129 protein-coding genes, 4 tRNA genes and 2 pseudogenes (2 of these 135 only partly in view) are annotated in these 104,726 nt (G+C 65.1%); 82 read left to right on the top strand and 53 right to left on the bottom strand.

Going from position 1 to position 104,726, the window contains the following annotated elements:
• A pseudogene (cspD, locus tag PotMrB4_RS11470) lies at positions 1-8 on the bottom strand (cold shock domain-containing protein CspD); its annotated part reaches 251 nt to the left of the window's first position; the annotation flags it as partial.
• A gap of 227 nt (positions 9-235) precedes the next feature.
• On the opposite strand from cspD, the gene clpS reads away from it, so the two are divergent.
• Together clpS and clpA are read left to right on the top strand one after the other, a co-directional pair.
• A complete protein-coding gene (clpS, locus tag PotMrB4_RS11475; protein WP_044406310.1) occupies positions 236-598 on the top strand; it encodes an ATP-dependent Clp protease adapter ClpS in 363 nt (120 codons plus the stop codon).
• A 28-nt stretch (positions 599-626) separates the two neighbouring features.
• Positions 627-2,897: an ATP-dependent Clp protease ATP-binding subunit ClpA gene (clpA, locus tag PotMrB4_RS11480; protein ID WP_172433315.1), complete on the top strand. Its 2,271-nt coding sequence runs from the start codon at positions 627-629 to the stop codon at positions 2,895-2,897.
• 53 nt (positions 2,898-2,950) lie between these two features.
• On the opposite strand, the gene infA is transcribed toward clpA, so the two are convergent.
• The 4 genes from infA to trxB all read right to left on the bottom strand — a co-directional run bounded on the left by infA (position 2,951) and on the right by trxB (position 5,703).
• Complete coding sequence (infA, locus tag PotMrB4_RS11485) at positions 2,951-3,169, bottom strand: translation initiation factor IF-1 (RefSeq protein WP_002553999.1); 219 nt, start codon at positions 3,167-3,169, stop codon at positions 2,951-2,953.
• Between the two features lie 99 nt (positions 3,170-3,268).
• Entirely contained in the window at positions 3,269-3,976 is a 708-nt protein-coding gene (locus PotMrB4_RS11490; protein WP_044406323.1) for an arginyltransferase, read from the bottom strand.
• 53 nt (positions 3,977-4,029) lie between these two features.
• Positions 4,030-4,713, bottom strand: a complete 684-nt coding sequence (gene aat / locus PotMrB4_RS11495) for a leucyl/phenylalanyl-tRNA--protein transferase (RefSeq protein ID WP_172435074.1) — start codon at positions 4,711-4,713, stop codon at positions 4,030-4,032.
• A 36-nt stretch (positions 4,714-4,749) separates the two neighbouring features.
• On the bottom strand, positions 4,750-5,703 hold the full coding sequence (trxB, locus tag PotMrB4_RS11500; RefSeq protein WP_172433316.1) for a thioredoxin-disulfide reductase: 954 nt from the start codon (positions 5,701-5,703) through the stop codon (positions 4,750-4,752).
• 200 nt (positions 5,704-5,903) lie between these two features.
• Between trxB and ftsK the strand changes: the two genes are divergently transcribed.
• The 6 genes from ftsK to cysG all read left to right on the top strand — a co-directional run bounded on the left by ftsK (position 5,904) and on the right by cysG (position 13,494).
• Entirely contained in the window at positions 5,904-8,333 is a 2,430-nt protein-coding gene (gene ftsK / locus PotMrB4_RS11505) for a DNA translocase FtsK (protein ID WP_139233688.1), read from the top strand.
• Positions 8,334-8,362: 29 nt separating this feature from the next.
• The gene (gene lolA, locus PotMrB4_RS11510) at positions 8,363-8,989 is read left to right on the top strand and encodes an outer membrane lipoprotein chaperone LolA (RefSeq protein ID WP_074972582.1); all 627 of its coding nucleotides are present in this window, start codon (positions 8,363-8,365) and stop codon (positions 8,987-8,989) included.
• A gap of 18 nt (positions 8,990-9,007) precedes the next feature.
• A complete protein-coding gene (locus tag PotMrB4_RS11515) occupies positions 9,008-10,330 on the top strand; it encodes a replication-associated recombination protein A (RefSeq protein WP_172433317.1) in 1,323 nt (440 codons plus the stop codon).
• On the top strand, positions 10,327-10,707 hold the full coding sequence (gene crcB / locus PotMrB4_RS11520) for a fluoride efflux transporter CrcB (protein WP_044406340.1): 381 nt from the start codon (positions 10,327-10,329) through the stop codon (positions 10,705-10,707). Before PotMrB4_RS11515 ends, crcB begins: the two co-directional genes overlap by 4 nt.
• Positions 10,708-10,723: 16 nt before the next feature.
• Positions 10,724-12,004, top strand: a complete 1,281-nt coding sequence (gene serS, locus PotMrB4_RS11525) for a serine--tRNA ligase (RefSeq protein ID WP_172433318.1) — start codon at positions 10,724-10,726, stop codon at positions 12,002-12,004.
• 98 nt (positions 12,005-12,102) lie between these two features.
• Positions 12,103-13,494 carry a siroheme synthase CysG gene (gene cysG / locus PotMrB4_RS11530; protein ID WP_172433319.1) on the top strand — a complete coding sequence of 464 codons (1,392 nt, stop codon included), beginning with the start codon at positions 12,103-12,105 and terminating at the stop codon, positions 13,492-13,494.
• Here the strand turns inward: cysG and PotMrB4_RS11535 are convergent.
• The 7 genes from PotMrB4_RS11535 to PotMrB4_RS11565 all read right to left on the bottom strand — a co-directional run bounded on the left by PotMrB4_RS11535 (position 13,482) and on the right by PotMrB4_RS11565 (position 17,707).
• A complete protein-coding gene (locus tag PotMrB4_RS11535; protein WP_172433320.1) occupies positions 13,482-14,483 on the bottom strand; it encodes a glutathione S-transferase family protein in 1,002 nt (333 codons plus the stop codon). The two genes, cysG and PotMrB4_RS11535, sit on opposite strands and share 13 nt — an antisense overlap.
• Positions 14,484-14,557: 74 nt before the next feature.
• Positions 14,558-15,553 (bottom strand): glycosyl transferase family protein, encoded by a 996-nt coding sequence (locus tag PotMrB4_RS11540; protein ID WP_172433321.1) that lies wholly within the window; start codon positions 15,551-15,553, stop codon positions 14,558-14,560.
• Positions 15,550-15,885, bottom strand: a complete 336-nt coding sequence (locus PotMrB4_RS11545) for a TusE/DsrC/DsvC family sulfur relay protein (protein WP_069564794.1) — start codon at positions 15,883-15,885, stop codon at positions 15,550-15,552. The genes PotMrB4_RS11540 and PotMrB4_RS11545 overlap by 4 nt, the downstream gene beginning before the upstream one ends.
• Entirely contained in the window at positions 15,882-16,184 is a 303-nt protein-coding gene (gene tusB / locus PotMrB4_RS11550) for a sulfurtransferase complex subunit TusB (protein WP_160481811.1), read from the bottom strand. The genes PotMrB4_RS11545 and tusB overlap by 4 nt, the downstream gene beginning before the upstream one ends.
• Positions 16,184-16,543 (bottom strand): sulfurtransferase complex subunit TusC, encoded by a 360-nt coding sequence (gene tusC, locus PotMrB4_RS11555; protein ID WP_172433322.1) that lies wholly within the window; start codon positions 16,541-16,543, stop codon positions 16,184-16,186. The genes tusB and tusC overlap by 1 nt, the downstream gene beginning before the upstream one ends.
• A complete protein-coding gene (gene tusD, locus PotMrB4_RS11560) occupies positions 16,543-16,935 on the bottom strand; it encodes a sulfurtransferase complex subunit TusD (RefSeq protein WP_172433323.1) in 393 nt (130 codons plus the stop codon). The genes tusC and tusD overlap by 1 nt, the downstream gene beginning before the upstream one ends.
• A 103-nt stretch (positions 16,936-17,038) precedes the next feature.
• Positions 17,039-17,707 (bottom strand): Bax inhibitor-1/YccA family protein, encoded by a 669-nt coding sequence (locus tag PotMrB4_RS11565; protein WP_044406370.1) that lies wholly within the window; start codon positions 17,705-17,707, stop codon positions 17,039-17,041.
• A 131-nt stretch (positions 17,708-17,838) separates the two neighbouring features.
• On the opposite strand from PotMrB4_RS11565, the gene PotMrB4_RS11570 reads away from it, so the two are divergent.
• A tRNA-Ser gene (locus PotMrB4_RS11570) sits at positions 17,839-17,926 on the top strand.
• A gap of 121 nt (positions 17,927-18,047) precedes the next feature.
• Here PotMrB4_RS11570 and PotMrB4_RS11575 read toward each other — a convergent pair.
• The 13 genes from PotMrB4_RS11575 to PotMrB4_RS11635 all read right to left on the bottom strand — a co-directional run bounded on the left by PotMrB4_RS11575 (position 18,048) and on the right by PotMrB4_RS11635 (position 24,876).
• Entirely contained in the window at positions 18,048-19,097 is a 1,050-nt protein-coding gene (locus PotMrB4_RS11575) for a tyrosine-type recombinase/integrase (RefSeq protein ID WP_069561063.1), read from the bottom strand.
• 1 nt (position 19,098) lies between these two features.
• The gene (locus tag PotMrB4_RS11580; RefSeq protein WP_069561062.1) at positions 19,099-19,341 is read right to left on the bottom strand and encodes a DUF4224 domain-containing protein; all 243 of its coding nucleotides are present in this window, start codon (positions 19,339-19,341) and stop codon (positions 19,099-19,101) included.
• Between the two features lie 51 nt (positions 19,342-19,392).
• Complete coding sequence (locus tag PotMrB4_RS11585; RefSeq protein ID WP_172433324.1) at positions 19,393-20,157, bottom strand: hypothetical protein; 765 nt, start codon at positions 20,155-20,157, stop codon at positions 19,393-19,395.
• Positions 20,147-20,479: a hypothetical protein gene (locus PotMrB4_RS11590; protein WP_172433325.1), complete on the bottom strand. Its 333-nt coding sequence runs from the start codon at positions 20,477-20,479 to the stop codon at positions 20,147-20,149. The genes PotMrB4_RS11585 and PotMrB4_RS11590 overlap by 11 nt, the downstream gene beginning before the upstream one ends.
• Positions 20,476-21,093, bottom strand: a complete 618-nt coding sequence (locus PotMrB4_RS11595) for an ASCH domain-containing protein (protein WP_172433326.1) — start codon at positions 21,091-21,093, stop codon at positions 20,476-20,478. Before PotMrB4_RS11595 ends, PotMrB4_RS11590 begins: the two co-directional genes overlap by 4 nt.
• On the bottom strand, positions 21,086-21,433 hold the full coding sequence (locus PotMrB4_RS11600; protein WP_172433327.1) for a DUF4406 domain-containing protein: 348 nt from the start codon (positions 21,431-21,433) through the stop codon (positions 21,086-21,088). Before PotMrB4_RS11600 ends, PotMrB4_RS11595 begins: the two co-directional genes overlap by 8 nt.
• A 55-nt stretch (positions 21,434-21,488) precedes the next feature.
• Positions 21,489-22,511 (bottom strand): DNA cytosine methyltransferase, encoded by a 1,023-nt coding sequence (locus PotMrB4_RS11605; protein ID WP_172433328.1) that lies wholly within the window; start codon positions 22,509-22,511, stop codon positions 21,489-21,491.
• An 18-nt stretch (positions 22,512-22,529) separates the two neighbouring features.
• Positions 22,530-22,736 (bottom strand): hypothetical protein, encoded by a 207-nt coding sequence (locus PotMrB4_RS11610; protein ID WP_172433329.1) that lies wholly within the window; start codon positions 22,734-22,736, stop codon positions 22,530-22,532.
• Between the two features lie 265 nt (positions 22,737-23,001).
• A complete protein-coding gene (locus tag PotMrB4_RS11615; protein WP_172433330.1) occupies positions 23,002-23,316 on the bottom strand; it encodes a hypothetical protein in 315 nt (104 codons plus the stop codon).
• Positions 23,276-23,683 (bottom strand): hypothetical protein, encoded by a 408-nt coding sequence (locus PotMrB4_RS11620; protein WP_172433331.1) that lies wholly within the window; start codon positions 23,681-23,683, stop codon positions 23,276-23,278. Before PotMrB4_RS11620 ends, PotMrB4_RS11615 begins: the two co-directional genes overlap by 41 nt.
• Before the next feature lie 2 nt (positions 23,684-23,685).
• Positions 23,686-23,847: a hypothetical protein gene (locus PotMrB4_RS11625; RefSeq protein ID WP_172433332.1), complete on the bottom strand. Its 162-nt coding sequence runs from the start codon at positions 23,845-23,847 to the stop codon at positions 23,686-23,688.
• 213 nt (positions 23,848-24,060) lie between these two features.
• A complete protein-coding gene (locus tag PotMrB4_RS11630) occupies positions 24,061-24,237 on the bottom strand; it encodes a carbon storage regulator (RefSeq protein WP_165676937.1) in 177 nt (58 codons plus the stop codon).
• A gap of 87 nt (positions 24,238-24,324) precedes the next feature.
• Positions 24,325-24,876: a hypothetical protein gene (locus PotMrB4_RS11635; RefSeq protein ID WP_172433333.1), complete on the bottom strand. Its 552-nt coding sequence runs from the start codon at positions 24,874-24,876 to the stop codon at positions 24,325-24,327.
• A 650-nt stretch (positions 24,877-25,526) separates the two neighbouring features.
• On the opposite strand from PotMrB4_RS11635, the gene PotMrB4_RS11640 reads away from it, so the two are divergent.
• Positions 25,527-25,841, top strand: a complete 315-nt coding sequence (locus PotMrB4_RS11640; RefSeq protein WP_172433334.1) for a DUF1654 domain-containing protein — start codon at positions 25,527-25,529, stop codon at positions 25,839-25,841.
• 1 nt (position 25,842) lies between these two features.
• Here PotMrB4_RS11640 and PotMrB4_RS11645 read toward each other — a convergent pair whose 3' ends face one another.
• Both PotMrB4_RS11645 and PotMrB4_RS11650 read right to left on the bottom strand, forming a co-directional pair.
• On the bottom strand, positions 25,843-26,367 hold the full coding sequence (locus tag PotMrB4_RS11645) for a hypothetical protein (protein WP_172433335.1): 525 nt from the start codon (positions 26,365-26,367) through the stop codon (positions 25,843-25,845).
• Positions 26,368-26,432: 65 nt separating this feature from the next.
• Positions 26,433-27,101, bottom strand: coding sequence for an SOS response-associated peptidase (locus PotMrB4_RS11650; RefSeq protein ID WP_172433336.1), 669 nt, complete (start codon positions 27,099-27,101; stop codon positions 26,433-26,435).
• A 103-nt stretch (positions 27,102-27,204) separates the two neighbouring features.
• Between PotMrB4_RS11650 and PotMrB4_RS11655 the strand changes: the two genes are divergently transcribed.
• Entirely contained in the window at positions 27,205-27,423 is a 219-nt protein-coding gene (locus PotMrB4_RS11655) for a hypothetical protein (protein WP_172433337.1), read from the top strand.
• 41 nt (positions 27,424-27,464) lie between these two features.
• Here the strand turns inward: PotMrB4_RS11655 and PotMrB4_RS11660 are convergent, their stop codons facing one another.
• On the bottom strand, positions 27,465-28,469 hold the full coding sequence (locus tag PotMrB4_RS11660; RefSeq protein WP_172433338.1) for a hypothetical protein: 1,005 nt from the start codon (positions 28,467-28,469) through the stop codon (positions 27,465-27,467).
• 184 nt (positions 28,470-28,653) lie between these two features.
• On the bottom strand, positions 28,654-29,487 hold the full coding sequence (locus PotMrB4_RS11665) for a S24 family peptidase (protein WP_172433339.1): 834 nt from the start codon (positions 29,485-29,487) through the stop codon (positions 28,654-28,656).
• A gap of 116 nt (positions 29,488-29,603) precedes the next feature.
• Here PotMrB4_RS11665 and PotMrB4_RS11670 point away from each other — a divergent pair, with 116 nt between their 5' ends.
• The 23 genes from PotMrB4_RS11670 to PotMrB4_RS11780 all read left to right on the top strand — a co-directional run bounded on the left by PotMrB4_RS11670 (position 29,604) and on the right by PotMrB4_RS11780 (position 44,146).
• Positions 29,604-29,855 (top strand): helix-turn-helix domain-containing protein, encoded by a 252-nt coding sequence (locus PotMrB4_RS11670; protein WP_172433340.1) that lies wholly within the window; start codon positions 29,604-29,606, stop codon positions 29,853-29,855.
• A gap of 34 nt (positions 29,856-29,889) precedes the next feature.
• Complete coding sequence (locus tag PotMrB4_RS11675) at positions 29,890-30,498, top strand: hypothetical protein (RefSeq protein ID WP_172433341.1); 609 nt, start codon at positions 29,890-29,892, stop codon at positions 30,496-30,498.
• Entirely contained in the window at positions 30,495-31,373 is an 879-nt protein-coding gene (locus PotMrB4_RS11680) for a helix-turn-helix domain-containing protein (protein ID WP_172433342.1), read from the top strand. Before PotMrB4_RS11675 ends, PotMrB4_RS11680 begins: the two co-directional genes overlap by 4 nt.
• Positions 31,360-32,139 (top strand): hypothetical protein, encoded by a 780-nt coding sequence (locus tag PotMrB4_RS11685; protein WP_172433343.1) that lies wholly within the window; start codon positions 31,360-31,362, stop codon positions 32,137-32,139. The genes PotMrB4_RS11680 and PotMrB4_RS11685 overlap by 14 nt, the downstream gene beginning before the upstream one ends.
• A complete protein-coding gene (locus tag PotMrB4_RS11690; RefSeq protein ID WP_172433344.1) occupies positions 32,132-32,344 on the top strand; it encodes a hypothetical protein in 213 nt (70 codons plus the stop codon). The genes PotMrB4_RS11685 and PotMrB4_RS11690 overlap by 8 nt, the downstream gene beginning before the upstream one ends.
• A complete protein-coding gene (locus PotMrB4_RS11695; RefSeq protein ID WP_232060824.1) occupies positions 32,341-32,700 on the top strand; it encodes a Ref family recombination enhancement nuclease in 360 nt (119 codons plus the stop codon). Before PotMrB4_RS11690 ends, PotMrB4_RS11695 begins: the two co-directional genes overlap by 4 nt.
• Positions 32,701-32,708: 8 nt before the next feature.
• Entirely contained in the window at positions 32,709-32,999 is a 291-nt protein-coding gene (locus PotMrB4_RS11700; protein ID WP_172433345.1) for a hypothetical protein, read from the top strand.
• The gene (locus tag PotMrB4_RS11705) at positions 32,989-33,330 is read left to right on the top strand and encodes a DUF1064 domain-containing protein (RefSeq protein WP_160480320.1); all 342 of its coding nucleotides are present in this window, start codon (positions 32,989-32,991) and stop codon (positions 33,328-33,330) included. The genes PotMrB4_RS11700 and PotMrB4_RS11705 overlap by 11 nt, the downstream gene beginning before the upstream one ends.
• Positions 33,330-33,644, top strand: coding sequence for a hypothetical protein (locus PotMrB4_RS11710; protein ID WP_172433346.1), 315 nt, complete (start codon positions 33,330-33,332; stop codon positions 33,642-33,644). Before PotMrB4_RS11705 ends, PotMrB4_RS11710 begins: the two co-directional genes overlap by 1 nt.
• A gap of 13 nt (positions 33,645-33,657) precedes the next feature.
• Complete coding sequence (locus tag PotMrB4_RS11715) at positions 33,658-33,990, top strand: antiterminator Q family protein (protein ID WP_172433347.1); 333 nt, start codon at positions 33,658-33,660, stop codon at positions 33,988-33,990.
• A gap of 193 nt (positions 33,991-34,183) precedes the next feature.
• Positions 34,184-34,573: a putative holin gene (locus PotMrB4_RS11720; RefSeq protein ID WP_160482062.1), complete on the top strand. Its 390-nt coding sequence runs from the start codon at positions 34,184-34,186 to the stop codon at positions 34,571-34,573.
• On the top strand, positions 34,566-34,907 hold the full coding sequence (locus tag PotMrB4_RS11725; RefSeq protein WP_172433348.1) for a phage holin family protein: 342 nt from the start codon (positions 34,566-34,568) through the stop codon (positions 34,905-34,907). The genes PotMrB4_RS11720 and PotMrB4_RS11725 overlap by 8 nt, the downstream gene beginning before the upstream one ends.
• A 1-nt stretch (position 34,908) precedes the next feature.
• A complete protein-coding gene (locus PotMrB4_RS11730) occupies positions 34,909-35,697 on the top strand; it encodes a hypothetical protein (RefSeq protein WP_172433349.1) in 789 nt (262 codons plus the stop codon).
• Between the two features lie 142 nt (positions 35,698-35,839).
• Positions 35,840-36,385 carry a terminase small subunit gene (locus PotMrB4_RS11735; RefSeq protein WP_172433350.1) on the top strand — a complete coding sequence of 182 codons (546 nt, stop codon included), beginning with the start codon at positions 35,840-35,842 and terminating at the stop codon, positions 36,383-36,385.
• Positions 36,357-38,306: a phage terminase large subunit family protein gene (locus PotMrB4_RS11740; RefSeq protein ID WP_172433351.1), complete on the top strand. Its 1,950-nt coding sequence runs from the start codon at positions 36,357-36,359 to the stop codon at positions 38,304-38,306. Before PotMrB4_RS11735 ends, PotMrB4_RS11740 begins: the two co-directional genes overlap by 29 nt.
• Positions 38,306-38,509, top strand: a complete 204-nt coding sequence (locus tag PotMrB4_RS11745) for a phage head-tail joining protein (RefSeq protein WP_172433352.1) — start codon at positions 38,306-38,308, stop codon at positions 38,507-38,509. The genes PotMrB4_RS11740 and PotMrB4_RS11745 overlap by 1 nt, the downstream gene beginning before the upstream one ends.
• A 1-nt stretch (position 38,510) precedes the next feature.
• Complete coding sequence (locus tag PotMrB4_RS11750) at positions 38,511-40,019, top strand: phage portal protein (RefSeq protein ID WP_172433353.1); 1,509 nt, start codon at positions 38,511-38,513, stop codon at positions 40,017-40,019.
• A 7-nt stretch (positions 40,020-40,026) separates the two neighbouring features.
• Complete coding sequence (locus PotMrB4_RS11755; RefSeq protein WP_172433354.1) at positions 40,027-41,976, top strand: prohead protease/major capsid protein fusion protein; 1,950 nt, start codon at positions 40,027-40,029, stop codon at positions 41,974-41,976.
• 74 nt (positions 41,977-42,050) lie between these two features.
• Positions 42,051-42,404 carry a DUF2190 family protein gene (locus tag PotMrB4_RS11760; RefSeq protein WP_172433355.1) on the top strand — a complete coding sequence of 118 codons (354 nt, stop codon included), beginning with the start codon at positions 42,051-42,053 and terminating at the stop codon, positions 42,402-42,404.
• 3 nt (positions 42,405-42,407) lie between these two features.
• Positions 42,408-42,725 (top strand): hypothetical protein, encoded by a 318-nt coding sequence (locus tag PotMrB4_RS11765; protein ID WP_172433356.1) that lies wholly within the window; start codon positions 42,408-42,410, stop codon positions 42,723-42,725.
• Entirely contained in the window at positions 42,722-43,192 is a 471-nt protein-coding gene (locus PotMrB4_RS11770) for a hypothetical protein (protein WP_172433357.1), read from the top strand. The genes PotMrB4_RS11765 and PotMrB4_RS11770 overlap by 4 nt, the downstream gene beginning before the upstream one ends.
• Positions 43,189-43,362 carry a DUF7210 family protein gene (locus PotMrB4_RS11775; protein ID WP_172433358.1) on the top strand — a complete coding sequence of 58 codons (174 nt, stop codon included), beginning with the start codon at positions 43,189-43,191 and terminating at the stop codon, positions 43,360-43,362. Before PotMrB4_RS11770 ends, PotMrB4_RS11775 begins: the two co-directional genes overlap by 4 nt.
• Positions 43,363-43,369: 7 nt before the next feature.
• A complete protein-coding gene (locus PotMrB4_RS11780) occupies positions 43,370-44,146 on the top strand; it encodes a phage tail tube protein (RefSeq protein WP_172433359.1) in 777 nt (258 codons plus the stop codon).
• Positions 44,147-44,191: 45 nt separating this feature from the next.
• Here PotMrB4_RS11780 and PotMrB4_RS11785 read toward each other — a convergent pair whose 3' ends face one another.
• On the bottom strand, positions 44,192-44,686 hold the full coding sequence (locus PotMrB4_RS11785) for an Arc family DNA-binding protein (RefSeq protein WP_172433360.1): 495 nt from the start codon (positions 44,684-44,686) through the stop codon (positions 44,192-44,194).
• A 109-nt stretch (positions 44,687-44,795) separates the two neighbouring features.
• On the opposite strand from PotMrB4_RS11785, the gene PotMrB4_RS28485 reads away from it, so the two are divergent.
• From PotMrB4_RS28485 to PotMrB4_RS11895, 22 genes are all read left to right on the top strand, one after another.
• Entirely contained in the window at positions 44,796-44,897 is a 102-nt protein-coding gene (locus tag PotMrB4_RS28485) for a hypothetical protein (protein ID WP_394354037.1), read from the top strand.
• 68 nt (positions 44,898-44,965) lie between these two features.
• Positions 44,966-45,871 carry a BRO-N domain-containing protein gene (locus PotMrB4_RS11795; RefSeq protein WP_172433362.1) on the top strand — a complete coding sequence of 302 codons (906 nt, stop codon included), beginning with the start codon at positions 44,966-44,968 and terminating at the stop codon, positions 45,869-45,871.
• Positions 45,868-46,602, top strand: coding sequence for a Rha family transcriptional regulator (locus PotMrB4_RS11800; protein ID WP_172433363.1), 735 nt, complete (start codon positions 45,868-45,870; stop codon positions 46,600-46,602). The genes PotMrB4_RS11795 and PotMrB4_RS11800 overlap by 4 nt, the downstream gene beginning before the upstream one ends.
• Before the next feature lie 91 nt (positions 46,603-46,693).
• Positions 46,694-47,494, top strand: a complete 801-nt coding sequence (locus PotMrB4_RS11805; RefSeq protein WP_172432196.1) for a hypothetical protein — start codon at positions 46,694-46,696, stop codon at positions 47,492-47,494.
• 54 nt (positions 47,495-47,548) lie between these two features.
• Positions 47,549-48,016 carry a hypothetical protein gene (locus PotMrB4_RS11810; protein WP_172433364.1) on the top strand — a complete coding sequence of 156 codons (468 nt, stop codon included), beginning with the start codon at positions 47,549-47,551 and terminating at the stop codon, positions 48,014-48,016.
• A 35-nt stretch (positions 48,017-48,051) separates the two neighbouring features.
• On the top strand, positions 48,052-48,189 hold the full coding sequence (locus tag PotMrB4_RS11815; protein ID WP_160480340.1) for a hypothetical protein: 138 nt from the start codon (positions 48,052-48,054) through the stop codon (positions 48,187-48,189).
• Positions 48,190-48,199: 10 nt separating this feature from the next.
• Complete coding sequence (locus tag PotMrB4_RS11820) at positions 48,200-51,550, top strand: phage tail tape measure protein (RefSeq protein ID WP_172433365.1); 3,351 nt, start codon at positions 48,200-48,202, stop codon at positions 51,548-51,550.
• A 39-nt stretch (positions 51,551-51,589) separates the two neighbouring features.
• Entirely contained in the window at positions 51,590-52,114 is a 525-nt protein-coding gene (locus PotMrB4_RS11825) for a hypothetical protein (RefSeq protein ID WP_074968243.1), read from the top strand.
• The gene (locus tag PotMrB4_RS11830) at positions 52,114-53,949 is read left to right on the top strand and encodes a hypothetical protein (RefSeq protein ID WP_172433366.1); all 1,836 of its coding nucleotides are present in this window, start codon (positions 52,114-52,116) and stop codon (positions 53,947-53,949) included. The genes PotMrB4_RS11825 and PotMrB4_RS11830 overlap by 1 nt, the downstream gene beginning before the upstream one ends.
• A 1-nt stretch (position 53,950) precedes the next feature.
• Entirely contained in the window at positions 53,951-54,433 is a 483-nt protein-coding gene (locus PotMrB4_RS11835) for a hypothetical protein (RefSeq protein ID WP_172433367.1), read from the top strand.
• Positions 54,430-55,995, top strand: a complete 1,566-nt coding sequence (locus PotMrB4_RS11840; protein ID WP_172433368.1) for a hypothetical protein — start codon at positions 54,430-54,432, stop codon at positions 55,993-55,995. The genes PotMrB4_RS11835 and PotMrB4_RS11840 overlap by 4 nt, the downstream gene beginning before the upstream one ends.
• 2 nt (positions 55,996-55,997) lie before the next feature.
• Positions 55,998-56,705, top strand: coding sequence for a hypothetical protein (locus tag PotMrB4_RS11845; protein ID WP_172433369.1), 708 nt, complete (start codon positions 55,998-56,000; stop codon positions 56,703-56,705).
• A gap of 37 nt (positions 56,706-56,742) precedes the next feature.
• Positions 56,743-57,333: a hypothetical protein gene (locus PotMrB4_RS11850; RefSeq protein ID WP_172433370.1), complete on the top strand. Its 591-nt coding sequence runs from the start codon at positions 56,743-56,745 to the stop codon at positions 57,331-57,333.
• Positions 57,323-57,649, top strand: a complete 327-nt coding sequence (locus PotMrB4_RS11855) for a hypothetical protein (protein ID WP_172433371.1) — start codon at positions 57,323-57,325, stop codon at positions 57,647-57,649. The genes PotMrB4_RS11850 and PotMrB4_RS11855 overlap by 11 nt, the downstream gene beginning before the upstream one ends.
• A 9-nt stretch (positions 57,650-57,658) precedes the next feature.
• On the top strand, positions 57,659-58,381 hold the full coding sequence (locus tag PotMrB4_RS11860; RefSeq protein ID WP_172433372.1) for a head decoration protein: 723 nt from the start codon (positions 57,659-57,661) through the stop codon (positions 58,379-58,381).
• Positions 58,381-59,271, top strand: a complete 891-nt coding sequence (locus PotMrB4_RS11865; protein WP_172433373.1) for a hypothetical protein — start codon at positions 58,381-58,383, stop codon at positions 59,269-59,271. Before PotMrB4_RS11860 ends, PotMrB4_RS11865 begins: the two co-directional genes overlap by 1 nt.
• Positions 59,259-59,714 carry a hypothetical protein gene (locus PotMrB4_RS11870; protein ID WP_172433374.1) on the top strand — a complete coding sequence of 152 codons (456 nt, stop codon included), beginning with the start codon at positions 59,259-59,261 and terminating at the stop codon, positions 59,712-59,714. The genes PotMrB4_RS11865 and PotMrB4_RS11870 overlap by 13 nt, the downstream gene beginning before the upstream one ends.
• Positions 59,715-59,756: 42 nt before the next feature.
• The gene (locus tag PotMrB4_RS11875; protein ID WP_172433375.1) at positions 59,757-60,398 is read left to right on the top strand and encodes a glycoside hydrolase family 19 protein; all 642 of its coding nucleotides are present in this window, start codon (positions 59,757-59,759) and stop codon (positions 60,396-60,398) included.
• Positions 60,395-60,760 (top strand): hypothetical protein, encoded by a 366-nt coding sequence (locus PotMrB4_RS11880; RefSeq protein ID WP_172433376.1) that lies wholly within the window; start codon positions 60,395-60,397, stop codon positions 60,758-60,760. The genes PotMrB4_RS11875 and PotMrB4_RS11880 overlap by 4 nt, the downstream gene beginning before the upstream one ends.
• Entirely contained in the window at positions 60,757-61,023 is a 267-nt protein-coding gene (locus PotMrB4_RS11885; RefSeq protein WP_172433377.1) for a hypothetical protein, read from the top strand. Before PotMrB4_RS11880 ends, PotMrB4_RS11885 begins: the two co-directional genes overlap by 4 nt.
• A 74-nt stretch (positions 61,024-61,097) precedes the next feature.
• Complete coding sequence (locus PotMrB4_RS11890; protein WP_172433378.1) at positions 61,098-61,538, top strand: PAS domain-containing protein; 441 nt, start codon at positions 61,098-61,100, stop codon at positions 61,536-61,538.
• Between the two features lie 471 nt (positions 61,539-62,009).
• Positions 62,010-62,222: a cold shock domain-containing protein gene (locus PotMrB4_RS11895; protein ID WP_172433379.1), complete on the top strand. Its 213-nt coding sequence runs from the start codon at positions 62,010-62,012 to the stop codon at positions 62,220-62,222.
• 481 nt (positions 62,223-62,703) lie between these two features.
• Here the strand turns inward: PotMrB4_RS11895 and PotMrB4_RS11900 are convergent, their stop codons facing one another.
• The 3 genes from PotMrB4_RS11900 to PotMrB4_RS11910 form a co-directional block, all read right to left on the bottom strand.
• Positions 62,704-62,871 carry a hypothetical protein gene (locus PotMrB4_RS11900; protein WP_172433380.1) on the bottom strand — a complete coding sequence of 56 codons (168 nt, stop codon included), beginning with the start codon at positions 62,869-62,871 and terminating at the stop codon, positions 62,704-62,706.
• 86 nt (positions 62,872-62,957) lie between these two features.
• The gene (locus tag PotMrB4_RS11905; protein WP_142010449.1) at positions 62,958-63,191 is read right to left on the bottom strand and encodes a hypothetical protein; all 234 of its coding nucleotides are present in this window, start codon (positions 63,189-63,191) and stop codon (positions 62,958-62,960) included.
• A gap of 140 nt (positions 63,192-63,331) precedes the next feature.
• Positions 63,332-63,526 carry an SOS response-associated peptidase family protein gene (locus tag PotMrB4_RS11910; RefSeq protein WP_172433381.1) on the bottom strand — a complete coding sequence of 65 codons (195 nt, stop codon included), beginning with the start codon at positions 63,524-63,526 and terminating at the stop codon, positions 63,332-63,334.
• Positions 63,527-64,689: 1,163 nt separating this feature from the next.
• Between PotMrB4_RS11910 and PotMrB4_RS11915 the strand changes: the two genes are divergently transcribed.
• On the top strand, positions 64,690-64,965 hold the full coding sequence (locus PotMrB4_RS11915; protein WP_172433382.1) for a type II toxin-antitoxin system MqsA family antitoxin: 276 nt from the start codon (positions 64,690-64,692) through the stop codon (positions 64,963-64,965).
• Positions 64,966-65,098: 133 nt separating this feature from the next.
• Here the strand turns inward: PotMrB4_RS11915 and PotMrB4_RS11920 are convergent, their stop codons facing one another.
• The 3 genes and pseudogenes from PotMrB4_RS11920 to PotMrB4_RS11930 form a co-directional block, all read right to left on the bottom strand.
• The gene (locus tag PotMrB4_RS11920) at positions 65,099-66,787 is read right to left on the bottom strand and encodes an RNA-binding domain-containing protein (RefSeq protein ID WP_172433383.1); all 1,689 of its coding nucleotides are present in this window, start codon (positions 66,785-66,787) and stop codon (positions 65,099-65,101) included.
• A gap of 117 nt (positions 66,788-66,904) precedes the next feature.
• Positions 66,905-67,360, bottom strand: a pseudogene (locus PotMrB4_RS28235) (phage late control D family protein); the annotation flags it as partial.
• A gap of 56 nt (positions 67,361-67,416) precedes the next feature.
• Positions 67,417-67,659, bottom strand: coding sequence for a hypothetical protein (locus PotMrB4_RS11930; RefSeq protein WP_160481808.1), 243 nt, complete (start codon positions 67,657-67,659; stop codon positions 67,417-67,419).
• Between the two features lie 852 nt (positions 67,660-68,511).
• On the opposite strand from PotMrB4_RS11930, the gene gacA reads away from it, so the two are divergent.
• The 7 genes from gacA to PotMrB4_RS11965 all read left to right on the top strand — a co-directional run bounded on the left by gacA (position 68,512) and on the right by PotMrB4_RS11965 (position 72,711).
• The gene (gene gacA / locus PotMrB4_RS11935) at positions 68,512-69,162 is read left to right on the top strand and encodes a response regulator transcription factor GacA (RefSeq protein ID WP_172433385.1); all 651 of its coding nucleotides are present in this window, start codon (positions 68,512-68,514) and stop codon (positions 69,160-69,162) included.
• The gene (gene uvrC, locus PotMrB4_RS11940; RefSeq protein ID WP_069561179.1) at positions 69,162-70,985 is read left to right on the top strand and encodes an excinuclease ABC subunit UvrC; all 1,824 of its coding nucleotides are present in this window, start codon (positions 69,162-69,164) and stop codon (positions 70,983-70,985) included. The genes gacA and uvrC overlap by 1 nt, the downstream gene beginning before the upstream one ends.
• A 32-nt stretch (positions 70,986-71,017) precedes the next feature.
• Complete coding sequence (pgsA, locus tag PotMrB4_RS11945; RefSeq protein ID WP_044406387.1) at positions 71,018-71,578, top strand: CDP-diacylglycerol--glycerol-3-phosphate 3-phosphatidyltransferase; 561 nt, start codon at positions 71,018-71,020, stop codon at positions 71,576-71,578.
• 68 nt (positions 71,579-71,646) lie between these two features.
• A tRNA-Gly gene (locus PotMrB4_RS11950) sits at positions 71,647-71,722 on the top strand.
• A 43-nt stretch (positions 71,723-71,765) separates the two neighbouring features.
• Positions 71,766-71,839: transfer RNA gene (locus PotMrB4_RS11955), tRNA-Cys, on the top strand.
• Positions 71,840-72,030: 191 nt separating this feature from the next.
• A tRNA-Leu gene (locus PotMrB4_RS11960) sits at positions 72,031-72,117 on the top strand.
• Between the two features lie 156 nt (positions 72,118-72,273).
• Positions 72,274-72,711: a hypothetical protein gene (locus PotMrB4_RS11965; RefSeq protein ID WP_074972615.1), complete on the top strand. Its 438-nt coding sequence runs from the start codon at positions 72,274-72,276 to the stop codon at positions 72,709-72,711.
• Between the two features lie 16 nt (positions 72,712-72,727).
• Here PotMrB4_RS11965 and PotMrB4_RS11970 read toward each other — a convergent pair whose 3' ends face one another.
• Positions 72,728-73,336, bottom strand: a complete 609-nt coding sequence (locus PotMrB4_RS11970; RefSeq protein ID WP_074972617.1) for a TetR/AcrR family transcriptional regulator — start codon at positions 73,334-73,336, stop codon at positions 72,728-72,730.
• Positions 73,337-73,420: 84 nt separating this feature from the next.
• Here PotMrB4_RS11970 and PotMrB4_RS11975 point away from each other — a divergent pair, with 84 nt between their 5' ends.
• Complete coding sequence (locus PotMrB4_RS11975; protein WP_172433386.1) at positions 73,421-74,374, top strand: oxygenase MpaB family protein; 954 nt, start codon at positions 73,421-73,423, stop codon at positions 74,372-74,374.
• Positions 74,375-74,383: 9 nt separating this feature from the next.
• Positions 74,384-75,085: a YoaK family protein gene (locus PotMrB4_RS11980; protein WP_074972621.1), complete on the top strand. Its 702-nt coding sequence runs from the start codon at positions 74,384-74,386 to the stop codon at positions 75,083-75,085.
• Between the two features lie 7 nt (positions 75,086-75,092).
• Here the strand turns inward: PotMrB4_RS11980 and PotMrB4_RS11985 are convergent, their stop codons facing one another.
• The gene (locus PotMrB4_RS11985) at positions 75,093-75,284 is read right to left on the bottom strand and encodes a carbon storage regulator (protein WP_044406396.1); all 192 of its coding nucleotides are present in this window, start codon (positions 75,282-75,284) and stop codon (positions 75,093-75,095) included.
• A gap of 194 nt (positions 75,285-75,478) precedes the next feature.
• Between PotMrB4_RS11985 and PotMrB4_RS11990 the strand changes: the two genes are divergently transcribed.
• The 3 genes from PotMrB4_RS11990 (at position 75,479) to galU (ending at position 78,093) form a co-directional block, all read left to right on the top strand.
• Positions 75,479-75,766, top strand: coding sequence for a hypothetical protein (locus tag PotMrB4_RS11990; protein WP_172433387.1), 288 nt, complete (start codon positions 75,479-75,481; stop codon positions 75,764-75,766).
• 77 nt (positions 75,767-75,843) lie between these two features.
• On the top strand, positions 75,844-77,205 hold the full coding sequence (locus tag PotMrB4_RS11995) for a UDP-glucose dehydrogenase family protein (RefSeq protein ID WP_172433388.1): 1,362 nt from the start codon (positions 75,844-75,846) through the stop codon (positions 77,203-77,205).
• A gap of 48 nt (positions 77,206-77,253) precedes the next feature.
• A complete protein-coding gene (gene galU, locus PotMrB4_RS12000; RefSeq protein ID WP_074972625.1) occupies positions 77,254-78,093 on the top strand; it encodes a UTP--glucose-1-phosphate uridylyltransferase GalU in 840 nt (279 codons plus the stop codon).
• 91 nt (positions 78,094-78,184) lie between these two features.
• On the opposite strand, the gene PotMrB4_RS12005 is transcribed toward galU, so the two are convergent.
• Positions 78,185-78,607: a VOC family protein gene (locus PotMrB4_RS12005; RefSeq protein WP_172433389.1), complete on the bottom strand. Its 423-nt coding sequence runs from the start codon at positions 78,605-78,607 to the stop codon at positions 78,185-78,187.
• Between the two features lie 102 nt (positions 78,608-78,709).
• On the opposite strand from PotMrB4_RS12005, the gene gorA reads away from it, so the two are divergent.
• The 3 genes from gorA to PotMrB4_RS12020 are packed head-to-tail and all read left to right on the top strand — an operon-like array spanning position 78,710 to position 81,083.
• The gene (gorA, locus tag PotMrB4_RS12010) at positions 78,710-80,068 is read left to right on the top strand and encodes a glutathione-disulfide reductase (protein ID WP_172433390.1); all 1,359 of its coding nucleotides are present in this window, start codon (positions 78,710-78,712) and stop codon (positions 80,066-80,068) included.
• A gap of 7 nt (positions 80,069-80,075) precedes the next feature.
• Positions 80,076-80,699 carry a trimeric intracellular cation channel family protein gene (locus PotMrB4_RS12015; protein WP_044406412.1) on the top strand — a complete coding sequence of 208 codons (624 nt, stop codon included), beginning with the start codon at positions 80,076-80,078 and terminating at the stop codon, positions 80,697-80,699.
• Positions 80,700-80,702: 3 nt separating this feature from the next.
• Complete coding sequence (locus tag PotMrB4_RS12020) at positions 80,703-81,083, top strand: VOC family protein (RefSeq protein WP_172433391.1); 381 nt, start codon at positions 80,703-80,705, stop codon at positions 81,081-81,083.
• A 4-nt stretch (positions 81,084-81,087) separates the two neighbouring features.
• Here PotMrB4_RS12020 and PotMrB4_RS12025 read toward each other — a convergent pair whose 3' ends face one another.
• On the bottom strand, positions 81,088-81,516 hold the full coding sequence (locus tag PotMrB4_RS12025) for a copper chaperone PCu(A)C (protein ID WP_160479624.1): 429 nt from the start codon (positions 81,514-81,516) through the stop codon (positions 81,088-81,090).
• A 121-nt stretch (positions 81,517-81,637) separates the two neighbouring features.
• Here PotMrB4_RS12025 and PotMrB4_RS12030 point away from each other — a divergent pair, with 121 nt between their 5' ends.
• The 5 genes from PotMrB4_RS12030 to PotMrB4_RS12050 all read left to right on the top strand — a co-directional run bounded on the left by PotMrB4_RS12030 (position 81,638) and on the right by PotMrB4_RS12050 (position 87,807).
• Positions 81,638-82,444 (top strand): dienelactone hydrolase family protein, encoded by an 807-nt coding sequence (locus PotMrB4_RS12030; protein ID WP_172433392.1) that lies wholly within the window; start codon positions 81,638-81,640, stop codon positions 82,442-82,444.
• A 242-nt stretch (positions 82,445-82,686) separates the two neighbouring features.
• Entirely contained in the window at positions 82,687-84,513 is a 1,827-nt protein-coding gene (edd, locus tag PotMrB4_RS12035) for a phosphogluconate dehydratase (RefSeq protein ID WP_074972637.1), read from the top strand.
• Positions 84,510-85,469 carry a glucokinase gene (locus PotMrB4_RS12040; protein ID WP_172433393.1) on the top strand — a complete coding sequence of 320 codons (960 nt, stop codon included), beginning with the start codon at positions 84,510-84,512 and terminating at the stop codon, positions 85,467-85,469. The genes edd and PotMrB4_RS12040 overlap by 4 nt, the downstream gene beginning before the upstream one ends.
• Positions 85,470-85,649: 180 nt before the next feature.
• The gene (locus PotMrB4_RS12045; RefSeq protein ID WP_069564733.1) at positions 85,650-86,375 is read left to right on the top strand and encodes a response regulator; all 726 of its coding nucleotides are present in this window, start codon (positions 85,650-85,652) and stop codon (positions 86,373-86,375) included.
• 28 nt (positions 86,376-86,403) lie between these two features.
• The gene (locus PotMrB4_RS12050) at positions 86,404-87,807 is read left to right on the top strand and encodes an ATP-binding protein (protein ID WP_082078228.1); all 1,404 of its coding nucleotides are present in this window, start codon (positions 86,404-86,406) and stop codon (positions 87,805-87,807) included.
• On the opposite strand, the gene PotMrB4_RS12055 is transcribed toward PotMrB4_RS12050, so the two are convergent.
• Positions 87,804-88,286 carry a GNAT family N-acetyltransferase gene (locus PotMrB4_RS12055; RefSeq protein ID WP_172433394.1) on the bottom strand — a complete coding sequence of 161 codons (483 nt, stop codon included), beginning with the start codon at positions 88,284-88,286 and terminating at the stop codon, positions 87,804-87,806. The genes PotMrB4_RS12050 and PotMrB4_RS12055 overlap by 4 nt on opposite strands.
• A gap of 84 nt (positions 88,287-88,370) precedes the next feature.
• Between PotMrB4_RS12055 and PotMrB4_RS12060 the strand changes: the two genes are divergently transcribed.
• Positions 88,371-89,303: a LysR family transcriptional regulator gene (locus PotMrB4_RS12060; protein WP_142009961.1), complete on the top strand. Its 933-nt coding sequence runs from the start codon at positions 88,371-88,373 to the stop codon at positions 89,301-89,303.
• Between the two features lie 270 nt (positions 89,304-89,573).
• Positions 89,574-89,777 carry a hypothetical protein gene (locus tag PotMrB4_RS12065; RefSeq protein ID WP_044406437.1) on the top strand — a complete coding sequence of 68 codons (204 nt, stop codon included), beginning with the start codon at positions 89,574-89,576 and terminating at the stop codon, positions 89,775-89,777.
• A gap of 1 nt (position 89,778) precedes the next feature.
• Here PotMrB4_RS12065 and treS read toward each other — a convergent pair whose 3' ends face one another.
• From treS to PotMrB4_RS12085, 4 genes are all read right to left on the bottom strand, one after another.
• Positions 89,779-91,839, bottom strand: coding sequence for a maltose alpha-D-glucosyltransferase (treS, locus tag PotMrB4_RS12070; RefSeq protein ID WP_172433395.1), 2,061 nt, complete (start codon positions 91,837-91,839; stop codon positions 89,779-89,781).
• A gap of 89 nt (positions 91,840-91,928) precedes the next feature.
• On the bottom strand, positions 91,929-92,609 hold the full coding sequence (locus tag PotMrB4_RS12075) for an HAD family hydrolase (protein ID WP_172433396.1): 681 nt from the start codon (positions 92,607-92,609) through the stop codon (positions 91,929-91,931).
• Positions 92,610-92,691: 82 nt separating this feature from the next.
• Positions 92,692-94,548, bottom strand: coding sequence for a sensor domain-containing diguanylate cyclase (locus PotMrB4_RS12080; RefSeq protein WP_172433397.1), 1,857 nt, complete (start codon positions 94,546-94,548; stop codon positions 92,692-92,694).
• A gap of 114 nt (positions 94,549-94,662) precedes the next feature.
• Positions 94,663-95,424 (bottom strand): EAL domain-containing protein, encoded by a 762-nt coding sequence (locus PotMrB4_RS12085; protein WP_142009947.1) that lies wholly within the window; start codon positions 95,422-95,424, stop codon positions 94,663-94,665.
• A gap of 150 nt (positions 95,425-95,574) precedes the next feature.
• Here PotMrB4_RS12085 and PotMrB4_RS12090 point away from each other — a divergent pair, with 150 nt between their 5' ends.
• Positions 95,575-95,907, top strand: a complete 333-nt coding sequence (locus PotMrB4_RS12090; RefSeq protein ID WP_172433398.1) for a four-helix bundle copper-binding protein — start codon at positions 95,575-95,577, stop codon at positions 95,905-95,907.
• Here PotMrB4_RS12090 and PotMrB4_RS12095 read toward each other — a convergent pair whose 3' ends face one another.
• Together PotMrB4_RS12095 and PotMrB4_RS12100 are read right to left on the bottom strand one after the other, a co-directional pair.
• Positions 95,908-97,029, bottom strand: coding sequence for a lactonase family protein (locus tag PotMrB4_RS12095; protein ID WP_172433399.1), 1,122 nt, complete (start codon positions 97,027-97,029; stop codon positions 95,908-95,910).
• 2 nt (positions 97,030-97,031) lie between these two features.
• A complete protein-coding gene (locus tag PotMrB4_RS12100) occupies positions 97,032-99,404 on the bottom strand; it encodes a glucose/quinate/shikimate family membrane-bound PQQ-dependent dehydrogenase (protein WP_172433400.1) in 2,373 nt (790 codons plus the stop codon).
• 188 nt (positions 99,405-99,592) lie between these two features.
• Here PotMrB4_RS12100 and PotMrB4_RS12105 point away from each other — a divergent pair, with 188 nt between their 5' ends.
• Positions 99,593-99,997 carry a hypothetical protein gene (locus tag PotMrB4_RS12105; RefSeq protein WP_074972655.1) on the top strand — a complete coding sequence of 135 codons (405 nt, stop codon included), beginning with the start codon at positions 99,593-99,595 and terminating at the stop codon, positions 99,995-99,997.
• A 3-nt stretch (positions 99,998-100,000) separates the two neighbouring features.
• On the opposite strand, the gene PotMrB4_RS12110 is transcribed toward PotMrB4_RS12105, so the two are convergent.
• Entirely contained in the window at positions 100,001-100,252 is a 252-nt protein-coding gene (locus PotMrB4_RS12110; RefSeq protein ID WP_074972657.1) for a hypothetical protein, read from the bottom strand.
• A 167-nt stretch (positions 100,253-100,419) separates the two neighbouring features.
• Here PotMrB4_RS12110 and PotMrB4_RS12115 point away from each other — a divergent pair, with 167 nt between their 5' ends.
• Positions 100,420-101,115: a dual specificity protein phosphatase family protein gene (locus PotMrB4_RS12115; RefSeq protein ID WP_172433401.1), complete on the top strand. Its 696-nt coding sequence runs from the start codon at positions 100,420-100,422 to the stop codon at positions 101,113-101,115.
• 3 nt (positions 101,116-101,118) lie between these two features.
• Here PotMrB4_RS12115 and PotMrB4_RS12120 read toward each other — a convergent pair whose 3' ends face one another.
• The 5 genes from PotMrB4_RS12120 to PotMrB4_RS12140 form a co-directional block, all read right to left on the bottom strand.
• Positions 101,119-101,760, bottom strand: a complete 642-nt coding sequence (locus PotMrB4_RS12120; RefSeq protein ID WP_172433402.1) for a response regulator — start codon at positions 101,758-101,760, stop codon at positions 101,119-101,121.
• A gap of 167 nt (positions 101,761-101,927) precedes the next feature.
• A complete protein-coding gene (locus PotMrB4_RS12125) occupies positions 101,928-103,010 on the bottom strand; it encodes a protein-glutamate methylesterase/protein-glutamine glutaminase (RefSeq protein ID WP_172433403.1) in 1,083 nt (360 codons plus the stop codon).
• A 23-nt stretch (positions 103,011-103,033) separates the two neighbouring features.
• Complete coding sequence (locus tag PotMrB4_RS12130; RefSeq protein ID WP_172433404.1) at positions 103,034-103,843, bottom strand: CheR family methyltransferase; 810 nt, start codon at positions 103,841-103,843, stop codon at positions 103,034-103,036.
• Positions 103,843-104,352, bottom strand: coding sequence for a chemotaxis protein CheW (locus PotMrB4_RS12135; RefSeq protein ID WP_074972667.1), 510 nt, complete (start codon positions 104,350-104,352; stop codon positions 103,843-103,845). Before PotMrB4_RS12135 ends, PotMrB4_RS12130 begins: the two co-directional genes overlap by 1 nt.
• A gap of 10 nt (positions 104,353-104,362) precedes the next feature.
• A protein-coding gene (locus PotMrB4_RS12140) for a methyl-accepting chemotaxis protein (RefSeq protein WP_172433405.1) crosses the window boundary here: on the bottom strand, positions 104,363-104,726 show its 3' end. The gene runs 1,286 nt beyond the window's last position; 364 of the gene's 1,650 nt are visible here — the last part of the coding sequence; its start codon lies off the right edge, out of view — the gene reads right to left on this strand; its stop codon occupies positions 104,363-104,365.

A 104,726-nucleotide genomic window follows, 5' to 3' on the forward strand; every position in this document is an offset into this window, starting at 1 on the left:
CTAACCATGCTGATATCCCTCTGCAAAGGACTCCATCACTGGAGTATCATCCACTACGACCCCGCGCCAGGCCCGACCGGGCGGACGAAGGTGCGGAACCCTTGATACCCGTAGGTGGGTATCCCTTGTTTGTAACACCCTTTTGCCTTTAGTCAAGGCGATGCGGCGGCCGGCTGAGAAGCGGGTCAAACTCCATGGGGCGTTCCTTTCCATCGGCCAAGAAGCTTTTTCCAGCATGCATGCAAGCAGCCAGATTCGACTAACATTCAATCAGGATCACCCCGAGCACATCGGCGGTGATGATGCCGGTCTGGTGCTTCAGGAAGCCAAGCCGGCCCTGAAGGCACCATCCATGTACAAGGTGGTGATGTTCAATGATGACTACACGCCGATGGATTTCGTGGTCGAGGTGCTGGAAACCATCTTCAACCTGGATCGCGAAGTGGCGACGCGGGTCATGCTGACCGTCCATACCGAAGGGCGGGCCGTATGTGGTGTGTATACGCGCGATATTGCTGAAACCAAGGCTATGCAGGTGAATCAATACGCGAGAGAGAGCCAGCATCCGCTGCTCTGTGAGATCGAGAAGGACGGTTAATCCGGCCACTTGGGTATGAGGTGAAGCTATGTTGAACCGCGAGCTCGAAGTCACCCTCAATCTTGCCTTCAAGGAAGCACGCGCAAAACGTCATGAGTTCATGACGGTCGAGCACCTGCTGCTGGCCCTGTTGGACAATGATGCTGCTTCCGCCGTCCTCCGCGCCTGTGGCGCCAACCTGGATAAGCTCCGGCGTGACCTTCAGGAGTTCATCGACTCCACCACGCCGCTGATCCCTCAGCACGACGAGGATCGTGAAACCCAGCCGACGCTCGGCTTCCAGCGCGTCCTGCAGCGTGCAGTCTTCCACGTTCAGAGCTCCGGCAAGCGTGAAGTCACCGGGGCCAACGTTTTGGTGGCCATCTTCAGCGAGCAGGAGAGCCAGGCCGTCTTCCTGCTCAAGCAACAGAGTGTCGCCCGTATCGATGTGGTCAACTACATCGCCCATGGCATCTCCAAGGTTCCGGGTCATGGCGAGCAGCACGAAAGCGAGCAGGAAATGCAGGATGAGGAGGGCGGCGAGTCTTCTTCGGCAGGCCATCCGCTCGATGCCTATGTCAGCAACCTGAACGAGCTTGCTCGGCAAGGACGCATCGACCCGCTTGTGGGGCGCGAGAATGAGGTTGAGCGTGTAGCGCAGATCCTGGCGCGTCGTCGCAAGAACAATCCGTTGCTGGTCGGTGAGGCTGGCGTTGGCAAGACCGCCATCGCCGAGGGGCTGGCCAAGCGCATCGTGGACAACCAGGTGCCGGAGTTGCTGGCCGACAGTGTCGTCTACTCCCTGGATCTCGGTGCGTTGTTGGCCGGGACGAAATATCGTGGCGACTTCGAGAAGCGTTTCAAGGCTCTGCTGAACGAGTTGCGCAAGCGCCCCCATGCCATCCTGTTCATCGATGAGATTCACACCATCATTGGTGCGGGTGCGGCATCCGGAGGGGTGATGGATGCATCCAACCTTCTCAAGCCGCTTCTGTCCTCGGGTGAAATCCGTTGCATTGGCTCGACGACTTTCCAGGAGTTCCGCGGCATTTTCGAGAAGGATCGGGCATTGGCGCGGCGCTTCCAGAAGGTGGATGTGGTCGAGCCCTCCGTCGAGGACACCATCGGCATCCTGAAAGGGCTCAAGCCGCGCTTCGAGCAGCACCACCACATCGAGTACAGCGATGAAGCGCTGCGTGCTGCAGCAGAGCTGGCGGCTCGCTACATCAACGATCGCCACATGCCTGACAAGGCCATCGATGTGATCGATGAGGCGGGCGCCTATCAGCGCCTGCAGCCGGAAGAGAAGCGCGTGGCTCGGATCGAGGTGGCTCAGGTGGAAGATATCGTCGCGAAGATCGCGCGTATTCCGCCCAAGCACGTCACCAGTTCCGACAAGGAGCTGCTGCGCAATCTCGAACGTGACCTCAAGCTCACCGTCTTCGGTCAGGATGCTGCCATCGATTCGCTGTCGACGGCCATCAAGCTCTCCCGTGCCGGTCTGAAGTCCCCGGACAAGCCGGTCGGTTCCTTCCTGTTCGCCGGCCCTACCGGCGTGGGCAAGACCGAGGTTGCGCGGCAGCTGGCGAAAGCGCTGGGGATCGAGCTCGTGCGCTTCGACATGTCCGAGTACATGGAGCGGCACACCGTATCGCGCCTCATTGGTGCGCCTCCCGGCTACGTCGGGTTCGATCAGGGTGGGTTGCTGACCGAGGCCATCACCAAGATGCCGCATTGCGTGCTCTTGCTGGATGAGATCGAGAAGGCGCATTCCGAGGTCTTCAACCTGCTGCTGCAGGTCATGGACCACGGCACCCTCACCGACAACAACGGGCGCAAGGCTGACTTCCGCAACGTGATCGTGATCATGACCACCAACGCTGGCGCCGAGACTGCTGCGCGAGCGTCCATCGGTTTCACCCAGCAGGACCACTCGTCCGATGCGATGGAAGTGATCAAGAAGAGCTTCACGCCCGAGTTCCGCAATCGCCTGGACACCATCATCCAGTTTGGTCGTCTGTCGATGGAGACCATCAAGAGCGTGGTCGACAAGTTCCTCACCGAATTGCAGGCCCAGCTGGAGGACAAGCATGTCCAGCTGGTTGTCAGTGACGAGGCGCGGGAATGGCTGGGTGAGCGCGGATACGACGTACAGATGGGGGCCCGCCCCATGGCTCGCCTGATCCAGGACAAGATCAAGCGTCCGTTGGCGGAGGAGATCCTGTTTGGTGAGTTGGCCGATCACGGCGGCGTGGTGCACGTCGATGTGAAGGGGGACGAGCTGGCCTTCGAGTTCGAGACGACGGCCGAGATGGCTTGATAGTCAGGCAAACGAAAAAGCCCGGCGATTGCCGGGCTTTTTTATAGATCCGATCAGCGGGCGCGGTAGGTGATGCGGCCTTTGCTCAGATCATAGGGAGTCAGCTCGACGCGAACTTTGTCACCGGTCAGGATGCGGATGTAGTTCTTGCGCATCTTGCCGGAAATGTGCGCGGTGACGACGTGCCCGTTTTCCAACTCCACGCGGAACATGGTGTTGGGTAGGGTGTCGACGACAGTGCCTTCCATTTCGAAGCTGTCTTCTTTCGACATGCAGTAGAGCCCTCGGTATCAAAGAATGGCCGGGTGCAATCGGCGCCTGGCAAAAACGGCGTGCATTGTGCCCGAAAATGCCACCGCTCGCCAAGGGCTTCAGGTCAGAGTGACCCAGCGCTGGTTCACGAAGAGCTCGATTGGACGGTACTGGGTCTTGTAATTCATCTTGCGGCAGTTCTTGATCCAGTACCCGAGGTAGACGGCTTCAAGGCCCAGGCGCAGGGTTTCGCCGATCTGCCAGAGAATCGCGAAGCGGCCCAGGCTGCGCCGTTCTTCCGAAGGGTCGTAGAAGGTGTAGACGGCGGAAAGACCGTTCGGCAGGACGTCGGTAACGGCTACTGCGACCAGGCGTCCTTGCAGGCGGAACTCGAAGAAGCGGCAGAACGAAAGATCGCGGACCAGGAAGGTCGAGAACTGGTCGCGGCTCGGAGGGTACATGTCGCCGTCGGCATGGCGTTCCTCGATGTAGCGCACGTAGAGCGCGTAGTACTCCTCGGTGAAGGAGGGTTTCACTCCGCGTACTTCGATATCCGCGTTCCGCTTGAGGATGCGGCGCTGTTGGCGGTCGGGGCTGAACGGTGCGGCGGGGATTCGGGCAGGAACGCAGGCGGTGCAGCGTTGGCAGTGGGGGCGGTACAGGTGATCTCCGCTACGGCGGAAACCCATTTCCGAGAGCTCGGCATAGACGTCCACGTCCATGGGCTGGCTGGGGTCGAGGAACAGCGTAGTGGCCTGTTCCCCGGGCAGATAGCTGCATGGGTGTGGCTGAGTGGCATAGAACTTCAAGCGGGCCAGCTCGGTCATGGCGGAACCTCGGAAAAGCCTTCCGCAAGTGTATGTCAGGGTTGGCGACTCGCCTAGGCGACGGTCCAGTCGGCGGTGTTCGGCTGGTCCAGATACAGCTGGAGGTAGCGGGCGTACTCGCTGCGGGGGATGGCGTAGGCGCCCAGGCTCTGGAGGTGCGAGGTGGGCATCTGGCAGTCGATCAATACGAATCCCCACTTGACGAGGTGGGTGGCCAGCGTGGCGAAGCCGACCTTCGAAGCATTGTCTGCCCGGCTGAACATGGATTCGCCAAAGAACAGCTTGCCGATGGCCAGGCCATAGAGGCCGCCCACCAGTTCACCGTTCAGCCTGACTTCCACCGAGTGCGCGAAGCCCCTCTGGTGCAGCTCGATATAGGCCTGCTGCATGGCGTCGGTGATCCAGGTTCCGTCTGCATAGCTGCGAGGGCCTGCGCAACCCTGGATCACGGCTGCGAAGTCCGTGTCGAAGCTCACCTCGAACCTGCTCTGGCGAAGGATTTTTGCCAGGCTGCGTGATACGTGGACTTCGTGGGGGGATAGGACGGTGCGTGGGTCGGGTGACCACCAGAGTGGCGGCTGCCCCTCCTGAAACCAGGGGAAGCAACCGTGGCGATAGGCGGCGAGGAGGCGCTCCGCGCTCAGGTCGCCGCCTGCTGCGAGCAGGCCGTTGGGCTCACGGAGTGCGCGCTCCAGGGGAGGGAAGTTGTAGGTTTCGCGATTCAGCCAGGTCAGCATGGAAGGGGAGGGCGGCATGGCCGCCCGACCTCATCGTCAGTGGCTGTCGTCGAGGAACTTCTCGGCGTCCAGGGCCGCCATGCAGCCTGCGCCTGCCGAGGTGATTGCCTGGCGATAGACGTGATCGGCTACGTCGCCGGCGGCAAAGACGCCCTCGATGCTGGTCGCCGTGGCATTGCCCTCTGAGCCACCACGGATCACCAGGTAGCCGTCGCGCATTTCCAGTTGGTCCTGGAAAAGGTCGGTATTCGGTTTGTGGCCGATGGCGATGAACACGCCTGCCAGCTGCAGCTCCTGGGTGGAACCGTCCTCGGTGCTCTTCAGGCGTACGCCGGTGACACCGGTTTTGTCGCCCAGCACCTCGTCCAGGGTCTGGTTCCAGTGCAGGCGGACGTTGCCGTTGGCTGCCTTCTCGAAGAGCTTGTCCTGCAGGATCTTCTCCGAGCGCAGCTTGTCGCGGCGGTGAATCAGGTGCACTTCCTTGGCGATGTTGGACAGATAGAGCGCCTCTTCGACGGCGGTGTTTCCGCCGCCCACCACGCAGACAACCTGGTTGCGATAGAAGAAGCCGTCGCAGGTAGCGCAGGCCGAAACGCCCTTGCCGGCAAATGCCTCCTCGGACGGAAGGCCAAGGTACTGGGCGGAGGCGCCCGTGGCGATGATCAGCGCGTCACAGCTGTAGGTGCCGCTGTCGCCCTTGAGGATGAAGGGGCGTTGCTGCAACTCGGCGGTGTGGATGTGGTCGTAGAGGATCTCGGTGTCGAAGCGCTCGGCATGCTTCTGCATGCGCTCCATCAGCGCCGGGCCGGTAAGTCCCTCGACATCGCCGGGCCAGTTGTCCACCTCAGTGGTGGTGGTCAGTTGCCCGCCAGGCTGGATGCCGGTGATGACGATGGGCTTGAGATTGGCGCGTGCAGCATACACGGCAGCGGTATAACCGGCTGGGCCGGAGCCCAGGATAATCAGGCGTGAATGCTTGACGTCGCTCATAAAAAGGCCTCATAAGTCTTTGTCACAAAAGAGAATGCGTGCTCCAATTGAGCACTGCGCAAGACGCTGCGGGCTATGCTACACCGAAGCAGGAAGCGTCAGCAAAACGCACCCGCAGCGCCGTGTGCGCTGTGGCGTCCGAGCGTTAAACCCGTACAATGGGCGTCTTTTTCGCCCCTGATCGAATCTTGGACGCGCCAATGGCGCAGGAAACCAGGCGTTTGAAGAATTCCACCCCCTCTGCCCAGATTCCAGTCTGGCGACAGCAATTGCACTCCCGCTTGAAAGAGGGAGCGCTGATTGCGCTGGGCGCCTTGTGCCTTTATCTCTGGATGGCGCTGCTCACCTACGACTCCACCGACCCGGGCTGGACCCACACCAGTAACGTCGAGCAGGTCCAGAATGCCGCTGGCCGCCTGGGCGCCTGGTCCGCCGACATCCTGTTCATGGCGCTGGGCTATTTCGCCTATGTCTTCCCGTTGCTGCTGGGAATCAAGACGCTGCAGGTCTTCCGCCACCGTCACCAGCCCATCGACTGGAGCGGCTGGTTGTTCTCCTGGCGGTTGATTGGTCTGGTCTTTCTGGTACTGGCCGGTGCTGCGCTGGCTGATATCCACTTCCAGGACAGCGTCGGCATGCCGGCTTCTGCCGGTGGCGCGTTGGGCGAGAGCCTCGCCCATCTCTCGGTCAATGCGTTGAACGTGCAGGGCAGTACGCTGCTGTTCTTTGCCCTGTTTCTGTTTGGCCTCACCGTGTTCACCGACCTGTCCTGGTTCAAGGTGATGGACCTGACCGGCAAGATCACCCTCGATCTGGTGGAGCTGATCCAGAGCCTGATCACCCGTTGGTGGAACGCCCGCATGGAGCGCAAGCAGCTGGTTGCCAAGCTCCGCGAGGTCGATGACCGCGTCACCGAGGTGGCAGCCCCGGTCGTCAAGGACACCCGCGAGCAGGCCAAGGTCAAGGAGCGCCTGATCGAGCGCGAGGAATCCCTTGCCAAGCACATGACCGAGCGGGAAAGCCGTCCGGCGCCCACCATTGCGCCGCCGCCGCCACCCAAGCCTGCCGAGCCCAGCAAGCGCGTCCAGAAGGAGAAGCAGGTCCCGCTGTTCATCGACAGTGCAGTGGAAGGAACCTTGCCGCCCATATCCCTGCTGGACGCGGCCGAGAAGAAGCAGAAGAGCTTCTCGCCGGAGTCGCTCGAGGCCATGTCGCGCCTGCTGGAGATCAAGCTGAAGGAGTTCGGCGTCGAGGTCATGGTGGAGTCCGTCCACCCGGGCCCGGTGATCACCCGCTTCGAAATCCAGCCGGCGGCTGGCGTCAAGGTCAGCCGCATCTCCAACCTGGCGAAGGACCTGGCCCGTTCTCTGGCGGTCATCAGCGTGCGCGTGGTCGAGGTCATTCCCGGCAAGACCACCGTCGGTATCGAGATCCCCAACGAAGACCGGCAGATCGTGCGCTTCTCCGAAGTGCTGTCGTCCACGGAATACGACGACGCCAAATCGCCGGTCACGCTGGCCCTGGGGCACGACATCGGCGGTCGGCCGGTCATCGCCGACCTCGCCAAGATGCCTCACCTTCTGGTGGCCGGTACCACCGGCTCCGGTAAGTCGGTGGGCGTGAACGCCATGATCCTGTCGATCCTCTTCAAGTCCACGCCAGAGCAGGCGCGGATGATCATGATCGACCCCAAGATGCTCGAGCTCTCCATCTATGAAGGCATCCCGCATCTGCTCTGTCCTGTGGTGACGGACATGAAGGAAGCGGCCAACGCCCTGCGCTGGAGCGTCGCCGAGATGGAGCGCCGCTACAAGCTGATGGCCGCGATGGGGGTACGTAACCTGGCGGGCTTCAACCGCAAGGTGAAGGACGCCGAAGAGGCTGGCACGCCGCTGCCCGACCCGCTTTATCGTCGCGAGAGCATGGAAGATGAAGCACCCCTGCTGAAACAGTTGCCCACCATCGTCGTGGTCGTCGACGAATTCGCCGACATGATGATGATCGTCGGCAAGAAGGTCGAAGAACTCATCGCCCGTATCGCCCAGAAGGCGCGGGCAGCGGGCATCCACCTGATCCTTGCCACCCAGCGTCCGTCGGTGGATGTGATCACCGGCCTGATCAAGGCGAACATCCCCACCCGCATGGCGTTCCAGGTCTCCAGCAAGATCGACTCCCGCACCATCCTCGACCAGGGCGGCGCCGAGCAGCTGCTGGGTCACGGCGACATGCTCTACCTGCCGCCGGGCACCGGCCTGCCGATCCGTGTCCATGGCGCCTTCGTCTCCGACGACGAAGTGCACCGTGTGGTGGAAGCCTGGAAGTTGCGTGGCGCACCCGACTACATCGAAGACATCCTCGCCGGCGTGGAGGAGGGCGGTGGTGCCTCCGGGAGCTTCGAAGGTGGTGAGGGTGGTAGCGAGGGCAGCGAAGATGACCCGCTGTATGACGAGGCCGTACGTTTCGTCACCGAAAGCCGTCGTGCCTCCATCTCGGCAGTCCAGCGCAAGCTGAAGATCGGCTACAACCGCGCTGCCCGGATGATCGAAGCCATGGAGATGGCCGGTGTGGTCACTCCGATGAACTCCAACGGCTCGCGCGACGTGGTCGCTCCCGCGCCGATCCGCGATTAACCCTGAACGGTTCACTCAAGAGGATTCCCATGCGCCTGATCCGCATGCTGCTCGTCGCTGCCCTCGGCTTTGTCGCCTCCCAGGTGCAGGCAGACGACCAGGTGGCCATTTCCCGCCTGACCGAAATGCTCAACAAGGCCCAGACCATCACCGGCCGCTTTTCCCAGCTGACCCTGGACGGCTCCGGCACCCAACTGCAGGAAACCTCCGGCGAGCTGGCGCTCAAGCGTCCCGGTCTGTTCCGCTGGCACACCGACGAGCCCATGGAGCAGCTGCTCGTCTCCAATGGCGAGAAGGTCTGGCTGTATGACCCGGACCTGCAGCAGGTCACCATCCAGACCCTGGACCAGCGCCTGACCCACACCCCGGCCCTGCTGCTGTCCGGTGACGTTTCGAAGATCAGCGAGAACTTCGAGATCACCCACAAGGAAGGCGGTGACGTGGTCGACTTCATCCTCAAGCCCAAGGCCAAGGACACCCTGTTCGACACCCTGCGCCTGTCCTTCCGCAATGGCGTGATCAACGACATGCAACTGATCGACAGCGTCGGCCAGCGCACCAACATCCTGTTCCTCGGGGTGAAGATGAACCAGAAACTCGATGCCGCGCAGTTCGACTTCAAGATCCCCGAAGGCGCCGACGTCATCCAGGAATAACGGAGCCCACCGCGTCCCATGGACCTGTTCCGCAACGAACCCCTCGCCCAGCCACTGGCCGCGCGTCTGCGCGCCACCACGCTGGACGAGTACGTCGGGCAGGAGCACCTCCTGGCGCCGGGCAAGCCCCTGCGGGAGGCCCTGGAGCAGGGCGCGCTTCACTCGATGATCTTCTGGGGGCCGCCCGGGGTGGGCAAGACCACCCTGGCCAAGCTCCTGGCCCAGGTCAGCGATGCGCATTTCGAGACCATCTCCGCCGTGCTCTCCGGCGTGAAGGAGATTCGCCAGTCCGTCGAGATGGCCCGCCAGCAGGCCGCCCAGTACGGTCGGCGCACCATCCTCTTCGTCGATGAAGTGCACCGTTTCAACAAGTCCCAGCAGGATGCCTTCCTCCCCTACGTGGAAGACGGCACGCTGATCTTCATCGGCGCGACCACCGAGAACCCCTCCTTCGAGCTGAACAATGCGCTGCTGTCCCGTGCTCGGGTCTATGTGCTCAAGAGCCTCGACGAGCCGGCGATGCGCCGCCTCGTCGGGCGGGCGCTCAATGAGGAGAAGGGGCTGGGCAAGCGCAAGCTGAGCCTCTCGGATGAAGCCTTCTCCATTCTCGTCGCAGCGGCGGATGGCGACGGTCGCCGGTTGCTCAACCTGCTGGAGAACGCCGCTGACCTCGCCGAAGATGGCAGCGAGATCGCTCCCGAACTGCTGCAGAACCTGCTGGGTGACAGCCGCCGGCGATTCGACAAGGGGGGCGAGGCCTTCTACGACCAGATTTCCGCCTTGCACAAGTCCGTGCGCGGCTCCAGTCCCGACGGCGCGCTCTATTGGTACGCGCGGATGATCGATGGCGGTTGCGATCCGCTCTACATCGCCCGTCGCGTGGTACGCATGGCCAGCGAAGACATTGGTAACGCCGATCCACGGGCGCTCAGCCTGTGCCTCGCCGCCTGGGATGTGCAGGAGCGCCTCGGCAGCCCCGAGGGCGAGCTGGCCGTGGCCCAGGCCATCGTCTACCTGGCCTGCGCGCCCAAGAGCAACGCGGTCTACACGGCTTTCAAGGCCGCCATGCGCGACGTGGCCGAGAACGGCTCCCGCGAGGTGCCGCTGCACCTGCGCAACGCGCCGACCAAGCTGATGAAGCAGCTCGGCTACGGGGACGAATACCGCTACGCCCACGACGAGCCCGATGCCTATGCCGCCGGGGAGGACTACTTCCCCGAAGACCTCGAGCCGCGTCGTTACTACGAGCCGGTGCCCCGAGGCCTGGAACTCAAGATCCGCGACAAGCTCGAGCACCTCGCCACGCTCGATGCCCGTAGCCCGAGGAGGAGGCGTCCATGACGCCGCTGCCCTTGCTGCTCTCCGTCTCCCTGGGCGGCGTTGCCGGCACCCTGCTGCGCTTCGCCACGGCCAACTGGGTCTCGGCGCACTGGCCTCGGCACTTCTACCTCGGTACTCTTGCCGTCAATATCGTCGGCTGCCTGCTCATCGGCTTCCTTTATGGCCTGTTCCTGCAGCGGCCGGAGGTGCCGATCGAGCTTCGTGCAGGCTTGATCGTCGGATTTCTCGGCGGCCTGACGACGTTTTCTTCGTTTTCCCTCGACACGTTGCGCCTGCTGGAGAGCGGCCAGGTTCCCCTGGCCCTCGGCTATGCGGCAATCAGCGTGCTGGGTGGTCTGCTTGCGACCTGGGCAGGCCTGACTTTGACCAAATTCTGATAGACGGGAACCTCACATGCTCGACTCCAAACTGGTACGCACCCAGACCCAGGACGTGGCCCAGCGCCTCGCCGCCCGTGGCTTCCAACTGGACGTGGCGCGCCTCGAATCCCTGGAAAACCAGCGCAAGGCCGTGCAGACCCGCACCGAGCAGTTGCAGGCCGAGCGTAATGCCCGCTCCAAGTCCATCGGCCAGGCCAAGCAGCGCGGTGAGGACATTGCACCGCTGCTGGCCGATGTGGACCGCATGGGTGGTGAGCTGGAAGAGGGCAAGCGTGAACTTGACCGCATCCAGGCTGAGCTGGATGGCCTGCTGCTGACCATCCCCAACATCCCCCACGAGTCCGTTCCGGTGGGCGCGGATGAAGAGGGCAACGTCGAGGTTCGTCGCTGGGGCACCCCGCGCAACTTCGATTTCGAGATCAAGGACCACGTCGCCCTGGGCGAGCAGCATGGCTGGCTGGACTTCGAAACCGCCGCCAAGCTCTCCGGTGCCCGCTTCGCCCTGCTGCGCGGCCCTATCGCCCGTCTGCACCGTGCCCTGGCTCAGTTCATGATCAACCTGCACACCGGCGATCATGGCTACGAAGAGGCCTACACCCCCTACCTGGTCCAGGCGCCCGCGCTGCAGGGTACCGGCCAGCTGCCGAAGTTCGAGGAAGACCTGTTCAAGATCAGCCGCGAGAACGAGGCCGACTTCTACCTTATCCCCACCGCCGAAGTGTCCCTGACCAACATCGTGGCGGGCGAGATTCTCGACGCCAAGCAACTGCCGCTGAAGTTCGTCGCCCACACCCCGTGCTTCCGCAGCGAGGCGGGTGCATCCGGCCGTGACACCCGCGGCATGATCCGCCAGCACCAGTTCGACAAGGTCGAGATGGTGCAGGTCGTCGAGCCGTCCAAGTCCTTCGAAGCCCTGGAATCCATGACTGGCAACGCCGAGCGCGTGTTGCAGTTGCTGGAGCTGCCGTACCGCGTGCTCGCCCTGTGCACCGGTGACATGGGCTTCTCCGCCACCAAGACCTACGACCTCGAAGTCTGGGTACCGAGCCAGGACAAGTACCGCGAGATTTCCTCCTGCTCCAACTGCGGTGACTTCCAGGCCCGCCGCATGCAGGCGCGCTACCGCAACCCGGAAACCGGCAAGCCGGAGCTGGTCCACACCCTCAACGGCTCCGGCCTGGCCGTAGGCCGGACCCTGGTGGCGGTGCTGGAGAACTACCAGCAGGCGGACGGCAGCATTCGCGTGCCCGAGGTGCTCAAGCCCTATATGGGCGGCATCGACATCATCGGCTGATTGCCTGCGCCCGCACCGGCGCCTGCCAGCCTGTCCAGCCCGCGTCTCGGCCTCTGCCGACGCGGGCTGTTTCTTCCCGATTCACCCAGGGCTTTTCCATGGATTTCCTACCGCTGTTCCATAACCTCCAGGGTCGTCATGTGCTTGTCGTCGGGGGCGGAGAGATCGCCCTGCGCAAGGCGCGCCTGCTGGCAGACGCCGGCGCCTGCCTGCGGGTTGTGGCGCCGGAGATCGACAGCCAACTGGTGGCATTGGTCGAGCAGTCCCAGGGGTTGGTGCATCGCCGTGGGTATGCCTCGGGTGACCTGGAGGGGGCCGTGCTGGTCATTGCCGCCACCGATGACGAGCCGCTCAACGCGCAGATTTCCCGCGATGCCCAGGCGCGCGGCGTGCCGGTCAACGTGGTGGATGCGCCGGCCCTGTGCAGCGTCATCTTCCCTGCCATCGTCGACCGCTCGCCGTTGATCGTCGCGGTGTCCAGTGCGGGGGATGCGCCTGTCCTGGCCCGGCTGATCCGCGCCAAGATCGAGACCTGGATCCCCTCCGCCTATGGCCAGTTGGCCGGTCTGGCCAAGCGCTTCCGCCAGCAGGTCAAGCAACTGTTCCCCGACGTGCAGCAGCGCCGGGTGTTCTGGGAGGACGTCTTCCAAGGGGCGATCGCCGAACGCGTGCTCTCGGGGCGGCCCGCCGAAGCCGAGCGAATGCTCGCCGAGCGGGTCGCGGGTGGTGCGCCCAAGCCTCTGGGTGAGGTGTACCTGGTGGGGGCTGGCCCGGGCGACCCGGACCTGCTCACCTTCCGCGCCCTGCGGCTGATGCAACAGGCGGATGTGGTGCTCTACGACCGCCTGGTGGCCGAGCCCATCATCGAGATGTGCCGGCGTGACGCCGAGCGGATCTATGTGGGCAAGCGCCGCGCGGACCATGCCGTCCCCCAGGAGCAGATCAATCGCCTGCTCATCGACCTGGCCAAGCAGGGCAAGCGGGTGCTGCGGCTGAAAGGTGGCGACCCGTTCATCTTCGGCCGGGGTGGCGAGGAGATCGGCGAACTGGCCGCCCATGGCATCCCCTTCCAGGTGGTGCCGGGCATCACCGCTGCCTCCGGTTGCGCCGCTTATGCCGGCATCCCGCTGACCCACCGCGACCATGCGCAGTCGGTGCGCTTCGTCACCGGGCACCTGAAGGACGGCAGCAGCGACCTGCCCTGGGCTGACCTGACTTCGCCCGGCCAGACGCTGGTGTTCTACATGGGCTTGGTGGGGCTGCCGATCATTTGCGAGCAGTTGGTGCGCCATGGCCGCTCAGCGGATACGCCGGCGGCGCTTGTGCAGCAAGGCACCACCCGCAACCAGCGGGTGTTTACCGGTACCCTGGGCAACCTGCCGCAGCTGGTTGCAGAGCACGAAGTCCATGCGCCGACGCTGGTGATCGTCGGCGAGGTGGTCAAACTGCGTGACCAGCTCGCCTGGTTCGAAGGCGCTCAGGCGGACTGAGCAATGCCGCGCCCCGGCAGGTGATCGCGAGCGTGGGCGCTCAGCAGGTCGAGTTCGGGGCCGAGGGGGATGATCCCGGTGGGGTTGATGGTCCGGTGGCTGGCGTAGTAGTGGCCCTTGATATGGGTGAGGTCCACCGTCTCCGCAATCCCGGGCCACTGGTACAGCTCCCGCAACCAGCCTGAGAGATTGGGATAGTCCGCCAGGCGCTTGAGGTTGCACTTGAAGTGCCCGTGGTAGACCGCGTCGAAGCGGATCAGGGTGGTGAACAGCCGCCAATCGGCCTCGGAGAGGTGCTGGCCCGCCAGGTAGCGGGACTCAGCCAGTCGCGCCTCCAGGGCATCCAGCTCCCCGAACAGCGTGGTCACCGCCTCTTCATAGGCCGCCTGGGTGGTGGCGAAGCCGGCCCGGTAGACACCGTTGTTCACCGCCGGGTAGATGCGCTCGTTCCAGGCGTCGATATCGGCCCGCAGCGGGGCAGGGTAGAGATCGAGCGTGTTGCCGGTCAGCTCATCGAAGGCGCTGTTGAACATCCGGATGATCTCGGATGACTCGTTGCTGACGATCCGCTGCTGCTGTGTGTCCCAGAGTACCGGCACGGTCACCCGGCCGCTGTAGGTCGGGTCTTCCCGGGTATAGAGCTGGTGCAGGAAATCCAGGCCGTGGAGCACGTCGCCGGTTGAGCCCTGTGCCCGGTCGAAGGTCCACCCGTTTTCCCGCATCAGCCAGCTCACCACTGAAACACCGACCAGCGATTCCAGCCCTTTCAGGCGACGCACGATCAGGGTGCGGTGAGCCCAGGGGCACGCCAGGGATACGTAGAGGTGATAGCGCCCGGCCTCTGCCTTGAAGCCGCCGACACCACTCGGGCCTGGCCCGCCGTCACGGGTGATCCAGTTGCGGCGCCGGGCGTCCTCGCGCGTGAAGCGCCCATCGCCGGACGTGTCGTACCAAGTGTCGTGCCATGTGCCGTCGACCAGCAATCCCATTGTCCTGACCTCGTTGAAATGCGAGGCGCCAGTCTAGAGGCGATGAGGCGGGCAGAGGGATGAAGAATCCAGGTTCAGGTTATCGACGGTATCGATGGATTGCGCTGTGCCCACAGCCGCTCGGCCTCGGCAAATGCTGTGTCCCGGTCGTGGCCCAGGCCGCGCAGGGCGAGCGCCATGGTGGCCGTGACAGCCAACTGGCCGTAGCTGTCGTCCCGGCTTCCGTGCCATAGGCCCAGCAGTTGGTCGACGGCCAGGCGCTCAGGCTTCACATGGCGCAGTGCGGACAGCGCCGGCCATTCCTCGTCCCATACCTCGCCATCGCGGGTACCGAACAGGGTGCAGGCGCTGTCAGGGTTGACCTCGATCTCGCCGCCTTCGCCCTTGATCACCACCGAGGTGTCGCCCAGCAGGCGGCTCGCCTCGCGATGCACGGCCTGGTAGCCCGGGTGGAAGATGCTCTGCAGGCCGCAGCGGGCCTGGAGCGGGTTCAGCACGCGTGCGAGTGAGTGGATGGGCGAGCGCAGCCCGAGCACGTTGCGCAGGTCGATCATCCGTTGCAGGCGCGGCGCCCAGGCCCCCAGGGAAATGAAGGCGATGTTGTGACGGACCAGTGCGGCTTCGACAGCCGACCAGTCTGCGCAGTCGGGAATGCCCAGGCACTCCAGGTACTGTTCCGTATAGACCCGTCCCGCCGTGTGCAGGCCGCCACCGTGCAGCAGGATGCGGTACCCACCCTGGGCCAGGGCCTTCGCCGCCAGCAGGAACCAGGGGTGATGGCGCTTCTTGCCCGCATAGCTGGGCCAATCCAGGTCGATTGGCAGGCGAGGGGCGTCATTGCGTGCACGGAAGGCTTCGGTGAAACCCGCCAGCTCTTCGGCGCTTTCCTCCTTGTGCCGCAGCAGCATCAGGAAGGCGCCGAGCTGGGCCTCTTCCACTTCGCCGTCCAGCAGCATGCCCATGGCATCGCGAGCTTCTTCACGGGTCAGGCCACGGGCGCCGCGTTTGCCTTTGCCGAGGATGCGGACGAACTGGGCGAACGGGTGTTCGGTCGGGGTTGCGGGCGTCATAGGCAATTCGTCGGTCGGGGCAGGCCGGCGAGCTTGGCGGCAAGCTTGGCAGGAGCGCCCTTGAAGAGGTGATTGAGGTGCAGGCTGTTGCCCTTTTCCGGGCCCAGCTTCTGAGCGACGTACTTGATCAGCGGGCGATTGGCCGGTGACAGCTGGAACTCGTCGTAGAAGGCACGCAACAGCTCGAGGATTTCCCAATGGGCTGGTGTCAGTACCAGTTCCTCCCTGCGGGCCAGCGCTTCGGCGACGGCCGGGCTCCAGTCGGAGAGGTTTTCCAGGTAGCCGTCCTTGTCCAGTGCAAGGCTGCGGCCGTCATGCTCCAGGGTGTTCATAACCAGCTGTTCACCTTGTCGTAGTCCAGGCACAGCGCCACGAAGCGCGGGTAGTCCAAGGCGGTGCAATGGCTGGGGAGGTCGGTCAGGGCACGGGCCAGGATGTCTTCCTCCAGGGCGAACAGCGCCACCTGGGCAGGGAGCTGGTCCAACTTCAGTCTGGGAGCGGAGCCCTGGCGCAGGGCCTGGACCGCTTCTCCTGTCAGCAACAGAGCATCGCCCGGTCCGAGCACGCGCAGGCAACTGGCAAAGCGGCTGTCGCCGAACGGTGAGTGGGAAAGGATATGCAGCGTACTCATCAGAGGGTCACCACCAGGTCATGGCGTGCTATGAGGGCACGCAGCGCCTCGTCATTCAGTGGCTGGGCAGGCAGGGCCAGGTACGAGGCATCCAGCCCGCGTTCCTGCAGGCTGTAGGCGCAGGCGAAAAGATCCTCGATCCCGAACAGTGGCAAGGCCTGCAGGTTGGCGCTGAGGTCTTTCTGCTGAATATGGTGGGGAGCTTGGTCAGGCGTCAGCTGGAAGACGCCGTCATCCATGAACAGCATGGTCAGCGGCAGATCGAAGGCACCGCCGGCCAGCGCGATATCCAGCGCCTCGCGGGCGCTGGGGCCCGAGCCCGGCGCGCGACGGCTGATGATGAGCATGGACTTGGCCATCAGTCCCCCCCGAAGCAGACCAGCCGGTCTGCCAGTTGAGCGGCTTCGTGCAACTGCCCGAGGCCGGAAAGTGTCCATCCACCCGCCAGATTGGCCGCCTCTCGGCCGTATCGCGCCGCCTCCTCGGCATTCAGCACGCCCCGGCGCAACGCAGCGGCGATGCACACCACGCCGTCCAGTTGATGAGCTGCGACCAGTGCCTGCCATTCCTGCGCCGTATCGGTTTCATCCTGCGGTGCGACGACGTTGGCCGAGGCGCTGTGCACGCCGTCTTGGTAGAAGAACAGCCGCACCACTTCATGGCCGGCCGCGAGCACGGCTTCGGTGAAGCGCAGCGCCCGGCGAGAGGCTGGCGAGTGGGGCGGGGAGAAGAGGGCGATGGCGAATTTCATGGAGCAGATCGTCTTGAATGCAGGGCGCCATGATAAGGCTTGGGCCGTCGTTTTGCAGGCAAGAAAAAGCCCGCCGAAGCGGGCTTTCCTTGAGGCTGCGGGTTCAGTCGTCGCCGCTCATCACACCGAAGATCTGCAGCAGGCTGACGAACAGGTTGTAGATCGACACGTACAGGCTGATGGTCGCCATGATGTAGTTGCGCTCGCCGCCGTGGATGATCGCACTGGTCTGGAACAGGATGCAGACCGAGGAGAACACCACGAAGCCAGCGCTGATCGCCAGTTGCAGGCCGCTGATGTCGAAGAAGAAGCTGGCCAGCATGGCGCCGATCAGGACGAAGAACCCAGCGGTGATGAAACCGCCCAGGAAGCTCATGTCCTTGCGGGTGGTCAGCACATAGGCCGACAGGCCGAAGAACACCAGCGCCGTCATGGCGAACGCCGAGGCTACCACTTCACCGCCGTTGGGCATGCCCAGGTAGCGGTTGAGGATGGGGCCGAGGGTGTAGCCCATGAAGCCGGTCAGGGCGAAGGTGGACAGCAGGCCCCAGGCGGAATTGCGCAGTTTCACGGTCAGGAAGAACAGACCGTAGAAGCCCAGCAGCACCACGAAGATGCTCGGGTAGCCGACGCGCATCTGCTGCGCGACGTAGGCGACCAGGCCGCTGAAGGCCAGGGTCAGCGCCAGAAGGCCATAGGTGTTGCGCAGCACCCGGCTGACTTCGAGGTCGCCGGCCTGCGCCTGGCTGATTGCGTAATCGTGATCGCTCATTTGCATGACTCCTGCAAGTTTGTAAGGTCCGTGACCGCAGTCGGGCGAAATGATAACAGAGCGCACGAACGTCCCACGTGACAGAGTTTGACAGCGTGTTGCGTTCGGGTACTATTGCCGCCCGCAATTGCGGAAGTGTGGCCGAGTGGTTGAAGGCAGCGGTCTTGAAAACCGCCGATGGGAAACTATCCGTGAGTTCGAATCTCACCGCTTCCGCCATATTCAAAGCCCTGATTTATCAGGGCTTTTTCATTTTCTGGCACCGGCTGACACCCGCCGGCAGGCCGTGAGAATCAGTGCGAGTCCCAGAATAAACGGGGTGCAGTCCCAAAACTCACCGCTATTTTGCCGGCTTCGCGATCGCTCCTCGCCTGACGTAGACGGTCTTCGTGATCTCCTCCTCAGTGTGTCCCAGGAGGCGGCTGGCCTCCTTCAGGTCGTTGATTTCGGTCGCAGCCTTCGGCCTGATGTCCTTGAACTGGAATTCACGGATCAGCGCCCCCAGCTCCGGGTCACCGGCCTCGATCGCGGCTTTCTGAGCGGCCTCCCGTGCTGCCTCCCACCGGTCCCGCAGCATGCTCGGGCTGACGTGTCGCCCTCTGTCGCTGAGGATCAGGTACGGGCTGCCGAAGCCTTCATTGCGCGCCAGGATGCGGGCCACCAGCACGCCCAGACTTGTCAGCACCCCATCGATCTTCATCAACACGCGCACCTTGTGGCCCGTCTTCCCTTGCTTGACCTCGAAGTAGTCGCCGTCGATGTCGGTTTTCCGCATCATGATGACGTCTGCCGGGCGCTGTCCGGTGAGATAGGCAAGGTCCATTGCGTCCCGAAGCTCGGGAACAGCCCTGGCATACACCGCATCCCACACCGCGTCCTTGGCGTAGTAGTCGCGAGGCTTCTCCCTGTTCTTACGCACCCCGCGGCAGGGGTTCTCCTTCGTCGTGAGCCCCCATTCCCGGGCGATGTTGAACACATGCGAAAGCGTCGCGATCTCCCTGTTGGCGCGGACTTTTGCCGATCGGCCGTCTCGGTACTGGGCGATCATCGCCGGGGTCAGCGCGTCGATCGGAGCCTCATCGAATACGATCCGGAGCTGCTTGATCTCCTTCTTGTTGTCCTCCTGCGTGCGGGGCGCCTTCTTCGGCACGATGTCCCGGAGGTAGCGATCGAAGATCGCGCCCATGATGCGTAGATCCTTGGGCTTCTCGGTGGCCTCGAACTCGGCCCACTTGATGCGGGCCATGTCCAGGTCGTTGCCGAGAAACACGTCTTTGCCGTCTGAGCCGCGGTAGTAGTAGGCGACCCAGACGTCTCCATTCTTCCGCTTGCGCCGCCGGACATAGAGGTTCGGCGGCAGCTTGCGGTTCTCTCTGTTGCGGGGGCGCATTTCAATTCATCCGTGTGAAGTCGGGAGTCCAGGCGGGAGTCGGCAGGGGCGGCGGCTGCAGTCCATTGACGACCTGGACCAGACCGAGCTTCATGCGCGCGTACTGGCGCCCCACCAGGGGGCGTCCGCCACGGCTCTCGACGAAATGCCAGTGGCGTTCTCGAAGCCAGCGGCGCTGCCAGCCGCGGGCCTTGTAGCCGGTAATCTCGGCCAACTCTTCGTCGGACAGGATTTCGCTTTCCATGGGAGGTCCTCCCCGCCGGCGTGGCCGGCAGGTTGCTATGGGGGTAGGGGGTCAGGCTGAAGCGGCTTTTTGCTGGCGCTCCAGCAGGGCCTGGTAGGCCTCGGGGTGCTGCTTGTCGAAGGCGGGTAGCCGGTCGGTCTCCACCCACTGGCCGGGCTTGGTGCCCTTGTCCAGCCAGGAGGTGCCGCCGCGCGTCCAGGCCGTGGGGCTGATGCCTGCCTCGGCGATCTGCTTGGTGGTGATGTAGCCTTGCTGGCGCAACTGGATCAGCACCTGCAGGGCGGCCTCCTTCCAGGGCGTCAGCCGGAGCGGGCTGGGCACGCCGGCCGGCACGTCGGGCACCACAATCGGCACCTGGCAGCGCTCGCAGGGGTTCCAGTCGAACAGGCGATTCCGCCAGGCCGTCCCGTACTGCAGCCAATACCGGATGTCGAAGCTGATCCGCATGCGCTCGCCGTCTTCCAGGGTGATGGCCCGCTGTATGTTCGGCCTCAGCACCGCTATGCCGCACATCTCAAGCAGGCGCTGGATACCCAGGCTTGCCTCGGTGATGTCGGCGACGATCACCAGGCGGTGATCCGGCCCGGGCGAGCCGTACCGGCTTTCCCAGTCGCCGGGCAGGATCTGGTCGGCCACCTTCGCGTTCAGCTTCAGCTTGGCTTCCACACCGATTTGCCAGCCGGTTTCATGCACCACCAGCACGTCGAAGCCGGCTGTCTCCGGGTAGCAGACCCATCCGGGCAGGGCGTTGAATTCGGCGATGAAGGCCGCGCACAGCTCGGCTTCGCTGCCGATGGTTGGGCGTTCACGGGCCATTCGGTGGTTCCTCCATCGGTCTGACGCCGTAGGCCCGCAACCATTGGGCGATCATGCCGGTGGCGTTGCTTCGCTCGGCGCTGAAGCCGCGCACCCGCCTTGAGCCCAGTTGCAGCCGCTCCCTCAGCTCCTGATTCTCCTTGGCCAGCGCCACGGCCTGGTCGCGCAGGAGCACTGCGTCAGCCAGGCGGCACAGCTCGGTGCCCAGCGGAAGCAGTCCGCCGGCGTCGAACTCGCTGGCGTCGACCACCTCTAGGAAAAGGCCGTCCTGGTCTTCCGTGACGATCGCCAGCTTCTTGACTTGGGTTGCTCCGACCTTCATGCGGCAATCCTCCGGAACTCGACGACCCAGACCCAGGGGTTGGCGTCCCAGCTGCCGGCGCCGTTGATGGACTGCCACAACTCTCTGAACATGGCTCTCGGGACCGATTCGTCGTGCGGGCTGGTGAGCTTCACGCCCACGGCGTGCTTGGTCACGCCGATACCCTCGGCAACGCACTGCTCGTCGCTGATGTCCTGCAGGTGCTCGACACGAACTGCGGTGATCTCCAGCAGGATGCGGGAGGCCCAGCGGGGCATGTGGATCGAGGGGCGCCATGGGTATCCGCGGACCCCGACATCACAGTCGGCAAGGGGGTCAGTCGCGGCAAAACGTACCTCTTGCCCATACCCATGCGCAGGCTTCACCGGCTCGTACTGACCAGCACTCAACGTGGCGAAAGTTTCCCGCACCCACAGCCGGTCGCCTGGCTCGCCGTAAGGGCAGGAGATGCGAGCGTGCAAGCCGGCACCAAGCGTCTTGAATGGCGTATTTGGGTCGACCATTGAGCCAAGGAAGTCGGGCTGCGGCTTCATCACGCGCCGCGTGACGGTTTTCTCGCCGCTGAGGATGGCGCGAACCATGGGGCCGGCGAACAGGATCGGACGCTCACGCATGGCACACCTCCGCACGCTCGGCGCCCAGTTCCTGGCGCGGGCTCAGGATATTGGAGGCCAGGACCACCTCCATTCCGCACTGCACCGCGCAGGCGTGTTCCAGGGTGGCGCCGTGGGAGCTTGTCCAGCCCGGCAGCATGGCCACCGCATCGCAGGTCACCAGCTCGCGGATATCGACCCGCATGCAGGTCTGCCAGCTGGTGTTGGGGTTGGGGTTGAGCTCGGCCGGGTTGACCACGTCGTAGCCCAGGGCGCGGAGGCGGGCGGCTTCGGCGTGGAACGCGGGGAAATTGAGTTGGGGCAGCCCGGTCATGGGGCCGGCGAGGTAGATGCGGCGCATGGGGAATCCCTCCGGCGCAGTGCGCAGAGTCAGGTGATGGGGTAGGGGATCGGTGTTACTGGGCTGTTGCTTCGAGATAGGCGGCTATGAACTGCGTCGCCGCTTCAGCATTGATGGCGTTTCCGTAGGCGCGCAGTCGTCCCACTCGGGCGGTAGCCCCATGAGCCAGCGGGAATGTGCCGGGTTCAACTGGCCGCCACTTTCCATCCCGGCAGAAGAGCCAATCAGCATCTGCCCAGAGGCCGTTAACCGGGCCGGCTGGTCGTGGATCAGGTATCGAACAGCATCCTTTAAGTTGACCTGGTGTCCCTGCGCCAGGCGCAGCTCCGGGTCCTGGCCGTTGCCTCGCAAGCTCTGCGGTGTCCCGGCGTTCGGAGTCGGCCAGCCGGCCAGCAGCGCTTTGCCCCCAAGCGATTCCAGGCCGCGCTCCGTTTCCACCTGATCCTTGGCGTTCGCCGTTGGCGTTGGCCACGTTGCTAAGCACGCCGCCGCCGCCAGATCTGGACCATGATTTCTCATTGCTTCGACCAGTCCGCCTTCCAGCATGCGAACACCCTTGTCTGCTAATGCGGCTGTTGGCGTCGGCCACCCAAAATAGGCGGTCCCTGATGTGCGGAGCACCGACGCTCGCAGACGGGAACGGGATGGCCCCGAAGGCGTAGCCCATGGCTTCCACGTCAGCTTGTACAAGGTCGATCCAAGGCTCAGCGTCCTTGCTTGCAACCTGCTCTCCAAAGACGACTGGAGGGCGGCGCTCTTGAATAAGCCAATAGAACGACGGCCAGAGGTGGCGTGGGTCATCAAATCCAGCGCCTTGGCCTGCCGCGGAGAAAGGTTGGCACGGACAGGAACCGGTCCAAACAGGTCGATCATCTGGCCAGCCTGCACGGCGAAGGGCGAGAGACCAGACGCCGATGCCGGCAAAGAAGTGGCACTGAGTGTAGGGCTTGAGGTCATTGGGGTGCACATCCTCAATTGATCGTTCGTCGACGTCGCCTGGCGCTATGTGGCCGGCTGCGATGAGGTTCCTGAGCCACTGGGCTGCATAGGCGTCGTGCTCGTTGTAGTAGGCCGCCACAGCGCCCTCCTTCGTACGTCAGTCAGAGTCGGGTTTATCGTCGTCCTCGGTAACGGATGCAGCGCCCGTATCGAGGTCATGCAGATCGATGATCGAGATGGAGTTGGTCCCGTCGGTTACACGCCACTGCGGCAGCTCCAGGTTCCGGAAGGTGCCGCAGAAGTGCCGATAGGCGCCCAGGGCTGCACGCCTGAAGGACTTCGCGGCGACCGTGCAGATCGGCATGTCCTTACCCCCCCCCCTGTGAGGCGAAGCTCGAAGATGCAGAGGTCGGCAACCCGCTTGGCGGCTTTACGCGCCGTGCTGGGGTTGATGCTGAACTGCTCGCACACCTCGGTCGTGGGCATGCTGGCCATGGCATCGGCGATTGCTTTGTCGCGGCCCGGATTGCGCAGGCCGGCATAGAGGACTGGTTGCATGGGTTTCTCCCGGGCGCACGAGGTCGCGCCGCTGGTGCGGTGTGGTGGTGTGGGGTATTGGTTGCTTGGGGCTAGCTCTCTTCCTGGTCGAGCCTTTCAGCCTCTGCTGCGCCGGTCGCGCGGAGCTTGTGCGCCACGTTCTCCGATATCGTGATTTCGTGGCGCGGCACGGCGAAGGCGTGGGCCGATCCCTCCGGCCCGAGGGCGTGCAGGTTGAGCGTCATCAGCTGCACCGCCTCGGATATCTCCTCGATGCCGTGCCAGGCCATGAGGTCCGCCAGCTTCGCCTTGATGCCCGGCCGGACCCGGTGGCGCAGTTCTTCCTCACCCCGCTGACGCCGGCGCTCAGCCGCTTTCGCTGACCGCTGCTGCGATGTCATTGCCATCCGCGTGCTTCTCCTGGTGCTGGGCCACCAGCTCGCTCAGTGCCTGCTTCGTGAAGCCATGGCGGCTGGCGAACTGGATGCCGTGTTCCTCGGCGAGGCGGCCGAGCCGTTTGCGGCAGACGCCCATCCGCCGGGCCACCTCGGTGATGTAGTAGTGGGGCGCCAGCGCCCGCAGCTGGGGCAGCAACTGCTCCCGCTCTGCGCGGTAGCGCTCCTGCTGGGTCGGGCTGTTGGTGGTCCGCTGTTTCTTCGTGCGGGCCTGGGCGGCGGCGTAGCGCCTTGGGTACTTGTCGGCGTCCAGCTCAGCAGCGCAGCCCAGGGTCTGGCGCTGCTGCTCGTGGCTGCTGAACCCGGCCATGGACAGCATGGCTACGCACCCTTGCGAGCGAAGCGCACCACCGCCAGGGGGCCGCACACCTGGGTGAAGATCGGTGCGGTCTGGCCGTACCCGCGGCGGGCGGCGAGGGTGAGTGCATCGGTGAGGGTCTTGGCGGCGAACTCTTCCACCTGGTGGTTGCGCTGGCTGTTCATGGCGTTCTCCGTATTGGTTGGCCTGCACTCGACAGCACTCATCCATCCCGCTGGCTGCCGATGGGCGCGGGGTGAGTGCTGTCGACTGGAGGCGAAAAAAAGCCCCGGTGTGAGCGGGGCGAGTCGGTCGTGCGAGGTGGTGCAATCCCTGGCGCTGTGCCGGCGTCCTGCCGGCAGGGTTGGGACCGCTCGGACGGCGGGCCCGGAAGTGGGCTACGCGCGCTTTACGCGCGGCTGACGATTCAGCAGCTCCTGACGAACCACCTTCACCGAGCGCGGCGCGATGATGCCGAACTGAACGCCCCCGGCTTCCTGGCGCGGCAGTACCACGATGGTGATGTCGTCGTTGATCCTGATGGCCTCGCCGGGCGTGCGGGTGATGATCTTCATGGGGGCCCTCCCTGGTTGGTGAGGGTCCGACCATAGCCTGGGCGGGGGCGTCCTACAGGGCTGCGCCTGCAGGCCGGGGCGGAGTCGTCAGCGGAAGTCCACGGCGCCGCCATTGGCGGCCATCTGAAACGCCTTGTTCCACAATTGGTACTGGCTGAAGAAGAACCCGGCCAGGTTCGCATTGGCCGCCTCATACTGCCGCGCACGCTCTTCCCACTCGGCAAAGTCGCGGGCCAGCTTGACGCTGACCACGGGGCCGATGGTCCCGTGGCAGTCGCTGAAGTGGATCAGCTCGAAGAACGGGCCAGACCTGGCCGCAATCGCCCCGTGGTAGTAAGGGAACCTCACCTCATCGGCGGGGATGGTCTCAATCGGCGCCGGCGCATAGCCCACCATCCGGGCCAGCGCATCACGCCAGTAGTGGTAGCCGCCGTAGCTGCCCGCCGAGAAGCGCATGGAGTTCTCGGCCTTGTAGAACCCTTGGTCCTCCAAGCCTTCTGCCCTGTCAGGCATCGTCACGAAGGCACACAGGCTGTAGACCAGGCGTTCGCCCGTCTTCGGGTCCACGGGGTCGTCTTCCTCGTCGAACGCCACTTCCAGCCGCGTGAGCCGCTCGAACGCTTTGATCTGGAGCCCCATCGTCGTTCCCTCCTGGGCGGTGCAGGTGTCGTCCGTAAGCGCCGTGCAGGCGCCCGAGGGCGGATCTTACATCGCCGCCCTCCGCTGGTTGGTGAGTGACTTCGAAAAGCGACCCTCCGCCCACGGGGCGGCCGTGGGGTGGCTGCATGGGTTGGGTGATCTGCTGCGTCTCTTGTGCTGCGACTTGCGCGTTACGGGACCTGGAGACAGCGTTGCCCTTCACTGAGCACCTTGCCGGCGCCGGCTCGTGCTCGCGTCAGATCACCCACCGATGCAGCCAGGGCCTTGCGGCCCTGGTGGTCGGTTGCTGCCGGTGTTACACGCCACCTCCGGCTGGGCGGATGTTTGTTCGGGGGACCTGAGGTCCCGACAGATCACCGCGCTCTGCATGCCGTGATCACTCGTTTCTGCGGTGCTCGACGCTGCGCACCTGGGGTGAGGCGACCCCTGTACCCGTTCTGCTGGAGCAAGGCCTTGGCTCGCTGCGGCCTCGCCTGCGGTGTTCTGCTGGCGTGAGCTAAATTTAGCCGCGGGCTAAATCTTTGGCAATAGCTCCGAGCTAAATTTTTTCTTTGCACATGCGACTAGTGGCCTATTGATGCGTTTAGCAATCAGCTAGTACTGTATGGATATCCAGCAAGGAGAAGCCCATGACCAAGAAGAAGAGCCAACCCGAACGCCGCGAACTCACCAGCCTGGAGCGGCTGGGCCTGAGGGTTTCGGCGATGATCAACGCGCCCAAGTCGCAGCTGGAGCGCTGCGTGACGATTCACCGGCTGGACACGGATACGGACGAGGCGTGGGATGGGGTGATGGAGCTGCTGGCCGAGGAGCCGGGTATCGACATGACGTTCAACGACGACGGCACGGTGACGCTGCGCTGGGCGCTGGAGAGCGACGGGGATGCCCGTGTGGAGGAGGGCGACGACCTGGTGTCGCTGGACGAGGAACCCGCCGCGTTCTGATCTACTGGCGCCGGTCCGCCCACCGGGTGATCAGGTGGGCGGGCGTGGCGCGCCTCATGTGCAGGCGCCGGCCGTCTGCCAGTTCAACCTCAAGGCCGCGAACGACGCCGAACACCGTGGCCACGTACTCCACATAGCCCCGCAACTCCCATTCCCCTTCATGCTGGTACCGGGGGCTGATCAGTCCGCTGCAGGGCGCCGGCCCGTAGAGCTTGAAGCGGCTTTCCGTGTCGACCTCGCCGACCTTCGTTTCTCCGTCCACCAGGTCGTAGAGGTAGCGGTACTGGTAGCAGGTCTCCGACAGCTCCGCTCGCTGGCAGGCGAACTGGAATGACGCCCAGGCGGCCAGCGTCAGCTCGTTGCGCAGCTCCAGGGAGAGCTGCCCCGCCTGGTGGAGCATGTTGAGGCTATCGCGCAAGAAGGCGTAGTGCTCGAACGGCGTGTAGATCCATGCCATCTGGTCCTGGTAGGCGGCGCACCAGGTGCAGAGGATCTTGGAATGAACGAAGCGGGCAAAGTCGACCATGGATTGGGAAGGTTGCTGGATGGATATCCAGTATGCCGCCAGGGCCCCGGGGCTCGCCAGATGCCTCAGATGAGAGGCGAGGGTAGGTGCTCGACCAGATGAGGGCCCTGGTTGCGCACGTTGCCCACGGCGCGGTCGACGCGGTACCACTCGAATGCCTCCGGCCCCTCGCCGTGCTGCAACATCTGCTCGGCGCGCTCCCGGGGCGTGGCCGGGTCAAGCCACTCCCGGGCCAGCTCCGGGGCGAACGCCACGGGCCGGCGGTCGTGCACGTCCACCATGCCGCCCAGGGCATCGGCGGTGATGATCACGAAGCCGTCTGTGTCCTGCGGCTCCTCGTGCACCTGGCCGATCGAGGCGCAGAGGGAAGGGGTGCCGTCCTTGCGCCGTATGAAATAGGGCTGTTTCCGCTTCTCACCCTCGTCCACCCACTCATACCAGCCCGAGATAGGGCACAGCATTCGGTGCGGCCAGATGGCGCGGAAGAAGCGGCTTGTGGACACCGTCTCGGCCCGGGCGTTGATCGGCGCTGCGCGGTCCTGCGCCCAGTGCGGCCGCCACCCCCAGCGCACAGGCGCCAGCCGCCCACTCGTCTCGAGCGGCAGCACCATATGCACCTGGGTGGTGGGCGCGATGTTGTAGCGAGGCTCCGCCTGGGCCGGCGGCTCACTGTGGATGTTCAGTAGATGGTGGATCTCGGCCCAGCTCATGGCCTGGACGACTCGGCCGCACATGGCGCGCTCCCTCTGGCAGGTGCTGGAAGGGTAGACCAGCGCCCCGCGTGAACGTGCGGCCTGTGCTCAGGTCTACCGGAAACCACCCCCAGCGGAGGCCGAGATGAACGAGACCAGCAACGAGCGCCACCAGCGCCTGGCCAAGGCGGCTGCGGCAGCCTGGAAGGAAGTGGCCGACCTGATGGCAGCCAACCCGGATATGGGCGACGTACGCAACCAGGACCTGCTGTTCAGGCTGCAGTCAGCAGCAGAGCAGGCGGCCTGGGCCTACTGGGAGAACGTGGACGCTGAAGATGCGGAGGCGGAGCCGGATGAGGTGTAGGGCCGGAATGAAAGAGCCCCGCGCAGGGCGGGGCCGTCATGCTACTCAGCTGGAGGCTCAGACCTAAGTACATCAATAATCGTTGCCTGTCTTATTTTGTCGTCAAGAATTTTTGCGTTTACGTTTAAGTAGACAGTGGTTCTCTCCCACTCTGCATACTGCAAGATTTCTTTCCTAGTGGCGTCGAGGAAGTCATCTTGCAGAATGGCATCAAACTCAGTTGAGCCCTTGTTTCTGCGTACTCTAACTTTGAATTCCTCTGGGTTTGAGGAGTCAACTTTTAAAATTCTGTAGTACCCGTCAAGTCGCTTTTCAAGAGCTTGTCTTCTTGCGTTCGTTGTTATTTCTTGAGCTGCTTCGCCACTGATTGTAATGTCGCCCACCGTTGCCGACTCAGCAGAAGAAAATCCTTTCAGCATACCTGTTTTTGCGTCGTATGCTTGTTGTGCTACATCTACCAGAACGGGCTGTTTGGTCATTAAGCGGACAAGGGTTTCATGTCGCTTAGACTCTTCTTTTGACATTTCTTGAATTGCTTGAAGTGTTTCTCTCTGTTGTTCTTTTTTTACTTCTGCAAGGCGAATTTCTTTGCGAGATGCTATGTACTCGGAGTACATGGTCTTTCCAACCCATAAGACCCCAAGGCCGAGTACAGTGGCAACCATGAGTTCAGGGCTCATTTTATCACCTGCCTTTTCTGCGAATTTCATTAATAGTTCTTGAAAGTCAACCTCGAATATTGATGATCCTTCGTCGACTTTGACTTGTATTTCTAGTTCATCCCTTTCTTCTTTCGAAAGACGTCTAACATCTTCGCTTCCGTATTGAGAAAGTGCGTAAGATTTGTAAACCAATCCTTGAAGCTCAAGGAAGGACTTCATTACAGTCGGAGTTATCGTTTGGTCGAATTTTTCCCCAACCAATCTTACTCTTAGCTTAGGCCATCCATCTAATTCTATTTTGCCTTTAAGGGGGCTGCCGTTGAGAAATTCTTGGATAACGGCGAAGGCATCATCTTCACTTCTAATTACAATATCTTGTGACACGGCGCTCCCCTTTCTTGAAACTTTTTGAGTTTAGTATCAGGCGTTTTTTATATTAAAAAGTTTGGCTTGCCATCTGGCGCGAAGACGCCCACCGCCCCTTGGAAACGGGCAAAGTCCCTGGCTTTTCTGCGCATGGGCAACGCGTAGATTTTCACTACCACCTCCTTGTGGCTCGGGATAATGGCTAGGCCTTCATGCCCCGCCAGACATACAACACTCTGGCATGGATGGTGACCGCCTCCACAGGGACCACCCGGTCCTTGTGCTTGGGGTTGTCGGAGATCATGTCGAAGTGCTCGGCGTCTGCCTTCTGCAGGCGCTTGATGTAGAGCATCCCGTCCCAGGTAAGCAGGTAGATGCCGTCCCCGGTGAATTCGGTCACGCCGCGGTCGACGATGAGCGGGTCGCGGTCGTTGATCGTCCCCTCCATGGACTGGCCCCACCCGGTGATGATGGAGAGGTTTGCGGGGGAGGTGTACTCGAGGCCGAGCTTTTCGAGCTGCACGCCAGAGACGACTACGTTGCGCATGAACTCCACGTACTCGGCCGGCACCTGGCCGTGGCCCATGCTGGCGCGGACATCGTACTGGGGGATCAGGATATCGCCCGAGGCCAGGCGGCCGGCGCGGTTGAAGTCGCCGGTGATGACGTTGGTGGGCTGGGTTTCCTCGGCGGCGAGCAGCAGGCGCTCGCGCGCCTCGGGCGAGATCGATTTGCCGGCCTTGGTTTCGAGCATGGCCCGCACGATATCGGCGGCTGACTGCGGAGTAGCCGAACTCTGGCCTTCATCGAGGGGAGCGGTCGAAACGTCCCGCAACTGATCCAGCCAGCCCCGCTCAAGCCCTTCCAGGGTTTCGATGCGGCGAGCCACGTCGTCCCCGAGATTCTTCTCGGTTTTGTCGGAAAGGATCTGGCTGAGATGGGCGGCCGACATCTCCCACTTCTGCGCGCACGCGTTCTTGCGGCGGGCGCCGATGAGGGCGATGAGGTTCTGCTTGCGGATTGCGTAGATGTCCATTTCGCGATGTTGCCATCCTTTAGCGCTGTGCTAAATGTGCGCACAGCTAAATATGCCTTGCTGATAAATTAGCTCTGGGCTAAATTTCCTCCATCTGAGACAGGAGGAATCCCTTCATGAATGACCATCTCCGCGACTGGCTCGCGAAGGCGCCGGCGCAGGTTCGTGAGTCGGTCGCCAAGCAGGCCGGAACTACGGTAGGCCACCTCTGGCAGCTTGCCGGCGGCCACCGTAAGGCATCCGCTGATCTTGCTGAGCGCCTGCAAGAGGCCTCCAAGGGCGAGATCACCATCGCCGGCCTTCGCCCTGACCTGCTGGAGCTGGCCCGCAAAGTCCTGCAGGCCCAACCCATCGAATCGCACCAGTAATTCCATGGCTCCACGATAGGGTCAGGAGATCAAGATGACACTGTCCAAACCGCGACAGAACTGCAGCCGGGACCAGGTGCTGATTGCGCACGCCCAGGAGCAGATCGCCCGGACCTCTCGGTCCACCGATGACTTCGCGCACGCGCTGAACACCCTCCTGCTGCAGGCCCTGGGCGACCAGGCCGAGGCGCGCAAGGTGCCCAACCTGGCTGACACCAGCATCGGCGCCGCCGAGTACATGAAGGCCACCAGCGCCTGGCTGAAGCGGGTGCAGCGCTGGCTGGCCGCCGAGGTCGACTTTCCGGCCTGGCTGGAAGAGGCCTGGGTTGAAGCGCTCGAACCCGAATACCGCGAGCGGTGCCTGCAGGAGCTGGCCAGCCGTTACGGGCTGCTGGCGGTGCGGGAGCTGGGCGGGGAGGCTTGCCCGGTCACGGCCTTCGGCCAACTGGTGACCCGCATGGGTTCCACCGTGGAGGCCTGCGGCCAGGTGCTGGCTGATGGGCGGATCGACGCCAACGACGTGCCGCTGCTGCCCGCCATGATCGACACGCTGCGCGCAGCGGAGAGCCGCTGCAGTGAGCTGCGCCGGGCGGCGGAGTGTGTGCTGGCCAGCCAGCAGCCTGCGCTGAGGGCCGTGCCGTGAGTACCGTGATCATGTCGGCCTGCTGGCCGCTGCAGGGGATGACGGCGACGCAGAAGGCTGTGCTTATCTCGCTGGCGGACAACGCCAACGACGAGGGGGTGTGCTGGCCGTCGGTGTCGAACATCTCGCTGCGCACCTGCCTGTCCGAGCGGGCGGTGCAGGGTGCCATCAAGTGGCTGTGCGCGGCGGGGGCGCTGGCCACCAGCGATCGCACCGGGCGCTCCACCGTGTACACGGTGACCCCCGAAGCATATGCACCCCCGCAGGAGCTGCACCCCCGCAGCAAATGCACCCCCGCAGATGGTGCGGGGTTACCCCCGCAGCAGGTGCACCCCACCCCCGCAAATGCTGCACCCCACCCCCGCAGCAGCTGCACCCAGAACCGTAATAGAACCAACAAGGAACCGTCAGCAGAACCGCAATCCTCTTTGCCGACCGTTCCGGCCGCCCCGTCGAAGGGCAAGCGGCCGACCAAGGCGCAGAGCCAGGAAGCGGAGCTGGCTCGCCAGGAATCCTGCCGGGCGATCTGGCAGGCCTACTCGGCGGCCTACGAGGCGCGCTACGGCGCTCGGCCTGTTCGCAACGCCAAGGTCAACGCCCAGGTGGGGGACTTGCTCAAGCGCCTCGGCGCCGAGGAGGGCCCGCAGGTGGCGGCGTACTTCGTCGGGATCGAGGACGCCTACCTGCTCCGCAGCTACCACGAGTTCGGCCTGCTGCTGGCCCGGTCCGAAGGCTACCGCACGGCCTGGGCCACCCAGACGCAGGTGAACGGCCGCACCGCCATCCAGGCGGAGAAGACACAGGCGAACCTGAGCGCCGCCCAGGCTGCCCTGAAGGCCCAGCGCGAGAGGAGGGGTGCCCATGCTGACGCCTGACCAGGAAGACCGCCTGCTGGTATCGCTGTTCGCCACTGCCGAGGCCATGGGCCATGAGCTGACCCAGGCCGCCGCGCTGATGATGGTGGACGACCTGAAGGGCTACCCGGAGCCGGTGCTGGTCGACGCACTGCAGGCCTGCCGCCGGGAGTTGACCGGAAAGCTGACCCTCGCCGCCATCCTGCAGCGTGCGCAGGCCGCCGACGGACGCCCGGCCCGTGATGAGGCCTGGTCCATCGCCCTGGCCGCGTCCGATGAGTTCGAGTCGGTGATGCTGACGGACGAGATCCTCGCAGCGCTGCAGGCCGCCCGGCCGAGCCTGGAGGCCCGCGACAAGGTGGGGGCTCGCATGTCGTTCCTGTCGGCCTACGACCGCCTGCTGGAGGCCGCTCGCCGCGAAGGCAAGCCCGCCAACTGGCAGCTCTCCATCGGCTACGACCCCCAGCGCCGCGCCGCCGCCGTCGAGCAGGCCGTGCTGCTGCAGCGCCTGCCGGCACCAGTGGGTCAGCAGCTGCTGGCGGACCTGCGCGAGCAGGGCGTGCCCGTCTCCCAGGACGGTGCCGCCATCGCTGGCCTGCTGACTGGCCGAACCGCCGCCCCGTCACCGGAGATCCGCCAGCGCCTCATCGCCCTGAAGGAGGGGCTGGAGCAACAGAAGCGAGACCGCGCCGCTGCACGCCGCGCCGAGCTCGCCCACTACGGCGAGAACCTGAAAGCCCGCCGCGTGCAACTGATGGCCCAGGCCAAAGGAGCGAAACGTGACTGATCAACTACGCTGGCGCGCCAAGCGTGGCACAACCAGCTGCTGGGAAACCCCGTGCGGCTACACCGTGGCCCTGTGCCGCCTGCCGAACAACCGCTACACCGTGACCGCCCCGGGCGGCAGTGCACCGTTCGCCTACACGGACCGGAGCGAGGACATCCCCGGGCTGATCCAGGCCCACAAGGAAGCGCAGGAGGTGCCGGCATGATGCAGGGACGAGCAGTAACAGCTGAGCAACGCCGCTGGCACGACCTGCTGGTGAACGAGGTGGGGTGCATCGCCTGCCGCCACGACGGCCGAGGCGTGAACACGTACTGCAGCATCCACCACGTGGACGGCCGGACGAAGAGGCACGCGCACTGGTATGTGCTGCCCCTGTGCGGCCCGCACCACCAGACCGGCGGCGAGGGTGTCGCGCTACATCACAACAAGGCGCGATTCGTAGCGCGCTACGGCACCGAGGCGGACCTCCTGGCGGAGTGCGCCAAGATCTTGGCCACGGACCAGCATGTCATCCCCGCCGGCTTCCTGGCCTGGCTGGATGGCCCGGAGGTGATGGCATGAGACGGGGCATGCGTAACTTGGCGCGCTCGCACCGCCGCCACCCGGACGGCTACAGCACCACCCTGCGGATGTCGTTTCCCGAGCTGGCCGAACGCGGCTGGCGGCAGGTGAACGATCACCGCGTGCAACGCACCGACGGCTGGGCCATCGAGGCGCAGATGGGCGACCAGGACGGCTTCCGCGTCTGGCGGTACCGGCTCATCAACCCGACCGGCACCGTGCTGTGCTGGTTGCCGAGCGCCCTCGGCGCGGCGGCCTGGGCGGAGCGTGAGCAGAGGAGGGCGGCCGATGCGCGCTAAGGCACGCCTGCAGGCGCTGGGCCGCCTCAAGACCGGGGCGATGAACAAGACCGAGGCTGCCTACGAGCAGCACCTGAAGCTGCGCCAGCAGGCCGGTGAGGTGCTCTGGTACCGGTTCGAGGGGGTGAAGCTGCGGTTGGCCGACAACACCTTCTACACCGCCGACTTCTTCGTGATGACCGCCGCCGGCCTGCTCGAGGCCCACGAGGTGAAAGGCTTCTGGACGGACGACGCCCGGGTGAAGACCAAGGTGGCGGCCGACCAGTACCCCTTCCGATTCCTTGGGGTGAAGAAGGCCAAGGGCGGCGGCTGGGACTTCGAGGAGTTCTGATGGCCATGATCCCGAAACGGCACGGACCTGACAGGAAGATCGCGGTGATTCCCCTGGGCCGGTGCGAAATCTGCCAGGGCAAGGGGGTGATCAAGGGCGTGTTTCACGACATGCCGTGCGCGGCCTGCCATGGCGCAGGCCTGGTGCATAGGGAGACGGGTGAGGCGCTGGCGCCTGAGGAAATGGTCAAGCAACTGCGCTTGAGGCTGAACAGAGCGAATCGGCTGCTGAAGCAGTACGACGAGAAGAACTACGAGAAAGGTGGACCAGGCGCTGACTACGGGACCCGCAGCGGCGCATGGGTTGGAGACTGAATAGGAGCAGGCAATGGTGCAGACAAGAGACACCGAAGAGATGCTCGAGCAATGGGGTCTGTGGGTGGTGCAGGGCAGCGGCGTTCCGAGCTGCGCTGTGGTCGGCTACCGGCCGACACCCATGATCACGGACGACGAGGCGCTGCTGCTGGATCGCCTCATCGCCAGGTTGGGCAAGCGGTACCCGGAGTGCGGCGAGGTGATCCTGCGCTACTACACCAGCGGGCTTCCGCTGGATCAGCTGTCGCGGAAGATGGGCTTCAGCAAGGAGAAGACGCGGGGGCTGTGGAAGGCTGGCGTGGCCTGGTTGGATGGAGCGCTTGAGCATCGGCGCGAGGCCGCTTGACTCGACCGGTCGAGAACCATAGAGTTTCAGCTACTTTGCGGTTTTACCGCTTGAAAAGCCCTGGCCATGCGCCGGGGCTTTTTCGTTTCTGGCTTCCTGCCAACGCATTGCTCTGCGCCGATCACTGTCTCCGCAGCCCTCAGATCGGTGCCCTTGCCCGCTCCGGCGGGCCTTTTATTCAATGGAGATCCACATGGCCGAGCCCAGCACTGCAGCGGCAGTGATAGCACCGACCGCACTGGGCATCACGGCTGCCAGCCTGGTCCCGGGCGTAGACCTCAATGCGGTGATCGGCGGAGTAGCCGGCGCCCTCTTCTTCGTGGCCTGGGCCAGGGACCTGACCGTCTGGGCCCGCCTGGCCTATCTGTTCGTGTCGTGGATCGGTGGTTACCAGGTAGCCGTCGAGGTGGTAGGCCGTGGGTATTCGACCTATAGCGGCCTCCCTGCCCTCATCTCGGGCGCGCTCATCGTCGCCGCCCTGATCAGCGTTGCGGACTGGGTGCGCGGTGGCCAGCCTCCCGCCTGGCTGCGCGCGGTGATGAGCTGGGTTCGCCCTGGCTCTGGAGGAAACGGCAATGGTTAGCACCCTGTTCACAGTCGACCCATGGGCCCTGGTGGCCGCCGTGATCTGCGCCGCCATCTCGCTCCGCGTCGTCCTGTGGCGCCCGGATGGGCACCAGTACAAGGCCGTGCCCTCTTTGCTCGCCTGGGTGCTCAGCGCCTCCAGCGGCTGCTACGCCCTGAGCGTGGTGCTGTACAGCGCCTGCGGCCAGCCGGTGGCGCCTGTGTCGCCGTGGCTGGTGTGCCTGCTGCTGGTGATGGCCGCGCTGCTCTACCGCGCCCGTGGCAACGTCGCCGCGTTCTTGAGGGTGAACTGGGAGCGGCCATGGTCGGGTGTTGAGCGTAGGAGGGGATGAGGTGTTCTCGGTCTCGTCGAAGGGGCTGGAGCAGGCCCTGGCCAACCTCACCGACCTGGAGCGCCGACAGCTTCCGTTCGCCACTGCGCTGGCCCTGACTCGTACCGCCCAGGTGGTGGCTCAGGACATCCGAGCCGAGATGTCGGCCGTGTTCGACCGGCCCACCCCGGCCACCCTCAACAGCCTGTTCATCGAGCCTGCGACCAAGCAGAAGCTGGAGGCGCGGGTGTGGATCAAGGATGGGAGGACTCGCAACGGCAAGGGCAACCTGGTCGGGCGCGAGGGGGCATGGGGAAAGGGTAGGGCTGCCTCCGCGTGGTTGACGCCCGAGATCTTCGGCGGGCCGAGAAGCCACAAGGGCATCGACTCCATGCTCAGGCGCAAGGGCATTCTCTGGCATGGTCAGTACGTGGTGCCTGGGCGTGATGCCCAGCTCGACCAGTACGGCAACATGCCGCGAGGCCTGCTCTCGAAGATCAGGTCAGGCGCCTCCCTCAACTCTGAGGAGGGCTACAAGGCCAACGCCACAGGCAGCAAGCGCAGTCGAGCCAAGGGCAACGGCAAGCGCTACTTCGTCATGCACGACGCCAACCGCCAGCCCTTCGCGGTGGCCGAGCGCACAGGCAAGGGCAGGGCTGGCCTCAAGCTGGTGATGGCTTTCGTCGGCAAGACGCCCACCTACCGCAAGGCCCTGAGCTTCTTCGAGATAGCGGACGAGACTGCCGCGCGCGTGCTTCCCGAGGAGTTCCGCAAGGCCATGGCCCAGGCGCTGGCTACGCGCAGGCGATAGGGGCGCGCTATCTGCGGGCTGATCATAAATGAGAATGACTATCGTCTTGGGTCCTCCCGGAGGGGGGTGGCCCGGAGGGTAATTCGAGCCCCGCTCGACATCTATGTATGACCTTTTTTCAGGGGTTGGTTGTTGTTTAGTCATGGCCAAAAACGAAACAACCAGGCAGCCGGGATGGTTGAACAAATCCGAGATGGCGAAGTCGCTCGGCATTTCCCCGCAAGCCTTTGATAAATGGGGCGTTGAGCCAATCGCCCGCATCGGTCGCGAGGCGTTTTATCGCGTGCAGGATGTGGTTCAAAACCGCCTCGACAACGCGGCAAAGAAGCACCAACCCAGCGGTTCGGATGGCGGGGGTGTCGATCCGCTGATCGAGTACAAGCTGATGCAGGAGCGCCTGCGTCTCACCACGGCCCAGGCCTACGCGGTCGAGCAGAAGAACCAGGTGAACGACAAACTGTTGATACCAGCGCCTTTCGTCACGTTCGCCCTGGAGAAAATCGCCTCGAAGATAGGATCCAAACTCGAAACCGTCGGCAAGACCGTAAGCCGACGCCACCCGGACATCGACGCTCGGATACTCGAAACCACGGAGCGCGAGATCGCCCTGGCCCGCAACATCGCCTCTCAGTTCGGCGACGAAATCCCGGGATACCTCGATGAGTACCTTGCAACCTTGGATCAGTGACCTCGGCAAAGCCGTACGGTTAGGGCTGCAGGGCCTGTATAAAGAACCGCCGATGACCGCGGTTCAGTGGGCCGACGAACATTTCTACATGTCGTCCGAGTCTTCGTATCACGAAGGCAAGTGGACGACTGACCCATTTCAGGTCGCCATCCTGAACGCGATGGGCAATGACCTGATCGCCGTAGTCAACTTCGTGAAGTCGGCGCGGATCGGTTACACCAAGCTTCTGATGGCCAACATCGGCTACAAGCTCCAGCACAAGCGCCGCAACATCGTGATGTGGAGCCCAACGGACACTGATTCAAAGGGCATCAGCAAGCGTCACGTCGATGGCATGATCCGCGATGTTCCTGTGATCAAGGACCTGGCGCCTTGGTTTGGCAAGAAGCACCGCGACAACACCATCGAAGCAAAGACCTTCTCGAACCGGAAAAGCCTGTGGATTCGCGGTGGTACCGCATCGGGTAACTACCGCGAGCTGTCGGCTGACGAAGCAATCTACGACGAGCTGTCGAATTTCGACCCGGACATCGAGGGCGAGGGCGATGCCGTCACCCTGGGTGACAAACGCCTCGAAGGCGCCACCTACCCGAAGTCGATCCGCGGCTCCACGCCCAAAAAGGCCGGCAGCTGCCAGATCAACAAGGCCGCCGAAGAATCGCCGATCCGCCTGCGCTTCTATGTGGCTTGCCCGCACTGCCAGCACGAGCAAACGCTGAAGTTCGGCGGCAAGGATTGCGGCTACGGCCTCAAGTGGGAAAAGGACGAGCTCGGTCAGGCCACCAAAGCCTGGTACGTGTGCGAGTGCTGCGCCGAGCGCTTCTACCATCAGGACATGGTGGCAGCGGCTCCGCACGGCCGCTGGATCTGCGATGTCACTGGCATCTGGACGCGTGACTCAATGGACTGGTTCGATAAGGACGACCAGCCGATTCGCACGCCCAAGTCCGTCGCCTTCTACTGCTGGGCCATCTACAGCACTTGGTCGGCCTGGCTGAAGATCGCCGAGGAGTGGCTGAAGATCAAAGGCGACCGCGAGAAGCTGATCACCTTTACAAACACCACGCTTGGCGAGATGTGGGAGGAGATTCAGGCCAAAGTCGACTGGGAAGAGCTCTATGGGCGCCGCGAGGTGTGGACCGGCCAGGTTCCGCTGCGTGCCGTGGTGCTTACCGGCTTCATCGACACCCAAGACGACCGCCTCGAAGGCCGTGTTTGGGCGTTTGGCCAAGGCGAAGAGGCTTGGCTGGTTCACCGCTTCATCCTCATGGGTGACCCGGCCAGCGAGGAGTTGCAGCGCAAGGCCGGCATCGAGTTGCAACGGCAGTTCACCCGTGCGGACGGCCTAGTGATGAAGGTTGATCGGTGGGGCTGGGACTCCGGCGGCCACTACACCGATGAGGTGTACGCCGCCAGCCGCAAGCACGGCCTGCTCTGGGTCATTCCGACCAAGGGTGCCAGCCAGTACGGCAAGCCAATCGCCAACATGCCGCGCACCAAGAACAAGGCCAAGGTCTACCTGACCGAGATCGGTACCGATAATGCCAAGGAGCTGATCTACAGCCGCCTCAAGCTGCCGGTCGATACCGCAAAGTCGCAGGCCGGCGAATGCCAGCCTGGCGTGATCCACCTGCCAGCCAACAGCGACATCTGCGACGAAAGCGAGGTCAGGCAACTCACCTCCGAGGTAAAGGTGCCAAAGGTTATCAATGGCTTGCGCGTTCATCGTTGGGATGCTCAAGGCCGCCGCAACGAAGCACTCGACTGCCTGGTTGGCGCCATTGCCGCGCTGCGCATCAGCCAGCAGCGCTTCGGCCTGGACCTTGACGCACTTGCGGAACAACCGCAGCCCGGTGGCGACGCCGCCAACACCGACGACGAGCGCCCCCGCGCCAAATCCTCCTTCTGGAGCAAACCCTGATGACCTACACCATCGAGCAGTACCAGAAGCTCAAGGCGGCCCTAGCCGGCGGCGAGCTTCAGGTGCGTTATGCCGATCGCTCCGTCACCTACCGAAGCGCGGACGAGATGCTACGCATCCTCCGGCAGATGGAGAGCGAACTCGGCCTCAACGCCAACAACAACCACGGGCGCCGCTACGCCTCCTTCTCCAAAGGCTACTGACATGGGCTTTCTCGACACCCTGCTTCCCGGCATGGCCGCGAAGCGCGCCGAGGCTCGCCTGCGGAAAAAGAAGCTGGACCTGCAGATCGACATCCTCGAGCGCCGCTTCGAAGGCGCTGCCAAGGGGCGTCGGAACGATGGCTGGCGAAGCAGCGGCACCGACGCGAACGCGGAGATCGGCCCGGCCCTGGCACGCCTGCGCAACCGAGCGCGCGACCTTCGCCGGAACAACCCCTATGCCGAGCGGGCCATCACCGGCATCGCCGACAACGTAGTGGGCGCCGGCATCGTCCCGCGTCCGCTGGCCAAGTCTGCCCGCGCCAACAAGAGGCTGGTCGACCTGTGGAAAGCCTGGGGCGAGGAGACGCTCTGCGACGCAGACGGCCTGGAGAACTTCTACGGTCTGCAGCACAAGATCATGGAGGCCGTGCCGGAGGGCGGCGAGGTGCTGGTGCGTCGCCGCTGGCGCAAGTCCACCGATGGCCTGCCGGTGCCGATGCAACTGCAGGTCCTGGAAGCCGACTTCCTCGATGAGGAGAAGAACGGCCCGAACGGTGGCAACGAGATCATCCAGGGCATCGAGTTCAGCCCCATCGGCAAGCGGGTGGCCTACTGGATCTTCGACCAACACCCCGGCTCGAACAGCGCCTGGCGCACCTCGCCATCCCGGCGCATCCCGGCGGAAGACGTCATCCACGTCTTCCTGCCCAAGCGGCCTGGCCAGGCCAGGGGCTACAGCTGGTTCGCCCCGGTGATGCAGCGCCTGCGCAACTTCGACGAGATGGAAGACGCCGTCATGGAGCAGGCCAAGATCGCCGCCTGCTTCGCCGCGTTCGTCGTGAAGGACGACAGCTCTACCAGCGCCCGCAAGCCGCCTCCCCTGGTTGAACGGGTAGAGCCCGGGATCATCCAGGAGCTGGCCCAGGGCGAGGACGTCACCTTCGGCACACCGCCAACCTTCAACGGCTACGACTCCTACGCCTGGCAGGGGCTGCATGCCATCTCCGTCGGCCTGGGGGTTCCCTACGAACTCACCACCGGCGACCTGAAGGGCGTGAACTTCTCCAGCGGCCGGATGGGCTGGCTGCACTTCGCCCGACGGGTCGACGTCTGGCAATGGCGGATGCTGATCCCCCAGCTGTGCGTCGGCGTATGGCGCTGGTTCATGGAGGCCCAGGCCTTGCTGCCCGGCGGCGTGCTCGAGGACGTGAAAGCCGAGTGGACGCCGCCGCGCCGGGAGATGGTCGATCCGAAGTCCGAGATCGAGGCCGTGAAGCAGCGCCTGCGCAACGGCCTGGTCACCTGGCCGGACGCCCTGCGCGAGCTGGGCATCACCGATCCCCATGCCCACGCCAAGAACATCCAGGAAGCCAACGCCCTGCTCGACGAGCTCGGCCTGATCCTCGACTGCGACCCCCGCAAGGTGCTCGCGGCTGGATCGGCAGCGGCTGCCACCAACACCACCACAGAGAAGCCGAAAAATGCCGCAGACGACCAACAAGACGCATGAGACCCCCATGCTCACGCTGCGCGCCGCGGTAAGGCCGGACACGGTCGACATCGAGGCCCGCACCGTAGAGCTGGTCTGGACCACCGGAGCCAAAGGGCGCCGCTGGAACTGGGACGTGGGCTACTACCTGGAGGAGCTGGAAGTCAGCGACTCCGCCGTCAAGCTCGACCGCCTCAACAACGGAGCACCCCTGCTCAACGTCCACAACCAGTGGGAGCTCAGTTCCGTGCTGGCCGTGGTTGAGCGGGCCTGGCTGGAGAACGGGGAGGGCAAGGCCCTTGTCCGCTTCAGCCAGCGCGAAGACGCCGACGAGGTGTTCCGCGACGTGAAGGACGGAATCCTCCGCAACATCAGCGTCGGCTACACCGTGCACCGCTACGTCCTCGTCGAGGGCGGCGACGACACCATGCCCCTCTACCGCGCTGTGGACTGGGAGCCCATGGAGCTCTCCCTGGTCCCCGTCGGCTTCGACGACGGAGCCAAGGTCCGCAGCGCCAAGACGCCGGCCGAATACGACGGCCAGCGTTTCAACACCGTTTTCGAAACTCGGGAGGCCGAAGCGCCTACCGACCAACCGGCCGCCGTGGCCAACCCCCAAGAGGAAACCGAGATGACCGAAGAAGAGAAACGCGCGGCCGAAGAGCTGATCCGCCGTGAAGCAGCCGAGGCCGAGCGCAAGCGCGGCGTCACCATCCGCACCATGGCCAAGAAGGCGGGCCTGGATGACGACTTCGCCGAGGACCTCATCGCCCGGGGCGTATCGACGACCGAAGCCAGCGCCGCCATGTTCGACAAGCTGGCCGAGCGTCAGCAGAAGGACCAGCCGGAAACCCGCAACACCCTGCCCACCGGCGGCCAGGACCAGGGCGTCTTGCTGGCCAAGCGCTCCGCGATGCTCAATGCACTGCTCCATCGCTGCAACTCCTCCATCAAGCTGGAGGAGGACGGCCGCGAGTACCGCGGCATGCGCCTGATCGACATGGCCCGCGAGGCCATCGAACAGGTGGGTGGCAGCGTGCGTGGCATGACCCCGCAGGAAGTAGCCCGCGCCGCCCTGGGCTGTGACCGCCAGGCCATGCGCGCCGCCGGCATGCACTCCACCAGCGACTTCCCGCTGCTGCTGGGCAGCACCGTCAACCGTACCCTGCGTGACGCCTACCAGCTGGCGCCACAGACCTGGCGCCCGCTGGGTCGTCAGACCAGTGTCCCCGACTTCCGTGCCGTCACCCGCGCCGCCCTGGGCGACATCTCCGCGCTGGAGAAGGTGCAGGAGCACGGCGAGTACAAGTACGGCACCATGAGCGAGGACGGCGCCCCGCTGAAGGTGGCCAAGTTCGGCAAGATCATCGCCATCACCTGGGAAGCGATCGTCAACGACGACCTCGGCGCCCTTTCGCGTATTCCCCAGGCCCTGGGCAATGCCGCCGCGCAGACTGAGTCCGATGTGGTCTGGTCGCTGCTGCTGGGCAACCCGAACTTCACCGACGGCAACCCGGTGTTCGACGCCTCCCACGGCAACCTGGCCGCCAGCGGTGGCGCCATCAACACCACCACCCTGGCCGCCGCCCGCGCCGCGATGCGCAAGCAGCAGTCCAAGGCCGGCCACTATCTCAACCTCGGCCCCGAATTCCTGGTGGTCGGCCCGGACAAGGAGCTGGAGGCCTTCCAGTTCACCAGCTCCAACTACGTGCCGGCGAAGAACGCCGACATCAACGACAGCCGCAACACCTCGCTGACCGTGATCGTCGACGCCCGGATCACCGGCAACCAGTGGTACCTCTATGCCGCCCCTGGTGTCGTGGACACCTTCGAGTACGCCTACCTTGAGGGCGAGCCCGGCGTCTTTACCGAGACCCGCGAGGGCTTCGAGGTGGACGGCATGGAGATCAAGGCCCGCCTGGTCTTCGGCGCCGCCTGGATCGACTACCGCGGCGTCTACAAGAACGCCGGCACCTGACCGCCAGCCACCAACCCCTACAGGGCGCCTCCGGGCGCCCTTTCTGTTTCTGCTCTCCCTCAGCGAGGTGACACATGAAAACCTTCATCCAGAACGGCGACTGCCTCACCGTCCCGGCACCCAACGGCGGCACCATCTCCGGCCAGCTCTACAAGGTCGGCTCCATCATCGGTGTGGCAGCCACCACCGAGGCGGCCGGTGACCCGGTGGTGCTCAAGCTCACCGGCGTCTTCGCGCTGACCAAGACCAGCGCCCAGGCTTGGGCTGTCGGCGATCCGGTGTTCATGAACACCACCAGCCGCTCGCTCTCCAACGCCTCGTCCACCGGCCTGGTACTGGTCGGCGTGGCCACCGAGGTCGCTGCCAACCCGTCCTCGGTCGGCCGCGTGCGCCTCAACGGCGTCTCCGCCCCGGCCGCCGTGGCGTAAGCCATGGCCTGGGCCGATATGCGCGACCGCATGCATGAGCGCGTGGTCGCGCACCTCAACGACGGCACCGCCGAGTACAACGCCAACGACGGCACGCCCCCAGTTCGCTGCCTGCCAGTGATCGTCGAGAACAACCTGATGCAGAACGGCCCGGATGGCCTCATGCGTTCGGACGCGATCGGCGTGACCTGGCGCAAGCAGCTCCTGGAGACGGCCGAGCGCGGCGGGATCTTCACCCACTGCGGCCGCCGGCTGATCGTCGAGCAGGTCATCGCGGACGACGGCCACATGGTGACCGCCGCCTGCATGGAGGACGCATGAGCAACATCCTCACCGCCGTCCGCCTGGCCGTGCTGGAGCGTGTCCATGGCATCACCGCCGCGAACGGGTACCGGACCAGCATCGGCGACCACCTCAAGACCGGGTGGCTGAACGAGGTGCTGGGCGAGAAGAACCTCCCGGACCAGTTCGCGCTGGTGCAGCGGGCCAAGAACAACCCGCCGGAGCCTGGGCCCGCTGCGATCAAGGTGCACTGCGGCTTCTTCGTGGTCGGCCTGATCAAAGCGGACTTCCTCAGTTACGAGGAAGCGCTCGAAGCCATGGAGCTCGACATCTGCCAGGCCCTGATGCCGCGCCAGGGAGGCTTCCCAGCCGGATTCCCGAAAGGGGTAACCGCTTTAACGCTCGGCGCCACCGAGTCCTTCCCGCCCGGGGATGGCCAGCGCCATGCCGGGGTACTCGTTCCCGTCCACATCACCACCATCATCCAGGAGCAGATCCGCCGATGAGCACCGAGAAAACCGTGCAGCTGGTCGAGGTCGAACTCGCCGGCGAGCACCGCCACAACGGCGTCGACCACAAGGCCGGCGACAAGATCAAGGTCACCCCCAAGCAGCAGGCGTTCCTCCAGAGCGCCAAGAAGCTCAAGGGCACCGCAACCGCAGCCACCAAGGAGTGACTGAGCCATGGCAACCACGAAAGAGACGGTCGTAATCGGCGGCCACCTGAAGGCGCGCGAAGCGGGCTCCGGGCTGCCCTTCCAGAAGGTCGGCCTGGTGAGCACCATCCAGCACACCACCGAGACCAACAGCCTGTCCCTGGCCGACACCACCACCCCCCAGGGTGGCGAGTACGACAGCCTGGACCGCGTCACCTCCGTAGGGCTCAGCATCAACTTCCGCGAGATCTACACCTGGGTGCTGGCCGCCCTGGTCTGGGGCAGCGCCACCAGCGTCGCCGCCACCACCATCACCGGCGAGAAGCACACCGCCGCCACCGCCGGCACCATCGCCCTGGAGCGGATGCCCCTGGCCATCTCCGGCGTGAGCAACGAAGCCGGCACCACCGACTACGACGAGTTCGACGACTGGGTCATGACCGGCTCCGGCATCGAGGTCGTGGCCGGCGGCGCGCTGGATATTGCAATCAAGGCCGCCCCGTCCGGCACCCCGTTCAAGGTCAGCGTCGACTACAGCTCCGCCGCAGAAGACGTGATCGAGGCCCTGACCAACAGCGGCAAGGTCTTCGAGTTCCTGTTCGAGGGCGAGAACGCCGCCGGCACTCAGCGGCGCGTCGAGGCCCGCTTCTTCCAATGCCGCCTCAACCTGGCCACCACCATGGACTGGATCAACACCGAAGACTTCGGCGGCTTCGAGGCCACGGCAAAGGTGCTGCGCGACGACAGCAAGGTCGGCGCCGGCGTATCGAAGTACTTCCGAATCAAGAAGGAGCTGGTGGCGTAACGAGAAAGCCCCGCTCTAGGGCGGGGCTTTTCAGATTCACAGTGTTCACTCCGCGCTTCGAGCGAGCCGGTCTCGGCTATTACTGATTCGCTTTGCCACAGCCTCTTGTCGAGTTTCGGGAGTCTTCTGCACTTTCACGACCTTGACCGTCTTTCTGGGTTTGGATTGCTCTGAAAGAAGGGCATTACTGAGTAGCGTCAGTTGAGACTCAATCGCTTCAAGCTTCGCTGTGCTGTAGGAGATGTGCTCCTGCATGGCTCCAGCGTTTGCTGAAGACTGGAGCCCGTGAATGGCTTCTAGCGCTTCATCCAATTGGCCATACAGGTCGAGTAGAAGGTGACTTCCGCTGGTGGATGGCCCACCGGGAACCGGCGGTGAATGGTCGAGAATGGACATGATTGCTTCGTCCATGTCGAAACTAGCATCAAGCCTGGCAACAAGCTCTGCATTGACGGAGCACCCGTTGCGGTCTGCGGCAGCCTTGAGCTTCTCGTAGACCGACATTGGCATGCGGAACTGTGATCTGTAGGTATCGTCCATGTCACTAGCTTGACACTAAAAATGCCTGAGATATAGTGACAGCGTGTCACTAAGGAGGGTCGTCATGTCACAAGTAACTCGTACTCAAACGCGAATCCCCACTGAGCTAATGGAGTGGGTGAAGCAGCAAGCTGAAAAGCAGAACCGCTCCATGAACAAGCAGATCGTTGAGTTTCTCCTGCAGGCCAGGCGGAGTCAGCAATGCTCATAAACGACGAAGCCCCAGTCGCTGCAACGACTAGGGCCTCAGGTGTGAAAACTTTGGAAGGAGTTCACGAGATGAATAGTACCGCAGGAAACACGGATTGCAATGTCCAGCGCCGGACATGCTCGGTGATTCCGTTTCTCTTTGAGGAGCAGCAGGTTCGAACTCTGCTGATCGACGATCAGCCGTGGTTTGTCGCGGTCGATGTGGCTACTGCGCTGCAGTACACCGAGGCGAGCAAGATGACTCGTAACCTCGATGGCGATGAAAAGGGTCTCCACAATGTGGTGACCCTTGGCGGCGTCCAGGAAATGCTGATCATCAACGAGTCCGGCCTGTACTCCGCGATCCTGCGATCTCGTAAGAATGAGGCCAAGCGCTTCAAGAAGTGGGTCACTTCTGTTGTCCTGCCCGCCATCCGCAAGCATGGCAGGTTCGAGGACACCGAAGGGCGCTTGGAAACCCTGGTTGGGCAGACCATCGGCACCGACGGCTTCCACTGCCTGGCCGCCGTAGTCGACGGCAAGACCAAGCGCCTCCCGGCGGCACTGCGGCGCGGTGCCAAGAACCACCTCTGGTCCCAGGTGCACAAGGCCTTCAGCGTCGTGACCGCCGAGGACATCCCAGCCAGCCAACTGGACGCCGCCCGCAACTTCGTCGCCGCCTACGCCCTGGAAGGGGAGTGGCTGGGGCGTGATGCCCTGGAGGGCTTCGGTGGACTGATCGGGAAGAAGCTCAAGGGTTCCGAGCGTTGGATGGTCTCCGTCGACCACACCGGCCAGGAGCAGTACACCCCGATTCCCGAGAACGCCAGCGTGCTGAGCTACGAAGACCTGATCGCCGGCATGGTCTCCACCCGGGGTGACATCCCGGTTTCGACCGACGAGATGTTCGAGTTCATGATGGCGGCGCTGACCAACCTCAAGTGCCGTACCGACAACATGCAGCACATGCTGCGCAACCAGAGGGCTGCAGCATGAGCGAGGTCATCAACCGCACCACCACCATGAGCAGTCGGGAGATCGCGGCGCTCACCGAAAAGCAGCACCAACACGTCAAGCGCGATATTGAAAGGATGCTTGCCGAGCTTGGGGAAGATGCGTCCAATTTTGGACGCATCTATCTCGACAGCATGAACCGGGAGAAAACCGAGTATCTGCTGGACCGTGACCACGTTGAATGCCTGCTCGCAGGCTACAGCGCACCGCTGCGCATGAAGGTAATCCGCCGGCTCCATGAACTGGAGGACGCAGCAGGGTACCGCCTGCCAATCGAGCGCAAGCTGCCCACTGCTGCCGACAGCTTCAACGCCGGCCTGGTGATCGCCAAGGCCCTTGGACTGGACGGCAACCAGGCGGTGCTCAGCGCCAACCGGATGGTGGCTGCAACCCTGGGCGTCGACGTGATGCAGATGGCCGGCGTACAGCACCTTGTGTGCGAATCGCAGGAGATGACCTTCACCCCGAGCGAGATGGGGTGCAGGCTCGGTGGCATGAGCGGCCAGGGAGTCAACAAGCTGCTGGAGCGGTGCGGCCTGCAGCGGTCGTTCGAGTACCGCAAAGGCCGGAAGCGCTGGGAGGTCCTGCCGGACGGCAGGCCCTTCGCCGTGATCGTGGACACCGCCAAGAAGCACAGCGACGGCGCTCCGGTGCAGCAGATCCGCTGGAAGGAATCGGCCCTGGACCGTCTCGCGCCCGCGCTGACGCCGTAGCCAAGCCCTCAATGCCGAACCCAGCCAAGCGCTGGGTTTCGGTGCTGGTGCTCTGCTACATTCGGCCCTTTGAAGCCAAGGAGGGGAAGATATGCAGTGCCCAAAATGCAACTACGAGCCGACACTGTCAGAGGTTCAAAGGAGCCCTAATGATTGTGTAAGTTGTGGAATAAATTATGAAGGGCACGCACGGCATATGGCCGAGCTTGCTGAGAAGAAAAAGGCTGAAGCGCAACTAAATGCTTCAATGGCCAAAGCCCCGCCCGCGATAAAAAATGCAATTGCTAAATATCCTGGTGCTCAACCTGTTGTTGTTGTAGATATAAACATGAGCTTTTGGTCTATGGTCATGTTTATGGTTAAGTGGGTTTTTGCAACAATTCCTGCCGCAATAATAATTGCGCTTATCGTCTATGGTGGTATCTCGATATTTGGCATAGTAGGAAGTGCATTTGATGCTCCGAATTACCAAACCGGTTCCATTCAGCCAAAGACGAGTTCTGGAGGGTATTCTGTTGATCCGCCGAGGCCCTCTGCTCCGGCTCAGGTGGTAAGCGCTGCGCTTATTGGGAAGGGGTTTGATGAGGGCGAATTTGGCAATGACAAGATAACAATCAGCATTCTTTTCAAGAATGATGGCTCTAAAGGCATACGCGCATTTGATGGAGTTCTTGAATTCACTGACTTGCTTGGCAATGTTATTCTCAGGTCTAACGTTAGAGTTAATGAGTCGCTTCCTGCTGGTCAAAGTCTGCCTTGGGATGGGTCAATTGATTATAATGAGTTCATTGCAAGTAATCGAAATCTTCGCAATGAAACACAGGAGAACGTTCGTCTGAATTTTGAATTGGGAAAGGTATTGTATTCGGACGGAAGTAAAGAAGAGTTCTAGTACCCTCAACTAATCAAAGCCCGCTTCGGCGGGTTTTTTTATGGAGACGAAAAAGTGAAGCCTGACATTGACCAGAGCCTGTCGCAGTTCATTGGCGCGGCTGTTCCGATCCCCCTGCGCGCGCCAGGGTACGAGGTGCACATGATCCAGCTGCGCCAGGTGCCCGCGATCAACCGCTGCCTGGCTCCGCTGCGCTCGACCTTCGAGAGCCTGGCCCAAGCGCTGGAGGCAGCACGAAGCGAAGGCGCCGACATGGGCGGGCTTTTTGACCAGGCGCTGGCCGTCATCGACGTTATGCAGATGCTGGAGGAGCACCGCCCGCTGTTGCTGGAGCTGCTCGCCGAGATTACCCGGCGCACCCCCGACGACATCGACAGCCTGGAGCTGGACGACCTGCTGGGCCTGTTGGCTGCTGCGGTGGAGCTCAACCTCGATTTTTTCTTCCTGCGCCTGCAGCCGCAACTGCGGGCGAGCCTGGTGGAACTGGCCGTGGCGATTTCTTCGAGACGGCGCAGCTCCTGATCCAGAACGGGCACACGCGGGCCTCCATCCTGGAGATGTCACTGCCGCAGCTGCGCGGGTACCTGCGTGCTCTCAACGCCATCCGCCGTTCTGACGACCGCCTGAGCCTTTGCATCGCCCGCGCCGCCGGCGCGATTGATGAAGACTTCAAGGCCTTCATGAAATCCCTATAGAGGACCTCCCATGAGCAATGACATGTCGATTGGCATCGTCATCGGCGGAGCCGTGTCCGCTGCGCTTCGCAACAGCATCAAGGACGCTACCAAAAGCCTTGGCCAGCTCGGCAACGAGATCGAAGCCACCTCAAGGAAGGGGCAGTTGATCGACAGCTTCAACCAGGCCAAGGAGTCAGCCAAGGCGGCCAGCGCCGAGTTCTTCGCCAACAAGAAGCGCGTGGAGGATCTGAGCCGCGCCGTTGCAAGGGCCGGCCAGCCCATCAAGGCGCTGGACCTTGCGCTGGCCCAGGCGCAGCGTGCGCTGGAGCGCAGCAAGCGCTACATGGCGGCGCAGACCACACAGGTCAACACCTACCGCAAGGAACTCCAGGCCGCCGGGGTAGATGTCCGCAACCTGGCGAAGGAGCAGGAGCGTCTGGCAGGTGAGTCGGCGCGGCTGCAGCGCATCCAAAAAGCGCAGGCAAGCGCAGAAAGCTTTGCTGCCCGGCGCTCGGCTGTGCGCGGTGAAGGCCTTGGCTTGGCTGCCGAGGCGGCTACTGTGGGTTACGCAATTAAGTCAGCGGTGGAGCCAGCCGTAAGACTCGAAACTGCGCTCAAGTCTGTGGAAGCGCGGGTCAACTTCTCCACTCCGCAGGGCATCGTCAACTTGCGGACTCAGCTGGAGGCGTTGTCCGAAGAGACCGGCATCATGGTGCCGGACCTCGCTGAGGCGGCAGCTCTGGCGGGGCAGTTTGGTATCGCTGGCGATAAGGTCGCGGCGTTCGTGAAGCAGGCCACTCAGGTTGGGGTGGCTTTCAAAATGAGCACTGACCAAGCGACAGAATCCATAGCTACGCTGTCGACTGTGCTCGGTGTGCCAATCGAAAAAATCGGCACTTTGCTCGACGCGGTCAACCAGTTGTCCAACAACAGTCGTGCGAGCGAGGCACAGATTCTCGACGTGCTTGGTCGGGTCGGCGGTATCGGCCGGCAGTTCGGCTTGGCCAATAACCAGATCGCTGCGCTGGCCTCTACCTTCATCTCCCTGGGCAAATCGCCCGAGGTGGCTGCAACCGGCATCAACGCGCTGCTCAACAAGCTGCAGACCGCCGGCGTTCAGTCGGACGAGTTCAAGACCGAGCTGCAGAACCTGGTGGGCGATGTGGATGCGTTCACCCGCAGCATGGATGTGGACGCTCAGGCTGCTCTGGATAACTTCCTGGCACAGCTGGGCAAGCTAGATACCCGGGGTCAGGCAGAGGCCATCACCGTCCTCTTCGGGCAGGAGTACGCTGACGACATCAGCCTGCTCTCCGGGCGCCTTGACGAATACCGCCGGCAGTTGCGCGAGGTTGCCGACGAAACCAAGTACGCAGGAAGCGTGCAGCGTGAGTTCGAGCGGTTCAATTCAGGTGCCGCTGTTGAAGCGAAGAAAGCAGCTGCAGCTCTCAACAACGCGCTTTCCGAGCTAGGCGTAGTTGCCCTTCCTGTAATCACGAAGCTGGCCAAGCAGGTTGCCGAGTTTGGGAAGTGGCTGAAGTCAACTGGAGAGACTGGCCAGTCTGCTTTGATGGGGTTGGTCTATCTGCTCAGTGGTGGACTTTTGCTGAAGGGGCTGCGCTTCCTGGGGCGCCTCATCTTCACAGAGATAGGTGGCGCGTTCACTGCGGTTAACAAGGTCGCCACTAAGGTGATGGGGGAAGGAATCCTCTCTGTCGCTACCAAGACCTTCCGCCGGATCGGAACGGAGGCCCAGAGCAGCGCCACAATCGCGACGCGCGCCATGGGCGCTATCCAGGCCTCGGCTAGAGGCCTGACCTGGGCTCTAGGTCTGGTGGGCGCTGCGTTTGCTGGCTGGGAAATCGGCACATATCTGCGCAAGGAAGTGCTGTGGATCGAGCGCCTCGGTATCGCGCTCGCATCCCAACTACACGCAGGGTTCGTGCTGATCAGGGGCTATGCCGAAGAGTCGTTCGAGGGGCTGAAGTTCGCGCTGTCCAACCCCCTGGACTACATGCGGCTCAGGTTCGCGAACTTCGTCAAGGACCTGGCCACCCTGATCGCCAAGATCCCCACCTTTGGCGAGAGCGCTGCCAACGCATTGCGCTCAGCCGCTGATAGCGTGACAGGGAAACCGGCGACGCTCGACAACAAGGGCGGCAATAGAGAGAAGGGCCAGAGCCGATTTGGCGAGACGCCTGGGGCAATCGAGAGCTTCAGTGCTAGACAGGAGGCAATTCGCAAGAAAACTCAGGACGAAGTAAAGGCCATCAAGGATGGCTACTTCGAGCTGTGGGAGATGGCTGGGCAGAACGCCGACAAGACGAAGGAAGCCAATGCTGGAGCCGCCCAGGCACAGAAGGAGCTGGCCGACGCTACTGCAGCTTCACAAGAGAAGATGACCGCTGACGCTGCCGCCGGGACCAAGCAGCGAATTAGCCTGACCGACAAGGAAAAGGCTGCGCTTAAGAAGGCGGTGAAGGAACGCGATGCCCTGATGAAGGACATCAACGACCGGACCAAGAACATCATCGGTGAGAAAGGGCTGGCGCAAGCCACCTCGTTCAGCCAGGCCGGCGGGCTTACCGCCAAGGCTCGCCAGTCTCTGCAGAACAAGGATTACCTCCAGGCTCTGAAGTACGCCGATCAGGCCACCGAAGTGCTTGAGGAACTGCAGAAGAGCGGCGACCGAAACACGCTTGCTCTGGCTGGCCAGGCAAAGGCTGCCCAGCGTATCGCCGAGGAGGCCTATGCCGCTATCGATGCCGCCGGCAAGGCGGCTACCGAGAAGGTGGCCAAGGTTCCGGTCAAGCCAGTCATGGACGATGCTGCGGTCGAACAGGCGAAGGCAGCCGTCCAAGCCCTTGCGGAGACCTTGAGAAACAGCCTGGTCATTACCATCACGCCAATCGTCTCGATGCCCGACGGAGTCGCCAACCCAAGCCAACCCTTCTACAAGGACGGCTCCTCCTTCACGCAGTTTCCCAATCAGGGCTTCTCTGCAGGAGGCTTTACCGGGTTCGGGGGACGGCTTGAGCCGGCCGGCATAGTGCACCGAGGCGAGTACGTGATGCCGCAACCGGTTGTGAGAGAGCCAGGCGCGATCAGCGTTCTGTCGGCGATGCGGACACACGGCGTTTCGAGGGTGCTTGAGCAGGTGCGCAAGACCTGGCGCGGCTACGACGTTGGCGGGCTGGTTGGCGATTACACCGTAAGACCTATCCCACAGGTCAGCGGCATGAGCCCACAGGCCGCCAGCTTCCCCAACCTCGGCCTGCTGGAAATCAGCGTGGGCGGTGCGCCGCCGATCCGCACCTATGCCGAGCCGTCCATGGCGGAGCAGTTGCGCCGGACGGCGATGAAGTTCGGCAGACCCTAACCCCGCCCCGTGCGGGGTTTTCATTTTCTGGAGCACCTCATGAGTCGACCTGCAGTGATGCTGGCCGGAATCCCGATTGCGAGCGCATCCGGCCGGGCAGACACCGGCTACAGCACCGAAGGGGGATGGACGGATGTCCGCCTCTCCGGCGGCAAGCTGTACCGGATGACCCACTGGAGCAAAGAGTCCATACGGCTCAGCGGCTCCGGCTGGATGGGCCCGGGCTTCGCCGCCGTGGACTTCAGCCAGCCGCAGGAGCTGTGGCTGGCGGACCCCAAGTCAATGGCGGGGCGCACGGCGGCGGACCGGGTCTTCACCCTCACCAGCGACGTGCGGCCGGACTTCCCGCCGATTGGCCTCGCCCTGGTGGGCCGTGACTGGGAGCGCACCGGTGTTTCGCTGGCAGGCCGGGTGGCCACCCTGGACCCACTGCCCGGCGCAACGGCGTACCGCGTTCACTGGCTGCCCCGCTACCTGGTGTTCTGCAGCCCGCCGGAGGAGGCCATCACCGGCACCGCCGGCGGCGGCCAGTTCGATTGGCAGTTCACCGCGAGGGAGGTGTGATGCTGAACCAGTACCCACTCAACAGCACGCCCATCAACGCCCTGGCGGAGGAGGGCACGGCGCCGCCTGTGTACCTCACGGCCGGCTACGCCACGCGCTGGCGCCCCGTGGTCACCGTGGGCGGCGTGGACCTCACCGAGCGCATCGCCGGGGTGGTGGACGTGGACCGGGAGGAGGGTGCCGCCGGCATCGCCCAGTTCGACCTCTTCTTCGAGCCGGGCAGCGAGGTGCCGATTGATCTGGCCGATCAGGTGGTCACCATCGACTACGTGGCCGAGGTGGACGGGCAGACCGTGACCGGGCGCCTCTTCACCGGCGCCGTGGCTGAGCCCTCCTGGTCGCCCACCAACCGCATCATGTCGATCAGCTGCACCGACCGCCTGCAGCAGCGGGTGGAGGCGCTGACCCTGGCCCAGGTCGAGGCGCTGACCCCCGGCTTCTGGAGCGCCGACGTGTTCGAGCCGGTGGCCGGGCGCAGCCGCTGGGACTATGCGCAGGAACGCATGAGCACCCTAACTGCCAGCCTCGACTGCTCCGCCCAGGGCGAGCTGCGTGTCACCAGCTGGTACGCCACCGCCCCGGCCTTCGTGTTCGGCGACGGCACGGCGGTGTTCCAATCCATCTCCGTGGCGCTGGCCCAGCTGCGCGAGGCCACCAACCGCGCCGAGCTGGAGGTGAACTACCGCTACCAGCGCCTGTGGCAGTTGAACGAGAACTACAGCTGGCAGCATGTGGGCGAGCACGGCTTGACCGAAATCCAGGGCTTTTGCCAGTGGCGGACCTGGAGCACCGAGACGCCCAGCGTCGAGATGGTGGAGAGCGCCATCGAGGGCAGCGGGCAGGTGCTGATCGGCACCCCGCGCTACCAGCTGTTGCCGGCCAGCAGCGGCAACCCCTGCGGCGACGGCGTGCCGTGGATCAACACCAACTCCGCCGAGCAGCTGCTGCTGGCCGCCGACGTCACCGGCGGGCGGCGCTGGGCGCAGACCGTCACCGAGACCTACCGCATCACCCTGGCCACCGCCGCCGGGCTGGTGGAGGCCACCCGCGTGGTGAGCCGCGACAGCCTGTCGTTCGAGGTGGAGGACGAGCGCGTCAGCGACTGGGAGAACTCCCTGACCTCCGTGGCCCAGTCCGACCTCACCGGCCCGCCCAGCCTGCCCGTGGGCGTGCCGAGCGGCGGCTGGGCGTGGACCCCCAACGGCGGCCAGGTGGACGTGATCGACGAGGCTCGCCGCGTGAACGGCCTGCGGGTGGGCATACGGCGGGCGGTGGTCGAGCTGATCAGCGCCCACCGGCAGACCACCGTCAGCTGGGACGTCCCCACCAGCCTCGCCCTGGACGTGGATCTGGTGCACACCCTGGAGTTGGATGACCAGTACACCCGGGCGCGGGGAAAATGCCGGCGCGTGCAGCACCGCCTCGACATGGACAGCGGCGAGGCCATCACCACCCTGAGCATCGCCGTCATGCGCGGCGGCGGTGACAGCGACGCGCTGGTGGTGCCGGGCCGGCCCGACACCAGCGTGCCGCCCCTGAGCAGCACACCCGGCCCGCCGAATGCCGGGCGCCTGCCAACCCAGATCGGCGGTCGGCTCAACCACCCGCCGAACGCCTCCGGCCCAACCGATGGTGGGCCCGTGGAGCCCTACGACGACGAACTGGACGGGTTCGCCGGCAACTACTCCACCACCGACGACCTGACCGCCGAGCAGTTCCCGCGGCGATTCACCCTCACGGCCCGGGAGATCCCCGAGCTGTACCGCGACGAACTGACCCGCAGCACGGAAACCCTGCTGCGGGTGGGCATCCCCAACGACCTATTGGAGCTGTGAGATGAGCAACGAGAGCGACCGCCGCAGCAGTGGGGCGGCGAACGAGGCCGCCCGCCGCGCCTCGGGCGCCGCCAACGAAGCGGCCCGGCGGGCAAGCGGTGCCGCCAATGAGGCCGCCCGCCGCGCCAGCGGAGCAGCCAACGAGGCCGCGCGCCGAGGCGACAGCCAGCAGGTGCAGCGCGACCTCAACCGCCTGGTGCGGCCACCCATCCGCCGGCAGGAGCTGCGCACCGTGGCCGCACGCGGAGCAGCCCCGGCCGCACGCGGGCGCAGCGACTACGTGCCTCCAGCTGCTGGCCGTGGTGGTATCGCCAGCCCCCTCACCGAGCCGTCGTTCGCCGCCAGGGAATGGTGGGACGACGGCTGGAAGACGTCCGACGGCCTGTTCACCATCCCCATGCCCAAGAAGGTGGTCATGCGCGACGCCAACAACGCCGAGGTGGTGTTCGAGTACGCCAAACCGGGTACGGGGGCGACGCCATGACCGAGCGGCGTGTGCTGGTCTGGCCCTGGCATGGCCGGCTCACCGAGGGGCAGCTCCTACTGCCGAACGGGCAGAGCCGCCCCCATCCGATGCCGGACGACTCCACGTTCGCGGTGAGCAACCCCGGCGACACTCACCTGATCCGCGTGGAGGGCGTCCCGGCCATCACCCCAGAGGAGGCCGCCCAGGCGCCCGAGGGCGGGGAATACTGGGCTGGCCGCGCGCTGCTGAGCGGCACCGACCTCTACGGCCAGCGCCTGAGCGGCTGGATCTACCAGGCGCCCAGTGGCGGCAAATGGTGGGTGCGGCTGGAGAACCTGAGCATCGGCGCCAGCCTCACCCAGGGGCGGCTCCGCATCCGCCGTTTCGGCGTGGCCGGCGGCGATCCTGACGAGCACCTGCAGTATTTCACCCTGCCGGATGGGATTCCCTCGCCGGCTGATCGCGCCCGGGTGTTCGCTGACCTGCGCGCCGGTGCCAGCGAGCGCCTGCAGCTCCATTCGGTGAGCCCCACGGGGCAGCATGCCGTGCTGGCCCTGACCACGGCCAACAACATCGCCCTGCGCCCCCTCGACCAGCGCCCCCGGGCGTACCGGTTCTACCTGGCCAGTGTCACGGGGGAGGGGCAGGAGCTGCTGGTGGCCATCACTGCGCTGTACGGCATCGACGACATCGCCCCGGAGCCGATCACCACCCGGCCGGCCGGCTATGTGTCGCTGCAGTTCACCCAGGCCCCCACGGAGACCAGCCGGGTGCCCTACGAGGAGAACGGCCAGCTGGTCGGTTATGACGTCACCTACAGCCTGGATTCCCCCGGCAGCCTGGAGCCTGTCGGCTCATCAACCGAGTACACCACGCCCGGCACCTACACCGGTCAGTACCGCTGGATGCACGCCGTCGATTTCGACGGCGAGGTCCCGGTGCCTGTCTGGACCCAGGTGGACTACACCTGCGAGGTCGAGGCGCCCGCGTTCACCCGGGCAACGATTGAGCCACGGGTGCAGCGCGAGCGATTCGTGTCGATAGGCGGCCCTGAAGTGCTGGTGGACGGGCGCTACCGGAGCACCGGCGGCGGTGCCGCTCATGCGCAGATCAATGTCGTAGTCGGCGCCTGGTCCGTCAGCCTCCAGATGGAGGCCACCAGCGAACTGGACACCGGCATCCTGCGCTACGCGGTGGATAGCTGGCCAACCAGCCCCGTGACCAACACCTACACCCTCACCAGCGACCTGGGTGGGAGCAGCTACGCGGAGGCGGTACGGCCCGAGGGCATGCTGCCGAAGCTGGGTGCGATCCTCGGCGGAAACGGCACAACCCGTCAGCCGGAGATCGTCGTCTTGTACGGCCGCACGATCATCCTGCTCGACCTCTACAGCAACACGCTGGTGGGCGTGTGCGCCCAGGTCGGCGACGGCCCGCTGGTCCACGTCGGCGCCGCCACGCGGCTGACGTTCCAGTCCATGGCCGGGGAGTCCACCCCCAGCACCGCCAGCTACGGCAGCTACAACCCCGCCACGGGCCAGGCCGTGATCGGCGCCCTCAAACCCGTCAACTGGATATGACCATGCAACGACTGTTCAACAACTGGGCTACGACCCTGCAGGATCCGCTGCTGGCCACCGCCCCGGAGCTGCCCGTACCGCCGCCCATGGCCCAGCGCCTGCAGCTCGCAGCGGGCGAATTCTGCGACCTGACGCTGGACCCAGCCGGTCCAGCACCGGAGATCGTGCGAGTCACGGCCAGCAGTGGCGGTGTCCTGACGCTCGGCGGGCGAGGGCTGGAGGGCAGCGCCACGCCAACCAGTTGGCCCGCTGGCACGCGGGTGGTGCTCGCTGCTACGGCGCGCTACCTGGAGGCACTGCAGCAGCCCACAGGTGGGCAAGTGGCGGACCGGTTCATTACGGCCCCGGTCGGCGTCAGTACGGCCGTCACCGCCGACCTTGGCCTGGTGGTGCTGTCGTCCTCGTCCGAGGAGGAAACGGAGCTGGTATTCCAGGCCCCTGCCGTGGGGCGCATGCGCCGGCTCGACCTGCAGTTCTTCCCTGGGAGCAGCGCCGTGTTCCGCCTCAGCCTGACTGGCGGCGTGGTAGGCATCGTCAGCCTTGGCTCCGGGCTCACCGAAATTACCGGCGGCAGCGTGCGGATCAGCGGCCTGGCTGGGCCCGTGTTTGCGTCAGTGTTCCTGTACAACGACAGCACCTATGGCCCCGCGATGGACGTGATCAAGTACTACGCCGAGGAATCGCCAACGCCTCCAAGCGTTCCCAGCTGACCCGCCGACTCATCCCGCTCAACAGGAGTAGCCAGCCATGCAGCCGGCCCGCCTAGACCTGCCCGTCATCCCGGGCGCCACGCTCAACCAGCCCCTGCTGCTGATGCAGCCCGTCTACCAGTACCGCCCCATCACCGGCCTGGCCGGCACCGCCCCGGTGCGCCTGCAGGTGCCCGCCCACGGCCTGCCCGGGGACTGGCCGGTGTGGTGCGAGGGCGTGCCCAACTGGCCCGACCTCAATCAGGACAAGCTGCGCTCACCGGGCCGCCTGGCCCACATGGTGGACGCCGACACCCTGGAGTTCAACGACCTGTCCGGCCAGGGCCGCACCGCCGCCAGCGGCCTGCTGGTCTACCGCCTCCCGGTGGACCTGGCCGGCTGCGAGATCCGCGCCGAGATCCGGGGCGAGGGCGCCGCCCCCATCCTGCTGACCCAGGGCAACGGCGGCGTCCTGCTCCAGGGCCTCGGCCAGGTGCTGCTGATCCTCACCGCCGCGCAGACCGCCGCCATCACCTGGGCTCGCGGCGAGTGGGACCTGACCATCACCCACCCCGACGGCACCGTGAACCGCTGGGTAGCCGGTCCGGTGCTGGTGAACAGCGGAGGAGGGTGCGCCCATGGCTGCTGATGCCCCGTCCGTCGTTGCCCTGGCCCAGCCCGTGGCTGTGGTGGTGGAGCCGGCCCGCGTGGCGGGGGTGGCCATCGCCGCCGGTGGCCAAGGCCCGCCGGGCCGTGACGGCGCCCCGGGTGGCACCACCTTTGAGTGGTCCCAGGACATCCCGCTCGCCGTGTGGACCGTACCCCACAACCTGGGCCGGTACCCCAGCGTCACCGTCGTCGACCACCTCGGCAACCGGGTAGAGCCCGACATCACCTACATCGACCAGGACATCGTCCAGATCACCCACGGGCGGCCGGAGATCGGCAAAGCCTATTTCAACTAGGAGCACCCCATGAAGTTCACCAACACCATCGACGCCAACGGGTTCAAGGTCACCGGCATGGCCGATGGCACCAACCCGCAGGACGCAGTCACCAAGGCCCAGCTTGACGCGGCCGTGCAGGGCTATTCCTGGAAGACCCCAGTGCGCGCGGCCACTACAGCAAACGTCACCCTGTCCGGTACCCAGACCATCGACGGCGTGGCCCTGGTGGTCGGTGACCGCGTGCTGGTGAAGAACCAGAGCACCGCCTCCGGCAACGGCATCTACCTGGTGGCCTCGGGCAGCTGGACCCGCACCACGGATTTCGATGCCGGCAGCAAGGTGCTGGGCGCAGCTGTGTTCGTCAGCGAGGGCGCAACTCAGGGCAACCAACAATGGAAAATGACCACCGACGCGCCCATCACCATCGGCACCACTGCCCTGGTATGGGAGCAGGTCGGCGGCGGCCAGAGCTATACCGCCGGCAACGGCATCACCATCACCGGCGCCGTGATCGCGGTGGATACCGGCGTGGTCGCCCGCAAGGCCTCCGCTACCATCGGTGACGGCACCGCCACCACCATCACCGTGACCCACAACCTCAACACCCAGGACGTGGCCGTGAGCGTGCGCGAGGCATCCACCAATGCCGGTGTGATCGCTGACTGGGTGGCAAACGGTGTGAACACGATCCAGTTGACGTTCGGCGTGGCGCCGACCTCTGGGCAGTACCGCGTGACGGTGGCGGGCTGATGAAGCACGTAGGCGCGCGGACGGACCCGCTAGACATCGCCTGTCAGGTTCAGTTGCCTAGGGCAAACCTGCTGGTAAACAGCGAATTCCTGATCAATCAACGCGCATTCTCGGGTGGCGCCCTGGCTGCCGGCAGCTATGGGCATGATCGATGGGGCGCCTACAACGGCGGCGCAAACTACAGCGTATCGGGCGGAGTGGTCACCCTCGCGTCTGGCACGCTCTGCCAGGTGATCGAATCGGCGGGGCTGAGCGGTCAACAGGTCACCGTCTCAGTGGAGGACCCGACCGGCCCGCTCACCGTAACGCTCGGCACCGGCAGCAGCTCGGTAACAGGAACGATCTCGACCGGCACCGGCCGGAGAGGTGTCACCCTGACCGTTCCAGCCGCCGCTTTGACCGGTGACCTCAACGTGAGGCTATCTGGTGCGTTGTCGTTCAAACGACCGAAGGTCGAAGTTGGGGGCGTGGCCACCGCATGGCTGCCTGTCCCGCTGCGAGAGACCCAGGCCGCCTGCTATCGCTACTACTACCAGTTGGCTGGCGCAGACAGTGCAGGCGCCGCGTTTGCGCCTGGTGGTTCCTCCAACAACTCCCTGACGATGAAGGCTCCAATTCCGGTGCGCATGCGCGCCGTACCCGCAGTCTCGACAAATCTCACGTACTCCTCGTACGTCGCTGGGCCTGTTGGTTCCAACCAATGGAGCCTGGCGGCAGCGGGAGTCGCGTTCACGTCATTTTCAGGGACGCCCAACTTGTTGTTGGAGGCGTCGCCCCAGGTTCTCACCCTCTACATCTACGGCGCGACCGCCAGCCCGGCCCCGAACCAGTTCGGGCTCGGCTCCTCAATGTGGATACGTGCCGACGCGGAGCTGCCATGTACAGACTGATTGCACATCCGGACGGCACCACGTCGTCCAGCACGATCCTTCGCGTTGAGGATGGGGCCGTCATCCCGCGTGGGCATCGTTGGTGGGATGAATACGAGCGCTGGCTGGCCCAGGGCAACAAACCCGAGGCGGCCGAGCCTGCTCAGGAGGAGACCGAGGAGCAACTGATTGACCGCCTCACGCGCGCGGTACAGGGCTACATGGACAGCGTGGCCCAGCAGCGCAACTACGACAGCGTGCTGAGCCTCTGCACCTATGCCACCAGCACCGTGCCCCGGTTCCAGGCCGAGGGCCAGGCCGGCGTGCTGTGGCGTGATGCCTGCTGGCAGCTGGGCTACGACCTCATCGCCCGGGTGCGCGCCGGCGAGGCGCCCATCCCCACCGAGGCCGAGCTGCTGGCCATGCTGCCGCCCATGAACTGGCCAACCACCGAAGCTGACTGAGCCCCGCCCATCGCGGGGCTTCTTCTTTCTGGAGCACCACCCATGCAGATCACCGAGCAGCAGCTGCTGCAGATCCTCCCGAACGCCCGCCGCCAAGCGGGCGTTTTCGTTTCCTCCATCAACCGAGCGGCGGCCCGGTACGACATCACCAGCCGCGTGCGTCTCTGCGCATTCCTGGCCCAGGCTGGGCACGAGAGCGCCGAGCTGACCCGGCTGGTGGAGAACCTCAACTACGGCGCCGCAGGCCTGGCCAATACCTGGCCGGCACGGTTCGCCCTGGACCCTGCCGCGCGCCCGCGCCAACCGAATGGCCTGGCCCAGAGCCTGGAGCGCCAGCCCGAGGCCATCGCCAATGCGGTCTACGGCAATCGGATGGGCAACGGGCCGGCCGCCTCCGGCGACGGCTGGCGGTACCGGGGCCGGGGGCTGTTCCAAATCACCGGCCGCGCGCAGTACCAGCGGTGCGGTAGTGCACTAGGCCTGCCCCTGGTGGTGCAGCCCGAGCTGCTCGAACGGCCAGAGCATGCGGCGATGTCGGCGGCGTGGTTCTGGGATGACAACGGTCTCAACGCCCTGGCTGACGCCGGCCGGTTCGACGACATCACCCAGCGCATCAACGGCGGGCAGAACGGCCGCGCCGAGCGGCGCCTGCTGTGGGACCGCGCCCGGGCGGTGCTGGCATGAGCGCCGTGATCCCGCTGCGCCTGGTGCTGGCCGGCGTGGCGCTGCTGCTGGCCGCTGCCGGTGGCGCCTGGCTGGCTGCCCAGCACTATCGTCCGCTGCTGGACGAGGCGCAGGCCGGGGCAGTGCGGTGCCAGCAGGCCCGCCAGGATCTGGAGAGCGCCGTGGGCGAGCAGAACGCCAGGGTAGCCCAGTTGCGCGCCGAGGCCGAGCAGCGGCAGCAGGCCGCCGCGCAGGCCCAGCAGCAGGCGCGCCAGGCCGCTGCCGGCGACTACGCCGCCGCCCAGCGCCTGCAGCAGGAGCGGATCGGCGGCGACCAGTGCGCCGCGGCCGAGGCAGTGATCAACCGGGAGCTGGGTCTATGAGGCTGGGAATCGTGGTGGTGGGAATTGGTTGCGCGCTGGCGGGGTGCGCCGGCCGGCAGGGCGCCGAGCTGCACATTGTGCGCGTAGAGGTCCCGGTGGAGGTGCCGTGCCGGGTTGAGGAGGTGGCCGTGCCGCCCTGGGCAGCATCGACGCTGCGAGCGGGCGACTCGCTGGAGGTGAAGGTGCGTGCGCTGCTGGCGGAGCGCCGGCAGCGGATCGGGTATGAGCGGGAACTGGTGGCGGCGTCGAATGCGTGTCGCTAAGTCACAGGCAGTGGAAGCGAAGCGGATCCATACTGAAACGACTATCAGCCGAGAGGGAGGCAGTTGGGGCGATCATGGGCTACGAGCCGATTTCATGTTCCGACGCAGTCAATGATTCGGACGTTATGGATGCGATAAAGCAGACGTTGGCGATTCTCTATACAGACAGCACTGGGGTGATAACGGAGGTCAGTTCGACGCTTTGCTTGATGCTTGCCTACAACGCCCGGCAGCTCTGCGGTTACCACTGCAGCCAGTTACTCGTGCGGGGTGAAGAGAAAGCAACCTTCAGAAATTTGCTGGGTAATTTCCCCATCACCGAGAAAAGGCAGGGGTATGTTCAAGCAGTGCGGGGCGATTCGAGTCTGATCTGGCTGGACGTTACCTGTATCCCGTTAATCAGCCTTGAGGGCTCCCATCACAAGACCTTGTCGATTATCAAGGATGGCACCTCCTTCATGAAGCAGCACCGCCAACTGCAGAACTTCATGCGCGCCAATCTCGATAAGCTGTAGGACCACGCAAAATGCCTGCTGCTTCCTGCTTGAGAGGGAACGTAGGAGACGTGGGAGAGTGCCGGCAGCTAATCTGCTACGAGAGGGAGCTGGTGGCGGCGTGTGTGCGTGTCGCTAAGTTACAGGCAGTTGAAGCGAGGCATGCCCACGATAAACCTCCGTCTCAACGATCATTGGCTTGTGTTGAAAACTATCTTGAGCAGGCCGGTCTCTTATTTCAAGACGAATATGGAAATGGTGTTTTGATATAAGCCTTCTCTATTTGGAGAGTTCTAGTTATTTTCTTTTTCGAAAATATATTTTTTAAATTTGTGGCTTTGTGCGGCTGACCCTGTATGCTGGTGTAGCTGCCTGCTCAGTTTAGCGGCACCGCCCAGGTGCTTGCACGTTATTAGCTATCTTCTCGGTCCCCTATTCTTCGCAATCAGTCTGCTCTATGTCTTTGTGTCTATTTATAGTCGCGGAGGGTGTATGTTTTTACGTCAAGTCGGAGTGGTTCTTTGGTTTAGTGCTGATAAGGGTTTCGGTTTTATATCTTGCCAAGAGGGGCCGGATATCTTTGTTCATTACAAGCAGATCAAAGGGGAGGGTTATAAGACGTTGACAGAAGGTCAGCGCGTATCTTTTTTGATCGGTAATGGAGCGAGAGGGATTCATGCGGAAGATGTTCTAACTATCGAGTAATGAGCCGTGAGAGCGGAGCGCCATTGGATTTTTGAAGCTGTTCCGTATGCCAATGTCCTTGGAGTCAACTGCGGTATGTAGGCTGGAAGGGAGGCCGTGCGCAGTTGTTAAGGCTTTGGTCAGATATTTGACCTTGCCAATAAATAAGTGTTGGGGGTGATTGTGGATACTGTGAGTTGGTGCCAGATAAATTTGGGGGTCGGAAACGCCATATACAGAAAGATAAAAGGCCTACGTATGAGGCAGCGAGCACTGATGCCTGAGTCGAAAGAGCCTTTTCGTATTGGGATTCATCGAGTCTCTGGGGGGAGTCATATGTTTTTCCCGCCAGATTCTGCAAGGCTTGCAGCACTTTTAGGTGCCGCACCCTGCGAGCCGCCAGGCGCCGAGTATCTTATGCTGCCACCGTTGCCTTGGGGCGCAGCCGATAAATGAAAACCCAGCCTAGGCTGGGTCTCGAGACTTTAACCCCGCTATTTAATCAACGGGTTGTTCCTTTGGGTTGGGCTGCCTTGTATTGCTGTTCCTGAGGGGCGGGCTTGGCCTTTTCGGCATCTTGCCCTTTCTCATGCTGGCCAACTTTCTCCTTGGCATCCGCTTTGTCCTGATTCACTTTCCCATTGCCTTGATCTTGCATTTGGCTTTTCATTTTGTTTCTCCGTTTGTGAGATTTCAGACTATCCCCTCTTGATTGATATAAGTAGCTAAAGCTGACGGGTGGTTGATTATTTTAATTTATGATATCAAGGGGGTGGCTATTGGTGGGTGGCCTGTTGTTCCATTGAAGCTGCCGACTATTTCGTTCTCTATGTAGGGCAGAAATTTGTTCAGTTCTTCTAGGCTCACAAATACTGCTTCGAGCTTTAGTCCTACATAAACGCAAAATAATGAGTCGTAACCATTTGCGCGGATGCGATTAGGTATGTCGTCACCCCAAATTTGACCAACACTTATTCTTGAGTCTTTCATGCTTTCTCTCCTTCTGTAGAAAGTCAGCATGACACATAAGCTGATTTGGATTTTGGATATTTTGCTTATTTTTAGCCGGCCTAGTTCTTGGGGGCTTGAATCCAGACAAAGTGGCTGAAGTAAATATTTGGGGGGAATGCTCACGCCCAGTGTGGCAGCCACCTCCAGCGCACCGGCGCTAGCCTGGCGCTTGCCACGAGTGGCAGCACCATCTGCACCTGGGTGGTGGGCGCGACGTTGTAGCGAGGCTCCGCCTGGGCCGGCGGCTCGCTGTGGATGTTTAGCAGGTGGTGGATCTCGCTCCAGGACATGGCCTGAACGACTCGGCCGCACATGGTTGGTACCTGTGGGGTTTGGGCTGTTAGAGGGTAGACAAAAGGAGTGGGAGAGGGTGCCCAGAACGGGCGGGGAGGGAGGAAAACCGGTCCAAGAACTCGGAGCCGGTATTCAGTAATGACGCGGGTTACATAGCACTAGGTATCGAGTCGATTTTGGGACTGATATGGCTGCCAAAGGCGCCAAATTCCTGCAATCATGTGGCGGACTTGAAAACCGCCGACGGGAAACTGTCCGTGAGTTCGAATCTCACCGCTTCCGCCATATTCAAAGCCCTGATTTATCAGGGCTTTTTCATTTTTGGTCGGCGGTATTCGCTGTGCGTTGCCGTCAGTTTCCGGCTCGGTGTTCCGAAACTCTGACTATTTCGAGGGCTTGGCGATGGCCCCGACCCTGCGATAGACGCGCTCCGTCAGCTCCTCTTCAGTGTGCCCAAGAAGCCGGCTCGCGTCCTTCGGGGCGGTGATCTCGCTGGCCGCCTTGGGCGGATGTCCCGGAACTGGAGCTGGGCAATACGCGCCGCCAACTGTTCGTCACTTGCCTGGGCGATCTCCTTCCTGGCCAGATCCCTGGCCTCATTCCTGCGGCGGCGGAGCATGGGAGCGGTCAACCGACGGCCACGAAGTCGACGTCCTCCCAGGCCGCGCAAGCGCCTCGCTTACACGCGGGCCGCTCGACGAGATTCAGCTCCGCCTGGCGATGGGTGGGCTCATCCCGCGGCTCAGTAAGTCGCGGGCTCAGCTGTCGCGGGGCATGGCCCTGGCCGGCGCTGCTTGCCACCGTACGGCGACCCTCCTTGGCCCAACGCTAAAGCGTATATCGGCCCGAGGGCAGGGATACGCTGACCTTGGGCTTTGCTTCCTCTTTGCCTTAGCCTTTGCACACCTCCTGATTACGAATACGTAACCCTTTTCCTTATCCGGTTTTGCAATCGCAATGCGGTCATGACCGAGTTGCACCAGCCTGGTGCCCTCGGGTTGGGGCCTGCCCTGCCGCTCCGAGGGGGCGCAGATGATCTCCTCAGGGAGCGGACATGAGTATGAAGCGTGAATGCCTGTGCGGCGGTGCGCAGGGCATGACGCACTTCGAGGGCGCGCCCTTGAGGTGAGCTACCAGGACCTGAAGCGCGCAGTGCCCGGTCTGGCCGGGCGAGTGCTACGAGGTGGAATTCGATGCGGACAGCGCCCTGCGCTACGCCAAGGCGGGCGATGAGCTGATCGAAGAGGCGCACCTGGCGGAGGCCGAGGACATGAAGTATATGCGCAAGCGCCTGAACAGGACGCAGAAGCAGATGGTGGCCATCGCTGGTGGTAGTCACAACGCGTTCTCGCGCTACGAGCCGGGCGGAGGTGGAACCGCCTCGGGCGCTGTGGGTGCTGCTGGACCGCAACCCCAGTCTGATCCTGCAGGTGGATCAGATAGCCGCAGAGGGGGGTGAAGCTCGACCACCTGGTGGCGGAGAGGGCAAGGCCCGGTTGGATTATTGAGAGAGGCGCCGGGAGGCGCCTTTTATTGGATGGTTATTCCATGAGCTTCTGCAGAGCGTCTGCATGGTGCTGAAGTGGCAAAATTTAGATTTTAGTTACCAGTGACCATCTTGCGCTCGGGCCGTTCCCATTTCTGACTGCGTAGCTTGCCTTCCTTAGGAATGCGCTGGTGTGTGGGCCGTTTTTATGTCCAAGAAGCTCTGTTATGTTTTCATTTGAGGCTTCTTTGAATTCGACAAGATAATCGAATAGCTTGACGTGTTTGCTGGATGTTTTGCTGATTTTTATTGGGTTGTTCGCTTTGAAATAACTTGCCCATGTTGGCTTGAATCGTACAAAGATCCCCTTATTCGTCCCGCAAAGCTCAAGCTCATTGTGTCTCTGTACGGAGTTTTTGATTGCTGGCCAAGCGTCGCCTTCTAATCCGTCAATTCGCTTTGCTATATCGATTACATCCATGTAGCCGATCCTATAGAGGCTGTTGAATATAATTAGGTCGACAAGGCTGAATTTTTCGCTTGAGCCTTGAACTCTTACGAATATTTCTGGAATTATAGCTTTTGCAGAAAGCGCTACTTCTACAGTGTCGTAGATTTCTCTGAAGATGGGGAATTCGCGGCCGTACGCAAGTGATCCATAGCTCATGCGCTTTACTCCCATCCCGGCACGGTCCACTAACTGAAAGTTCATCAGAAGCTTGGCGAGTGCTTTGTTCCTGTGTCGAGGTTGGTGAGTATTTATGTTCTCGGCAGTGACTCCGCCATAGAATACTCCGGGGTTTGTTACCAGCATTCGCTCGAAGTTGTAGTCTACAACTACCATTCCCTCAATCGAATAGTCTCGATGAACTAACGCGTTCATGAAGCATTCATGGAAGGCGGCGCCGTCTAAGAGGTTGCATGTGTATGTTTTGCCGGAATAAGTTAGTGGGATTTCAGAGTTGCAGTTGTTGAAGTGTCGTTTTGTGCGCTGAATGGTGTTCCAAAGATTGTCGTCCCATACTTCGTTAAGTAGAAGCTCGCCTGTGCTGTTGCGCCAGGTAAAGCGATACTCATAACTGCCTAGCCACTTGAGAATATCAGATGGCTTGCCAAGAAATAGTAAGCCTGATTTTGTCACCGCTCCATTCGTTGTAGCGCCTATGGCCTCCAAGAAAGCATCTTTTGATGGAAGATTGCCGTCTGGATATTTCTTTCTGCCGCAATAGTCTAAATACGCAGCGTCCACAGCGGACTCTTCTAGCGAGTCGACGTGGAGCTGATTCATAATTTCTGCGGTCCAGTCATAATTTACGAGTCCGGACACAGCCAGTCGTATTTCTTCGGGAGCCATAGGCCTACTTGATCTTCCGTCACGAATACAGGTTTTGCCACTTGATGTAGATACAAGTGTGTCTCTTCGTGTGGGAATGTGTAAGGCTAAAAAGCTCTTATCCTCATAATCAATATACTGGGCTTTAATATCGATTTGAGGTTTAATTTTTCCTTTGATTCGCTGCTCAATCTGGAGCAGATCTGCGCGCTCAAATCCAACAAGCTGGGTTTCCCATTGCTGTGATTTGACGTTGCTTCCATCTCTGATTCCAATAATTATAACGCCACCTTTATGGTTGGCGAGTGCAGAGACCTCCTCTGCCAGCTCTTTAGAGCCGTGCAGTGAGGGCAAACTACTAAATTCCTTGAATTCTATTTCTTCATTCTCTATGAGTTCGCTGTCTACGACCTTGCAGCTTTCAATAATTTGCTTAAGCTCGTCTTCGCTCTTCATGAACATTGTTGTCAGTCCTTCGCCTGCGTTCGGATACTTGATGGCAATTACTTTGCCATGATTGGTTGGGATAACTCTAGTAGCCGTAATGAACTTTTTAAAAATGGATTTTCCTTTGCCAAATCAGTGCTTTATTTTTTCCCGATCCACCGCCCGCTTCTCATTCGCCTTGCTCGCATATAGATGCCGCAGGCGTTTGGGCTTGCTCGGGTCGTCAGCGGAAAGGCTTTCCTCCTTCCCCGTCTTCTTGCCCCGCTAGTAGGCGATCACGCTGCTGTAGTTGCTGGGCACTTCCTCGTACAGCGCGTCCACCAAGTCTTCGGGCAGTTTGCTCTCCAGCTCCAGGCTGGTGGTGTAGCCGCCGTAGGCAGTGAGGCTGTGCTGCATATTGCCGCCGTGCCAGGCGATGGTGTCGATCGCGTCTTTCGCGTCCTGCAGGGTGTAGGTGAGTTCTGGGATGGGGTCGGCCAGTCCTTGGCCAGGCTGTAGCTGAGGCTGGCGCTGCCGCGCTGCAGGTGGTTCCACTCGTTGCGGGCGGCGCGCAGAGCTTCGGTCTTTGAGGTTGTCGCCGCCGTCGGCCACCATGTCGCGGTGCCGGTCGCCGTCGGCGCGGGTGCCAGATGAGGCTGACTTGGTCAGCCTGTCGGGTGACTTTTCGCTTCGTCCTGAGCGGCCTCGTAGAGTCGGGCGGCATCTTCGGCGAGGTACTCCAGGCAGGCGAATGCGCCGCCCAGCAGTTCGGGGGATGGCGTGCCGTGGTCGGGAATGTTGGACAGGAAGCCGAGCATGCCGAGCAAGGCGCGTTGGCGCACGTAGGCCGCTTCGTAGAGGGTCAGGTGACGGAGATCGCTAGGAGCATGCAGGGATGAGGTGGGCATGGTGTCGTTATCTCTTGGGGGCAAGAAACCGCGCCCTGACGCCAATCAGGGAGGGCGGGCCGTGCAGGTTGGCGTACCGTCAAGAGAACCGGCGCATCCGAAGATGCCCTGCACGGCCCTCCCATAACTTGGGTGCGGCCATGCCAGGAGCTTGGCCTTAGCCATGCTCCTTCCCTTGTGCGGGACGCCAATCCCGGCTGCCCAGGTTGGGCAGCGCGGCAACGTTAGGGCGTGGGGAAGGGGGTGTCAATCGGCAGTGGCTCGGGTCCATCAGGGCGTTGCGGGTTTTCTTTTCAAGCGTCGATGACGTAGCTCTCGATGTGCTTCCAGCCAATTCAGTTTGCGTCCTGGCTTTTCGGTGGCGTTCTCCAGGCTGCGGCTCCACCAGTACCGTACGGCGCTGACGCTTGCCGGCTGGGCACTGCTGGTTCTTTTGTGGTTGCGCTTCCGGTGGCTTTGCTCTGTTTTTTGCGGTCGTGATTTGGGGGCGCCCGTCGGTCTCTTTATTTCCTAAAGCGCGGTGGCATCGCGATAGGCGATTTCGGTGCCTGGCGCTTCGGCAGTTTCCGGTCTGCCCGTAGCCGGTCGTCAAGGCGCCTGACTCGCCCTGTCAGGCCGTCCTACGCTGAAGTTCCAGAGGCGATTTTCCCTTTGGTGAGGACGCCCGCTGCGGCGGACTCCTCCGGTGGTGATAGGCGGACTCGATTGTCAGTCCTTGCTGCTTATGTTTTCCTGGCGCTTGTGATTTGACGGTGGCGGTCGCGCTAGGTCTGAGCGCTCCGACTTGCTAATGTATCGGCCTTTCCATGTGACGCTCCCCAGTTTGGCGGGCGGTGCACTGCGAGGTGTCGCTTGATTAGGGTACTGGTGGTCGATGACCACGATCTGGTTAGAACAGGCATCAGCCGCATGCTCTCGGACATCGATGGGCTGCAGGTGGTGGGGCAGGCCGAGAGCGGTGAGGAGGCGCTGAAGAAGGCGCGCGAGCTCAAGCCCGACGTGGTGCTGATGGATGTGAAGATGCCCGGCATCGGCGGTCTCGAAGCGACCCGCAAGCTGCTGCGCAGCTACCCCGATCTGAAGGTGGTGGCGGTGACGGTGTGCGAAGAGGATCCGTTTCCGACCCGGCTGCTGCAGGCCGGTGCGGCGGGCTACCTCACCAAGGGCGCTGCGCTTGAGGAGATGGTCCAGGCGATTCGCCAGGTCTTCGCCGGGCAGCGCTACATCTGTCCGCAGATTGCCCAGCAGTTGGCGCTGAAGTCCTTCCAGCCGCAGACGAGTGGTTCGCCGTTCGACCTGTTGTCGGAGCGGGAAATCCAGATCGCGCTGATGATCGCCAACTGCCAGAAGGTCCAGACCATTTCCGACAAGCTGTGCCTGTCGCCGAAGACGGTGAACACCTACCGCTACCGGATCTTCGACAAGCTCTCCATCTCCATCTCCAGCGATGTCGAGCTGGCTCTGCTGGCGGTTCGCCACGGCATGGTGGACGCCGTCAGCTGATGCAACCCACATTCGATGCAAGTGATTTTCTTGCCGCCTGCAGTGGGCGTCCGGGGGTTTACCGGATGTTCGACGAGGGCGGCAAGCTGCTTTATGTCGGCAAGGCCAAGAATCTCAAGAAGCGCCTCGCCAGCTACTTCCGCAAGACCGGTCTGGCGCCCAAGACGGCTGCTCTGGTAGCCCGCATCGCGCAGGTCGAGACCACCATCACCGCCAACGAGACGGAAGCGCTGCTGCTGGAGCAGACGCTCATCAAGGAATGGCGGCCGCCATACAACATCCTGCTGCGGGACGATAAGTCCTATCCCTATGTGCACCTCTCCGATGGCGAGTTCCCGCGGCTGAGCATCCATCGCGGGGCGAAGAAGCAGAAGGGGCGCTACTTCGGGCCTTACCCCAGTGCGGGGGCCATCCGTGAAAGCCTGAACCTGCTGCAGAAGGCGTTTCTCGTGCGCCAGTGCGAGGACAGCTACTTTCGCAATCGCACCCGGCCTTGCCTGCAATACCAGATCAAGCGCTGCAAGGGGCCGTGTGTCGGCCTGGTGGAGGCGAACGAGTACGCCGAGGACGTGCGCCACTCCGTGATGTTCCTGGAAGGGCGGAGCAATGCCCTGGCGGCCGAGCTGACCAGCAGCATGGAGCAGGCGGCGATGAACCTGGAGTTCGAGCGGGCTGCCGAGTTGCGCGACCAGGTGTCGATGCTGCGGCGCGTGCAGGACCAGCAGAGCATCGAGGGGGGCACTGGCGACGTCGATGTGGTCGCCGCCATCGTCAACCCAGGCGGCGCCTGTGTGCACCTTATTAGCGTCCGGGGTGGGCGCGTGCTGGGCAGCAAGAATTTCTTCCCCCAGGTGGCGATCGAGGAAGAAGTGGGGGACGTGCTGGTGGCCTTCATTGCGCAGTACTACCTGGGCAGCCATGAGCGCGATCTGCCGCAGGAGCTGATCGTCAATACCGTCCACGAGGATTTCCCGACGCTGATTGAAGCCATCGCCGAATCGCGTGGGCGCGAACTCAGCATCAGCCACCGGGTGCGGACCAACCGTGCTCGCTGGCAGCAGCTGGCAGTCACCAACGCCGAGCAGGCCCTTGCAGCGCGCTTGGCCAACCGCCAGCACATGGCGGACAAGTTCGAAGCGCTCGGCGAGGTGCTCGGCCTGGCCGAGCCGCCGCAGCGGCTGGAGTGCTACGACATCAGCCATTCCAGCGGCGAGGCGACCGTGGCGTCCTGCGTGGTGTTTGGCCCGGAAGGGGCGCTCAAGTCCGACTACCGCCGCTACAACATCGAGGGCGTGACCGCCGGCGACGACTATGCGGCGATGCACCAGGCGCTGACCCGACGCTTCAGCAAGTTGAAGGATGGAGAGGGCAAGCTGCCGGACGTGCTGCTGGTGGACGGCGGCAAAGGCCAACTGGCCATGGCGCGGGAGGTGTTGCAGGAGCTGGCAGTGCCGGAGCTCATCCTGCTCGGGGTGGCCAAGGGCGTGACCCGCAAGCCGGGCTTCGAGACGCTTTACCTCAATGGCCCGGAGAACGAGTTCACCCTGCCGGCCGACGCGCCTGCGCTGCACCTGATCCAGCAGATTCGCGACGAAGCACACCGCTTTGCCATCACCGGCCACCGTGCACGACGCGGCAAGGCCCGTCGGACCTCCAGTCTGGAAGAGGTGGCGGGGGTAGGGCCGAAGCGTCGGCGCGAGCTGCTCAAGCATTTCGGTGGGTTGCAGGAATTGAGCCGCGCCAGTATCGAGGAGATCGCCAAGGCACCTGGCATCAGCAAAAAGCTCGCCGAGTCGATTTATGCGGCCCTGCACAGCGAGTAGAATGCCCCCTCTTTTTCGGTCTTGCTGTGACGATGAATATTCCAAACCTGCTCACCGTTCTGCGTGTTCTGCTGATCCCCGTCTTCATCCTGCTGTTCTATCTTCCGTTTTCGGGGAGCCACATGGCCGCAAGCGCGGTGTTCGCCATCGCGGCGGTCACCGACTGGTTCGATGGCTACCTGGCGCGTCGCTGGGAGCAGAGCACCCCGTTCGGGGCCTTCCTCGATCCAGTGGCGGACAAGCTGATGGTGGCGGTGGCGCTGGTGCTGCTGGTCGAGGAGCACCACACGCTGTGGCTGACCTTGCCGGCGGCCATCATCATCGGTCGCGAGATCGTGGTCTCGGCGCTGCGGGAATGGATGGCAGAGCTGGGCGCGCGTGCCCAGGTCGCGGTCTCCAACCTCGGCAAGTGGAAGACGGCGGCGCAGATGCTGGCGCTGGTCATCCTGCTGGCCAATCCGCCGGTGGTGAGCTTCTGGGTGGTGCTCGGCTTCCTGCTGCTGATCATCGCTGCCGCGCTGACTCTGTGGTCGATGCTGCATTACCTGCTGGCCGCCTGGCCGCACCTGAGCACCGAGCCGAAAGATAAATAAACTTTTTTGAATCAAGGGGTTGACGGCTGCTAACGATCCTATAGAATGGCGCCCGTCACCAAGACAAAGCGGGAATAGCTCAGTTGGTAGAGCACGACCTTGCCAAGGTCGGGGTCGCGAGTTCGAGTCTCGTTTCCCGCTCCAGATTGTCATGAAGACGCCGCCTCAAAGCGGCGTCTTCATTTAAGGCCGGATGGCAGAGTGGTCATGCAGCGGATTGCAAATCCGTGTACGCCGGTTCGATTCCGACTTCGGCCTCCATATGAGAAGCCCCGTAGATTCACGTCTACGGGGCTTTTTCATTTCCGCAGCGTGTTGGCGTTCTCATTGTGGCTGGGCTTTTTTGCTGTCCGGTCATGGACTTGCGAATGCTTGCGTGCGGGGGAGGGGGTGTATATATTCCTGCCCTCGCAAAAAACGGGGCTTGGCTCCGTATTGCATTGAGCGCTACCGCCCGAATGGCGAAATCGGTAGACGCAAGGGACTTAAAATCCCTCGCTGGCAACAGCGTGCCGGTTCGACCCCGGCTTCGGGCACCATATAAATCAAGGGCTTGCACGATTCTTTCGGGCAGGCCCTTGTTGTTTCTGGCTCCGCAATTTGGGGAGCGGTCCGCACTTCTTGATGCCCCTCTGATGTGAAAAGGCCCTGTGCTTATACTCCCGGCCTTCCGATACACGACAGGGATGTGAGTCATGCGGGATTTCATCAAGGCACGAAGTCTGGATATCGCCATCGGCGTGATCTTTGTGGCCGTGTTCGCAGCGCTGATCGACATCAGGGGCGACGTACTGTTCATCGGCCTCTGGTATTACTTGGCGGTCATTGGGGGTGCGTTCGTCACGGCAGTGCTGGCCAATCCCAGGCCATTTTTCGCCGGCGGCGCCGTTCTGGCTGCAGGGCTCAGCCTTGCAGTCTATGTCTGGGTCAACTCGCATCCCGACGTCAGGAGTAGTGGCCTGTTGGGGATTGCTCACCTGCTGTCGCTGCCGGGTGCCGCCGCCGGAGTCGTGGCGCTCGGCGTCGTGAGTCGGCGGCGCAAGTGGCGTCGGGAGTCCAGGCTGTTCTCCGCCGGGTTCCTTGGCTTCTTTCTGGGGTTTGTCGTCAATCAGGTCGGCCTGTTCCTGGTTTGACGCGCAGCTCGCGCGCTCACTCCGCTTCACCCAGGCTCTTCACATAGGCCGCGAACATGTCGCTCAACGCCCCGATCAGTTCAGCGCGGGTGAGCGGTGGGTGAGGGTGGCTCATGAAGCGGATGATGGTCATCAGCGCGCTGTTGATGACCACGTACAAGGTGGGCAGCGGGTTCTCGATGGGGATTTCCCGCAGGTGGCGCAATAGGTAGAGGCGGCAGAAATCGAACAGGTGCTGTTCCATCTCGTCGACCACCCTCAGCGTGCGCAGGTCCTGCCAGTGCCGTGCGAGTTCCAAGTGCAGGCTGGCGTTGCGGTCGAGGAATGCGAATACCGCCTGCAACAGCCGCTCCACCGCAGCGTGAACATCGTCCGCCAGCAGGGCTGAGGCGTTGTCGCGGATGACGCCCACCAGGTCCTGGCTCATCCGGTCGAGCAGCGCCTCGACCAGCGCCTCCTTGCAGTCGAAGTACTGATAGAGCGAACCGACACTGACCCCGGCCTCGGCGGCGATGAGGTTGGTGCTCAGGCGTGGCAGGCCTTCGCGGGCGATGACTCGGGCGCAAGCCTCCACCAGGTCGGCGACCATCTGTTGCGAGCGTTGCTGACGGGGCTGCTTGCGCATGGCGGGCTCCGGACGCGAATTTAATGCGAGCGGATAGTCGCATTAGCGTGAAGGCGTTTCCAAGCACCTGCCGGAGCCGCCTCCATGCACGCACCTGACTCCGTTCCACCCGCCCAGCCGAGCCCCTTGGGGCCGGATTCCCTGACCTGGCGCTACTTCGGGGATCTGCGGGGCCTGCTGCTGATCGGTCGCACCGGCATCCTGCAGAACATGCATCCGGGGTTGGCTGCCGGCGTGCTCCAGCATTCCGACCTGTTCGCCAACCCCTGGAACCGCTTGCTGCGCTCCATCCCGCCCATCCTCGGCGTGGTCTACGACGGTGAGCTGGCTGCCGGTACCGCGCGCCAGGTGCGCGCCTTCCACCGCGATATCAAGGGCCGGGACGGGCAGGGACGCCCCTATCACGCCCTCAACCCCGAGCTGTTCTACTGGGCCCACGCCACCTTCTTTGAAGCGCAGATCGCTCTGCAGGAATGGCTCGGCACGCCCCTGGACGAACAGCAATGCGAGCGCCTCTACCAGGAGTCCGTCCACTGGTACGCCCTCTACGGCCTGCCGATGGTGGAGGTGCCGGCGAACTACGCGGCATTCCGGGTGTACTGGCAGCAGATGCTGGAGCAGCGCCTGCAGGCGACGGAGATCACCGCCTGGTACTTCGGCTCGACCGGGCGCTTGCCCGCGCCCTATCCCTGGATGCGCGGCCCGTTGTGGTGGTGCCTGCAACCCCTGCTGGTGGGTGGCGTGCGCTGGGTGGCGCGGGGCACCTTGCCGCCTGTGCTGCGGGAACGCCTGGGGCTGCGGTGGACGGAATGGGACCAGCGCCGGTTGCGGTTGCTTGCCGGCTTCCTGCGGCTGGCCTGGCCCGTGCTGCCCCGGGAATGGGGCTATTTCCCCCGGCGCGGCGTGCGATACGGCGTGCCCGCCGCGCTGCCGCCGGAGGGCACCCGGCCCCCCGGACTTGACGGCCACGGCGGGCAGCGGACAATTCGACCTCCCGTTTCGCGGCCAGGCAGTCCCGGCCGTCGCACTGAGCAGTGAGGTGCCCCCATGCTTCCATCCCCGATCCCCCGTGGCAGCGCGCGGCGCTTTCACTTGCGCAAGGTGCGTGGACGTGTCGGGCTGGGCCTGGTGGCCGGGCTTTCCGTACTGGCAGGGATGACCGACGCCATCGGCTTTCTCGCCACCGGCGACTTCGTCTCCTTCATGAGCGGCAACACCACGCGGATGGCCGTGTCCCTGAGCGAGGGGCACCTCGCCGCCTTCGGGCGCCTGGCCCTGGCGGTGCTCTGCTTCGTGCTGGGCAACGCGTTCGGGGTCGTGGTCGCGCGTTTTTCCGGTCGCCGCGCCGCGCCGCTGCTGGCGGTGATCGCCACGCTCCTGGCCATTGCCGCCCTCTGGCCCTTTGCCTGGCGAGTGCCGGCGGTGGTGCTGTCGATCCTGGCCATGGGCATGCTCAACGCCGTGGTCGAGCAGGTGAACGGCCTGCCCATCGGGCTCACCTACGTCACGGGCGCCTTGTCGCGTTTCGGTCGGGGGCTCGGCCGCTGGCTGCTGGGCGAGCGGCGGGAAGGGTGGCGGGTCCAGCTGGTGCCCTGGGGCGGGATGCTGGCGGGCGCTGTGCTGGGCGCATTCCTGGAGTTCCGCATGGGCCTGTTGGCGCTCACCTTCAGCGCCGGGCTCGCGGCACTGCTGGCCATTGCCTCGTTGTGGGTGCCGCGTCCCTGGCAGCGGGGCTACATGCCCCGCTGAACGGCGCTCAGGCCGTCATCTTGCGCGGATGGGGCACCCCGGCCTGGATGCGCTCATACACCTCCTTGCGGTGCACGGCGACATTCTTGGGCGCGACGATGCCGAACTTCACCTGGTGGCCGTGGATGCTGATCACCTCCAGGGTGATGCCGCCTTCGATGACGAAACGTTCGCCGACGGAACGGATGAGGAGCTGCATATCAGGCTCTCCTGACGGGAATCGGTTGCGAGGGTCGCTGCGGCAGTTCGCGGCGACAGCGGGCTTGAACACCTGACCTTCGCTGGCCCGATCAAGTTCCACCCGGTGAACCCCGCCAGGCGACGCACGGTCGAACGGTGCACGGCAGCGGATGGTCTAGCCTGAGACTGCCTGAAGGAACCAGGAGACGTGGAATGGACACCCGTGAACAGCATCTGATCCGCCTGCTCGGCCTCACCACCCGCAGCCTCACCCACCTGTCGGCCGCCATGACCGAAATGTCCTTCGAACTGATGCGCAGCGAGGATGATGCAGCGCGCCAGGCCGGACGCCGCATGATCGACCACCTCGCCGCCATCAGCGCCGGCCTCGACGAGCACTGGCAGGTCCTGGGCGACTTCGGCGGCGGCCCGCCGGAAGAGCCGGTGGAAGGCCTGGTCGAAGTCGAGCTGCAGCCCGTCGATGAGGGCGGCTCCGGATAACCTCGCCGTCACCTCGCTGTCACGCCCCTGCCACCGGAGTCCGTTGCAATCCCTGCAACGACAGCGGAGGTGCAGCCATGCGGATATGCGTGATCGGGGCGGGCTATGTGGGGCTGGTGACGGCGGCGTGCTTTGCTGAAATGGGCAACCGGGTGCGCTGTGTCGAGCGCGACCCGGCGCGGCTGGCGCAATTGCGTCGGGGCGAGTCGCCGATCCATGAACCGGGCCTCGCGCCCCTGCTGGCGCAGCACCTGGAGAGCGGGCAGCTGGACTTCACCGCGCGCCTGGCCGAGGGACTGGAGCAGGCGGACGTCGCCTTCATCGCCGTGGGCACCCCCAGCGGCGAGGACGGCTCCGCCGACCTGAGCCATGTGCTCGCAGTGGCGGACGAACTGGGGCGGGTGCTGCAGCGCCCGTGCCTGGTGGTGGACAAGTCCACCGTGCCCGTCGGCACCGCCGAACGGGTCGCCGCGTGCATCAACGGGCGACTCGCCGCCCGGGGCAAGGCCTTTCGCATCCAGGTGGCGAGCAACCCCGAGTTCCTCAAGGAGGGGGCTGCCCTCGATGACTTCATGCGCCCCGATCGCATCGTCATCGGCACCGACGACCCGGCGGCCCGCGAACTGCTGCGGCGCCTCTACGCGCCGTTCTCGCGCAACCACGACCGCATCCTCTGCATGGGCACCCGCGCCGCGGAGTTCACCAAGTACGCCGCCAACGCCTTCCTCGCCACGCGCATCTCCTTCATGAACGAGATGGCCGGGCTCTGCGCCCGCCTGGGCGTCGACATCGAGGAGGTGCGGCGCGGCGTGGGCAGTGACCGGCGCATCGGCACGCACTTCCTCTATGCCGGCTGCGGCTACGGCGGCTCGTGCTTCCCCAAGGACGTGCGAGCGCTGATCCGCTGCGCCGAACAGGAGGGGGTCGACCCCGGCATCCTGCGGGCCGTGGAGGCGCGCAATGCCGAGCAGAAGGCCCTGCTGTTCCAGGCGCTGGTGGCACATTTCGAAGGGCGTCTGCAGGGGAGGGTGGTGGCGGTGTGGGGGCTGTCCTTCAAGCCGGGCACCGATGACATCCGCGAAGCGCCCAGCCTGGTGCTGATCGACGCCCTGCTGGCCGCCGGCGCCCTCGTGCGCGGCTGCGACCCAGCGTCGCGGGAGGCCGTCGCAGCCCGCTACCCGGACGCCCTCGCCAGCGGCCGGCTGTGGCTGGGCGAGTCCCCCTACCAGGCGGTGGAACAGGCTGAAGCCCTGGTGCTGGTGACCGAATGGAAGCAGTTCCGCCAACCGAACTTCGAGCGGATTCGCGGTCTGATGAAGGTGCCGGTCATCTTCGATGGCAGGAATCTCTACGACCCGTTGCAACTGGCCGACCTGGGATTCCTCTATCGCGGCGTCGGACGCCCACCTGCGGGGCATTGTAAGGCGACAGCGGCGTGATTAGACTTCGCCGCATTCAGCCCACACCCACCTTATTCAAGGTTCAACATGATCAAGAAATGCCTGTTCCCGGCCGCTGGTTACGGTACCCGTTTTCTGCCCGCCACCAAGGCCATGCCCAAGGAAATGCTGCCGGTGGTGAACAAGCCGCTGATCCAGTACGGGGTTGAAGAGGCGCTGGACGCCGGTCTCAGCGAGATCTCCATCGTCACCGGCCGTGGCAAGCGCGCCCTGGAAGACCACTTCGACATCAGCTACGAGCTGGAACACCAGATCAAGGGCACCGACAAGGAGAAGTACCTGGTCGGCATCCGCCGCCTGATCGACCAGTGCAGCTTCTCCTACACCCGCCAGGTGGAAATGAAGGGCCTGGGCCACGCCATCCTCAGCGGCCGTCCGCTGATCGGCGACGAGCCTTTCGCCGTGGTGCTGGCGGACGACCTCTGCCTGAACCTTGATGGCGACGGCGTGCTGACCCAGATGGTCAAGCTGTACAACCAGTTCCGCTGCTCCATCGTCGCCATCCAGGAAGTGCCGCCGGAGGAAACCTCCAAGTACGGCGTGATTGCCGGCGAGATGATCCGCGACGACATCTACCGCGTGAACAGCATGGTCGAGAAGCCCAAGCCGGAAGACGCCCCGTCCAACCTGGCGATCATCGGTCGCTACATCCTGACCCCGGACATCTTCAAACTGATCGAAGAGACCGAGCCGGGCAAAGGCGGCGAAATCCAGATCACCGACGCCCTGATGAAGCAGGCCCAGGACGGTTGCGTGCTGGCGTACAAGTTCAAGGGCAAGCGTTTCGACTGCGGTGGCGCCGAGGGCTACATCGACGCGACCAACTACTGCTTCGAGAACCTCTACAAGACCGGCAAGGCCTACTGATAGGCTCCACCGTGTCACCCAAGGCCGCCTCCGGGCGGCCTTGTCGTATCTGCACTCCACGTGGCCCGGGCTTCAGCCCGGGAAGCCTGTCTCAGGGAATCACCATCCCCTCCGAGCCCGGCCCCAGCGGCTGCCCGTAGCTGAACTCCACATAGTTGCCCGCCGGGTCCCGCAGGCCGCAGTAGTAGCCCACCGGAAAGGGCTCGTCCCGGGGCGCCCACACCAGGCAGCCTTCGGCCGCCGCGCGGACGGCCAGGGCATCCACCGCCTCGCGGCTTTCCAGGGCGAAGCCGAAGTGGCTGTAGTCGTCGGCGGCCAGGTCACGCGGGCGCCCGCCGGGCATGATCACGAAGATGAAACGGTGTTCCTGGCCCGGCTCCGCCATCCAGACAATGCGCGAGCCCTTGCCGGCGCGCGAGTGGATCACCCGCATGCCGCAATAGCGTTCGTAGAAGGCGATGCACGGCTCCAGCTCGGGCACGTGCAGGGCGAGGTGGGTGAGGGTAGGGCGCATGGTGCTCCTCCTTCGGCGTACCAGGCTCAAGGATAGGCGCGGCAACTGGTCAGGGGCACGGGTTCAGGTATGCTGGCCGCCTGTTTCTGGAGACCCCCTGCCATGGCCTACGATTTCGACCTCTTCGTCATAGGCGCCGGTTCCGCCGGCGTACGTGCCTCTCGCTTCGCCGCCGGTTTCGGTGCCCGCGTCGCGGTAGCGGAAAGCCGCTACCTGGGCGGCACCTGCGTCAACGTCGGCTGCGTGCCGAAGAAGATGCTGGTGTACGGCGCCCACTACGCCGAAGACTTCGAGCAGGCGCGCGGCTACGGCTGGTCCGTCGGCGAGCCCGGGTTCGACTGGGCGACCCTGATCGCCAACAAGGACAAGGAAATCCACCGCCTCAACGGCATCTACCGCAACCTCCTGGTCAACGCCGGCGTCACCCTGCTGGAAGGCCATGCGCGCATCCTCGACGCCCACACCGTGGCGGTCGGCGAGCAGCGCTTCACGGCCCAGCACCTGCTCATCGCCACCGGTGGCTGGCCCCAGGTGCCGGACATTCCCGGCCGCGAGCATGCCGTCACCTCCAACGAAGCCTTCCACCTGCGCGAGCTGCCCAAGCGCGTGCTGGTGGTGGGCGGCGGCTACATCGCCGTCGAATTCGCCTCGATCTTCCACGGCCTGGGTGCCAAGACCTCGCTGCTCTATCGCCAGGACCTGTTCCTGCGCGGCTTCGACGGCGCCGTGCGCACCCACCTGCGTGACGAGCTGACCTGCAAGGGCCTCGACCTTCAGTTCAACGCCGACATCACCCGCATCGAGAAGCAGGCCGATGGCAGCCTGCTCGCCACCCTCAAGGACGGCCGCAGCCTGGAGACCGACTGCGTGTTCTACGCCACCGGTCGCCGACCGATGCTGGACAACCTCGGCCTGGAGAACACCGGCGTCGAGCTGGACGAGCGCGGCTTCATCAAGGTGGACGACGAGTACCGCACCACCGAACCCTCGATCCTCGCCCTGGGCGATGTCATCGGTCGCGTGCAGCTCACCCCGGTGGCCCTGGCCGAGGGCATGGCCGTTGCCCGCCGCCTGTTCCGCCCGGCCGAGTACCAGCCGGTGGACTACGACAACATCCCCACCGCCGTCTTCAGCCTGCCCAACATCGGCACCGTCGGCCTGACCGAAGAGCAGGCACGGGGCCGTGGGCACAAGGTCAAGGTGTTCGAGAGCCGCTTCCGCGCCATGAAGCTGACCCTCACCGACAACCAGGAGCGCACCCTGATGAAGCTGGTGGTGGACGCCGAGAGCGACCGCGTGCTCGGTTGCCACATGGTCGGCCCCGAGGCGGGCGAGATCATCCAGGGCCTGGCCGTGGCGCTCAAGGCCGGCGCCACCAAGCGCATCTTCGACGAGACCATCGGCGTGCACCCGACCGCCGCCGAGGAATTCGTCACCATGCGCACCCCGGTGGGGAACTGATCGGTCCATGGAGCAGCTCTTCTACCTGTCCGACCTCTTCGGCGTCGCCGTCTTCGCCATCACCGGCGCGCTCATGGCCGGGCGCAAGTCCATGGATCTGTTCGGCGTGCTGGTGATCGCCATCATCACCGCCCTGGGCGGCGGCACCCTGCGCGACGTCATCCTCGGCAATCACCCGGTCAGCTGGATCCGTGACGACACCTACATCCTCGTCGCCTCCCTGGCCGCCGTCGGCACCGTGCTCTGGGTCCGCCTGACCCGGCCCATCCACGAGACCGGGCTGCTGGTGGCCGATGCCTTCGGCCTGGCCGTGTTCACCGTCTACGGCACCGAGGTCGCCCTGCAGCACCAGGTGCCCCTGAGCACGGCGGTGATCATGGGCGTCATCACCGGCGTCGCCGGCGGCGTGATGCGCGACGTGATCTGCAACGAGATCCCGCTGATCTTCCAGAAGGAGATCTACGCCATCGCCTGCATCGCCGGATCCCTGGTGTTCATCGGGCTGCTGGCCGTCGGGCTGCCGCGCTGGCTCGACACCGGCATCGCCATGGCCGTGGTGCTCGGCACCCGCCTGGCCGCCATCCGCTGGGGGCTCTCGCTGCCCCGTTTCCACCTCCTCGACAGGCACTGACCCATGCTGGAACGCATCGATCACCTGGTCCTCACCGTCGCCGACATCCCCCGCACCGTGGATTTCTACCAGCGCGTGCTGGGCATGCGTCACGAGGTGTTCGGCGAGGGCCGCAGCGCCCTGGCCTTCGGCCAGCAGAAGCTCAACCTGCACCAGGCCGGACGGGAGTTCGAGCCCAAGGCCGCGCACCCGCTGCCGGGAGCCATCGACCTGTGCCTGGTCACCCCCTGGCCCCTGGAGCGCCTGCTGGCGCACCTGGCCGCCGAGGGCGTGGCAGTGGAGGAGGGGCCGGTGCGCCGCACCGGCGCCCTCGGGCCCATCGAGTCGGTGTACGTTCGCGACCCGGACGACAACCTGATCGAGATCGGCCGCTACCTCGTCTGAGCCGTCACTGCGCCGTCGCCTCCACGCGCACCTCGCCGGCCTTCTCGAAGCGCAGGACGAGCGGGATGCGCTGGCCGGGCGTCACCGGCTGGCGCAGCCCCACCAGTGTCAGGTGGCTGCCGTCCGGCTTGAGCGCCAGCGTGCCCCCGGCGGGGATGCCGAACGATACCAGGGTCATCACCCGGCGGGCCTCGCCGATGCGCACCGTGGTCTGCAGGTCCACCCGCCAGGCCAGGGGCGAGCTGGCGCCGCTCAGCCGGTCGCCATCGCCGCCCCGGTCGTGGATGTCCAGGTAGACCTCCCGCGCCGTGGCGTCCCAGGTCGAGGCCCGGCTCCAGGCTGGCCCCAGTTCCAGGTTCCCCGCCCGTGGCCCATCGGCCAGGGCCCAGGGGCAGGCGAGGGCGAACAGCAGGAGGAACGACGAACGACGCATGGCAACCTCGGCAAGGCATGGGGGAGCGCTATTTCACCTGGCAACGGCGGTTGGCGAAAGCCCGGAAAAACCGCGACACTTGCACGCTGCCCAGCTTCGCTGAACCCGGAGAGGAATCGAAATGCCCAGATTGTCGTTGTTGTTCGCTCTGTTGGCCTTCGCGGGCATCGCCCAGGCCGAGGTCAAGACCAAGGAGCTCCACTACAAGGCCGCCGACGGGACCGCCCTGGTGGGCTACTACGCCTACGACGACGCCATCGAGGGCAAGCGCCCGGGCGTGGTGGTGGTGCATGAGTGGTGGGGCCTGAACGACTACGCCAAGCGCCGCGCCCGCGACCTCGCCGAACTGGGCTATAGCGCCCTGGCCATCGACATGTACGGCGAAGGCAAGAACACCGAGCACCCGGCCGATGCCGCCGCCTTCATGCAGGCGGCCCTCAAGGACGCCCCTGCCGCCAAGGCGCGTTTCCTCGCCGGCCTCGACCTGCTCAAGCGGCAGCCCCTGACCGATAACAGCCGCCTGGCCGCCATCGGCTACTGCTTCGGCGGCAAAGTGGTGCTGGACATGGCCCGCCAGGGCGTCCCGCTGGCCGGCGTGGTGAGCTTCCACGGCGCCCTCGCCACCGCCACCCCCGCCACCAAGGGCAGCGTCAAGGCGCGCATCCTGGTGGAGCACGGCGGGCAGGACAGCATGGTCACCAAGGCCGACGTCGCCGCCTTCAAGGACGAGATGGACGCCGCCGAGGCCAACTACCGCTTCGTCCTCCAGCCCAAGGCCAAGCACGGCTTCACCAACCCCGATGCCGACCGCCTCAGCCACGCCGGCCACGGCAGCGAGAAAGGCCCGGACCTGGCCTACAGCAAGGTGGCCGACGAGAACTCCTGGGCCGACATGCAGGGCTTCTTCAAGGAAATCTTCCCCCGCTGAAACGCTGCGCCAGGGCTCGTCCCTGGCGCTGCTCCATCCGCTCTGCAGGGGCGCGCGGCGCGGATCGCGCGTCCGTCGCCAGACCGGCACCTCGGCCGGGGTGTGCGGTCAGACCAGAACGACAGGCTGAAGCTGAAAAATGTTGTTCGAATAACAAAATATCCATGCGCATGTGGTGATATTTTGTTTTCCTGCGTTATCTTGATGCAATTAAAACAAGATATCCCCCTGGAGCCCCTGACATGCATCCTCGCATCCTGGAAGTCACCGAGCGGGTCATCGCCCGCAGCCGACCGACCCGCGAACGCTACCTGGCGATGATCCAGGAAGCGGCCAGCAAGGGCCCGCAGCGGGGCAGCCTGCAGTGCGCCAACTTCGCCCACGGCGTGGCGGGCTGCGGCGGCATCGACAAGCAGCGCCTGCGGCTGATGGACTCGGCCAACGTCGCCATCGTCACCGCCTACAACGACATGCTCTCCGCCCACCAGCCCTACGAGACCTACCCCGAGGTGCTGCGCCAGGCCCTGCGCGAGATCGGCTCCGTGGGCCAGGTGGCCGGCGGCGTACCGGCCATGTGCGACGGCGTCACCCAGGGCGAGCCGGGCATGGAGCTGGGCATCGCCAGCCGCGAAGTGATCGCGATGTCCACCGCCATCGCCCTGTCCCACAACATGTTCGACGCCGCGCTGTTCCTCGGCGTGTGCGACAAGATCGTCCCCGGCTTGATGATGGGCGCCCTGCGCTTCGGTCACCTGCCGTCGCTGTTCGTGCCCGCCGGCCCCATGCCCTCGGGCCTCTCCAACAAGGAGAAGGCCGAGGTCCGCCAGCGCTACGCCGAAGGCAAGGCCACCCGCGACGAGCTGCTGGAGGCGGAGATGCAGGCCTACCACAGCCCCGGCACCTGCACCTTCTATGGCACCGCCAACACCAACCAGATGCTCGTGGAGATCATGGGCCTGCACCTGCCGGGCGCCTCCTTCGTCAACCCCGGCACGCCCCTGCGCGAGGCCCTGACCGCCGAAGCCGCGCGCCAGGTGACCCGCCTGACCCGCCAGGCCGGCCAGTTCGTGCCGCTGGGGCACATCGTCGACGAGCGCGTGCTGATCAACGCCGTGGTCGCCCTGCACGCCACCGGCGGCTCCACCAACCACACCCTGCACCTGCCGGCCATCGCCCGCGCTGCCGGTGTCCAGCTCGACTGGCAGGACATGGCCGAGCTGTCCGAAGTGGTGCCGACCCTGGCCCACGTCTATCCGAACGGCAAGGCTGACATCAATCACTTCCAGGCCGCCGGCGGCGTCGCCTTCCTGGTGCGCGAACTGCTGGATGCCGGCCTGCTCCATGAAGATGTCGAGACCGTCGCCGGCCGTGGCCTGCGGCGCTACACCCAGGAGCCCTTCCTGGAGGACGGCCGCCTGGTCTGGCGCGAAGGCGCCGCCGCGAGCCTGGACGAGAACATCCTGCGGCCCGCCGCGCGGCCGTTCTCCCCGGAGGGCGGCCTGCGGGTGATGACGGGCAACCTCGGCCGCGGGGTGATGAAGGTCTCTGCCGTCGCCCCCGAACACCGTGTGGTGGAGGCCCCGGCGCGGGTCTTCCACGACCAGCAGGCCCTGGCCGATGCCTTCAAGGCCGGCGAGCTGGACCGCGACCTGGTGGCGGTCATGCGCTTCCAGGGGCCGCGCTGCAACGGCATGCCCGAGCTGCACAAGATGACCCCCTTCCTCGGCGTCCTGCAGGACCGTGGCTTCAAGGTCGCACTGGTCACCGACGGGCGCATGTCCGGTGCCTCCGGCAAGATCCCCGCCGCCATCCACGTCACCCCCGAAGCCTATGACGGCGGCCCCCTGGCCCGTGTGCGCGACGGCGACATCGTTCGCGTCGATGGCGTGGCCGGCACCCTGGAACTGAAGGTGGACGCCGCCGAGTTCGCCGCCCGCGAGCCCGCGCCGCCCATGCACCAGGCCGAAGTCGGCTGTGGCCGTGAGCTGTTCGCCTTCATGCGGGCCGCCTTCAGTTCCGCCGAAGAGGGCGCCAGCGCCTTCACCCGCAGCCTGGAGGGCCTCAAGTGAGCCTGGCGCTGGTCGGTGACATCGGCGGGACCAACGCCCGCTTCGCCCTGTGGCGGGAACAGCGCCTCGACGCCGTGAAGGTGCTGGCCACCGCTGATTTCCCGGACCCCGAGTCGGCCATCCAGCACTACCTGGCCGGGCTCGACCTGCCCCTCGCCGAGCTGGAGGCCGTCTGCCTGGCCTGCGCCGGCCCCGTGGGCGGGGAAGACTTCCGCTTCACCAACAACCACTGGCGACTCAACCGGACCGCCTTCTGCCAGCGCCTCGGCATCCAGCGCCTGCTGCTGGTCAACGACTTCACCGCCATGGCCCTGGGCATGACCCGCCTGCGCCCCGAGGAGCGCCAGGAGGTGTGCCCCGGCACCCCCGAAGCGGATCGCCCCGCCGTGGTGATCGGGCCCGGCACCGGGCTTGGCGTCGGCACCCTGCTGCCCCTGGGCGAGGGCCGCTGGACGGCCTTGCCGGGGGAGGGCGGGCACGTCGACCTGCCGGTGGGCAGCGTCCGCGAGGCCGCCCTGTGGCAGCACCTGCACCAGCGCCTCGGCCATGTCAGCGCCGAGAACGTCCTCAGCGGCAACGGCCTGCTGCAGCTCTACCGCGCCAGCTGCACCCTGGATGGCAGCGCGCCGCACCTGGACAGCCCGGCGGCCATCACCTCGGCGGCCCTGGCCGACGACCCCGAGGCGAGGGCGGTGCTGGAGCAGTTCTGCACTTGGCTCGGCCGCGTCGCGGGCAACAACGTCCTCACCCTCGGCGCCCGGGGCGGGGTCTACGTGGTGGGCGGCGTGGTGCCACGCTTCGCCGAGTTCTTCAAGGCCAGCGGCTTCGCCCGCGCCTTCGCCAGCAAGGGCTGCATGAGCGGTTACCTGGAGGGCATCCCCGTGTGGCTGGTGACGGCCGAGTACCCGGGCCTGGAAGGTGCCGGCGTGGCGCTGCAGCAGGCGATGCGGGCCTGAGGCGCAGTCACGGGAAGCGGACGCGAGGCACGTTCCCGGCAGGCAACCTGTTGTAGGGTGGACCGCGCCTCATCGGTCCACCGATGGCGATGCGCCGACGCCGACAGCGGGATGAACGATCGCGGCCTCAACGCCTCGCATCCAAACGGACATGACCGATAACAACAAAGGACGGCCGACATGAGCCCTTCCGGAAAGCACATCCTCCTGGTGGATGACGACCAGGAAATTCGCGAACTGCTGCAGGCCTTCCTCAGCCGCGCCGGCTTCCAGGTGCGCACCGTGGCCGATGGCGCGGGCTTTCGTGCCGCCATGGACGAGGCCGGTGCCGACCTGGCGATCCTCGACGTGATGCTGCCCGACGAGGACGGCTTCAGCCTCTGCCGCTGGGTGCGCGAACACCCGCGCCTGGCCCAGGTGCCGATCATCATGCTCACCGCCAGCTCCGACGAGGCCGACCGGGTCATCGGCCTGGAGCTGGGCGCAGACGACTACATCGGCAAGCCCTTCAGCCCCCGCGAGCTGCAGGCCCGGGTCAAGGCCCTGCTGCGCCGGGTCGGCTTCGGCCAGGAGCGCGAGGCCCAGGTGGTCAGCTTCGACGCCTGGCGCCTGGACATGGTCAGCCACCGCCTGTTCCACCGCGACGGCGAAGAGGTGATCCTCTCCGGCGCCGACTTCGCCCTGCTCAAGCTGTTCCTCGACCACCCACAGCAGATCCTCGACCGCGACACCATCGCCAACGCCACCCGTGGCCGCGAGGTGATGCCCCTGGAGCGCATCGTCGACATGGCCGTGAGCCGGTTGCGCCAGCGCCTGCGCGACACCGGCAAGGCGCCCCGGCTGATCCGCACCGTGCGGGGAGCCGGCTACCTGCTCGCCGCCCAGGTTTCCTCCCGCCGTGCTTAGGGCCGTGCCGCGCTCGCTGCTGGCCCGCATGCTGCTGCTCACCCTGCTGGTGGTGGTGCTGGCCCAGGCCCTGTCGAGCCTGATCTGGGTCTCTCAACTGCGCGCCAGCCAGCTGGAGGGCCTGCTGATCAGTGCCCGCAGCCTCGGCCAGTCCATGGCCGCCAGCGTCAGCTACATCCGCTCGCTGCCCCTGGGCTACCGGCCCATGGTGCTGGACCAGTTGCGCAGCATGGGCGGCACGCGCTTCTTCGTCTCCCTCAACGACAAGCCGCTGGCCATGCGTGTGCTGCCGGAAACCCCGCGCAAGCAGGCGGTGCTCGCCGAGGTGGAGGCGGTGCTGCGCGAGCGCCTGGGCAAGCCGGTGGAGATGTCGCTGCACTTCGTCGACCCGGAGGACCTGCGGCTCTTCAACAGCGGCCTCAAGCTGGACGAGTTGCCGCGCTCCTGGGCCCACTACGCCCTGACCCTGGAGCCCCTCGACCCGCCGGTGCTGGTGACGCAGATCCGCATCAGCCCCAACGAGTGGCTGTACCTCGCCTCGCTGCTGCCCGAGCCCTACGCCGGGCTGGAAGACCAGGGCCTGCCGGCCCAGCAATGGGGTTTCATCCTCATCACCAGCGCCTTCCTGCTGTTGTTCATCGGCCTGCTGGTGCGCTGGCAGAGCCGCCCCCTCAAGCGCCTGGCCGCTGCTGCGCGGGAAATGAACCTGGGCGCCGAGGTGCGCCCGCTGCCCGAGGCCGGTGGCAGCGAAGTGGTGGAGGTGAGCCGCGCCTTCAACGCCATGCGCGAGCGCATCAGCCGTTACCTGAGCGAGCGCAGCCAGCTGTTCAGTGCCATCTCCCACGACCTGCGCACCCCCATCACCCGCCTGCGCCTGCGGGTCGAGCTGCTGGAGGACGAGGCCCAGCAGGCCAAGTTCAACCGCGACCTGGACGAGCTGGAGCTGCTGGTGAAGGGCGCGCTGCAGTGCGTGAAGGACACCGACATCCACGAGAACATCGAACAGGTGGACCTCAACCACCTGCTTCACGGCCTGGTGGAGCCCTACCTGGCCAACGGCCGGGTCACCCTCGACGGCGCCGCCCTCGAGCGCTACCCCGGCAAACCGCTGGCGCTGCGGCGCTGCATCGGCAACCTGCTGGACAACGCCCTGAAGTATGGCGAGCGCGCCCACCTGCGGGTGGAGGACGGCCCCGAGGCCTTCGTCCTGCACGTGGACGACGAGGGGCCGGGGGTGCCGGAGCAGAAGCTGGAGCAGGTGTTCGAACCGCATTTCCGCCTGGCCGGCCAGCAGCAGGGCTACGGCCTGGGCCTCGGCATCGCCCGCAGCCTGGCCCATAGCCACGGCGGCGAGCTGAGCCTGCGCAACCTGCGCGAGGGCGGCCTGCGGGTCACCCTGCGCCTGCCCCGGACAGGCGCTGACGCGCCCTAGACGCCGGCGGCGAAGCCGCTGAGCGCCTCGTCATCCAGGCGGTAGCGCACCCACTCGTCCTGAGGCTTGGCGCCGATGGCCTGGTAGAAGTCGATGGCCGGCTGGTTCCAGTCCAGCACGCTCCACTCCAGGCGACCGCAGCCATTGGCCACCGCCTCGCGGGCCAGGGCGCGCAGCAGGTCGCGGCCGGCACCCACGCCGCGTTTGGCCGGGGTGATGTAGAGGTCTTCCAGGTAGATGCCGTTGCGCCCCAGCCAGGTGGAGTAGCTGTAGAAGTACACCGCGTAGCCGATGGGCTGGCCGTCGCACAGGCACATCAGCGCCTTGGCCGGCGCGCCCTCGCTGAACAGCGTGCGCTGGATGTCCTCGACACTGGCGATCACCTCGTGGCGGGCGCGCTCGTAGTCGGCCAGTTCGATGATGAAATCCAGGATCTGCTGGGCGTCGCCGGGTTGGGCGGGGCGAATCTCGATGTTCATGGGGCTCTCCAGTAAAGGGGCGCCCATGCTAACGGCGCTGGTAAGCTGCATGAAGTGCATTTATGTCATCAGGAGCTGAATGCTGTGCATCACTTGCTGCGCCGCCTCGACCTCAACCTGCTGCTGGCCTTCGACGCCCTGCATCGCCACCGCAACGTCAGCACCGCCGCCAGCGAACTGGCCATCAGCGCCTCGGCCTTCAGCCATGCCCTGGCCCGCTTGCGCCAGGCCCTGGACGACGAACTCTTCCTGCGCCAGGGCAACCGCATGCAGCCGACCCAGCGGGCCGAGCAACTCGCCGGCCCGGTGGCGGCCGCGTTGCGCACCCTCGGCGAAGGGCTGGAACAGTGGGACCCGTTCGACCCCGCGCGCAGCCAGCGCACCTTCGTCTTCGCCGTCACCGACTACACCGCCTTCGCCCTCATGCCGGCCCTGGTGGAGCGCCTGCAGCGCCTCGCCCCGGGCATCCAGCTGCGCCTGGTGCACGCCGAGCGCAAGGTCTCCATCGACGACCTGGCCAGCGGTCGCATCGACTTCGCCCTGGGCTACGGCGAAGAGCAGGACCAGTTGCCGGCCGGCATCCAGGCACTGGACTGGTTCAGCGACGCCTACCAGGTCATCGCCCGGCGCGACCACCCCCGTGTGCAGGGCGCGCCCGACCTGGACGCCTACCTGGCCGAACGCCACGCGGTGGTGACGCCGTGGAACGAACCGAGCGGGGTGATCGACCAGGTGCTGGCCCGCATGGGGCTGCGCCGCGATGTGGCGCTATGGCTGCCGTCGGTACTCGCCGCGCCTTTCATCATCGGTGCCAGCGACCTGCTGATGACCGCCCCCGGCCACGCCGCCGAGACCCTGCGGGACGTGGCCGGCATCACCCTCTACCCGGCGCCCTTCGCCATCCCGCGCTACACCTTGCGTCTCTACAGCCACGCCCGCTACGCCGGCCGCGACGCCCATGCGTGGATGCTGGAGCAGCTCCAGGCGCTGCCGATCCGCTCGCGTTCGCCGGACTGAAACGCCACTGTCATCGGCCCGTCATCGCGGGGCGCGATCATGCCCCCGCACCCAACGGGCAGTGGGTGCGTGCATATCGTGGTTTCCACATCGATCGTGCCCTTGCTGGGCAGGAACCGACCTTCAAGGGTCGGTTTTTTTTCGCCTGCGCGCCCTGCTGAGGTTTCCCGACCTGAAAGCGCATTGTGAAATTCCGACAGGCCGCTCCTGACATCAGATCGCAACATCCCTCCGGCAGGATGCGCGCAGTTTTCCCCTCGGACCCCCGCCGTGACCCGTGCCGTACGTGATTGCCGCAAGCTCCTGGACACCATCGCCATGAACAACGAAGACGCCGCCATCGCCGTGATGAAGGCCGCCGAACGCATCGGTGATGCCCACCTCAAACAGCAACTGCTGGAGATCATCCAGCGCATGCACCAGGACGCCGCCGACCTGCGCACCCTGCGCGAGCGCATCGACCAGCGCGCCTGAGCTAGAGCATCGGCGCGTTGGTGGCGATGCGCAGGGCGCGCCCCTCGTAGGCCTCCAGCTCGATCAGCAGCTCCCCCCGTTCCGACAGGTCGCCCTCCAGGCGCTCATCCAGGATGTTCACCACCGGCCCCGGCGGCACGTCCGCCAGGGTCAGCACTTCGCTGAGCGGTTCGCCGCTGAAGTTCAGTGCGGTGATCTGGGTGCCGCGCCCGGCCGGCAGGTCATGGACCATCACCAGCAGCCCCGGATGGCGGGTTTCCGGCAACGGGCGCTGGTGGCTGGAGGCGATGCCGTAGGCGCGGCGCACGGCTAGCAAACGGCGGGCCTGGGCGGCGAAGGAGTCCGGGTCGCGCAGCTGCGTCACCAGGCTGCCGTAGAGGCTGCGCGCCCGGGGCAGGCCTTCGGTGGAGCGGTCCACGTCCGGCGCCAGGTCGGCCAGGTCGTAGGCACCGCGATGGATCCAGCGGGTGTCGCCATCGGCCATCAGCGGCGCGACCTGCTCGGCGGCCAGGGGCAGGGCGCCCACCAGGTCCCAGCCGGACAGCGCGACGATCCCCGGCTGCAGCGCGTTGAACATCAACAGCAGCAGGTGCAGCCGGCGGATGCGGGCGATGTCGTCCGCCGTCAGCGCCTCCAGGTCACGCAGGCCCAGGGCGGCGGTGATCAGGCTGACGGTGGTGCAGGCCACGCCGTTGGTCACGAACTTGAGGTTGTAGGGGGCCTCCGGCCCCGCCAGGCGCTCGTACATCTCGCCGCGTACCTGCTCGCGCAGCAGCGCCCCGGAAAGGCTCTGGCCCTTGTACTGGTAGGTGTCGGTGGCGTGCAGGGTCCAGAAGTGCACCAGCTCCAGGGTCAGCTCGTCGTGGTTCTGCAGGGCGTGGATCAGCGAGGCCGGGTCGATCTGGTAGGCGTGCATCTGCTGCAGCATCAGCCGCAGGAACTCGGTGTCGCCGGTCAGCAGCGCGTGCTGGGCCGCCGGGCGGGTGATGAAGTCGTAGGAGAGGTCGGCGCCGCCCCGTGACATGGCGGCGATGTCGTCCAGGGTCAGGTTCAGCTCCTGGAAGCTGAAGGCCCCGGCCTTGCGGATCATCCCGCCGAGCAGCTGGTTGGCGGTGATCGACAGCGGGTGGCTCTCCGACCAGGCGGTGCCCTGGGCGCGGCGCTCCACGCCGAGGAAGCCGTTGGCGTCTAGGCGCAGCACCCGCGCGCCGAGCACGTCGATGGAGTGCAGGGCGTCGCCGATGATCAGCTGCTGGGCCGCGAAGCTCGGGTCCAGCCAGTTCAGCGAGGGCTGGCCGGCCTTGAAGTAGTGCAGGTAGACCCAGCGCCGACGCTTGCCGTCCGCGCCCTCCACCGGTGGCGTGGCGCTCCAGTCGGTTTCCTTGACCCCGGGTTCGAAGAAGATCACCCGCTGCAGCTGGCCGACGATGTAGTTGCGCTCGCGCAGGGCGTCCACCGCGTCCGGCGGGAGGTTGACCGCGTCACGGCCTTCCGGCACGTCCGGCAGCAGGGTCCAGTCCTGCTCGGGGATCTCCACCATGTGGTAGAGGCCGGGGTAGTCGCCCACGGCGCGCTCTGCCAGGCGGAAGTCGGCACCCTTGCCGGTGTGGGCGGGGATGCAGTCGTCGATGGTCACGGCGTTGTGCGCGGCGGCCACCCGGCTGAGGTGCACCTGCTGCTCGTCGTTGCCGTAGCGCGGGTCGATGTCCAGGCCGATGCGGTCGAAGTTGCCGTCCACCGTCAGGGTGTAGTCGCGGCCCGAGAGGCCGCCGGCACGCTTCAACGGGCCGGTGTGGATGCCCTGCACCCCCAGTTCCGAGAGGGCGCTCCACAGACGTTCGTCCGCCAGGGCCTGGAGCACGCTCATGCCATCGGGGGCGATGATCGAGGCGGGGTAGGCGGTGAACCACACCGAAGCCACGGCGGTGACGCTGCGGGGGCGGGTGAGGGCGTAGGGCTGCTGCCACAGGCGTGGCTGGCCGGCGTAGAGACGGGCTCGCTGGCGCGCGCTTTCCAGCATCGAGCGCTGGCTCAGCCAGTCGAGGTACTCGGGGTCGTGCATGGCGCTCCTCCGGACCGGTGCGCCGCGCCGATCGCGGCGTCCTCCAGTTCAGAGCGCAGGGAGTGGAGCTTCGTTCACCTTGCGACGCGTCAGCCGGCTCCGCCCAGCACGCCTTCGCGGCGCAGCAGGTCGAGCACCGCGTGCAGGTCGGGCAGCACGGCCAGGCAACGGCGCCGGGTGTCTTCGGGGGGCTGGGTCATGTCCGGCACCATCAGCGTCGGTACGCCGGCAGCATGGGCGGCGGCCACGCCGGGGATGGAGTCCTCCACCGCCAGGCAGTCCGCCGGGGCCAGGCCCACGCGCTGGGCCGCCAGCAGGTACAGCGCCGGGTCGGGCTTGCCCAGGTCGACGTCGTCGCGGGTCACCACCACGTCGAAGAAGCCGTCGATGCCGCCCAGGGCCAGGTGCTCGTGGGCCGAGCGGCGGTGGGAGGAGGTGGCGATGGCCATCGGCCGGCCGCTCTCGCGCATGGCGCTGAGCAGGGGGACGACGCCGGGCTTGAGCGGCAGGCCGTCCTGCAGCATGAGGGTCTTGTGGCGCAGGTAGGCGGCGCCGAAATCGTTCAGCGGGAAGTCGGCGCCGTAGTGGTCGAACAGGCGCTGGCGGTAGGCCGGCCAGTCGATGCCCACCAGGCCTTCGCACAGCTGTGCGGCGTCCGGCAGGCCCAGGGATTCGAGGGCGTGCAGGGAACAGGCGAGGTTGATGGTCTCGGTGTCCACCAGGGTGCCGTCGAGGTCCAGCAGGAAGCCGGCGATGCGGGTCGGGTCCATCGGCGAGTCTCCTGTGTCGGTGCCGTGGAGGGAGCCCGCATGCTGAACGATCCGCGTGGTGCTGTCGCCTGGTTTCGCGCGGCTAGGTGCCGCTGGCCCAGGCCAGGTCGGCCTTGGCGATGCGGTAGCGGTCGCGCCCCTCTTGCTTGGCCTGGTACATCGCCGCGTCGGCGTCCTTGATCAGCTGGGCGTGGCTGCGCCCGTCGCCGGGGCGGAACAGTGCCACGCCGATGCTCACCTGCACCTCGGCGCTCCGTCCTTCCAGCTGGTAGGGCGTACGGATGGCGGCCAGCACCTTCTCCGCCACGGCATGCACCGCCGGGCGGTCGCCCAGGGGATGGACCAGCAAGGTGAACTCGTCGCCCGCCAGGCGGTAGACCTGGTCGGCGCTGCGCAGGCTGGCGCGCAGGCGACGGGCCACTTCGCGCAGCAGCGCATCGCCAGCGTCGTGGCCGAGGGCATCGTTGACCTGCTTGAAGCCATCCAGGTCGAGGAACATCAGGGCGAAGGCCTCGCCGTGGCGATCGGCACGCGCCATCAGCGCCGGCAGGTGGTCGTACAGCGCGCGGCGGTTGGGCAGGCCGGTGAGCGGGTCCTGCAGAGCCTCGCGGCGCAGGCGGGCTTCGCGCTGCTTGCGCTGGCTGATCTCGTGGAGGAAGGCGTTGAACAGCACCTTGCCGCCGGCCCGCAGGGCGTCGATGTGAACCTCCAGGGGCATCAGGCGGCCGTCCTTGTGCAGGGCGTCCAATTCGATGCGCCGGCCCAGCACCTGGTGCTCGCCGGTGCGCAGGTAATGGCGCAGGCCGTCGAGGTGCGCCTGGCGCATGGGCTCGGGAATGAGCAGGTCGTGCAAGGCCTGGCCGATGGCTTCGTCCCGGGTCCAGCCGAACAGCGCCTCGGCGGCGCGGTTCCAGGCGCTGATGCAGCCCTCGCTGTCCATCGCCACGTAGGCGTCCTGGGTGTGCTCCAGCACCGCGCGCAGCTCCATCTCGCGCTCCGCCAGGGCCTGGGTGCGTTCGTGGACGCGCTGTTCCAGGGTGCGTTGCAGCTCCGCCAGGTGGGCTTCGGTGTGCTTGCGTGCATCGATGTCGTTGATCACCGCGAGGAAGTGCTCCAGGGCGCCACGGCGGTCGAGCTGCTTGGTCACGGTGATGCTCACCCAGATGGGGCGGCCGTCCTTGCGCACGTAGCGCTTCTCCAGCTCGTAGCGGTCGATCTCGCCCCGGATCAGCCGTTCCACCTGGACCAGGTCGGCATCCAGGTCTTCGGGCACGGTGACATCCGCGAAGTTCATGCCGGCCAGCTCCTCGCGGCTGTAGCCGAGCAGCTTGATCAGCGCCTGGTTGACCCGCAGCCAGCGCCCTTCGGGGCTGACCACGGCGAGGCCGGAGCCGACACGCTCGAACAGCATCTCGAAGCGGCCTTCGGCCTCACGGGCCAGGCGCCGCGAGTCGAGGGCCGCCTCGCGCAGGTGGAACTCGCGGGCGACCAGGGCGGCCAGGTCTTCCAGCACCCGGCGCTGTTCGTCGGTGAGCTGCCGGGGGCGGTCGTCGATGGCACACAGGGTGCCCAGGGCGAAGCCCTCGCGGGTGCGGATCGGCGTGCCGGCGTAGAAGCGGATGTGAGGGGCGCCGACAACCAGGGGGTTGTCGCGGAAGCGCACGTCGGTGCGGGCGTCCTCCACCACCAGCGTGCCGCTGCCGCCGATGGCGTGGACGCAGAAGGCGGCGTCGCGCGGCGTCTCCTGCACGTCCAGCCCCACTCGGGACTTGAACCACTGGCGGTGTTCATCCACCAGCGACACCAGGGCGATGGGTACCCCCAGGGTGCTGGCCAGCACGCGGGTGATGCGGTCGAACACCTGCTCCGGCGGTGTGTCGAGGATTTCCAGGCTGCGCAGCAGCTGGAGGCGTTCGGCTTCGTGTTGAACGTTGCTCATGGGTGTCCGGGGTCGCTTGGCCTTGCTACAGCCTAGTAGAGCGTCACCCGGCACCTGTTCATGAAGCCCGGGCCGCGCCCTGGAGGAAGAACTGCTCGGCTTCTGCGCAGCGGGTCAGGCCGCCGGCCACCTCACCTCCGGCAACTGCTCGAACGCCGGTCGGGCGAACAGGAAGCCCTGGTAGAGGTGAACACCCAACGCCCGGAGCTTGGCCAACTCCTCGTCGGTCTCCACCCCCTCGGCGATGACCTCGATGGACAGTGCCTGGCAGACGCCGAGAATGCCCCGGACGATGGCCTCGCGTACCGGGTCCTGGTCGATGTTGCGGATCAGCGCCATGTCCAGCTTGATGATGTCCGGCTGGAACTCGGCCAGCAGGTTGAGGCCGGAATAGCCGGCGCCGAAGTCGTCGATGGCGGTCTTGAAGCCCTGCTTGCGGTACTCGGCGATGATGCTTTTCAGGTGGGCCTTGTCCACCAGCTCCTCGCCCTCGGTGATCTCGAAGATCAGCCGGCTGGTGGGGAAGCCGAAGCGGCGTGCGGCCTCAAGGGTGGCGCGGATGCAGGTGGCAGCCTGGTACACGGCGTTGGGCAGGAAGTTGATGCTGACGAAGCAGGGCACGTCCAGGCGCGCGGCCAGCTCCACCGCCTTCACCCGGCAGGCCTGGTCGAAGGCGTAGCGATTGGCGTCGGTGACCCGCTCCAGCACGCTGCCCGCGCCCTGGCCGTCGAGCCCGCGCACCAGGGCTTCGTAGGCGAACAGGCTGCCGTCGCGCAGGTCCACGATGGGCTGGAACGCCATGCTGAAGTCGAAGTCGAGTGCGTTGCCGTCACGGCAGTGGGCGCAAGGGCTTGGGCGGTCGGTCGGTGTATCCATGCGTGCTCTCCGGAAGGGAAGCGAAGTGTGAATCCCATCACGTCTGAATGCTAGACGCCCGTGGCCACAAACGGCGTGACAGCCGGTCGGCCGACGGGAACCCGGGAGCGTTGCAGACACCGAACCTGTATCGAACCCAGGAGAATGCCCATGGAAACACCACGCGAAGCCTGTCTTGAAGCCTGCCGGGCCTGCATCGAGGCCTGTTCCCGGCTGGTCAGCGAAAGCCGCCTGGACGAAAGCGGCGAGGACCTCGAGCGCTGCGTCGAACTGGGCCGCGAATGCGCGGACACCTGCCTGGTGATGACCGAGCTGGTGACGGCGGAGAGCCCCCAGGCGGCGCCGTTCGGCCACTTCTGCGCGACGCTGTGCCGGCTCTGCGCCCAGGAGTGCCAGCGCCATGACCCGGATTGGTGCCTGGCCTGTGCCGATGCCTGCGAGGCCTGTGCCCGGCTGTGCGGCAGCGTGGCCCGCGCTGCCTGATCAGGGCAGGAAGCGCAAGGTGGCCGGCGCCGGTGTCGGCAGCTGCTGCACCACCTCCTGCAGGCGTCCGCTGGCCGGGTCGCGGCGCAGGACGGTGATGCGGTCGCTGCGCTGGTTGGCCACCAGCAGGAAGCGTCCGTCGGGGGAGAGGGTGAACTCCCTCGGCTCTTCGCCGCCGCTGTCGTGGCGCTGGAGTTCGTCCAGGCCGCCATCTTCGTGCACCCGGTAGGTCACGATCTGGTTGTGTAGCCCGCGCCGGGCCACGTAGAGGAAGCGCCCGTCCTGCGACAGGTGCAGGGCCCCCAGGCGGTTGTCGCCGGCAGCCGGTGCGGGGTCGAGGTCCACCTGCCCACGGTAGGTGAGCCGTGTGCCCTGGCGCTCCAGCAGGGCGACCTGGTTGCCGAGTTCCAGGCTGAGGTAGCCGTGCCGGCCACGGGCGTCGAACACCAGGTGGCGCGGGCCGCTGCCCGTCGGTACGGCCAGGTAGGGGGGATTAGCGGGCGTCAGCGTCGGGCCCTTCGCGGTGCTGCGGTAGTCGAAGGCATACACCCGGTCCGCCCCCAGGTCGGTGACCAGCAGCTGCCGGTCGATGGCCACGGCGGCATGCAGGTGGGAGGAACCCTGGCGCAGCGAACCCGGTTGCTCGAAGGTCTGGCGCCAGCGCTGTCGCACTGGGCCCAGGCGGCCCTCGTCCGATACCGGCAGCAACGACAGGCTGCCGCCGGGCCGGGGTTCGGTGGCGTAGTGGGCGACGAACAGGGCACGGCCATCCTCGCTGAGGCTGGCGTAGGTGGGCTCGGCGCCGCCACTGTCGACGCTGTCGAGCACCGTCAGCTCGCTCCGGGCGCCGATGCCCAGGCTGCTCACGCGCCCCTGGGTTTGCTCGTCGACGGCGAACAGCAGGGGCCGGCCAGGGTCGACCACCAGCCAGGTGGCATTGGCCAGGGGCAGGCGCTGCGCCGGGCTCGCCTCCAGACGGCCCGACTGGGGATCGAAGGCATAGCGCAGCAGGCCCGGGCAGGTGGGGCCGCTGCAGCCCACCACGAGTTGCAGCGGGGCGGGCGGCCGTAGCGTGCAGCCCGTGAGCAAGGCCAGGGCCGCGAGGCCGAGCAGGCGCCCCATGGTCAACGCCGGGGCAGGGCGAAGGCCAGCACGTAGTCGCCCTGGCGGGTGTGCAGCGAGCCGTGGCCGCCGGCCACCACCAGCACGTACTGGCGTCCGTCCTTGCCGGTGTAGGTCATGGGGGTGGCCTGGCCGCCGGCGGGCAGGCGGCCTTGCCACAGCTGCTCCCCGGTACGCAGGTCGTAGGCCCGCAGGTACTGGTCGAGGGTGCCGGCAAGGAAGGCGACGCCCCCGGCGGTGACGATGGGCCCGCCCAGGCTGGGCACGCCCATGGGCAAGGGCAACGGCAGCGGGGAGCTGTCGCGCACGGTGCCGTTCTTGTGCTTCCAGGCGATCTCCAGGGTGGTCAGGTCCAGCCCGGCCACGTAGCCCCAGGGCGGGCTCTGGCAGGGCAGGCCGAGGGGCGAGAGCAGGGGCGCCAGCACGGCGCCGAAGGGCGCGCCGGTGTTGGGTTGCACGCCTTCGATCTCGCTCTTGCGCGCCGGCTCGTCCCGGGCGTGCTCGGCGGGGATCAGCCGGGAGGTGAAGGCCATGTAGTTGGGGTTGAGGAAGGCGACCTGGCGCACCGGGTCGACGGCGATCCCGCCCCAGTCGAACACGCCGAAATTGCCCGGATAGACCAGGCTGCCCTGCTCGGAGGGCGGGGTGTAGATGCCCTCGTAGCGCAGGGAGCGGAACTGGATGCGGCAGAGCATCTGGTCGAACGGTGTACCGCCCCACATGTCCCGCTCGCGCAGGGGCGGCGGCATCAGGTTGAGGGCCGACATGGGCTGGGTGAGGGCAGTGAAGTCGCCCTTGGCGGCGCCCTGGGGCACCGGGGTTTCCTTCACCGGGACGATGGGCTGGCCGGTGCGTCGGTCGAGCACATAGAGGCTGCCCTGCTTGGTGGAGGCGATCAGCGCCGGGCGCGGGGCGTCGCCGGGCTTCTGCCCCGGCAGGTCCACCAGGGTCGGTTGGCCGCCGACGTCCATGTCCCAGAGGTCGTGGTGGGTCATCTGGAAGGTCCAGCGCACCTTGCCGGTGGCGATCTCCAGGGCGGTGACGCCGGCGCTGTAGGTCTCGGAGGCCGGGGTGCGGCGGCCGCCCCACTGGTCCGGCGTCTGGTTGCCCATGGGCAGGTAGAGCAGGCCCAGTTCCTCGTCCAGGCTCATGACCGACCACATGTTCGGCGAGTTGCGGGTGTAGGTGCGGCCCTCGGCCAGCGGCGCGGTGTCGTCGGGGTTGCCCGGGTCCCAGTTCCACACCAGGTGGCCGTCGCGCACGTCGTAGGCGCGGATCACGCCGGAGGGTTCGTCCTCGGAGACGTTGTCGGTCACGTGCCCGCCGATGATCACCAGGTCGCGGCTGACGCCGGGCGGCGAGGTGGAGTAGTAGCCGCCGGGGGTGAAGCTGCCGATGCCTTGGGTGAGGTCGATGGAGCCCTTGTCGCCGAACGCCTCGCAGGGCTTGCCGTCGTCGGCGTCCAGGGCCATCAGGCGGGTGTCGGCGGTGGGCAGGAACAGCCGGCGTTCGCAGCGCTGGCCGCTGCCGGGGGTGTCCTGCTGGTGGTAGGCGACGCCGCGACAGGTCATGTGAGCCCAGCCCTTGAAGCTGTCGGCGTCCTGGGTGCTGATCTTCGGATCGAAGCGCCAGATCTCCCGGCCGCTGTCCGGGTCGAGGGCGATCACCTGGCTGTGGGGTGTGCACACGTAGAGCAGGCCGTTGGCCTTCAGCGGGGTGTTCTCGGCGGTGGTCTCCTGCGGGTCGTCGGGGCCGGGCAGGTCGCCGGTGCGGTAGCTCCAGGCCAGCTCCAGCTGGTCGACGTTCTCCGGGGTGATCTGGTCCAGGGGCGAATATCGGTCGCCGGCGTTGCTGCGACCGTAGGCCTGCCAGTCTCCGGCGGGCTGGGCAGGCGGCGTCGCCGTGGCGCTGGCCGGCGCCGCGCGGTCGATCATGCCGGGGAAGCGATGCGGCTCGGTGAATTGCGCGGCCAGCGCCGTGCCCCCGGCCAGCACCAGGGCCACCAGCAGGGCGTTGGCCGGCAGGCGCCCGGCATCCGCCAGGCTGTTGCGCACCCAGGGCAGCCAGAGCACCAGGCCGACGACGAACCACAGCGCCAGGCGCGGCACCAGTTGCCACCAGTCAAGGCGTACTTCCCACCAGGCCCATACAGTGGAGCCCGCCAGCACAGCGGCGAATACCAGCAGCGCCTGGCCACGATGGGTGAGCAGCAGCAGGGCGCTGGCGCCCACGCCGAGCCCGGCCAGCAGGTAGTACCAGGAGCCGCCGAGGCCGATGAGCTGGCCGCCACCCACCACCAGCGCAATGGCCATGGCCAGCAGGGCGACGCCCAGAATACGAGGGAGCAGGGCATTGCGGGCGTGGGGGGTGTGCATGGGGCCTCCGGTTCATCGACGGGACCCGGCCTGGCTGCCGGGCGGTGATGAAAGATCGAACCCCGGAGGCGGGATTGGTTCAGGCCGGTTGAGCAGAAGGGGCCCGCAAGCGGGCGGCACATATATTTACTGAACCGGGGAGGGCGCTGCGCCTCTCACCCAGGTAGGGACCTCACGAGGGGCACATCATGGACACGATCTTCGCATTCCTGCTCGGGCTGTTCGGTGCCGGCGACAACGCCGCCGAGGCCCAGGCAACCCCGAGCCTGCCGGCGCCCATCAGCGAGCAGCAATGGCGGGCCGACTACAACCGCGCGCTGACCCTGCCGGCGATCCGTTATTCCTCGTCGAACCAGGTGACCATCATCAAGAACGAGCGCGACGGCACCGTGTACCTGTTCACCACCCAGCGCCACCCGGCACACCCGGCGGTGATCGAGCGGCGCCTGGTGGACGGCCTGCGCTACCGCAGCAGCGGTCGCTACGCAGGGGACGGCGAGGCCTATGCGGCGTGGCTGGAGAAGTACCGGCGTTTCGACGACCGCCCCTACACCTCGATGTCGCTCAACACCGAACTGTCAGCGGTGGAGTAGGGCTCAACCCTGGCGGAAGGCGATGCCTCGGCGGGTGAGGGTGATGGCCCGTGCATCGACAAGCAGGCGACCCTGGGCGTCACAGGTGTCGGACCAGTCGAGCTGGGCGTGGATGAGGCCGAGTTCATCGAGGTCGCGCAGGCCGATCAGCACCCGCTGGGGGTCGCCGTCGAGGTGGCGGGCATCGCGAGGGTGTTCCTCGCTGAGTTGGTCGATCAGGGCACGCAGGAGCTGGGTACGGCTTTGTATATCCATGGACTGATAGGGCGCAGTCGGATTTATGCGTAGGGATTCTAGACCAGCCACCCCCCTCCGTGGCACCCATCGGTCCGCAGGTGGGTCAACGTTTTTTTCACGATCTTTTGATGGGCGCTTTACGGCCCATTGGCCAGTCTGTGCGCGACCTGAACGAGGAAGCGCCCATGTCCCGAGGCCCCCGCTTCTCCCTCACCTTCGCCGCCGTGGCAGCGCTCCTGCTGCTCTGCGTCACCGCCGCCCAGGCCCGTACGCTATCCCTGGACACCCCCGGCAGCCCGATCCCCGGCCCCACCTGGGCCACCCCGGTGAACCCGGCGATCAACCTCTACCGCATGACCCCGACCCTCTACCGCAGCGCCTTGCCGAGCCGTGGCGACCTGCCCCAGCTCAATGGCCTGGGGGTGCGTACGGTGATCAGCTTCATCAAGGACGACGACCGCGAATGGCTGGGCGACAGCCCGGTGGAGCGGGTGAGCATCCCGCTGCACGCCGACCGGGTCAGCGATGACGACGTGCTGCAGGTGATGCGCGTGGTGCAGCAGGCCGAAGGCCGTGGCCCGGTGCTGATGCACTGCAAGCACGGGCGTGACCGCACCGGGCTGATGGCGGCCATGTACCGCATCCTGCTGCAGGGCTGGAGCCGCAACCAGGCGCTGGAAGAGATGCGTGCCGGCGGCTTCGGCGACCCGATGGACATGGAGGATGCGATTGCCTACGTGAACCGCGCCGACATCGACGGCTTGCGCCAGGCGCTCTCCAGCGGTGCCTGCAGCACCCGCGCCCTGGCCACCTGCCAGGTGGGGCAGTGGTGGCGGCAGACCTTCGGGCTCGCCCAACAGGGCGACACCCAGGTGCAGTGAGGGTCAGTCGTCCGCCCGGATGATGCCCTTGCGCACCGCGTAGAGGACCAGCCCGGGCACATCGTGGATGTCCAGGCGCTTCATGATCTGCGCCCGGTGCGCCTCCACCGTCTTCACGCTCAGACCCAGCCCGTCGGCGATGGCCCGGGTCGAGGCGCCCCGGCAGATCAGCCGGAGGATCTCCACCTGGCGCTGGGTCAGCTCGGCGTCCACCTCGTCTTGGGTCGCCAGGGCCTGTTCGATCACCGGTTGCGCCACGGCGGAACTCAGGTAGCACTGGCCCCGGTCCACGGCCTTCAGGGCCATGTGCAGTTCGGACATGGCCGCATCCTTGAGCAGGTAACCGCAGGCGCCCTTCTTCAGGGCGGACAGCACCAGCTCCGCCTCGGCGTGCATCGAGAGCATCAACACGCGGGATTCCGGCACCTGGTGGCCCAGGCGCTGCAGGGCTTCGAGGCCGTCGAGGCCCTGCATGGAGATGTCCAGGAGGATGATGTCGGGTCGCAGCCGCTCGGCCATGGCGACGGCCTGTTCGCCATCCTCCGCTTCGCCGACGACTTCGTAGCCTTCCAGTTCGTTGACCATGGCGCGGACACCCACGCGGATCAGGGCGTGGTCGTCGGCCAATAGCAGTCGACAGGTCATGGGCGCTCCTTGCTCATTGCGAGACTCGGGTACTCCAGACGTGCGGCGTGCCCTGAAAAAGGGCAGGCCGTACAGCTACGGAGTAGCACCGATCGCAAAAGTTCGCCTCTTTGGTCCGGACGAACGGTAGCAACCGGCCATCATCGATGGCCGGGGAGCGGAAGGCCCTAGCGTGCGCTTTCTTGAGCGCGGGCGCTGGGCTGACCGCGGGCGTACTGCACTATCACTTCCGACAGACGGCCGAGCGGTTCCGTCACCTGGGCCGCGCCCATGCGCAGCGCCTCCTTGGGCATGCCGAACACCACGCAGCTGGCCTCGTCCTGGGCCACGGTGCGGGCGCCGGCCTCGCGCATGGCCAGCAGGCCACGGGCGCCGTCGTCGCCCATGCCGGTCATGATCACGCCCATGGCGTTGTGCCCGGCGTGGCGCGCCACCGAGCGGAACAGCACGTCCACCGAAGGTCGGTGGCGGTTCACCGGCGGGCCGTCGAGCACCTCCACCAGGTACTGGGCACCGCTGCGCTTGAGCTGCATGTGCTTGCCCCCGGGGGCCACCAGCGCCAGCCCCGGGCGCACCCGATCCATGTGTTTTGCCTCCCGCACGTCGATGGCGCAGATGCTGTCCAGACGCTGGGCGAAGGCGGCGGTGAACTTCTCCGGCATGTGCTGGACGATGACGATCCCCGGGCAGTCCACCGGCAGTTGGCGCAGCACCACTTCCAGGGCCTGGGTGCCACCGGTGGAGGTGCCCAGTGCCACCACTCGGTCGGTGGTGGACAGGGCGGTGGGACGGGGAGCGGGCGCCTCCTTGGGAGGGGCGGCGGCCGGCACGGCGGTGCTGGGCATGGCATGCGGGCGGCTGCGGGCGGCGGCCTCGATCTGCCGGATCAACTCGCCGGACATCTGCTGCAGGCTGTCCTTCAGCCCCTGCCGGGCCTTGGTGAACACCCCCACGGCACCGGCGGCGAGGGCATCCAGGGTCACCGCCGCGCCTTTCTCGGTCAGGGTCGAGCAGATGATCGCCGGGGTCGGGCGCTCGGCCATGATCTTGCGCAGGAAGGTGATGCCGTCCATGCGTGGCATCTCCACGTCCAGCACCAGCACGTCGGGCCATTGCTTGCGCATCTTGTCCAGGGCGAACAGCGGGTCGGCGGCCTGGCCGATCACCTGGATGCCAGGGTGGCTGTCGAGGCAAGCGGTGAGCACCTGGCGCACCAGGGCCGAGTCATCGACGATGAAAACCTTGATCATGGCGGCGTTCCCCCTGGCCGGATTCATGTGCGTTGGTAGACCGAGGGGCGGACCGCCCGCAGCGGCAGCTTGAAGCCGTGCAGGCTTTCGGCGTGGCCGATGAAGAACAGGCCCTCCGGGCGCAAGCGCTCCACCAGCCGCTCGACGATGCCGCGCTTCTCGTCCTGGCCGAAGTAGATCAGCACGTTGCGCAGGAAGATCACGTCGAAGGGGCCGATCTCCCGGGGGATCGGCCGGGTCAGGTTGAGCTCGGCGAACATCACCCGATGACGCAGCGCCTGGCTGATGCGGAACAGCCCGGCGCTTTCCTCCACGCCGCGCAGGCAGTGGCGCTGCAGCCAGCCGGGGGGGAAGTGCTCGGCCTGCTCCATGGGGTAGGTGGCGCTGCGGGCCTTTTCCAGCATGCGCAGGCTGAGGTCGCTGGCGAAGATGGACCAGTCCTTGGTCCGGGCATGTTCGGCGAGGGTCATCGCCATGCTGAAGGCCTCCTGGCCGGATGAGCTGGCCGCACTCCACAGGTGCAGCGGCTTGCGCTGGTGGGCGGCCCATTCGCCGAGCATCTTGAAGTGCTGCGGCTCGCGGAAGAAATAGGTCTCGTTGGTGGTCAGCAGGTCCACCACCAGGCGTCGCTCGTCCTGGTTGGCGGGGTCGCCGAGCAGGCGCAGGTAATCGGTGAAGGTGCCCGCGCCCACCGCCCGCAGCCGGCCCATCAGGCGGCCGGCCATGAGGATGCGCTTCTGGTCGGTCATGTGGATGCCCGAAGCCTCCAGCATCAGCTGTTGCAACTGCCGGAAGTCGGCGTCGCTGAGCTTGGGCAGGTGCTGGTGGGGCATCAGCCGGCCTGCTGGGCGAGGCTCAACTGGCGGATGTCCTCCAGCGACAGCACGCGCCGCACGTCGAGAATGATGGTGAAGCCGCGCTCGTCCCGCGCCATCCCGGCGATGAAGTCGGTGCGGATGCCGGCGCCGAAGGGGGGCGCCTGCTCCACCTGGTCGGGCTCGATGTCCAGCACCGCGTCCACCGCGTCCACCACCAGGCCGATGCGCTGGTGCTGTTCGTCCAGGTCCAGCTCGATGATGACGATGCAGGTACGCTTGTTCGGCACGCTCAGGTCCTGGCCGAAGCGCGCTGCCAGGTCCATCACCGGCACCACGTTGCCGCGCAGGTTGATCACCCCGTGGATGAAGACCGGCATCATCGGCACGGTGGTGACCTGGCCGTATTCGATGATCTCCCGCACCAGGTCGATGGGCAGCGCGTAGCGCGCGTCACGCACCCGGAACGACAGGTGCTGCACGCTTTCCTCCGCCTCGCTGGCCAGGACTGCCTGGAGTTCGCTCATGCCGTCCCCCTCAGTTGAAGTTCACGAAGTGGCCTTCGTCGGCCACCGGCTGGGGCTTGCGGGCCACGGCAGTGGTCGGCCGGCGCAATTCGCGCACGGCGGCGGCAGGGCGCTCGGCCCGTGTCGGCGCCGCCGACCGCGCAGCGTTGGCTTCGAGGCGGAAGTAGTTGATCAGCTCCAGCAGCTGCCCGGCCTGGGCGTTCATCTCTTCGGCGGTGGCGGCCAGCTCCTCGGAGGCGGAGGCGTTCTGCTGGGTGATCTGGTTCATCTGGCCCATGGCGATGTTGATCTGCGACGCGCCGGTGCTCTGCTCGCGGGAGGCGGCGGTGATCTCCTGCACCAGGTCGGAGGTCTTCTGGATGTTCGGCACGATC

It is taken from the genome of Metapseudomonas otitidis, assembly GCF_011397855.1.
In the GTDB taxonomy this organism is placed as follows: domain Bacteria; phylum Pseudomonadota; class Gammaproteobacteria; order Pseudomonadales; family Pseudomonadaceae; genus Metapseudomonas; species Metapseudomonas otitidis.

Bases quoted from the DNA above. Each gene is read 5' to 3' on its own strand.
- clpS (WP_044406310.1), top strand. From the start codon at position 236: ATGCATGCAAGCAGCCAGATTCGACTAACATTCAATCAGGATCACCCC.
- clpA (WP_172433315.1), top strand. From the start codon at position 627: ATGTTGAACCGCGAGCTCGAAGTCACCCTCAATCTTGCCTTCAAGGAA.
- infA (WP_002553999.1), bottom strand. From the start codon at position 3,169: ATGTCGAAAGAAGACAGCTTCGAAATGGAAGGCACTGTCGTCGACACC.
- PotMrB4_RS11490 (WP_044406323.1), bottom strand. From the start codon at position 3,976: ATGACCGAGCTGGCCCGCTTGAAGTTCTATGCCACTCAGCCACACCCA.
- aat (WP_172435074.1), bottom strand. From the start codon at position 4,713: ATGCTGACCTGGCTGAATCGCGAAACCTACAACTTCCCTCCCCTGGAG.
- trxB (WP_172433316.1), bottom strand. From the start codon at position 5,703: ATGAGCGACGTCAAGCATTCACGCCTGATTATCCTGGGCTCCGGCCCA.
- ftsK (WP_139233688.1), top strand. From the start codon at position 5,904: ATGGCGCAGGAAACCAGGCGTTTGAAGAATTCCACCCCCTCTGCCCAG.
- lolA (WP_074972582.1), top strand. From the start codon at position 8,363: ATGCGCCTGATCCGCATGCTGCTCGTCGCTGCCCTCGGCTTTGTCGCC.
- PotMrB4_RS11515 (WP_172433317.1), top strand. From the start codon at position 9,008: ATGGACCTGTTCCGCAACGAACCCCTCGCCCAGCCACTGGCCGCGCGT.
- crcB (WP_044406340.1), top strand. From the start codon at position 10,327: ATGACGCCGCTGCCCTTGCTGCTCTCCGTCTCCCTGGGCGGCGTTGCC.
- serS (WP_172433318.1), top strand. From the start codon at position 10,724: ATGCTCGACTCCAAACTGGTACGCACCCAGACCCAGGACGTGGCCCAG.
- cysG (WP_172433319.1), top strand. From the start codon at position 12,103: ATGGATTTCCTACCGCTGTTCCATAACCTCCAGGGTCGTCATGTGCTT.
- PotMrB4_RS11535 (WP_172433320.1), bottom strand. From the start codon at position 14,483: ATGGGATTGCTGGTCGACGGCACATGGCACGACACTTGGTACGACACG.
- PotMrB4_RS11540 (WP_172433321.1), bottom strand. From the start codon at position 15,553: ATGACGCCCGCAACCCCGACCGAACACCCGTTCGCCCAGTTCGTCCGC.
- PotMrB4_RS11545 (WP_069564794.1), bottom strand. From the start codon at position 15,885: ATGAACACCCTGGAGCATGACGGCCGCAGCCTTGCACTGGACAAGGAC.
- tusB (WP_160481811.1), bottom strand. From the start codon at position 16,184: ATGAGTACGCTGCATATCCTTTCCCACTCACCGTTCGGCGACAGCCGC.
- tusC (WP_172433322.1), bottom strand. From the start codon at position 16,543: ATGGCCAAGTCCATGCTCATCATCAGCCGTCGCGCGCCGGGCTCGGGC.
- tusD (WP_172433323.1), bottom strand. From the start codon at position 16,935: ATGAAATTCGCCATCGCCCTCTTCTCCCCGCCCCACTCGCCAGCCTCT.
- PotMrB4_RS11565 (WP_044406370.1), bottom strand. From the start codon at position 17,707: ATGAGCGATCACGATTACGCAATCAGCCAGGCGCAGGCCGGCGACCTC.
- PotMrB4_RS11575 (WP_069561063.1), bottom strand. From the start codon at position 19,097: ATGCGCCCCCGCAACAGAGAGAACCGCAAGCTGCCGCCGAACCTCTAT.
- PotMrB4_RS11580 (WP_069561062.1), bottom strand. From the start codon at position 19,341: ATGGAAAGCGAAATCCTGTCCGACGAAGAGTTGGCCGAGATTACCGGC.
- PotMrB4_RS11585 (WP_172433324.1), bottom strand. From the start codon at position 20,157: ATGGCCCGTGAACGCCCAACCATCGGCAGCGAAGCCGAGCTGTGCGCG.
- PotMrB4_RS11590 (WP_172433325.1), bottom strand. From the start codon at position 20,479: ATGAAGGTCGGAGCAACCCAAGTCAAGAAGCTGGCGATCGTCACGGAA.
- PotMrB4_RS11595 (WP_172433326.1), bottom strand. From the start codon at position 21,093: ATGCGTGAGCGTCCGATCCTGTTCGCCGGCCCCATGGTTCGCGCCATC.
- PotMrB4_RS11600 (WP_172433327.1), bottom strand. From the start codon at position 21,433: ATGCGCCGCATCTACCTCGCCGGCCCCATGACCGGGCTGCCCCAACTC.
- PotMrB4_RS11610 (WP_172433329.1), bottom strand. From the start codon at position 22,736: ATGCCGATCTGCACGGTCGCCGCGAAGTCCTTCAGGCGTGCAGCCCTG.
- PotMrB4_RS11615 (WP_172433330.1), bottom strand. From the start codon at position 23,316: ATGGCAATGACATCGCAGCAGCGGTCAGCGAAAGCGGCTGAGCGCCGG.
- PotMrB4_RS11620 (WP_172433331.1), bottom strand. From the start codon at position 23,683: ATGCTGTCCATGGCCGGGTTCAGCAGCCACGAGCAGCAGCGCCAGACC.
- PotMrB4_RS11625 (WP_172433332.1), bottom strand. From the start codon at position 23,847: ATGAACAGCCAGCGCAACCACCAGGTGGAAGAGTTCGCCGCCAAGACC.
- PotMrB4_RS11630 (WP_165676937.1), bottom strand. From the start codon at position 24,237: ATGAAGATCATCACCCGCACGCCCGGCGAGGCCATCAGGATCAACGAC.
- PotMrB4_RS11635 (WP_172433333.1), bottom strand. From the start codon at position 24,876: ATGGGGCTCCAGATCAAAGCGTTCGAGCGGCTCACGCGGCTGGAAGTG.
- PotMrB4_RS11640 (WP_172433334.1), top strand. From the start codon at position 25,527: ATGACCAAGAAGAAGAGCCAACCCGAACGCCGCGAACTCACCAGCCTG.
- PotMrB4_RS11645 (WP_172433335.1), bottom strand. From the start codon at position 26,367: ATGGTCGACTTTGCCCGCTTCGTTCATTCCAAGATCCTCTGCACCTGG.
- PotMrB4_RS11650 (WP_172433336.1), bottom strand. From the start codon at position 27,101: ATGTGCGGCCGAGTCGTCCAGGCCATGAGCTGGGCCGAGATCCACCAT.
- PotMrB4_RS11655 (WP_172433337.1), top strand. From the start codon at position 27,205: ATGAACGAGACCAGCAACGAGCGCCACCAGCGCCTGGCCAAGGCGGCT.
- PotMrB4_RS11665 (WP_172433339.1), bottom strand. From the start codon at position 29,487: ATGGACATCTACGCAATCCGCAAGCAGAACCTCATCGCCCTCATCGGC.
- PotMrB4_RS11670 (WP_172433340.1), top strand. From the start codon at position 29,604: ATGAATGACCATCTCCGCGACTGGCTCGCGAAGGCGCCGGCGCAGGTT.
- PotMrB4_RS11675 (WP_172433341.1), top strand. From the start codon at position 29,890: ATGACACTGTCCAAACCGCGACAGAACTGCAGCCGGGACCAGGTGCTG.
- PotMrB4_RS11685 (WP_172433343.1), top strand. From the start codon at position 31,360: ATGCTGACGCCTGACCAGGAAGACCGCCTGCTGGTATCGCTGTTCGCC.
- PotMrB4_RS11695 (WP_232060824.1), top strand. From the start codon at position 32,341: ATGATGCAGGGACGAGCAGTAACAGCTGAGCAACGCCGCTGGCACGAC.
- PotMrB4_RS11700 (WP_172433345.1), top strand. From the start codon at position 32,709: ATGCGTAACTTGGCGCGCTCGCACCGCCGCCACCCGGACGGCTACAGC.
- PotMrB4_RS11705 (WP_160480320.1), top strand. From the start codon at position 32,989: ATGCGCGCTAAGGCACGCCTGCAGGCGCTGGGCCGCCTCAAGACCGGG.
- PotMrB4_RS11710 (WP_172433346.1), top strand. From the start codon at position 33,330: ATGGCCATGATCCCGAAACGGCACGGACCTGACAGGAAGATCGCGGTG.
- PotMrB4_RS11715 (WP_172433347.1), top strand. From the start codon at position 33,658: ATGGTGCAGACAAGAGACACCGAAGAGATGCTCGAGCAATGGGGTCTG.
- PotMrB4_RS11720 (WP_160482062.1), top strand. From the start codon at position 34,184: ATGGCCGAGCCCAGCACTGCAGCGGCAGTGATAGCACCGACCGCACTG.
- PotMrB4_RS11725 (WP_172433348.1), top strand. From the start codon at position 34,566: ATGGTTAGCACCCTGTTCACAGTCGACCCATGGGCCCTGGTGGCCGCC.
- PotMrB4_RS11735 (WP_172433350.1), top strand. From the start codon at position 35,840: ATGGCCAAAAACGAAACAACCAGGCAGCCGGGATGGTTGAACAAATCC.
- PotMrB4_RS11740 (WP_172433351.1), top strand. From the start codon at position 36,357: ATGAGTACCTTGCAACCTTGGATCAGTGACCTCGGCAAAGCCGTACGG.
- PotMrB4_RS11745 (WP_172433352.1), top strand. From the start codon at position 38,306: ATGACCTACACCATCGAGCAGTACCAGAAGCTCAAGGCGGCCCTAGCC.
- PotMrB4_RS11750 (WP_172433353.1), top strand. From the start codon at position 38,511: ATGGGCTTTCTCGACACCCTGCTTCCCGGCATGGCCGCGAAGCGCGCC.
- PotMrB4_RS11755 (WP_172433354.1), top strand. From the start codon at position 40,027: ATGCTCACGCTGCGCGCCGCGGTAAGGCCGGACACGGTCGACATCGAG.
- PotMrB4_RS11760 (WP_172433355.1), top strand. From the start codon at position 42,051: ATGAAAACCTTCATCCAGAACGGCGACTGCCTCACCGTCCCGGCACCC.
- PotMrB4_RS11765 (WP_172433356.1), top strand. From the start codon at position 42,408: ATGGCCTGGGCCGATATGCGCGACCGCATGCATGAGCGCGTGGTCGCG.
- PotMrB4_RS11770 (WP_172433357.1), top strand. From the start codon at position 42,722: ATGAGCAACATCCTCACCGCCGTCCGCCTGGCCGTGCTGGAGCGTGTC.
- PotMrB4_RS11775 (WP_172433358.1), top strand. From the start codon at position 43,189: ATGAGCACCGAGAAAACCGTGCAGCTGGTCGAGGTCGAACTCGCCGGC.
- PotMrB4_RS11780 (WP_172433359.1), top strand. From the start codon at position 43,370: ATGGCAACCACGAAAGAGACGGTCGTAATCGGCGGCCACCTGAAGGCG.
- PotMrB4_RS11785 (WP_172433360.1), bottom strand. From the start codon at position 44,686: ATGGACGATACCTACAGATCACAGTTCCGCATGCCAATGTCGGTCTAC.
- PotMrB4_RS28485 (WP_394354037.1), top strand. From the start codon at position 44,796: ATGGAGTGGGTGAAGCAGCAAGCTGAAAAGCAGAACCGCTCCATGAAC.
- PotMrB4_RS11795 (WP_172433362.1), top strand. From the start codon at position 44,966: ATGAATAGTACCGCAGGAAACACGGATTGCAATGTCCAGCGCCGGACA.
- PotMrB4_RS11800 (WP_172433363.1), top strand. From the start codon at position 45,868: ATGAGCGAGGTCATCAACCGCACCACCACCATGAGCAGTCGGGAGATC.
- PotMrB4_RS11805 (WP_172432196.1), top strand. From the start codon at position 46,694: ATGCAGTGCCCAAAATGCAACTACGAGCCGACACTGTCAGAGGTTCAA.
- PotMrB4_RS11815 (WP_160480340.1), top strand. From the start codon at position 48,052: ATGTCACTGCCGCAGCTGCGCGGGTACCTGCGTGCTCTCAACGCCATC.
- PotMrB4_RS11820 (WP_172433365.1), top strand. From the start codon at position 48,200: ATGAGCAATGACATGTCGATTGGCATCGTCATCGGCGGAGCCGTGTCC.
- PotMrB4_RS11825 (WP_074968243.1), top strand. From the start codon at position 51,590: ATGAGTCGACCTGCAGTGATGCTGGCCGGAATCCCGATTGCGAGCGCA.
- PotMrB4_RS11830 (WP_172433366.1), top strand. From the start codon at position 52,114: ATGCTGAACCAGTACCCACTCAACAGCACGCCCATCAACGCCCTGGCG.
- PotMrB4_RS11835 (WP_172433367.1), top strand. From the start codon at position 53,951: ATGAGCAACGAGAGCGACCGCCGCAGCAGTGGGGCGGCGAACGAGGCC.
- PotMrB4_RS11840 (WP_172433368.1), top strand. From the start codon at position 54,430: ATGACCGAGCGGCGTGTGCTGGTCTGGCCCTGGCATGGCCGGCTCACC.
- PotMrB4_RS11845 (WP_172433369.1), top strand. From the start codon at position 55,998: ATGCAACGACTGTTCAACAACTGGGCTACGACCCTGCAGGATCCGCTG.
- PotMrB4_RS11850 (WP_172433370.1), top strand. From the start codon at position 56,743: ATGCAGCCGGCCCGCCTAGACCTGCCCGTCATCCCGGGCGCCACGCTC.
- PotMrB4_RS11855 (WP_172433371.1), top strand. From the start codon at position 57,323: ATGGCTGCTGATGCCCCGTCCGTCGTTGCCCTGGCCCAGCCCGTGGCT.
- PotMrB4_RS11860 (WP_172433372.1), top strand. From the start codon at position 57,659: ATGAAGTTCACCAACACCATCGACGCCAACGGGTTCAAGGTCACCGGC.
- PotMrB4_RS11865 (WP_172433373.1), top strand. From the start codon at position 58,381: ATGAAGCACGTAGGCGCGCGGACGGACCCGCTAGACATCGCCTGTCAG.
- PotMrB4_RS11870 (WP_172433374.1), top strand. From the start codon at position 59,259: ATGTACAGACTGATTGCACATCCGGACGGCACCACGTCGTCCAGCACG.
- PotMrB4_RS11875 (WP_172433375.1), top strand. From the start codon at position 59,757: ATGCAGATCACCGAGCAGCAGCTGCTGCAGATCCTCCCGAACGCCCGC.
- PotMrB4_RS11880 (WP_172433376.1), top strand. From the start codon at position 60,395: ATGAGCGCCGTGATCCCGCTGCGCCTGGTGCTGGCCGGCGTGGCGCTG.
- PotMrB4_RS11885 (WP_172433377.1), top strand. From the start codon at position 60,757: ATGAGGCTGGGAATCGTGGTGGTGGGAATTGGTTGCGCGCTGGCGGGG.
- PotMrB4_RS11890 (WP_172433378.1), top strand. From the start codon at position 61,098: ATGGGCTACGAGCCGATTTCATGTTCCGACGCAGTCAATGATTCGGAC.
- PotMrB4_RS11895 (WP_172433379.1), top strand. From the start codon at position 62,010: ATGTTTTTACGTCAAGTCGGAGTGGTTCTTTGGTTTAGTGCTGATAAG.
- PotMrB4_RS11900 (WP_172433380.1), bottom strand. From the start codon at position 62,871: ATGAAAAGCCAAATGCAAGATCAAGGCAATGGGAAAGTGAATCAGGAC.
- PotMrB4_RS11905 (WP_142010449.1), bottom strand. From the start codon at position 63,191: ATGAAAGACTCAAGAATAAGTGTTGGTCAAATTTGGGGTGACGACATA.
- PotMrB4_RS11910 (WP_172433381.1), bottom strand. From the start codon at position 63,526: ATGTGCGGCCGAGTCGTTCAGGCCATGTCCTGGAGCGAGATCCACCAC.
- PotMrB4_RS11920 (WP_172433383.1), bottom strand. From the start codon at position 66,787: ATGTTCATGAAGAGCGAAGACGAGCTTAAGCAAATTATTGAAAGCTGC.
- PotMrB4_RS11930 (WP_160481808.1), bottom strand. From the start codon at position 67,659: ATGCCCACCTCATCCCTGCATGCTCCTAGCGATCTCCGTCACCTGACC.
- uvrC (WP_069561179.1), top strand. From the start codon at position 69,162: ATGCAACCCACATTCGATGCAAGTGATTTTCTTGCCGCCTGCAGTGGG.
- pgsA (WP_044406387.1), top strand. From the start codon at position 71,018: ATGAATATTCCAAACCTGCTCACCGTTCTGCGTGTTCTGCTGATCCCC.
- PotMrB4_RS11965 (WP_074972615.1), top strand. From the start codon at position 72,274: ATGCGGGATTTCATCAAGGCACGAAGTCTGGATATCGCCATCGGCGTG.
- PotMrB4_RS11970 (WP_074972617.1), bottom strand. From the start codon at position 73,336: ATGCGCAAGCAGCCCCGTCAGCAACGCTCGCAACAGATGGTCGCCGAC.
- PotMrB4_RS11975 (WP_172433386.1), top strand. From the start codon at position 73,421: ATGCACGCACCTGACTCCGTTCCACCCGCCCAGCCGAGCCCCTTGGGG.
- PotMrB4_RS11980 (WP_074972621.1), top strand. From the start codon at position 74,384: ATGCTTCCATCCCCGATCCCCCGTGGCAGCGCGCGGCGCTTTCACTTG.
- PotMrB4_RS11985 (WP_044406396.1), bottom strand. From the start codon at position 75,284: ATGCAGCTCCTCATCCGTTCCGTCGGCGAACGTTTCGTCATCGAAGGC.
- PotMrB4_RS11990 (WP_172433387.1), top strand. From the start codon at position 75,479: ATGGACACCCGTGAACAGCATCTGATCCGCCTGCTCGGCCTCACCACC.
- PotMrB4_RS11995 (WP_172433388.1), top strand. From the start codon at position 75,844: ATGCGGATATGCGTGATCGGGGCGGGCTATGTGGGGCTGGTGACGGCG.
- galU (WP_074972625.1), top strand. From the start codon at position 77,254: ATGATCAAGAAATGCCTGTTCCCGGCCGCTGGTTACGGTACCCGTTTT.
- PotMrB4_RS12005 (WP_172433389.1), bottom strand. From the start codon at position 78,607: ATGCGCCCTACCCTCACCCACCTCGCCCTGCACGTGCCCGAGCTGGAG.
- gorA (WP_172433390.1), top strand. From the start codon at position 78,710: ATGGCCTACGATTTCGACCTCTTCGTCATAGGCGCCGGTTCCGCCGGC.
- PotMrB4_RS12015 (WP_044406412.1), top strand. From the start codon at position 80,076: ATGGAGCAGCTCTTCTACCTGTCCGACCTCTTCGGCGTCGCCGTCTTC.
- PotMrB4_RS12020 (WP_172433391.1), top strand. From the start codon at position 80,703: ATGCTGGAACGCATCGATCACCTGGTCCTCACCGTCGCCGACATCCCC.
- PotMrB4_RS12025 (WP_160479624.1), bottom strand. From the start codon at position 81,516: ATGCGTCGTTCGTCGTTCCTCCTGCTGTTCGCCCTCGCCTGCCCCTGG.
- PotMrB4_RS12030 (WP_172433392.1), top strand. From the start codon at position 81,638: ATGCCCAGATTGTCGTTGTTGTTCGCTCTGTTGGCCTTCGCGGGCATC.
- edd (WP_074972637.1), top strand. From the start codon at position 82,687: ATGCATCCTCGCATCCTGGAAGTCACCGAGCGGGTCATCGCCCGCAGC.
- PotMrB4_RS12045 (WP_069564733.1), top strand. From the start codon at position 85,650: ATGAGCCCTTCCGGAAAGCACATCCTCCTGGTGGATGACGACCAGGAA.
- PotMrB4_RS12050 (WP_082078228.1), top strand. From the start codon at position 86,404: ATGCTGCTGCTCACCCTGCTGGTGGTGGTGCTGGCCCAGGCCCTGTCG.
- PotMrB4_RS12055 (WP_172433394.1), bottom strand. From the start codon at position 88,286: ATGAACATCGAGATTCGCCCCGCCCAACCCGGCGACGCCCAGCAGATC.
- treS (WP_172433395.1), bottom strand. From the start codon at position 91,839: ATGCACGACCCCGAGTACCTCGACTGGCTGAGCCAGCGCTCGATGCTG.
- PotMrB4_RS12075 (WP_172433396.1), bottom strand. From the start codon at position 92,609: ATGGACCCGACCCGCATCGCCGGCTTCCTGCTGGACCTCGACGGCACC.
- PotMrB4_RS12080 (WP_172433397.1), bottom strand. From the start codon at position 94,548: ATGAGCAACGTTCAACACGAAGCCGAACGCCTCCAGCTGCTGCGCAGC.
- PotMrB4_RS12085 (WP_142009947.1), bottom strand. From the start codon at position 95,424: ATGGATACACCGACCGACCGCCCAAGCCCTTGCGCCCACTGCCGTGAC.
- PotMrB4_RS12090 (WP_172433398.1), top strand. From the start codon at position 95,575: ATGGAAACACCACGCGAAGCCTGTCTTGAAGCCTGCCGGGCCTGCATC.
- PotMrB4_RS12095 (WP_172433399.1), bottom strand. From the start codon at position 97,029: ATGGGGCGCCTGCTCGGCCTCGCGGCCCTGGCCTTGCTCACGGGCTGC.
- PotMrB4_RS12100 (WP_172433400.1), bottom strand. From the start codon at position 99,404: ATGCACACCCCCCACGCCCGCAATGCCCTGCTCCCTCGTATTCTGGGC.
- PotMrB4_RS12105 (WP_074972655.1), top strand. From the start codon at position 99,593: ATGGACACGATCTTCGCATTCCTGCTCGGGCTGTTCGGTGCCGGCGAC.
- PotMrB4_RS12110 (WP_074972657.1), bottom strand. From the start codon at position 100,252: ATGGATATACAAAGCCGTACCCAGCTCCTGCGTGCCCTGATCGACCAA.
- PotMrB4_RS12115 (WP_172433401.1), top strand. From the start codon at position 100,420: ATGTCCCGAGGCCCCCGCTTCTCCCTCACCTTCGCCGCCGTGGCAGCG.
- PotMrB4_RS12120 (WP_172433402.1), bottom strand. From the start codon at position 101,760: ATGACCTGTCGACTGCTATTGGCCGACGACCACGCCCTGATCCGCGTG.
- PotMrB4_RS12125 (WP_172433403.1), bottom strand. From the start codon at position 103,010: ATGATCAAGGTTTTCATCGTCGATGACTCGGCCCTGGTGCGCCAGGTG.
- PotMrB4_RS12130 (WP_172433404.1), bottom strand. From the start codon at position 103,843: ATGCCCCACCAGCACCTGCCCAAGCTCAGCGACGCCGACTTCCGGCAG.
- PotMrB4_RS12135 (WP_074972667.1), bottom strand. From the start codon at position 104,352: ATGAGCGAACTCCAGGCAGTCCTGGCCAGCGAGGCGGAGGAAAGCGTG.